Source organism: Anaerococcus senegalensis JC48 (assembly GCF_000321005.1).
Classification (GTDB): domain Bacteria; phylum Bacillota; class Clostridia; order Tissierellales; family Peptoniphilaceae; genus Anaerococcus; species Anaerococcus senegalensis.
On the sequence record NZ_HE578907.1, the window covers coordinates 299379 to 384872 of the forward strand.

77 protein-coding genes and 2 pseudogenes (1 of these 79 cut by a window edge) are annotated in these 85494 nt (G+C 27.0%); 76 read left to right on the forward strand and 3 right to left on the reverse strand.

Annotation, left to right across the window (positions count from 1 at the left end):
- The 14 genes and pseudogenes from ASHG_RS01555 to ASHG_RS01615 form a co-directional block, all read left to right on the forward strand.
- A protein-coding gene (locus ASHG_RS01555; protein ID WP_040397056.1) for a lysophospholipid acyltransferase family protein crosses the window boundary here: on the forward strand, positions 1-409 show its 3' portion. Its footprint begins 182 nt before the window's first position; the window shows 409 of its 591 coding nt (coding positions 183-591); its start codon lies beyond the left edge, outside the window; its stop codon occupies positions 407-409.
- A 1-nt stretch (position 410) separates the two neighbouring features.
- Positions 411-2486 carry a bifunctional 4-hydroxy-3-methylbut-2-enyl diphosphate reductase/30S ribosomal protein S1 gene (locus tag ASHG_RS01560; protein ID WP_040397057.1) on the forward strand — a complete coding sequence of 692 codons (2076 nt, stop codon included), beginning with the start codon at positions 411-413 and terminating at the stop codon, positions 2484-2486.
- Positions 2487-2555: 69 nt separating this feature from the next.
- Positions 2556-3908 (forward strand): tRNA (N6-isopentenyl adenosine(37)-C2)-methylthiotransferase MiaB, encoded by a 1353-nt coding sequence (gene miaB / locus ASHG_RS01565; protein ID WP_040397059.1) that lies wholly within the window; start codon positions 2556-2558, stop codon positions 3906-3908.
- A gap of 19 nt (positions 3909-3927) precedes the next feature.
- A complete protein-coding gene (locus ASHG_RS01570) occupies positions 3928-4905 on the forward strand; it encodes a V0D/AC39 family V-type ATPase subunit (RefSeq protein WP_040397061.1) in 978 nt (325 codons plus the stop codon).
- Between the two features lie 4 nt (positions 4906-4909).
- A complete protein-coding gene (locus ASHG_RS01575; protein ID WP_040397063.1) occupies positions 4910-5782 on the forward strand; it encodes a V-type ATP synthase subunit I domain-containing protein in 873 nt (290 codons plus the stop codon).
- A 17-nt stretch (positions 5783-5799) separates the two neighbouring features.
- A pseudogene (locus ASHG_RS01580) lies at positions 5800-7214 on the forward strand (V-type ATP synthase subunit I).
- 11 nt (positions 7215-7225) lie between these two features.
- Positions 7226-7651, forward strand: coding sequence for an ATP synthase subunit C (locus ASHG_RS01585; protein WP_040397065.1), 426 nt, complete (start codon positions 7226-7228; stop codon positions 7649-7651).
- Position 7652: 1 nt separating this feature from the next.
- Entirely contained in the window at positions 7653-7889 is a 237-nt protein-coding gene (locus ASHG_RS01590; RefSeq protein WP_004813208.1) for a V-type ATP synthase subunit F, read from the forward strand.
- 14 nt (positions 7890-7903) lie between these two features.
- Positions 7904-8128 carry a hypothetical protein gene (locus tag ASHG_RS09270; protein ID WP_244264223.1) on the forward strand — a complete coding sequence of 75 codons (225 nt, stop codon included), beginning with the start codon at positions 7904-7906 and terminating at the stop codon, positions 8126-8128.
- On the forward strand, positions 8097-8525 hold the full coding sequence (locus ASHG_RS01595) for a hypothetical protein (RefSeq protein ID WP_244264224.1): 429 nt from the start codon (positions 8097-8099) through the stop codon (positions 8523-8525). Before ASHG_RS09270 ends, ASHG_RS01595 begins: the two co-directional genes overlap by 32 nt.
- Entirely contained in the window at positions 8509-10260 is a 1752-nt protein-coding gene (locus ASHG_RS01600; protein WP_040397068.1) for a V-type ATP synthase subunit A, read from the forward strand. The genes ASHG_RS01595 and ASHG_RS01600 overlap by 17 nt, the downstream gene beginning before the upstream one ends.
- Positions 10257-11630: a V-type ATP synthase subunit B gene (locus ASHG_RS01605; protein WP_040397069.1), complete on the forward strand. Its 1374-nt coding sequence runs from the start codon at positions 10257-10259 to the stop codon at positions 11628-11630. The genes ASHG_RS01600 and ASHG_RS01605 overlap by 4 nt, the downstream gene beginning before the upstream one ends.
- On the forward strand, positions 11623-12252 hold the full coding sequence (locus tag ASHG_RS01610) for a V-type ATP synthase subunit D (RefSeq protein WP_040397070.1): 630 nt from the start codon (positions 11623-11625) through the stop codon (positions 12250-12252). The genes ASHG_RS01605 and ASHG_RS01610 overlap by 8 nt, the downstream gene beginning before the upstream one ends.
- Before the next feature lie 55 nt (positions 12253-12307).
- A complete protein-coding gene (locus tag ASHG_RS01615) occupies positions 12308-12844 on the forward strand; it encodes a TIGR01440 family protein (RefSeq protein ID WP_040397071.1) in 537 nt (178 codons plus the stop codon).
- Between the two features lie 55 nt (positions 12845-12899).
- Here the strand turns inward: ASHG_RS01615 and rodA are convergent, their stop codons facing one another.
- Positions 12900-14066 carry a rod shape-determining protein RodA gene (gene rodA, locus ASHG_RS01620; RefSeq protein WP_040397073.1) on the reverse strand — a complete coding sequence of 389 codons (1167 nt, stop codon included), beginning with the start codon at positions 14064-14066 and terminating at the stop codon, positions 12900-12902.
- 78 nt (positions 14067-14144) lie between these two features.
- Here rodA and nth point away from each other — a divergent pair, with 78 nt between their 5' ends.
- The 40 genes from nth (at position 14145) to ASHG_RS01820 (ending at position 56219) form a co-directional block, all read left to right on the forward strand.
- On the forward strand, positions 14145-14810 hold the full coding sequence (gene nth, locus ASHG_RS01625; protein WP_040397074.1) for an endonuclease III: 666 nt from the start codon (positions 14145-14147) through the stop codon (positions 14808-14810).
- A complete protein-coding gene (locus tag ASHG_RS01630) occupies positions 14807-15640 on the forward strand; it encodes a Cof-type HAD-IIB family hydrolase (RefSeq protein ID WP_040397076.1) in 834 nt (277 codons plus the stop codon). Before nth ends, ASHG_RS01630 begins: the two co-directional genes overlap by 4 nt.
- Entirely contained in the window at positions 15633-16091 is a 459-nt protein-coding gene (locus ASHG_RS01635) for a tRNA (cytidine(34)-2'-O)-methyltransferase (protein WP_040397078.1), read from the forward strand. Before ASHG_RS01630 ends, ASHG_RS01635 begins: the two co-directional genes overlap by 8 nt.
- Before the next feature lie 13 nt (positions 16092-16104).
- Positions 16105-17031: a thioredoxin-disulfide reductase gene (gene trxB / locus ASHG_RS01640; protein ID WP_040397080.1), complete on the forward strand. Its 927-nt coding sequence runs from the start codon at positions 16105-16107 to the stop codon at positions 17029-17031.
- 77 nt (positions 17032-17108) lie between these two features.
- Positions 17109-18116: a type I glyceraldehyde-3-phosphate dehydrogenase gene (gap, locus tag ASHG_RS01645; protein ID WP_040397081.1), complete on the forward strand. Its 1008-nt coding sequence runs from the start codon at positions 17109-17111 to the stop codon at positions 18114-18116.
- Between the two features lie 47 nt (positions 18117-18163).
- Positions 18164-19360 (forward strand): phosphoglycerate kinase, encoded by a 1197-nt coding sequence (locus tag ASHG_RS01650; protein ID WP_040397083.1) that lies wholly within the window; start codon positions 18164-18166, stop codon positions 19358-19360.
- 9 nt (positions 19361-19369) lie between these two features.
- Entirely contained in the window at positions 19370-20122 is a 753-nt protein-coding gene (gene tpiA, locus ASHG_RS01655; RefSeq protein WP_040397084.1) for a triose-phosphate isomerase, read from the forward strand.
- Positions 20123-20139: 17 nt separating this feature from the next.
- Positions 20140-21435 (forward strand): phosphopyruvate hydratase, encoded by a 1296-nt coding sequence (gene eno / locus ASHG_RS01660; protein WP_040397085.1) that lies wholly within the window; start codon positions 20140-20142, stop codon positions 21433-21435.
- Positions 21436-21544: 109 nt separating this feature from the next.
- On the forward strand, positions 21545-21772 hold the full coding sequence (secG, locus tag ASHG_RS01665) for a preprotein translocase subunit SecG (RefSeq protein WP_004816836.1): 228 nt from the start codon (positions 21545-21547) through the stop codon (positions 21770-21772).
- A 75-nt stretch (positions 21773-21847) separates the two neighbouring features.
- A complete protein-coding gene (gene rnr / locus ASHG_RS01670) occupies positions 21848-23950 on the forward strand; it encodes a ribonuclease R (RefSeq protein WP_040397088.1) in 2103 nt (700 codons plus the stop codon).
- A 1-nt stretch (position 23951) separates the two neighbouring features.
- A complete protein-coding gene (gene smpB / locus ASHG_RS01675; protein WP_040397089.1) occupies positions 23952-24395 on the forward strand; it encodes an SsrA-binding protein SmpB in 444 nt (147 codons plus the stop codon).
- Between the two features lie 4 nt (positions 24396-24399).
- Entirely contained in the window at positions 24400-25101 is a 702-nt protein-coding gene (locus ASHG_RS01680) for an ABC transporter ATP-binding protein (protein ID WP_040397091.1), read from the forward strand.
- A 1-nt stretch (position 25102) separates the two neighbouring features.
- Positions 25103-28603, forward strand: a complete 3501-nt coding sequence (locus ASHG_RS01685) for an FtsX-like permease family protein (RefSeq protein ID WP_040397093.1) — start codon at positions 25103-25105, stop codon at positions 28601-28603.
- A gap of 52 nt (positions 28604-28655) precedes the next feature.
- Complete coding sequence (locus tag ASHG_RS01690) at positions 28656-29225, forward strand: histidine phosphatase family protein (protein WP_040397094.1); 570 nt, start codon at positions 28656-28658, stop codon at positions 29223-29225.
- Complete coding sequence (locus ASHG_RS01695) at positions 29222-30253, forward strand: metallophosphoesterase family protein (protein WP_040397096.1); 1032 nt, start codon at positions 29222-29224, stop codon at positions 30251-30253. The genes ASHG_RS01690 and ASHG_RS01695 overlap by 4 nt, the downstream gene beginning before the upstream one ends.
- The gene (locus ASHG_RS01700; RefSeq protein ID WP_040397097.1) at positions 30246-32153 is read left to right on the forward strand and encodes an ATP-binding protein; all 1908 of its coding nucleotides are present in this window, start codon (positions 30246-30248) and stop codon (positions 32151-32153) included. The genes ASHG_RS01695 and ASHG_RS01700 overlap by 8 nt, the downstream gene beginning before the upstream one ends.
- Positions 32150-32830: a metallophosphoesterase gene (locus ASHG_RS01705; RefSeq protein ID WP_040397098.1), complete on the forward strand. Its 681-nt coding sequence runs from the start codon at positions 32150-32152 to the stop codon at positions 32828-32830. The genes ASHG_RS01700 and ASHG_RS01705 overlap by 4 nt, the downstream gene beginning before the upstream one ends.
- A complete protein-coding gene (locus tag ASHG_RS01710) occupies positions 32830-33363 on the forward strand; it encodes a class IV adenylate cyclase (RefSeq protein WP_040397099.1) in 534 nt (177 codons plus the stop codon). The genes ASHG_RS01705 and ASHG_RS01710 overlap by 1 nt, the downstream gene beginning before the upstream one ends.
- Before the next feature lie 58 nt (positions 33364-33421).
- The gene (gene pyrB / locus ASHG_RS01715) at positions 33422-34351 is read left to right on the forward strand and encodes an aspartate carbamoyltransferase (protein ID WP_040397101.1); all 930 of its coding nucleotides are present in this window, start codon (positions 33422-33424) and stop codon (positions 34349-34351) included.
- The gene (locus ASHG_RS01720) at positions 34344-34772 is read left to right on the forward strand and encodes an aspartate carbamoyltransferase regulatory subunit (RefSeq protein WP_040397103.1); all 429 of its coding nucleotides are present in this window, start codon (positions 34344-34346) and stop codon (positions 34770-34772) included. The genes pyrB and ASHG_RS01720 overlap by 8 nt, the downstream gene beginning before the upstream one ends.
- Positions 34772-35968: a dihydroorotase gene (locus tag ASHG_RS01725; protein WP_040397105.1), complete on the forward strand. Its 1197-nt coding sequence runs from the start codon at positions 34772-34774 to the stop codon at positions 35966-35968. The genes ASHG_RS01720 and ASHG_RS01725 overlap by 1 nt, the downstream gene beginning before the upstream one ends.
- Entirely contained in the window at positions 35943-36809 is an 867-nt protein-coding gene (gene pyrF / locus ASHG_RS01730) for an orotidine-5'-phosphate decarboxylase (RefSeq protein ID WP_040397107.1), read from the forward strand. The genes ASHG_RS01725 and pyrF overlap by 26 nt, the downstream gene beginning before the upstream one ends.
- Entirely contained in the window at positions 36796-37512 is a 717-nt protein-coding gene (locus tag ASHG_RS01735) for a dihydroorotate dehydrogenase electron transfer subunit (protein WP_040397108.1), read from the forward strand. The genes pyrF and ASHG_RS01735 overlap by 14 nt, the downstream gene beginning before the upstream one ends.
- Positions 37512-38411, forward strand: a complete 900-nt coding sequence (locus tag ASHG_RS01740; protein WP_040397110.1) for a dihydroorotate dehydrogenase — start codon at positions 37512-37514, stop codon at positions 38409-38411. The genes ASHG_RS01735 and ASHG_RS01740 overlap by 1 nt, the downstream gene beginning before the upstream one ends.
- Before the next feature lie 11 nt (positions 38412-38422).
- On the forward strand, positions 38423-38992 hold the full coding sequence (gene pyrE / locus ASHG_RS01745; protein WP_040397112.1) for an orotate phosphoribosyltransferase: 570 nt from the start codon (positions 38423-38425) through the stop codon (positions 38990-38992).
- A gap of 79 nt (positions 38993-39071) precedes the next feature.
- On the forward strand, positions 39072-39776 hold the full coding sequence (locus tag ASHG_RS01750) for a glucosaminidase domain-containing protein (protein ID WP_040397114.1): 705 nt from the start codon (positions 39072-39074) through the stop codon (positions 39774-39776).
- Between the two features lie 98 nt (positions 39777-39874).
- A complete protein-coding gene (locus ASHG_RS01755; RefSeq protein WP_040397116.1) occupies positions 39875-41206 on the forward strand; it encodes a Mur ligase family protein in 1332 nt (443 codons plus the stop codon).
- The gene (locus tag ASHG_RS01760) at positions 41203-41853 is read left to right on the forward strand and encodes a type 1 glutamine amidotransferase (protein WP_040397118.1); all 651 of its coding nucleotides are present in this window, start codon (positions 41203-41205) and stop codon (positions 41851-41853) included. Before ASHG_RS01755 ends, ASHG_RS01760 begins: the two co-directional genes overlap by 4 nt.
- Before the next feature lie 102 nt (positions 41854-41955).
- The gene (locus ASHG_RS01765; RefSeq protein WP_040397120.1) at positions 41956-43605 is read left to right on the forward strand and encodes a formate--tetrahydrofolate ligase; all 1650 of its coding nucleotides are present in this window, start codon (positions 41956-41958) and stop codon (positions 43603-43605) included.
- Positions 43606-43614: 9 nt separating this feature from the next.
- Positions 43615-43932 carry a YerC/YecD family TrpR-related protein gene (locus ASHG_RS01770; protein ID WP_040397122.1) on the forward strand — a complete coding sequence of 106 codons (318 nt, stop codon included), beginning with the start codon at positions 43615-43617 and terminating at the stop codon, positions 43930-43932.
- Positions 43933-44078: 146 nt separating this feature from the next.
- Complete coding sequence (locus ASHG_RS01775; protein ID WP_040398347.1) at positions 44079-46268, forward strand: ATP-dependent helicase; 2190 nt, start codon at positions 44079-44081, stop codon at positions 46266-46268.
- Position 46269: 1 nt separating this feature from the next.
- Positions 46270-48276 (forward strand): NAD-dependent DNA ligase LigA, encoded by a 2007-nt coding sequence (ligA, locus tag ASHG_RS01780; protein WP_040397123.1) that lies wholly within the window; start codon positions 46270-46272, stop codon positions 48274-48276.
- Complete coding sequence (gene gatC / locus ASHG_RS01785) at positions 48277-48555, forward strand: Asp-tRNA(Asn)/Glu-tRNA(Gln) amidotransferase subunit GatC (protein WP_040397124.1); 279 nt, start codon at positions 48277-48279, stop codon at positions 48553-48555. It begins immediately after the preceding gene.
- A gap of 9 nt (positions 48556-48564) precedes the next feature.
- Positions 48565-49974 carry an Asp-tRNA(Asn)/Glu-tRNA(Gln) amidotransferase subunit GatA gene (gene gatA, locus ASHG_RS01790; protein WP_040397125.1) on the forward strand — a complete coding sequence of 470 codons (1410 nt, stop codon included), beginning with the start codon at positions 48565-48567 and terminating at the stop codon, positions 49972-49974.
- Positions 49964-51385, forward strand: a complete 1422-nt coding sequence (gene gatB, locus ASHG_RS01795) for an Asp-tRNA(Asn)/Glu-tRNA(Gln) amidotransferase subunit GatB (protein ID WP_040397126.1) — start codon at positions 49964-49966, stop codon at positions 51383-51385. Before gatA ends, gatB begins: the two co-directional genes overlap by 11 nt.
- A gap of 190 nt (positions 51386-51575) precedes the next feature.
- Complete coding sequence (locus ASHG_RS01800) at positions 51576-52694, forward strand: amidohydrolase (RefSeq protein ID WP_040397127.1); 1119 nt, start codon at positions 51576-51578, stop codon at positions 52692-52694.
- On the forward strand, positions 52691-53878 hold the full coding sequence (locus ASHG_RS01805) for an NAD(P)H-hydrate dehydratase (RefSeq protein WP_040397128.1): 1188 nt from the start codon (positions 52691-52693) through the stop codon (positions 53876-53878). Before ASHG_RS01800 ends, ASHG_RS01805 begins: the two co-directional genes overlap by 4 nt.
- 1 nt (position 53879) lies before the next feature.
- The gene (alr, locus tag ASHG_RS01810; protein ID WP_040397129.1) at positions 53880-54983 is read left to right on the forward strand and encodes an alanine racemase; all 1104 of its coding nucleotides are present in this window, start codon (positions 53880-53882) and stop codon (positions 54981-54983) included.
- A complete protein-coding gene (locus ASHG_RS01815) occupies positions 54973-55317 on the forward strand; it encodes a type II toxin-antitoxin system PemK/MazF family toxin (RefSeq protein WP_040397130.1) in 345 nt (114 codons plus the stop codon). The genes alr and ASHG_RS01815 overlap by 11 nt, the downstream gene beginning before the upstream one ends.
- Positions 55317-56219, forward strand: a complete 903-nt coding sequence (locus ASHG_RS01820) for a ComEC/Rec2 family competence protein (protein WP_051145859.1) — start codon at positions 55317-55319, stop codon at positions 56217-56219. The genes ASHG_RS01815 and ASHG_RS01820 overlap by 1 nt, the downstream gene beginning before the upstream one ends.
- On the opposite strand, the gene murC is transcribed toward ASHG_RS01820, so the two are convergent.
- The gene (murC, locus tag ASHG_RS01825; protein ID WP_040397131.1) at positions 56211-57602 is read right to left on the reverse strand and encodes a UDP-N-acetylmuramate--L-alanine ligase; all 1392 of its coding nucleotides are present in this window, start codon (positions 57600-57602) and stop codon (positions 56211-56213) included. The two genes, ASHG_RS01820 and murC, sit on opposite strands and share 9 nt — an antisense overlap.
- A 173-nt stretch (positions 57603-57775) precedes the next feature.
- Here murC and rpiB point away from each other — a divergent pair, with 173 nt between their 5' ends.
- The 10 genes and pseudogenes from rpiB to ASHG_RS01875 all read left to right on the forward strand — a co-directional run bounded on the left by rpiB (position 57776) and on the right by ASHG_RS01875 (position 69763).
- On the forward strand, positions 57776-58219 hold the full coding sequence (rpiB, locus tag ASHG_RS01830; RefSeq protein WP_040397132.1) for a ribose 5-phosphate isomerase B: 444 nt from the start codon (positions 57776-57778) through the stop codon (positions 58217-58219).
- On the forward strand, positions 58219-60213 hold the full coding sequence (gene tkt, locus ASHG_RS01835) for a transketolase (protein WP_040397134.1): 1995 nt from the start codon (positions 58219-58221) through the stop codon (positions 60211-60213). The genes rpiB and tkt overlap by 1 nt, the downstream gene beginning before the upstream one ends.
- A 91-nt stretch (positions 60214-60304) precedes the next feature.
- Positions 60305-61025 (forward strand): annotated as a pseudogene (gene deoD, locus ASHG_RS01840) (purine-nucleoside phosphorylase).
- Between the two features lie 9 nt (positions 61026-61034).
- Positions 61035-62426, forward strand: coding sequence for a bifunctional UDP-N-acetylglucosamine diphosphorylase/glucosamine-1-phosphate N-acetyltransferase GlmU (glmU, locus tag ASHG_RS01845; protein ID WP_040397135.1), 1392 nt, complete (start codon positions 61035-61037; stop codon positions 62424-62426).
- Between the two features lies 1 nt (position 62427).
- A complete protein-coding gene (locus ASHG_RS01850; RefSeq protein WP_040397137.1) occupies positions 62428-63429 on the forward strand; it encodes a ribose-phosphate diphosphokinase in 1002 nt (333 codons plus the stop codon).
- A gap of 3 nt (positions 63430-63432) precedes the next feature.
- Positions 63433-64017, forward strand: coding sequence for an aminoacyl-tRNA hydrolase (gene pth, locus ASHG_RS01855; protein ID WP_040397139.1), 585 nt, complete (start codon positions 63433-63435; stop codon positions 64015-64017).
- Positions 64010-67504: a transcription-repair coupling factor gene (mfd, locus tag ASHG_RS01860; RefSeq protein WP_040398349.1), complete on the forward strand. Its 3495-nt coding sequence runs from the start codon at positions 64010-64012 to the stop codon at positions 67502-67504. Before pth ends, mfd begins: the two co-directional genes overlap by 8 nt.
- Positions 67501-68526 (forward strand): peptidylprolyl isomerase, encoded by a 1026-nt coding sequence (locus ASHG_RS01865; protein ID WP_040397141.1) that lies wholly within the window; start codon positions 67501-67503, stop codon positions 68524-68526. The genes mfd and ASHG_RS01865 overlap by 4 nt, the downstream gene beginning before the upstream one ends.
- Entirely contained in the window at positions 68483-69391 is a 909-nt protein-coding gene (locus ASHG_RS01870) for a SurA N-terminal domain-containing protein (RefSeq protein WP_040397143.1), read from the forward strand. Before ASHG_RS01865 ends, ASHG_RS01870 begins: the two co-directional genes overlap by 44 nt.
- 90 nt (positions 69392-69481) lie before the next feature.
- Positions 69482-69763, forward strand: a complete 282-nt coding sequence (locus ASHG_RS01875; protein ID WP_004813313.1) for an HU family DNA-binding protein — start codon at positions 69482-69484, stop codon at positions 69761-69763.
- Between the two features lie 50 nt (positions 69764-69813).
- Here the strand turns inward: ASHG_RS01875 and ASHG_RS01880 are convergent, their stop codons facing one another.
- On the reverse strand, positions 69814-71562 hold the full coding sequence (locus ASHG_RS01880; protein WP_040397145.1) for an Rqc2 family fibronectin-binding protein: 1749 nt from the start codon (positions 71560-71562) through the stop codon (positions 69814-69816).
- A 97-nt stretch (positions 71563-71659) separates the two neighbouring features.
- Here ASHG_RS01880 and gmk point away from each other — a divergent pair, with 97 nt between their 5' ends.
- The 12 genes from gmk to rny all read left to right on the forward strand — a co-directional run bounded on the left by gmk (position 71660) and on the right by rny (position 85471).
- Complete coding sequence (gene gmk / locus ASHG_RS01885; RefSeq protein ID WP_040397146.1) at positions 71660-72256, forward strand: guanylate kinase; 597 nt, start codon at positions 71660-71662, stop codon at positions 72254-72256.
- A 2-nt stretch (positions 72257-72258) separates the two neighbouring features.
- Complete coding sequence (gene rpoZ, locus ASHG_RS01890) at positions 72259-72447, forward strand: DNA-directed RNA polymerase subunit omega (protein ID WP_040397148.1); 189 nt, start codon at positions 72259-72261, stop codon at positions 72445-72447.
- Complete coding sequence (gene coaBC / locus ASHG_RS01895) at positions 72440-73612, forward strand: bifunctional phosphopantothenoylcysteine decarboxylase/phosphopantothenate--cysteine ligase CoaBC (protein ID WP_040397149.1); 1173 nt, start codon at positions 72440-72442, stop codon at positions 73610-73612. Before rpoZ ends, coaBC begins: the two co-directional genes overlap by 8 nt.
- A gap of 9 nt (positions 73613-73621) precedes the next feature.
- Complete coding sequence (gene priA, locus ASHG_RS01900) at positions 73622-76000, forward strand: primosomal protein N' (protein ID WP_040397150.1); 2379 nt, start codon at positions 73622-73624, stop codon at positions 75998-76000.
- 9 nt (positions 76001-76009) lie between these two features.
- The gene (gene ftsY / locus ASHG_RS01905; RefSeq protein WP_040397152.1) at positions 76010-77125 is read left to right on the forward strand and encodes a signal recognition particle-docking protein FtsY; all 1116 of its coding nucleotides are present in this window, start codon (positions 76010-76012) and stop codon (positions 77123-77125) included.
- Positions 77126-77262: 137 nt separating this feature from the next.
- Positions 77263-78039: a 30S ribosomal protein S2 gene (gene rpsB, locus ASHG_RS01910; protein WP_040397153.1), complete on the forward strand. Its 777-nt coding sequence runs from the start codon at positions 77263-77265 to the stop codon at positions 78037-78039.
- Between the two features lie 10 nt (positions 78040-78049).
- Entirely contained in the window at positions 78050-78721 is a 672-nt protein-coding gene (gene tsf / locus ASHG_RS01915) for a translation elongation factor Ts (RefSeq protein ID WP_187364734.1), read from the forward strand.
- A gap of 144 nt (positions 78722-78865) precedes the next feature.
- Entirely contained in the window at positions 78866-79777 is a 912-nt protein-coding gene (cysK, locus tag ASHG_RS01920) for a cysteine synthase A (RefSeq protein WP_040397155.1), read from the forward strand.
- 1 nt (position 79778) lies between these two features.
- Positions 79779-80306, forward strand: a complete 528-nt coding sequence (epsC, locus tag ASHG_RS01925; RefSeq protein ID WP_040397156.1) for a serine O-acetyltransferase EpsC — start codon at positions 79779-79781, stop codon at positions 80304-80306.
- 73 nt (positions 80307-80379) lie between these two features.
- Positions 80380-82116: an ABC transporter ATP-binding protein gene (locus ASHG_RS01930; RefSeq protein ID WP_040397157.1), complete on the forward strand. Its 1737-nt coding sequence runs from the start codon at positions 80380-80382 to the stop codon at positions 82114-82116.
- A complete protein-coding gene (locus tag ASHG_RS01935) occupies positions 82109-83848 on the forward strand; it encodes an ABC transporter ATP-binding protein (protein WP_040397158.1) in 1740 nt (579 codons plus the stop codon). The genes ASHG_RS01930 and ASHG_RS01935 overlap by 8 nt, the downstream gene beginning before the upstream one ends.
- An 81-nt stretch (positions 83849-83929) precedes the next feature.
- The gene (gene rny, locus ASHG_RS01940) at positions 83930-85471 is read left to right on the forward strand and encodes a ribonuclease Y (RefSeq protein ID WP_392389268.1); all 1542 of its coding nucleotides are present in this window, start codon (positions 83930-83932) and stop codon (positions 85469-85471) included.
- The last annotated feature ends 23 nt before the right edge of the window (positions 85472-85494 follow it).

The following is an 85494-nucleotide window of genomic DNA, read 5'->3' on the forward strand; positions in this document are numbered from 1 at the left end:
AAAAAAGGAATTATTTGAAATACCAATATTGAAAAATATATTAAAAAAATTAAATGTAATTCCTGCCCAAAGAGATGGAAAAGATTTAAGTGTGTTAAGAGATTCCATAAAATTAATAAAAAAAGGAAAAATTTTGGGAATATTTCCAGAAGGAACAAGAGTAAAAGAAATAAAGAGAGAAAATATAAAAGATGGTGCAGGTTATATTGCACTAAAATCAAAAACAGATATATTAACAATAGAAATTATTTCTTCTTATAAACCATTTTTTAAAACTAATTTATATATAAAAAATCTTGTTAAAATTGAAAATTTTAAAGAATATAAATCAAAAGATGCAATGGAAAAAATAATGGATGAAACATATGAGAAGATGTATGAAAATCATAAATTTCTAAGAAAGGTTTAAGATGAAAGTAATTGTAGCGAAAAATTCTGGCTTTTGTAATGGAGTTAGAAGAAGTGTTGACCTTGCAAATAAAGCAAGTGAAAATAATAAAAATACTTATACCCTAGGACCCTTAGTTCATAACCCTACTCAAGTTCAAATGCTTGAAGAAAAAGGTGTTGGCGTTATAGATGAAGATGAAGTATTAAATCAAAATAATTCACAAATCGTAATTAGAAGTCATGGTATTAGGGAAGAATTAAAAGATACTATAAGAAAAAATTTAAATGACGTAATAGATGCAACTTGTCCTGTTCTTTTAAATATTTATAAAAAAATAAAAGAAAAAGAAAATGAAGGATATAAAGTAGTAATTATTGGGGATAAAAATCATCCTGAAATAAAAGCTATGGCATCTTATGTAAATGATGGTATAATAATAAAAGATGAGACTGAAGCAAAAAATATTACAAATATGTCAAAACTTTATGTTGTAAGTCAAACAACAAACAGAATTGATTTTTTTGAGAATATTGCTCATGAGTTAGAGAAGACGAATGATGATGTAATAGTAGAAAATACAATCTGCAATGCAACTAGATTAAGACAAGAATCATGTAAAAGTCTTTCTAAAGAAGTTGATTGTATGGTTGTTGTTGGTGGTTTTAATAGTTCAAATACAAATAAGCTTTATCAAATAGCACAAAAGTATTGTAAAAATGTTAAAAGAATAGAAACTGTTAAAGATCTACCTTTGCAAAAGCTCTCAAATTTTAATATAATAGGGGTAATCGCTGGTGCATCCACACCAGATAAGGTTATCGAGGAGGTAGTTAATAGGATGGATGATTTAACAAATGAAGAATTAATGAACAGCATTGAAGATAGTATGAAAAAAATATATCCTAGAGATGTTGTAAATGGAACAATTATTGATGTGAAAGATGATGAGGTTTTTGTAGACATTCAATATCGTGCTGACGGAATTGTAAAACTTGATGAAATGTCTGAAGAACAAAAAGAAAATCCAAAAGAACATTTTGAAGTAGGTCAAGAAATTGAAGTATATGTAATTAAACTTGACGATGGAGAAGGAAATGTTTCATTATCTACAAGAAGAGTAGAAGGAATGAAAAATTGGAAAAACCTTAAAGAAGCTTATGAAAACGAACAAACTGTTGAAGGTGATATTACTGGATCAAATAAAGGTGGTTTAACAGCTAGAGTTATGGGAATAAATGGTTTTGTTCCAGCAAGTCAAATTGCACCATACTTTGTTAAAAACTTCAAAAAATTTGTTGGTGAACATTGGGATCTTAAAATAATTTCTATAGACGAAAGAAAAAATCGTCTTGTTTTATCAAGAAAAGATATAGTTGAAGAAAAACTTGATGAACAATGGGATGAACTAGAAGAAGGTCAAATAATTACTGGAAAAGTTGCAAGACTTACTGATTTTGGTGCATTCATAGAAATAGGTAGTTTAGATGGTTTACTTCACGTTTCTGATATAGCTTGGACTAGAGTAGAACATCCAAAGGATGTATTAAATATTGGAGATGATATTGAAGTTAAAATATTAAAACTTAACAAAGAAAAGAACAGAATTTCTTTAGGAAGAAAACAACTTTTAGAAAAACCATTTGCTGAATTTGTTGGTAGTCATGAGGTTGGAGATGTGATAACAGGAAAAGTTGTTAATTTATTAGACTTTGGTGCTTTCGTTGAAGTAAGCGAAGGAGTTGAAGGATTAATCCATGTTTCTGAAATTTCTTGGGATCATGTTGAAAAACCATCAGATGAATTAAACATTGGTGATGAAGTAGAAGTTAAGATTTTAAGTATTGACCCAGAAGAAGAAAAAATCGGTCTTTCAATAAAAGCTTTAAAAGAAGCACCAGAAAGAACTGAAAGAAAACCAAGAAGAAATAACGAAGAAAACAAAAACAGATCTAATGCAAAAGCTAAAAGAAGAGCAGAAAAGAAAGAATCAAATAATGAATTTGGTGACAATGATTTAAATAATAACATTGGATTTGCTATAGAAGAAGTATTATCAGGTATTGAAATAGAAGACGAAGATTCTACTGAAGAATAATATTTGATAAATTACAATTTTACAAAAAGAGATGATTAAAATCATCTCTTTTTGGTTTTAAGGAGATATATGCAATTAAAAAATAATACAATATATAAGGATTATTTTAAAGGTAAAAAATATAATATAACAACTTTTGGTTGCCAGATGAACGAACATGATTCTGAAAGAATATCCTATATTTTAGAAGATTTAGGTTATACACTGACAGACGATAGAAACGAAGCTGATTTTATTTTATTTAATACTTGCTTGGTAAGAGAAAATGCAGAATTAAAATTATATGGGCAAGTTAGCAGTTTAAAAAAATTAAAAGAAGAAAATCCCGAAAAAATAATTGCTGTGTCAGGTTGCATGATGCAAACAAGTGTAGCTAGAGAAGTTATTGAAAAAAAACATAGAGAAGTTGATATAATTTTTGGAACAAAAAATATAAATTCTTTACCTGATCTTTTATTTAAATATCTAGAAACTGGAGAAAGGGTTATAGATGTTTCTGAAGATAATGTCAAAGATGATTATGTAAATTATAATAGCAAAAATAATTTCCAAGCATATGTAAATATAATGACAGGATGTGATAATTTCTGCTCTTACTGTATAGTGCCTCAATCAAGAGGAAGAGAAGAAAGTAGAAGACCATCTCATATAATTGAAGAGATTGAGAATTTAGTAAAAAATGGCTATAAAGAGATTACTCTTCTAGGGCAAAATGTAAATTCTTATGGAAATAAGTCTGATTTTAATGTAACTTTTCCAGAACTTTTAGAAAAATGTGCACAAATTAAAGGTCTAAAAAGACTTAGATTTACAACAAGCCATCCAAAGGACTTATCTGATGATTTAATCAGGGTGATTAAAGAAAATGATAATATTTGCAATTATTTCCACCTACCAATGCAGTCAGGTTCCGATAAGGTTCTTAAAGATATGAATAGAAAATACAACAAAGAGCAATATCTAGAAAAGGCTAGAAAATTAAGGGAAGAAATTCCAAATATAGCAATTTCTACTGATATTATTGTGGGCTATCCTACAGAAACAGAAGAAGATTTCCAAGAAACTTTGGATGTTTGTAGAAAAGTTGGTTTTGATACAGCATTTACATTTAAATATTCACCAAGACCAAAAACAAAAGCAGCAAAACTTGAACCGATTGATGAAAAAATAGTTCAAGATAGGTTTGATAGATTACTAGATACCTTATATCCTGTATTTAATGAAAAAAATAGAGAATATGTTGGAAAAATTGTTGAGGTTTTATTAGAATCTGAAAGTAAAAATAACAAGAATGTTCTTACTGGAAGAACAGATACCTTTAAGCTAGTTCATGTTGAAGCTGATAAGAAATTAATAGGACAGATTGTAAAAGTAAAAATAACTGATAATACATCATTTACTATATCAGGCCATCTCGTTTAATATAAAGAAAGAAGGCATTATGAAAGCTTATGTAGTAAAAGCAAAAGCTAAACTTGGTAAGTTGCCTACAAAAGAAATATGTAGAGATTTATTGTATGAAGATAATTTTGAAAGAAAATTAGATATAATTAGAAATAATAATAGTGAAATACCAAATGTTAGTTCTAAAAAAGATTTAGAAATTTTTCTTTCAAATAAATTATATGATGATCTAAATTCATTTTTGAAATTTTTAAAAGGTGAAGAAAAGGAATTTTTCATAAAATATATTTCAAAATTTGAATTACAACTTATGCAATTAATAGTTCAAGCTATTATTAACAATCATTTAGATGACAGTTTAGATATTATAAAAAGAGAAAAATTTTCACATGATATAAATGTCTCAAAAGATGATGATTTTGAAAGTTTTGTAAGAAAATCTAAATCAAGTAAGTATTATAGGACTCTTTATCCATTTTTAAATGAAAACATAGAAAAGAAGTCTATTATATTTTTAATTTCAAATTCTTTAAATAAATTATATTATAGACAATTACTTGAAGAGACAAAGAAGTTACCAAAGAATATTGGCTTTGAATTAAAAGATTTTGTAGGTAAGCAAATAGATATTTTTAATATAGAAATGTTATATAGGTTAAAGAAAAACTTCTCTCTAAATAACTATGAAATATTTAATTATTTAATTGAGGGGGGTAAATATTTAAGAACAAAAGACTTGAAAAAATTATCAAGTTTAGATTTTAATAAATTTAAAGATGAGATTTTAAAAACAAATTATAAAGACTTATTTCTTTCTACCTATAACTTTTACAAGGCTAAAGAAGATTTGTTAAGTGAAAATTCAAAGAAATTATCAAGTTCTAAACATGACTTGTTAAATTTAATATATATAGTAGATATGATGACAATTTCAAATAAAAATATTATAAGTATATTAGAATTTGATGAAACATTTGATAAGGATGAAAAGAAACATTATATAATAAAGAGGTGATAATATGGCTGTCGAAAAAATGCACTTGGTTAATATTATGGCAAGGCTAGATAATCTTGATGATTTTTTAGAAGATTTAATAGATATTGATGAATTTGACCAAGTTGATGCTTTTAGACAAATACAAAACAGAGAATTTTCAATTAGAGCCAGTGAAGAAAATATTGAAAAAACTGAGGACTTTAATGATCTTGAAAGTTTTGATAAAGTAGATCCTTCATTTATAAATAAACTTGAAGATATAAAAGATTTTCTAAATTTAGATGATTCTAAGGGCGGTAGAAGAATTAATGATGAAAAACTTAAAAATTTGCTAGAAATATTTGAAGAGAATATTGAAAAGAAAAAAGCCTTAGAAGAAAGAAATGACAAACTTGAAGAGTATTTAAACAATTTGCAAGCTCTTGAAAATGAAGAAATTGATATAAACAAAATAACAAGTTTAAATTATTTCAATTATAGGCTAGGGGAAGTTAGTAAAGATGGAAGATTTATCTTAAAAAATAACTATGAATCTATTCCATCACTAATTATTCATTTACAAAAAAATGATCCTGATATAGAAAAAAATAAAGAGGCCTTAAAAAGTATTTATAGCATAGATGATGAAACATCTAAGCTAAGAAAAGATACAGATAATATCATTAAAAATGAAAAGGATAATATAAATAAAGTAAGCTTAGAATTGTCAAAAGATTACGATAAAAAAACAAAAGAAGATGCTAATAAATTATATGATGATATATTAAAAGAGGCAGATTATAAGAATAAAGAAATTGAAAGCTTCTATGAAAAGCAAAAAGTAGAAAGTGAAAAAGTATTTAAGGCTAAGAAAGAAAACTTAATTAAGGAATTTTTCAAAAAAATTATTGAATAATAAAGAAAGGAGGTTTTATGAATATATTAGAAAAATTTGGCTTTAAAGATAGGTCAAGAAATAACCGTGACCAATCTATAGAAAGTGGAAATGAAGATTATCTATTAGTTTATCCAAAAAGTGTAGAAGATGAAGTAAATAGGACTATATCTTCGCTTGGCTTTATTGACGAGGATATACCAGATGGAAAAAGTATTGATGAAATAAAAAAAGAATATGAAAATAATAAGGCTAAACTAAAAGAAATAGACAATAAACTTAAAAAAATAAAAGATGATAATATCGATGATCTTAAAAATTTACCTAAAACTATAGATTTTTATAAAAAATCATCAAAGCTTAAGGATAAAATGTTAAAGGGTCGAAAATATTTTTATTTATCAGGGTGGGTCCCAGAGTCTAAAATACAATTAGTTAGAGATACAGTCGACAAGTATGAAGATAGCTTAGTCGACCAAAAAAAAATAGCCAAACAATAGCTAATCCACCTACAAAGTTAAAAAATAATAAAATAACTAGGCCTTTTGAATTCTTGGTAAATATGTATGGAGCACCAAATTATAACGAAATAGATCCAACAGGATTTTTTGCTATAACTTATATGCTATTATACGGAATGATGTTTGGAGATTTGGGCCAAGGATTAGTATTTGTTTTAGCTAGTTTTTTGATAGAAAAGAAAAGTAAAATTTTCGGTCAATTAATTAGAAGAATTGGTTTTTCAGCATCGTTTTTTGGCTTGATGTATGGTTCGGTTTTTGGTATAGAAGATTTGATTCCAACAATTTTAATTAAGCCTTTTGATAATATAATTAAAGTTTTGATAGCATCTGTTGCTTTTGGTGTAATATTGATGGTAATATCCTATATTTTAGGAATTTACAATAAACTTCACAAGCAAAAAGATTTTGAAGAAGGTGTTTTTGGTAAAGAAGGATTTACAGGATTATTGATGATGATTTCATTTATCTTAATAATTTTAAATATAGTCAAAGTAAATCCTATGCCAATGACAGTTTCAATTATATTATTAATTTTATCAATAGTAATGATGGTATTTAAACAACCTATTTCAAGAAAATTATTAGATATTTATCCAATATATGACCAATCAAGTTCTGATTATTATATAGAGAGTTCCTTTTCAATTATAGAGGCTCTACTATCTGTATTTTCAAATCTTGTATCTTTTACAAGAGTTGGAGCATTTGCCATTAACCACGTTGGCTTATATATGGCATTTGAAGTAATGAGCAAACTTGTAGGTGGTGGATTTATTGGGATAATAATTTTGATCTTAGGAAATATTTTAATTATAGGTCTTGAAGGTATGATCGTATTTATTCAAGGTTTAAGACTGGAATTTTACGAAATGTTTAGTAAATATTACAAAGGTGATGGACAAAAATTTAGTCCGATTAGTAAATTATAAGGAGAAAAAAAATGATTTTAGTTTCAATTTTAGCATTAGCTTGCGTAGTAATGACAATTTATTCAGGTTTATACCTATTAAAAAATAACGAAGATGGCTCAAAGGATAAAATAAGAAAAGCATTAAAAATTAACTTATCAACATTTATTCCAATAATGGCAATGATTTTAGTATTGGTTTTACCAAATGGAGTAAAAGCTGCAGCAGCAGGATCTGCAAGTGATGCTGGAAATGGTTTAAAATATATTGGTGCAGCACTTTCAACAGGACTTGCAACAATAGGAACAGGTTATGCAGTTGGTCAAGTAGGATCAGCAGCACTAGGAGCAATTTCAGAAGATGCGTCAATTCTTGGTAGAACAATAATTTTTGTTGGACTTGCTGAAGGTATTGCAATCTTTGGTGTAATTATTTCAATAATGATTTTATTTGCTTAAAATGAAAGCGAAAATAATAACAAATGATATGTCTTTACTTCTAGGCTTTAGGCTTGGAGGAATTGAAGGTGTCATTGTAGAAAAAGAAAATGAAATATCTGAAAATTTTCAAAAACTTGCCAAAGAAAAAGATTTGGCCTTAATTATTTTTTCTAAATTTTGTTATGAAAAAATAAAAAAAGAAGTTGAAGATTATAGGGTAGATAATGCTACTCCTTTAGTAGTAGTTTTAGATTAGTAAAGGAGACTTAAATGCTAGATTTAAGTGCAAAAATTTCTAGTTTTAGAAAAATGGTCTGGTCAAATGAAAAAAGGAAAAGTGAAAAAGAATTATATGAATCTACAGATTCATCTTCTAAAACTTTAAATGAAATGAAAGATCGTTTAGACAAAAACTATAGGAAATATATTAAAAAGAGAAAAGAATTTGCTAATTCTAGAAAGAATGAAAAAAATTGCAAATATATCTCAACATAAAAAAACTTCATATAATAAGTTTAAGGAATCTTTGTTAAATCAATTAATAGAAGAAATCAAAGATGAATTAATTGAATATAGCAAAAGTGAACAATATAAAGAAAAACTAAAAAGTGAAGCAAATAAAGTTTTTAAAAAACTATCAGAGGATAATCAAGATTTAATTTTATGTGTAAAAAGATCTGATCAAGATCTGTTTGACTTTGACACTGATATTATAGATGATTCAAAAATTGGAGGCTTTGTAATAAAAAGCAAGGACTTAACTTATCAATATGATTATTCTTTAGAAAAAAAATTAGAAAACTATAAATACGAAATCGGAAGTAAATTTTATAATATAATTTCTGATGAATATGAAAAAGAAATGGAGGATGAAAATGACTCCAACAATTAAATCTATAAATGGACCTGTAATTCAAGCGAGAAATGCATCATCTTTAAAAATTAGAGAGATGGTTACAGTTGGCGATTTAAAACTAATTGGTGAAGTTGTATCTATTGATGGAGATCTTGCTACAATCCAAGTTTATGAAGATACATCAGGTTTAAAGGTAAATGATGAAATAATTAAAACAAACAGGGCCTTATCAGTTAGACTTGGACCAGGAATGATTGGAAACATGTTTGACGGTATTCAAAGACCACTTGACAAAATAAAATCTAAACATGGATCTTTTATCCCGTCTGGACTAGGACTTTCAAATTTAGATGAAGAAAGAAACTGGGATGTTAAAATTAAAGTAAAAACTGGTGAAGAAATTAAAAAAGGTCAAATATATGCCACAATTGATGAAACTTCAGTTATTGAACATAGGTTAATGTCAACTGTTTCAGGTGAAATTGTAGAAGTAGAAAATGATGGTAAGTATAAATTGGAAGATACAATTGTAAAAGTTAAGACAGAAAACGGTATAGAAAATTTAAAACTTTACCAATATTGGCCAGTTAGAGTTCAAAGACCTATAAAAAGATCTAAACCATTAAGCGAACTTTTGTTAACTGGACAAAGAGTCTTAGACATATTCTTTCCAATAGCAAAAGGAGGAACTGTTGCAATTCCTGGTGGTTTTGGAACAGGAAAAACAATGCTTCAACACCAGTTAGCCCAATATTCAAACGCTGATATAATTATTTATATTGGTTGTGGAGAACGTGGAAATGAAATGACTCAAGTTCTTGAAGATTTCCCAGATTTGATTGATCCAAATACTGGAAGAGGACTCATGGAAAGAACTATTCTTATAGCCAATACTTCAAATATGCCAGTAGCTGCAAGAGAAGCCAGTATTTATACAGGAATTACCATGGCAGAATATTTTAGAGATATGGGATATGATGTGGCATTAATGGCAGATTCAACATCAAGATGGGCAGAAGCCTTGAGAGAAATTTCTGCAAGACTTGAAGAAATTCCAGCCGAGGAAGGATATCCGGCTTATCTTGGCTCTAGGATTTCACAATTTTATGAAAGAGCAGGAGATTTTGATAATTTAAATGGAAGTCATGGTTCTGTTACATTAATTGGTGCAGTTTCACCAACTGGTGGAGATTTTTCAGAACCTGTAACTGAAAATACAAGAAGAAGTGTAAATGTATTTTTGGGACTTGATAAAAATCTTGCTTATTCTAGACACTATCCTGCAATAAATTGGTTAACATCCTATTCAAATTATTTAAATCAAATGGCTGGATACTATGAAGATTTAACTGGCGAGGATATAGTTTTGTTGAGAAACAGTATGATGGAAATTTTGACAGAAGAAGAAAAACTTCAATCCATTGTAATGTTAGTTGGTAAAGATTCTTTATCAAATAAACAAAAAAATCTTTTAGATGTAGCGAGTATGTTAAAAATTGCATTTTTGCAACAAAATGCCTTTAACGATATAGATAAGTATGTTCCACTTGACAAACAAATTCAAATGCTTAAGGTTATAAAAAATTACTATAAACTTTCAAACACAGCTATTGATAAGGGAATTTCCTACAATAAAATTTATAATAAAGGCTTAATAGCAAAAATTAATTCCGTGAAATATGATATTAAAAATGATGAACTTGAAAAATTTGTTGAATTAAATAATAATATTCGCTCATATTTTCAAACTTTAGAAGAAGGTGAAGAATGAGAAAGCAATATACAAGGATTAAAAAAATAGAAGCATCAATTATTGAACTTGAAAAAGTTGAAGATATTGCCTATAACGCTGTTGTAAAAATAAACACTTTGGGTCAAAATTTTATCGGTCAAGTTGTAAAGATTGATGATGAGACTGTAACTGTAGAAGTTTTTGGTAATACTCAAGATTTTTCTTTAAATGATATAGTTGTAGAATTTGAAGAAAAACCATTGGAAATTCCTTTAAATGAATCTATTTTAGGAAGAACATTTAATGGTATTGCAATACCAATAGATGATGGTGGAGAAGTCTATTCTGATAAATTTTATTCAGTTGAAGGAAATCCGCTAAATCCTGTTGCAAGAGAATATCCAAGAAATTTTATTCAAACTGGTATTTCATCAATCGATATTCTTACAACATTAATACGTGGACAAAAACTTCCTATTTTTTCAGGATCTGGAATGCCACACAATGAAATTGCTGCTCAAATTGTAAGACAAGCTAAGTTAAAAACTGACGAAGATTTTTGCTTTGTTTTTGCAGCGATGGGAATTAAAAAAGATGAAGCTATGTTTTTTGAAGATGCCTTCACAAAGGCCGGTGTTAAAGATAAGGTTGTAATGTATGAAAATTTGGCTGATGATCCAATTATGGAAAGATTAATAACACCTAAATGTGCACTAACAGCTGCTGAATATTTGGCCTTTGAAAAAAATAAACATGTTTTGGTAATAATTACTGATATAACTTCTTACGCAGAAGCTCTTCGTGAAGTTTCATCAATTAGACAAGAAGTTCCTTCTCGTAAGGGATATCCTGGATATTTATATTCAGATCTTGCAAGTTTATATGAAAGAGCTGGTATGATTGAAGGAATTAATGGATCAGTTACTTTAATTCCAATTTTAACCATGCCAAACGATGATATAACTCATCCAATTCCGGATTTAACTGGATATATTACCGAAGGACAAATTGTAATTGATAGGATGCTTGACCAAAAAGGTATTTATCCACCAATTAATGTTTTGCCATCATTATCAAGGCTGATGAAAGATGGTATTGGTGAAGGATATACACGAGAAGATCATGAAGATCTTATGAACCAACTTTATGAATCTTATTCAAAGGTTCAAGAAATTAGAAATATTTCTCAAATTGTAGGAGAAGATGATTTATCAGATGTTGATAAAGCATACTTAAAATTTGGTAAAGAATTTGAAAATAAATTTTTAAGTCAAGATCCTTATGAGAATAGGAGTCTTGAACAATCTTTGGACTTGGGATGGGAAATTTTGAAAATCTTACCAATTGAAGAAATTCATAGGGTAAGTTCAGAAAATAAAGAAAAGTTCTTGGGTGATAAAAATGACTGAGACAAAATTTGCTCCAACAAAGGCAAATTTAATGAAGGCAAAAAGTCAACTTGACTTGATTAACGAGGGGTATGATATCCTTGATAAAAAAAGAAAAGCCTTGATTGGTCAGTATAATGCAAAAATTAACCAAAGAAATGAATTAAATAATATAGTGAATTCTTCCGTAAAAGATGTTAAGAAAAATATTAAAAAAGCTATAGTTACTACAGGAGAAGATAGGTTAAAGTCAATAGCCTTATCTGTTCCTATTGATAATTCTATATCTTTAAAAGAGAAAAAATTTATGCAAACAAGAATTTTTGAAATAGATTTTGATGAAAAAAAATTAGACTTGTCATATTCGTTAAATCTAACAAATTCTTTGTTTGATGAGGCTCTTATTTCTTTAAATGATGTGAAAGATAAGGTATATAAATTAGCTGAACTTGATACAACTATTAAAAATTTGGATACAGAAATAAAAAGAACATCAAAAAAAGTGAATTCTTTAGAAAAAGTTCAAATACCAAATTATCAGTCTATAATTAAATCCATATCTAGTCAAATTGAAGAAAGAGAAAGGGAAGAATTTTCTAAGACAAAAATGGTTAAAGACAAAAAAATTCAAAAAGATAAGTGATTTATTCATTTATCTTTTTTTATTGGGTATATTTATAAAAGATAAGGGAGGACTTATGGATAAAATTAAAAATGATGTAAGAAATGCTTGTCTTGAAATTATTGAAAAAAGTGATGCAAAAGAGGGAGAAGTTTTTGTTCTAGGTGGATCTTCTTCAGAAGTTACAGGTTTTGATATTGGATCTCATTCTAGTGAAGAAATTGGAGAAGTAATTGTAAAAACTCTCCTTGAAATTTTAAATGAAAGAAAAATTTATCTTGCAGTTGGGGGATGTGAACATATAAATAGAGCGATTGTAGTTGAGAAAAGTTTAGCAAAAAGAGATGGGTATGAAATTGTATCTGTTGTACCTAAAATTCATGCTGGTGGTTCATTTGCAACTGCTGCTTATAAGAATTTTAAAGAACCTGTTGTAATAGAACATATTAGTGGAGACTGTGGAATGGATATTGGAGATGCAAATATCGGAATGCATATTAAATTTGTTCAAGTTCCTCTTAGATTGAATATAAAAAAAATTGGATCAGCTAACTTAACTGCTTTAAAATCAAGACCTAAATTAATCGGTGGAATTAGGGCGAGATATGAATAGATTTTATATAAGTACAAATAAAAATAGCTTTGCTAATTAGCAAAGCTATTTTTATTTAAAATATGTTAATTTTACTTACTCTTTTATTTTTAAATTTTAAAGTTTCATATTCACTTGTGTCTTCTATATCGTAAGTTGACTTTTGCATAGATGCCGATAAGGCAAGACCTATATTTACAAAACATATTAATAAGAATGTTCCTCCTGATGAGAAAAATGGAAGAGGAATACCTGTTACTGGCATTAATCCAATTGTCATTGCTACATTTTCAAATATATGAACAAAAAACATTGCACAAATTCCTATTGTCATTAATGATATAAATGAATTTTTTGAATTCTTACTTATTATTAATAGCCTATAAATCATTATTATGAAAGCTATTAACATTAAGATAGCACCAATAAATCCTAATTCTTCGGCTAGAACAGAAAAAATATAATCTGTTTCTTTTTCTGGTATATATCCATATTGAGCTTGAGTACCTTTCATAAAACCTCTTCCTTTAAACATACCAGAACCTATTGCAATAAGACCTTGTTGTTGTTGCCATCCACTTCCTGATGTATCTCTTGATGGATTTAAGAAATCGTGAATTCTATCAGCTCTGTATCCTTCTAGGTTTAAAATTAATATTAAGGATCCAATAGATGCAAGTGCTAAAAGAGCTAGTATCCATTTCCATGAAAGTCCAGCTGAAAATAACATTATAGCTATAAAGAAAATATAAACCATGGCTGTTCCAAAATCTGGCTGTAATAATATAAATAAAACAGGGAGACCTGCAAATATTAAAGTTAATAGTAACCTTGAGGGTTTATTTATATCTTCCTTATATTTTTCTAAATATGCTGATAATGAAAAAATTATACCAACTTTGGTGATTTCCGATGGTTGCAATTGAATAGGTCCAAGAATTAACCAAGAATTAGAACCCCATTGTTGCTCACCTTGTCCTAGAAAAATAGTTAATAGTAAAAGGATTAAAGAAATTACATAAATGGGTAAAGCTCCTTTTTTTATGACATCCATATCCATAGTACAAATTAATATTATAAATAAAAATCCTAAAATTGATGCTACAAGTTGGCTTCTAATTTTTAAAATATCGCCTGAAAAAGCTGAGTATAATACGAACAAACCATATATACTTAAAAAGGCTACACTCAAAAATAAAAGCCAATCAAATTTTTTAAATTCTTTTTTCTTTAAATTAAACATTTCATCACTCCAATTCAAAGTTAATTATATAATATAAAGAATGATTCTTCAATTAATATTTTTATAATAAGGGGTATAATGTTTATTTATAAAGAGGTGATAATTATTTTAACTAAGAATCAAATAGAAGAAGTAATAGATAGACTTAATAACATGTATCCTAATTTAGATAAGAGTTTTTTAGATTTTACCACACCTTTTGAACTTTTAGTAGCTACAATCTTATCTGCTCAATGCACTGATGTGAGAGTAAATAAAGTTACAAGTTATATGTTTAAATATGCTAATAAACCGGAAGATTTTGCAAATATGGATATAAAAGATATTGAATCCTATATTAAAACTTGTGGTTTATATAAAAATAAGGCGAAAAATATAAAAAATGCGTCGATAATGTTAATTAGAGAATTTGATGGAATAGTTCCAGATAATATGAAAGATCTAACAAAATTACCAGGTGTAGGTAGAAAAACTGCAAATGTAGTTATGAGTAATGCATTTGGAATTGATGCAATTGCAGTGGACACTCATGTACAAAGAGTTTCAAATAGGATAGGACTTGCAAATAGCAAGGATGTTTTAAATACAGAAAAAGATCTTAGGAAAAATCTGCCAAAAGAAAAATGGTCAAAGCTTCATCATCAAATAATTGCACATGGAAGAAAAATTTGTAAGGCTAGAAATCCTATGTGTGAAGAATGTGATTTAAGAGATTTATGCCAAGACTATAAGGAGAGAAAATGATAAAATTATTTGCTATGGATTTAGACGGAACTAGTCTTGATAGTAATTCAATATTACAAGAAAAAACAATAAATGCACTAAAAAAACTCGATGAAAATGGAATCAAGTTTGTATTTACATCAGGAAGAGCAACACCATCAGTAAGGTATTTAATGGAATCTACAGGTATAGATAATCCGTTAGTTACTAATAATGGTGCATTAGCCTTTATAAACAAAGAAAATTTAATATATCAAAATCCCCTAAAATATGAAGAAGTTGAAGAATTGATAAATTTTAGCCAAGAAAATAAACTCTTTTTTCAATTTTATGATCTAGATACATATTATTCGAATAGAATGTGTCCAGAAAGGTTTAATCATTTAGAAAAAGATTCTACTTATGGGATGAATTATCAAGTTAATTTTTCGTTTTCAATAAAACCATTAAAAGAATTAAAATTAAGAAAAAATTCAGCATTTAAGTTTCAAATATTCCTAGATAAGAATGATTCAAATAAATTAAGTACGATATTAGAAAAAGTTTCAGAAATGGGACTTTATGCTACAACTTCATCATATGGAATGATTGAAATAATGCAAAAAAACGTAAATAAATTTAATGGCTTAAGTGAGATTAGTTATCTTTTGGGTATAAGTAAAGAAGAAATGGCAGCAATAGGTGATCAAGATAATGATATTCCTATGCTTGAAAATGTTGGAATATCATTTGCAATGGGAAATGCTATTGATAAGGTCAAAGAAATTTCTGATTTTGTAGTTTCTACAAACGATGAATTTGGCCTTGTAGATGCAATAAATATAGTTTTGGAGAAAAATTCTAATGTTTAATATAGTATTAATTTCACCAGAACATCCAGGAAATGTTGGGAATATTTCAAGAACATGTGTTTTAACTGAATCTAGACTTCATCTTGTTAGACCTTTTAAATTTGATTTTTCTGATAAAAGTTTAAAAAAAGCAGGAATAGATTATTGGGATAAACTAGATTTAGTTGTGCATGATTCATTAGAAGAATTTTTTTCCTATGTAAAAAATAAAAATATGTACTTAATTGAGACAGGTAGTAATAAGAATTATGCTGATATATCTTATAAAGATGGAGATTTTTTTATTTTTGGTAGAGAAAAAGAAGGAATTGATAAGAAAATTTTGGAAAAATATAAAGATAGAATTTACACAATTCCAATGACAAAAAAATTAGATAGGTCCTTAAATTTGGCAAATTCAGTTTCAATTGTCCTATATGAAGGGCTAAGGCAAAATGATTTTAAAATATAATAGAGGTGATTAAATGTTAGATGTAATAATTATAGGAGCAGGTCCTGCAGGCCTTACAGCGGGCCTTTATGCAGGAAGAGCAAAATTAAAAACATTAATTTTAGAAAAAGATATTTCTGGTGGACAAATTGCTACAACAGAACACGTAGAAAATTATCCAGGTTCAATGAAAGGTGCAGGTGGGCTAGCTTTATCCGAAAGAATGGAAGAACAAGCAAAACAATTTTGTGATATAAAGTACCAAGAAGTAATAAAAGTAGATTTAACTTCTGATATAAAAAAAGTTTATACAAAAGATGAAGTTTATGAAGCAAAAGTTGTAATTTTATCAACAGGTGCAAGTCACAGAAAATTAAATGTAAAGGGTGAAAAAGAATTTGCAAATCTGGGAGTATCATATTGTTCAACTTGTGATGGTCCATTTTACCAAGGATTAGATATTTATGTAGTTGGAGGCGGTGAAGCTGCTCTAGAAGAAGCTCTATATTTAACAAAATTTGGAAAAAGTGTAAATATAATTCACAGAAGAGAAGGACTAAGAGCAAGTCAAACAGTAATAGATAGGTGTAAAGAAAATGAGAAAATTAATTTTTCACTTAACTACACAGTTAATGAAATTAAAGGTGATACTGAGGTAAAAGAATTAATTTTAAAAAATACACAAACAGGAGAATTAGAATCAGTAAAAAATGATGATAATAGTCCAATTGGGGTATTTATATATATAGGCAATATTCCACAAACTGACTTATTTAAAAATCAAATAAATCTTGAAAATGGTTATATACCAACAGATGAAGATATGAAAACAAATGTAAAAGGTGTATTTGCAGTAGGGGACACTAGAGTTAAAAAAATTAGACAAATGGTTACTGCTACAAGTGATGGATGTATTGCAAGTGAAATGGCAAACAAATACATCGAAAATGGTAATTGGTAGAACTAACTTGACAAAAAATCGTCAATTAGTAAAATAAATATTGTAAAACACATTGAGAAAGCACTTAGGAGGAAATAATGACAACAAAAGTAGCTATTAATGGATTTGGAAGAATAGGACGTCTTACACTAAGAAGAATTTCTGAAGTAGAAGAAAATATCGAAGTAGTAGCAATTAATGATCTTATTGACAAAAAAGGCTTGTTATATGCATTCAAATATGATACAGCTCAAGGAAGATTCAACGGAGACGCTGAATTAACAGATAATGGATTTAAAATAAATGGTAAAGAAATCAAAGTATTTGCTGAAAGAAATCCTGAAGATTTACCTTGGAAAGATTTAGGTGTTGATATAGTACTTGAATGTACAGGATTCTTTACAGAAAAAGAAAAAGCTGAAGCACATATCAAAGCTGGAGCTAAAAAGGTTCTAATTTCAGCACCAGGAAAAGGTGACTTAAAAACAATCGTATATGGTGTAAACCATGAAATCCTTGATGGATCAGAAACAGTAGTTTCTGGAGCAAGCTGTACAACAAACTGCTTAGCACCAATGGTTAATGTATTGAAAAATGAATTTGGATTTGTTTCTGGACAAATGTCAACAATCCATGCTTATACAGCAACACAAGCTATCCAAGATACACCAGCTACTAAAAAAGATTTAAGAGGCGGTAGAGCTGCTGCACAAAATACAATTCCAGCATCAACAGGAGCTGCTAAAGCTGTAGGTAAAGTACTTCCAGAAGTAGAAGGAAAAATTGATGGATCAGCATTAAGAGTTCCTACAATAACAGGATCAATTACAGAACTTTACTCAGTACTTGAAAAGAAAGTTACTGTTGAAGAAGTTAATGCAGCAATGAAAAAATACTCATCAGATGCATTTGCTTATACAGAAGATGATGTTGTATCAAGCGATATAGTAGGATACCCAGCAGGTTCAGTATTTGATTCTCAACTTACAAAAATAGTTGAGGGAGAAAATGGAACTCAAGTTGTTAAAACTGTTGCATGGTATGACAATGAAATGGGATACGTATCTAACCTAGTTAGAACACTTGATTACTTAGCAAATCTTTAAGAGTTGAACGGGCGAGATATAATTCTCGCCTTTTTTAGAGGAGAATTATGAATAAAAAAACTGTAAAAGACTTAAATGTAGACGGAAAAAAAGTTCTTGTAAGAGTTGATTTTAATGTTCCTTTGTCAAAAGATGGAAACAATACAATTTCTGACGATACAAGAATAAAAGCTGCTCTTCCAACAATTGATTATTTACTTGAAAATAATGCAAAAGTAATATTAATGAGCCATTTGGGAAGACCAAAGGGTGAAGCAAAACCAGAATTTTCACTAAAGCCTGTAGCAGCTTGGCTAGAAAATCATTATGGAGAAAAATTCCATTTTGTTCCATCTGATACTGTAGTTGATGAAAAAGTAAAAGAAAAAGTTGCAGATCTTGAAAATGGAGAATTAGCTTTACTAGAAAATACAAGATATGTAGGCGGAGAAACAAAAAATGATCAAGAATTTGCTAAAGAATTATCTTCTCTTGCAGATTTATTTGTAAATGATGCATTTGGAACAAGCCACAGAGCTCACTCATCAAATGTAGGTGTGGCAAATAATCTTGAAAGTGCTGTAGGATTTTTAATTGAAAAAGAAATTGAAATAATGGGAAAAGCTCTTGAAAATCCAGAAAGACCATTTGTATCAATCCTAGGTGGTGCAAAAGTTTCAGATAAAATCGGTGTAATTGAAAACTTGATTTCAAAAGTAGATTATATTTTAATAGGTGGAGGAATGGCTTATACTTTCCTAAAAGCACAAGGAAAAGAAATAGGAAAATCTCTACTTGAAGAAGATAAGATGGATTTATCTTTAGAATTAATTAAAAAAGCTGAAGCAAATAATGTAAAAATTCTTTTACCAAAAGATGTTGTTATTGCTGAAGAAATTAAAGATGATGCTGAAACAGAAATTGTTGATATAGATAATATTCCAACAGACAAAGAAGCCTTAGATATAGGACCAAAAACAGCAAAAGAATATGCTGATATTATAAAGAAAGCAAAAACAGTTGTATGGAATGGACCTATGGGAGTGTTTGAAGTTAAGGCATTTGCTAATGGAACAAATGAAGTTGCAAAAGCTTTAGCAGATTCTTCAGCTACTACAATAGTTGGTGGTGGAGATAGTGCTCTTGCAATTGAACAAGCAGGATTTAAGGATAAAATTACTCATGTATCTACTGGTGGTGGAGCAAGTCTTGAATTTTTAGAAGGAAAAACTCTACCAGGAATAGATTGTATTGACGGAAAATAAGGAGAGAATATGCGTACACCAGTAATAGTAGGAAACTGGAAAATGAATATGACACCTAGCGAAGCAAAATCTTTGCTAGAAGAATTAGTAAAACTTGATCTTGATGAAAGTGTAGAAAAAGGTGTTTGTGTACCAGCAATTGACCTTTTACTAGCTAGTGAAATATTAAAAGATTCTGATATAAAATTTGGTGCTGAAAATATGCACTATGAAGAAAGCGGAGCTTTTACTGGAGAAATTTCTCCAAAAATGCTAAATGACATAGATGCTGATTATGTAATATTAGGTCATTCTGAAAGACGTGAATATTTTAACGAAGATGATGAACTAGTAAATAAAAAAGTTCTTTCAGCTTTAGACCATGATATAGTACCTATTCTTTGTGTTGGTGAAACTTTAGAAGAAAGAGAATCTAACAAACAAGAAGAAAAAGTAAAGGCTCAACTTGAAAAAGATCTTAAAGGAATAGAAGGCTCAGATATTACTAAAGTAATTATCGCTTACGAACCAATTTGGGCTATAGGAACTGGAAAAACTGCTTCAGCAGAAGATGCTGACGATATGTGTTTATTTATCAGAAACTATATAAAAGATGCTTTTTGTGAAGAATGTTCTCAAAAGATTAGAATTCAATATGGTGGATCAATGAAGCCAGCTAATGTTAAAGAACTTTTAGCTAAAGAAAATATTGACGGTGGACTAATAGGTGGAGCAAGCCTTAAAGCAAGTGACTTTGAACAATTAATTAATTACAAAAAATAAATTTATAAGGAGATATTATGAGCTTAATAACAAGTGTATATGCTAGACAAATTTTAGATTCAAGAGGAAATCCAACAGTAGAAGTTGAAGTTGTAACAGAAGACGGTGGCTTTGGTAGAGCAAGTGTACCATCAGGTGCATCAACAGGTGAATGGGAAGCTGTTGAACTTAGAGACGGGGACAAAGATTATTATTTAGGAAAATCAGTTCTTAAAGCAGTTGAAAATGTAAATGAAATTATTGCTGAAGAATTAGAATTCACATATGATGTTTCTGATCAAATCGGTGTTGATAGAGCAATGATCGAACTTGATGGAACAGAAAACAAAGCAAAATTAGGTGCAAATGCAATTTTAGGAGTTTCTTTAGCAGTAGCAAAAGCAGCTGCAGATGAACAAGGTGTTTCACTTTATAATTATATTGGAGGAACAAATGCAAAACTTCTTCCAACACCAATGATGAATATTTTAAATGGTGGAGAACATGCTGATAATTCTGTAGACATTCAAGAATTTATGATTTTCCCACTTGGAGCTGAAAGCTTTGCTCACGCTTTACAAATCGGTGCTGAAGTATTCCACAATCTTAAAAAAGTTCTCTCATCAAAAGGCTATAATACAGCAGTAGGTGATGAAGGTGGATTTGCTCCAAACCTAAAATCAAATGAAGAAGCTTTAGAAATTATCTGTGAAGCTATAAAGACTGCTGGTTATGAACCAGGAAAAGATGTTTATATTGCTATGGACTGTGCTTCAAGTGAATTTTACAACAAAGAAGATGGAAAATATCACTTAGATGGAGAAGGTACAGTTAAAACAGAAGATGAAATGATCGACTGGTTAGAAGAATTAGTTGGAAAATATCCAATTATTTCTATAGAAGATGGTTTAGATGAAAATGACTGGGAAGGATGGGCAAAACTTACACAAAGACTTGGAAACAAAGTTCAATTGGTAGGTGATGACTTATTCGTAACAAATACTAATAAACTTGAAAAAGGAATTAAAGAAGGAGTTGCTAACTCAATCCTAATAAAAGTAAACCAAATTGGTTCATTAACAGAAACTTTAAATGCTATTGAAATGGCAAAAGAAGCAGGATATACTGCAGTAGTTTCTCACAGATCTGGTGAAACAGAAGATACTACAATTTCTGATTTAGTAGTAGCTGTAAATGCTGGACAAATTAAAACTGGAGCTCCATCAAGAACTGATAGAGTTGCAAAATATAACCAACTTCTAAGAATAGAAGATGAATTATTTGATACAGCACAATTTAAGGGACTAAAAGCATTTTATAATATTAATAAATAATTTTATAAAATAATAAATAGAGGGGTAAAATATTACTAAGCCCCTCTTTTTTATTGTAATAATTGTATTTTTGTGATATTATTAAGAAGTATGAAAACGGAGGTGTCAGATGACAACAGTATTATCAGTATTATTGATGATAGCTTCTGTAGTTTTGGTTATAGCTGTAACCTTACAAGAACCAAAAACTGATGGACTAGGTACACTTGCAGGTCAAGAAACAAATGTATTTGGTAGAAGCGCTCATAGATCAAAAAATGAAATGTTAGACAAAGTTGTAATTTTTGCTGGTGTTGTCTTATTTTTATTAAGTACAATACTACTTGCAATAAGCTAAGGGGTTTAGTAGAGTTTTTTAATTTGTAAGAAAGATTAAAAAGGCTTTACAGCCTCTTTTTTTATAGGAGAAAATATGAATTTTAAAGATTTAATTTTAAATATAGTTAATGATGAAAATTACAAACCAATGACTATAAAAGAAATGTTAAGATACTTGGACTGTGATAAATATATAAAAAAAGATGTAAAAAAGATTATAAAAAAGCTTGCTAAAGATAATGAAATTAAAATAAGTTCAAAAAAGAAAATCCATCCTTTGAGTATAGAAGATAAATCTTTAATTGGAGAGATAAATTTAGCTCAAGGTGGATATGGATTTTTTATTTCTGATAATAATGACTATGAAGATGTATTTATTTCAGCAAACAATCTTAATACTGCAAATAATTTAGATAGGGTCAGGATTAAAATAATAAAAAATAAAGAATTTGGAAAAAATGCTGAAGGTAAAGTAGTTGAAATTATTGAAAGAAATGCTAATAAGATTGTTGGCCTTTACCAAAAAAATAAAGGCTTTGGTTTTGTAGTTAGTGATTCTAATAATATATCTTCTGATATCTATGTTGATGAAAAAAATTCAAAAAAAGCTAAAACTAACGATAAGGTACTTGTTGATATAATAGATTATCCAAAAAAAGGATCTCCTGAAGGTAAGGTAATAGAAGTTTTAGGAAATAAAAATGATACAAATGTAGATTTAATGTCAATAGTAAAATCTCATGGATTAAGAGAAAATTTCCCCAAAAAAGTTAAAAAAGAAGCGGTTTTTATAGAAAAAGATTTAGATTTAAGCAAAGTTAAGAATAGAGAAGATTTTAGAGATCTTTTTACAGTAACTATAGATGGTAGAGATTCAAAAGATTTTGATGATGCTATATCAATTGAAAAAGATAATGAAGATTATATACTATATGTACATATAGCTGATGTAAGTCATTATGTCAAAGAAAAAAGTGAAATTGATAAAGAAGCTTACAAAAGAGGAAACTCGACTTATCTTTATAATTTGGTAATTCCAATGTTACCAGAAGAATTATCAAATGGTATTTGTTCCTTAAATCCTAATAAAAACAGACTTTCTTTAAGTTTAAAGATGAAAATTAATGATATGGGTAAGGTCGTAGATTATAAGATATATAAGGCTATTATAAGGTCTGATTATAGGCTAGTCTATGACGATGTAAATGATTATTTAGATGATCATAAGAAAGTTTATGATGATGAAATTTTATTGGAGAAATTGAATTTATTTAATGAACTATATATAATTTTAAAGAAAAAAAGAGAAAAAAGAGGTTCAATAGACTTTAATTTTACTGAAAGTCAAATTGATGTAAATAGTCAGGGTGAGGTTTTAAATATTTCTTTATTTGAAAGAGGATCAGCAAATAAGATGATTGAAGAATTTATGTTGATATCAAATGAGACAATAGCAAGTTTATTTGCTTTTATGGATTTTCCATCAATTTATAGAATACATGAAAAACCTAAAGAAGAGAAGGTTGAATCATTTAAAAATATGTTAAATACTCTCGGATATAATATTAAAGGAAAAGAACTACACCCTAAGGATTTTCAAGATATTTTAAAACAAATAAGTGGGAAAGATGATGAAAGTCTTATTAATATGTTGATGCTTAGGACTATGAGGAAGGCAAAATATACAAATTACACTGATATGCATTTTGGTCTTGCCACAAAATATTATACACATTTTACATCTCCAATAAGAAGGTATCCTGATCTTATAGTTCATAGACTTGTTAAAGATTTTGTTGATAATAAATTAGAAAACATTAACCAAACTTCTCTTGAAAAGAAGCTTTCAAAATTTGCAGAACACTTGTCTATAACAGAAAGAAAAAGTGAAGAGTGTGAAAGAGATGTGGAAGATCTTTATAAGTGTAAGTATATGAAAAAATTTATTGGTGAAAAATTTGAAGGAATTATTTCATCAATAACAGATTTTGGAATTTTTGTAGAATTAGAAAATACTGTTGAAGGTTGCTTTATGTATAAGTTTTCTGATAGCCATTTTGAATATATTGATGATAAATTAACTTGCATTAATACAGATAGTAATAAGAGATATAAGATAGGTCAGAAAGTATTGATTGAAGTTAAAAATGTTGATCTTGATAAAAGAAATAAAGATTTTGATTTGATGGAGGAATAATTTGAAAATATTAGCCAACAATAAAAAAGCAAAACATGATTATTTTTTGGAAGAAAAGTATGAAGCTGGAATTGAACTAAAGGGAAATGAAGTTAAAAGTATAAGGGAAGGGAAAGTTTCAATTAAAGAATCCCATGTGGGAGATTATAAGGGAGAATTATTTATCTATAATATGAATGTAACTCCTTACAAACAATCATACGAAAAAAATATTGATCCTATTAGAACTAGAAAGCTTTTACTCCATAAAAAAGAAATTGATAAACTTATAGGAAAAGTTTCTCAAGCAGGATATACAATGATTGTAAATAGAATTTATTTAAAAGAAGGTCTTATTAAGGCGGAAATTGCTCTTGCAAAAGGTAAGAAAAATTATGATAAGAGAGAAACTATTAAGAAAAATGATGCTAAAAGAAAAATAGAAAGAGCATTAAAAAATTATTAGAATTATGTCATATATAGAATTAAAAAATGTATATAAATATTTTAAAGTTGGGAAAAACAAGATAGTTGCTAATAATAATATAAATCTTTCAATTGAACAAGGGGAACTAATTATAATAGTAGGAGCTAGTGGAGCAGGCAAAACAACTCTTTTAAATATGATTGGCGGAATGGATACTTTAAGCCAAGGTGAGATTATAGTAGATAAGAAAGAATTATCTAATATGAATGAAAGAGATTTGACCAGGTACAGAAGAGATGATGTTGGATTTGTTTTTCAGTTTTATAATTTGATTCCAAACCTTACTAGTATTGAAAATGTTGAGCTTGCAAGTGAAATTGCAAGAGATAATATGGATGCAAGTAAGGCCTTGGATGAGGTAGGACTTTCAAATAGAAAAGATTCTTTTCCATCTCAACTTTCTGGGGGAGAGCAACAAAGGGTAGCTATTGCAAGGGCTATTGCTAAAAATCCAAAACTATTATTGTGTGATGAGCCAACTGGAGCATTAGATTATAAGACAGGAAAATCAATTTTAAAATTATTACAAAATACAGCTAAAAATTTAAACACAACTGTAATTATTATAACCCATAATGGAGCTATAAAAGATATAGCAGATAAGGTATTTGAGCTTAGGGATGGTAGAATAGTAAATTCATATAAGAATGAAAATCCAAAAAATGTTGAAGATATAGAGTGGTAAAATGAAAAAAAATAATTATTATAAGTCAATTTTTAGGGATATAAAAAAGACTAAGGGAAAGATTTTTTCTATATTTATAATGATTATGCTAGCTTCTATGGTTGTGGTTGCTCTTTTTATGACTGGACCTTCTATGAGAAAAACTCTAGGAAAAACTTTAAATAAAAATAAGCACCCAGATATTAGTATAAGGGCAAGTTATGGAATAAAAAATGAAGATAGGTTAATAATCGAAAAAGATAAGGATATAGATAAGATATCTTATAGAAATAATCTCGACTTGTACGCAAAAGATAAGCTTGTATCAGTTAAATCATTTGATAAAGATATAGAAAAATTAAATATTATAGAAGGTAAAAAAATATCAAATGATAAGGAAATAATCTTAGATAAATTATTTAAAGATGATTATAAAATAGGAGATTATATCAGTTTTAAAGCACTAGAAGATGATAAAATAAATGATTTACTAGAAAATAAAAGATATAAAGTTGTTGGTTTTGCAAATTCATCAGAATATTTAATGGAAGATTTAAGAGATATATCTTTAAAAGGCAAAGAAATGGTCTATGGATTTGCCTATATAAATAAAAATAACTTTAAAAAAGATCAAGTTAATCAAATTGATATAACTTATAAAAAAACAAGGAATATTGATAGGTTCTCTGATGAATATAAAACTTTTGTTAAAAATAAGAGAAAAAGTTTAAAAGAAGATTTTAAAAACCGACCTAGCCAAGTTCTACGAAAATTAAAAGATGATACAATTGAGAAACTTGATAAAAAAGAAGATGATTTAAGCGATAATGAGAAAAAATTAAAAGATGAAAAAAATAAGCTAATTGACGCCAATCAAAAACTATTAGATGGTCTTTCTGATTTTAATAAAGCAGAAAATGAATATAAAACAAAAATTCGAGGTGGAGAAAGGACCTTAGCTAGCACAAAAAATCAAATCGACCAAGGATTTAAAAAGTTAAATGATGGGAAAATAGAATATGAAAGAAATTTAGAATCATTTAAAAAAAATATTGGAGAAAATGAGAAAAAATTAGAATATTCTAAGATAAAATTAGATGATGGATATAAAGAATTAAATAAAAATTATGATGAAATAATAGCTAATAAGTCTTTAATTGAAAATAGTTTTTCAGATAAAAAAACTCCTTTAGATAATTTAGCGAAAAAAATTGATGATGAAAATTTAATCTTATCTAATGATGAGAAGAGCCTTGACGATATAAACTTAAAGATCCAAAATGTAAGCATTAAATTAGAAACACTTTCTAATGTAAGTGATAATATTTTGAATAAAGACCAAATATTAAAATTAAAAAATGAGTTAGAAAGTTTAAATGAAAAAAAATCAAATTTATATTTTAAGATTGAAAAAAGTAAGAGAATGATTTCAGCTTTAAATTCAGAATATAAAAAAGGAAAAGAAGAATTTGACATATCTTATAATAAGGCAATGGATCCAATAAATGAAAATTTAGGTAAGCTCGATAAGGTAAAAAGTGATTTAGATAATAAAAAATCTCTTTATGAAACATCTGTTAAGAAATTAAATGATGAAAAAGACCAATCATCTAAAAAATTAAGCCAAGCAAAAAAAGAACTTGATAAAAATGAAGAGAAATTAAATAATTCTTTAAGTTCATACCAAAAAGGACTTAGAGAATTTAATTATCAAAAAGAAAATGGAAAAAATCAATTAGCTAAGAATTTTAATGATCTTTTAGAAAATCAGAGAAAATTAGATCAAGCAAATAAAAAATTTGATGAGGAATCTAAAAAGGCCCGAAAAGAGATAGATGGAGGATATAAAAAAATAAAAGATGCAAGAGAAAATCTTGTTAATTTGGTAGATCCTACTTATGAAATTGATGATATATTTTCGAATAAATCTATAGATACTTATTATAAAAATAGCTTGAATATGGATGAATTATCTAAAGTTTTTCCTACATTTTTCTATTTTATCGCCCTTCTAGTTTCTCTAACTACAATAAAAAGATATATTGAAGAACAAAGGGTACAAAATGGAACCTTAAAGGCTTTAGGTTATAGTAATTTTGATATAGGAAAAAAATTTTTTATCTATGCCTTAATTCCTACAATCTCAGGATCTATTTTAGGATGTGTGATTGGTAAATATTTAATCTGTAAGGTTATTTTTAATGCTTATTCTTCTGGTTTTGATATTCTTTCATTAGAATTTATTAATTCTTTATGGATAGTTTTATTTACTATATTTTTATCTACTCTTTTAATTTCTTTAACTGTTTATTTTACAAGTATAAGTGAAGTTAAAGAACAAACGGCTGACTTATTAAGGCCAAAAGCACCAAAAAAAGGCTCTAGAATATTTTTAGAAAAAGTTAAATTTATATGGACTAGACTTTCATTTATGACGAAAATTACCTTTAGAAACTTATTTAGGTATAAGGCAAGAATGTTTATGACGATTTTTGGTATTGGTGGATGTACAGCTCTTTTATTTTTCGGTTTTGCAATGACAGATTCTGTAAAAGATACTTCAAAAATTCAAAGAAAACAAATTACTAAATACGATTATATTTCACTTTTCGATGAAAATGCAAAAGAAAATGATAAAAAAGCTTACCAAAAAATATTAAATGATGCAAAATCTTTAAAAATTTTATATAAAAAAGTTGATGTTTCTACAAAAAAAGGAAATATGAAAGTTAACTTAATAGTATTTGATGACGTATCAAAAGTTGATAAATTTATTAATATAAGAGATAATAATAAAAATAAGATTGATTTAGATGATAAAAGTGTCGTAATCAGTAAAAATTTATCTAAAAATATTAATTTAGATAAAGATTTAGAATTTGACTTAGATAATAAGACAAAAAAAGTTAAGGTAAAAGATATTTCTGAAAACTATATAGATGATTATATTTATATGTCTAAAGATGCCTATAAAAATATATTTAACAAGAATGTAAGTTTTAATGGAGATATAGTAAAGTCTGACAAGAAAATAAAGGATAGAATTTTATCTAATAAAATTAGTCAAGCTCTAATAGAACCAAACAAGTTTTATGAGAGAATGGATTCTTTGATGGCTAATTTAAACTTGGTAATTGCAATAATTACCTTGGTTTCAATGATACTTGCTGTTGTTGTTTTATATAATTTAACAAATATAAATGTTAGTGAAAGAAAAAAAGAGCTGGCAACAACTAAGGTTTTAGGATTTTACCCTAGAGAAACTACAGCATATATTTATAGGGAAACTTATATTTTGACAATTTTGGGTATAATGCTTGGCTATATTTTAGGTTTTATTATGCTAAGATATGTTTTAAATGTTGTTGCTCCTGATGGAATTTTTATGTCAAATAAAACCCACTTATCATCATATATAATATCAGCATGTATTACTCTATTTACATCATTTATAATAATGATTATTGTTCATCTTAAACTAAAAAAAATAAACATGGCAGAAGCAATGAAAGCAGGCGAATAAAAAGCATTCGAGCCTGCTTTTTTTATGTGTTATAATTAGTAAAGGTGATTATATGAAAATAATATTTTTAAGACATGGATTAACAGAATCAAATAAAGAATGGAGATTTTCTACTCCTGATACAAGATTATCTAAAAATGCTGGGATAGATCTTTTTAAAAGTAGGGAAAATTTAAAAAAATATAAAATAGACAAAGTTTTTACATCTAAATTAATAAGAACTCAGGAAACTGCTAAATATTTGGGATTTGAAAATTTTTTGGAAGATGAAAGATTAAACGAGCTTAATTTTGGTGATTTTAGGGGACAAAAAGTATTAGATACTAAAAAAAATTATAAAGAATTTTATGCTAGATTAAAAAAAGATCCTTACACTACAAGATATCCCAATGGTGAAAGTATTAAAGATTTAGTTAATAGATTAAATGATTTTATGGAAGAAAAATCTTCTTTTGACGGAAATATTTTATGTATAAGCCATGGTATAGCGATTAGATCTTCTTTATTTACAGTTTTAAAGGATCTAGACAATTTTAAAAACTTTTGGATAGATAATGGATCACTAACTGTTTTTGACATAAGTGATAATAAAAAAATGATAGAGTGTGTGAATTTAATATGAAATTTGCTCATATTTCAGATATACATCTTTCAGATAAAAATGATTTTGGTTCTACTTACAGTAAGTTAATTAGAAAAATTAAATGGAATAGTTTTGAAAAAATTCTTGATAATAATAAAGAAAAAGATTTTTTGTTAATTTCTGGAGATCTTTTTGAAAGAGACTTTTTTTCATTAAAAGATTATCAAAGATTATTCGATTTATTTAAGACTTTTAAAAAAGATATTTACTATATTTGTGGTAATCATGATTATATTGACTCTAAAAATGAGCTTTTTTTCTCAGATAAACCTTCTAATCTTCATATTTTCTCTAATCAAAGGATAGAATTTTTTGAGCATAAAAATGTAAGAATTTATGGTATTTCATATAAAGATAGAATTTTTGAAAAGAGATTTAATTATAATATTAATTTAAATCATGATTATTTTAATATATTTCTAGGACATGGAGAATTTAACCAAATTAATTCTTCTTATATGAGTATTGATATTGATAAAATAAATAATATGGGTTTTGATTATGTAGGATTAGGTCATATTCACAAAAGAGAAGTATTTACTGATAAAATTTTTTATGTTGGAAGTATTGAACCAACAAGTTTTAAAGATAAGAGTGATTATGGTTACAATATTGTTGAAGATGGAAAGGTGAAATTTATAGACTCTTCACTAATGAGTTTTAAAGAGATTGATTATGACCTTTCTGAATTCAAAAGTTATCAAGAATTTGAAAAAAGTTTTGAGAAAAATTTGAATAAAAAATATAATTTTATTACTTTAAATCTTTCAAATTACGAAGAATTTTCAATAAACGAGAAAAAACTAATAGATGATTTTAATTTATCATATTTAAAAGTAAATTTTCTAAAAAATCAAAATTATTATTCTGATATGGCAAAAATTTATGATAATACTCTATTATCTGACTTTTATGAAAGTATAGAAAGTTTGGATATTGGTGATGAGATAAAAAAAAGATGCTTAGAGATAGGTTTTGATGCTATATTAAGGAGCAAAAATGAATAAAATATTTATCAAAGAAATAAATTTGATCTCTTTTGGTAAATTTCAAAATAAAACTATAACTTTTGATAAAGGCTTTAATTTAATTTATGGAAATAATGAAAGTGGCAAATCTACAATTTCTGATTTCATAGAAGGTATGTTTTATGGTTTTGATACAGGAAATAACAAAAAGAACTTCTCCTACAAAAAAGAAAAATACAAGCCAATTGGCTCATATAAATATGCTGGTAATATGATTTTGTTTTTTGATGGAAAAAAATATAGGATTGAAAGAGATTTTGAAGATGGGTCTTATAGTATTTTTGACTTGTTATTAAATAAGAAAATACCTAGTAAAAAATCTAATTTAAATTATCCAGGGGAGTATTTCTTAGATTTAAACTATTCTTTATATAAAAATATTGTCAGCAACTATCAAATGCAAGGATTCGATAAAGATTCAAATAAAAATTTAATTAACTTTTTAAAAGATCCTTCTTCTGATCTTGTATTTTCTCAGTTAAAGTCTATTGAAAATATCGAGAATAGATTAAGTAAAATAGGAAGTATTCGAGCTTATACTAAGCCATTTGCTAAAAATAAGAAAGAATTAGATGAAAAATTAAATGAGCTTGAGAGGATCAAAAATATTAGAAATACCTATGATCATGACATCAAAAGATTGCAAAATCAAAGGGAAGAAATAAAAAAAATAGAGAAAAACTTGTCTAATCTTAAAACTGATAGAGATAATTACAGAAATTATAAAGCAAATTCAAATTTTATTGAGTATAAATCTAGGAAAGATTCTTTAAAATTATTAGATTCCAAGCTTGAAAAATATAAGAATTTTGATAAAATTGATAAATTATATTTTGAAAGAGTTGATAAATTGCTAGAAGATAAGAGCAAAATTTATAAAAATTCTAAAGAAAAATTTAATTATTTTTTATTCTTAATCCCTATTTCTTTATTGTTAATTTCAATTTTTAGTAAAAAATATTGGATTTTAATTTTATTGATTTCTATATTTTTATCTTTTTATATTTATAATAGAACAAAATATGTTAATAAAAAAGAAAAGCTAAGTGATTTAAATATTAAAATTAACAATGAATTTTCTAAAATTTTTGTAAATTCGAAATCAGCTTATGAAAATGTAAAAAATGATTATAAAGAATATGAAAAGTTAATAATTGAAAGAGAAAAAAATTTAGAAATATTAAAAATTCTTGAAAAGCAAGAAATAAGTGAAAATATTAGTGAATTTGATATTGAAGATCTTAATATTTCAAAAATAGAATCTGATATAAGAAAATATGAAGCTTCATACCATAATTTAATAGAAAATAATTTAAAACTTGAAAAAAAATTAGCTAAAGTTGAAGATGAAATATCAAAAGAAATTGACCTTGTTGATGATATCAATAAATTAAGAAATAATCAAAAACAGTTAGAAATTGAAATTATGGCTTGTAAAAAGGCTATTGAAATAATAGAATCTAATAAGAATAAACTTGATAATAATAGAAAAAAAATATCTACTAATTTAAGTGAAATTATAAAACAGATTTCTAAGGGAAAGTATAAAAACATAGATTTAGATCAAGAGTTAAATCCTATTATTTACAAAGAAAATAATGAAATAATCAGTATGGATAAATTATCTGTAGGTTTTTTTGATCAGGTTAATTTTTCTTTAAGATTTTCAATATCTAAGGATTTATTAAATAATTCTTTTTTAATCTTTGATGATGCCTTCATAAATTATGATAACATTAGGCTTAGAATGGCCTTATTATATCTGCTAGATTTATCAAATGAGTTTCAGATGATTTATTTTACATGTCATGATAGAGAAGAAAAAATATTGAAGGCTGAAGGTATAGAAATAAAAGTAAAGGATATAGATGAAATATGATATATGCTATAGCGGATTTGCATCTTGATTATACTGAAGAAAAATCTATGGAAGTATTTGGAAGTGCTTGGAAAAACTATCAAGATAAAATATTTAGAAATTGGAATAAAATTGTAGGAAAAAATGATACTGTTTTAATTCCTGGGGACATATCTTGGGCAATGAATATTGAAGATGCTTATGTTGATTTAAAAAAAATTGATAAACTAAATGGAAAAAAAATAATGCTAAAAGGAAATCATGATTATTGGTGGCAATCATTAAAAAAATTAAATGATTTGGAGCTAAATACTATAGAATTTTTACAAAATAATTCTTTTAATATAGAAGGTTATGATATTTGTGGAACAAGAGGATGGATTAGTAGGGATAATAGTGAATTTACTGATCATGATGAAAAAATCTTTAAAAGAGAGCTCCAAAGATTAAAAAATTCATTAGAATATAACAAGAAAAATAAGAAAAAAATTGTAATGCTTCATTATCCTCCAATCAATAGTGATAAAACATTAAATGAATTTTTTGGAATTTGCAAGGATTATCAAGTAGAATATGTAATGTATGGACATCTACATGGACCTGGACATAAGCAAATTTATGAGGGAATAGTAGATAATATAGATATAAAATGTGTAGCAGGAGATTATATTGATTTTATACCAGAAAGGATAAGTTAATGGACAGAGAATTAGAAATTAAGGTATTAAATATTGACATTTATCAAATGGAAGAAAAACTAAAAGAAAAAGGTGCAGAATTTCTTGGAGTAGAAATTCAAAAAAACCATACATTTGCACCTCAAAATTCTAAAGAATTTTCTAATGGTTATTTAAGAATAAGAGAAAAATCTTTGGATGGGAAAAAAGATGAAATTGAATTAACTTTTAAAGAATCTGTAGATAATAAAGATAAGATCAGAGTTAATAACGAATACACTACAAGAATTGATTCAATTTCAAATATGGTAAAAATTTTAGAAGAAATAGGCTTGACAGAAAGATATGTAGGAGATAAAAAAAGAATATCCTATAAGTACAAAGAACAAAGATTTGACATAGATATTTGGTCTAAAGAAGTTTATCCTAATCCTTATATGGAAATTGAATTTACAAATGTAAACTTAATGGAAGAAATATTAGATGAATTTGAAATTGATAGAAAAAATGTTACAAGTGAATCAATTAATGAATTGATAGAAAAGCGAAAATAAATCTTGACACAAAAAAACTCTTTTGTTATAATAGAAAAAACAAAAAAAGGAGTGTCAAATGCTAAAGATTAAAAATTTGTTAAGTGCAGAAGATTTATATAAAGATGATTTACTTGAAATAATTGATTTAGCAGAAGACATAATGAAGAGTCCTCAACAATTTTCCAATTTTTGTAATGGAAAGTTATTAGGGACTCTTTTTTTTGAGCCTTCTACTAGAACAAGACTTTCTTTTGAATCAGCTATGCTAAGACTTGGAGGCAGCATTGAAGGTTTTTCAAATCCAAAAGCGTCAAGCCAATCTAAAGGAGAAAGCCTACAAGATACAATAAAAACAGTTAGCCAATACGTAGATGTAATTGCTATGCGCCATCCACAAGAAGGAGCGGCAAAATTATCATCAGAAACTGCTGATTGTCCAATAATAAATGCGGGAGATGGTGGTCACCAACATCCAACTCAAACTCTTACAGATATTCTTACAATTTCAACTTATAAAAAAAGACTTGAAGGATTAAAAATTGGTATTTGTGGAGACTTAAAATATGGAAGAACAGTTCATTCTTTACTAAAAGTAATGACCTTATTTGATAATAATGAGTATGTTTTAATATCTCCAGATGAATTAAAACTTCCAAATTATATTAAAAAAGGTGTATTTGAAAAAAATAATATTGACTACATAGAAAAAAGAAGTCTAGATAATTCTATTGATGATCTTGATATTTTATACATGACAAGAATTCAAAAAGAAAGATTTTTCTCAGACAATCAATATACAAGATTGAAAGATTCTTATGTTCTAAATAAAGATAAATTAGCAAATGCTAAAAAAGATCTTGCAATCTTACATCCATTACCAAGAGTAAATGAAATTGATAAAGATGTAGATGATGATCCTAGAGCTTTATATTTTAAGCAAGTTAAATGTGGAATGTATGCTAGGATGGCACTAATTATAAAATTATTGGAGGCAAATAATGCTTGAGATTACTTCATTAAATAGAGGAATTGTAATAGATCATATAAAACCAGGATTAGGAATCAAAATTTTTAATCTTTTACATTTGGATGAACTTGAAGATGAAGTTGCGTTAATATTAAATGCAAATTCAACTTCTCAAGGAAAAAAGGACATTGTAAAAATTGCAAATAATTTAGATATCAATCTAGATGCTGTATCAATTATAGATTCAAGCGCAATAGTAAACTTTATTGAAGATGAGAAAGTTATTGAAAAAAAGAGTTTAGAATTACCAGAAATTAGTGAAGGGATTTTAAAATGTCAAAATCCTTCTTGTGTAACAACTAATGAAAGAAATATAAAGAGTAAATTTATCTTGATTGATAGAAAAGAAAAAATGTACAAATGTGCATATTGTGATCATATATATGATGTGGAGGAATAATGAAACAAATTTTTACAAACCTTGTTGGTATTGATGATATAAAAATATCAAGGAGAGACATTTTTGTAGAAAACGGGTTCATTACAAAAAAATTTAAATTAGATGAAGAAACTGAGATTATAGACTGTAATGGTCTAATCTTGGTTCCTTCCTTTGTGGATATGCACACACATTTTAGAGATCCAGGTTTTACTTACAAAGAAGATTTAAAAACAGGATCAATGTCCGCTCTTAAAGGTGGATATACTACAGTAAATTTAATGCCAAATACGAATCCTATTGTTTCAAGCAAAAAGGTATATGAAGATATTATAAAAAGAGCAGAAGATTTAGATTTAATTGATATTAAACAAGTCTTCTCAATTACAAAAGATTTCAAAAGTAATGATTTATCCCATTTAAAGGACTTGCCAAAAGGCCTTTTATTTTTGTCAAATGATGGCAAGGGAGTTGATGATGATTTTTCCATGTACCAAGCTATTAAAATTGCTAAAGAAAATAAGCTTAAATTTACACTGCATGAGGAATGTAAGGAAATATCAAAATATGATTATGAAATAGCTGAAGATTTAATGACATTAAGAGATTGTTATCTATCATATAAAATGGATGTTCCAATTCATTTTTCTCACGTATCTACAAAAGGATCAATTGAAGCAATAAAGCATTTTAAAGATTTAGGAGCAAAAATTACTTGCGAGGTTACTCCTCATCATATTTATTTTTCTAAAAGGAATGATTTAAAAGTAAATCCACCAATTAGGAAAGAAAAAGATAGATTAGCACTAATAGAAATGATAAAAAAAGGTTATATAGATTGTATATCAACAGACCATGCACCTCATACAAAAAATGAAAAGAATGAAGGAAAACCAGGCTTTATTGGACTTGAAACAGCTTTTTCTACATCTTATATGACTTTAGTTAAAAGTGGAATAATTTCATTGAATGATTTAGTTAGAATAATGAGTACAAATCCATCAAAATTATTAGAAATTAAAAAGGGAAAAATAGAAGAAGGATATTTAGCTGATTTTACATTAATAGATTTAGATAAAACTTATATATACAAAGAAGAAGATATTTTATCTAAGTCAAAAAATTCACTATTTATAGATGAGAAATTAGATGGCGAAATTGTTAGAGTTTATAAGAAAGGAATTTTAAAATATGACACTAATAGAAAGACTTTATAAGAAAATTGAAGAAAATGGCTTTGTTTGTGTAGGACTAGATACATCTGTCGATTATATTCCAGAAAAAATGAAAGAAAATAAAAGTATTTGTGATCAAATATTTGATTTTAATAAGGAAATAATTGATAACACCAAAGACGTTTGTGCAATATATAAAGTTCAAATAGCCTATTATGAATCATATGGGATAGAAGGTATGAAAGCTTATAAAAAAACTCTATCATATTTAAGAGAAAATAATTTATTATCAATAGCGGATGTAAAAAGATCAGATATTGCACAAAGTGCAAGTCAATATGCAAAGGCACATTTTTCTGGAGATTTTGAAGCTGATTTTATGACTCTAAATCCATATATGGGAATGGATTCAATATCCCCATATTTAGAATTTATTAAAAATAATGACAAGGGAATATTTGTTTTATTAAGAACATCAAACCCGGGAGCAAATGATTTCGAATGTTTAAAATTAGAAGATAGTAGTGAATTATTTTATACAATTGGGGATAAATTGAAAGAAATTAATGATAAATTAATAGATGAATCAGGATATGGTCCAATCGGACTTGTTGTTGGTGCAACTCACAAAGATGAAGTTGAAAAGATTAGAAACAGATATAAAAATATGTTTTTTCTAATACCTGGTTTCGGTGCTCAAAAAGCTGATTCTTTAAATGTATATAATTTATTAAATTCTCTAAATGGAGGAGTAGTAAATTCATCTAGGGCAATACTTAAAAATTATCAAAACTTTGAAGATGGAGAAGAAAAGGTTGGTTTTTATGCCAGAGAAAAATGTATAGAAACCAGAAAGGAAATTCAAGATAATGGAATCTTATAGAGAAGCTTCTGTAATATTTAATAAAAAAATAAAACAAGATATTTTCTATTGTAAGGTAAAAACAAAATTAAATGCAAAACCTGGTCAATTTTTCATGTTAAGATGTGATAGCTTTAGAAACTCACCACTTCTTTCTAGACCATTTGGAGTATGTGATCAAGATGAAGAAACTTTGACTTTCTTATATCAAGTAAAGGGAGTTGGCACAAAAATTCTAAGTGATTTAAAAGAGGGATCTAAAGTAAAATTACTTGGACCTTTAGGCAAGGGATTTGAAATAAAAAAAGGGAAAAAAGCTGCAATAGTTGCAGGTGGAATTGGAATAGCTCCACTTCTATATTTAGCAAAATCTCTTGATAAAAAAGCAGATTTTTATGCAGGATTTAGTGATGAGGAATATTTTACAGATTATTTTAAAGATTGTGTGGGAAAAACTACAGTAACTATTGATAAGAAGGACAAAATTTTTATAACTGATAAAATAGACACCGAAAAATATGATATTATTTATGCTTGTGGACCAAATCCAATGTTAAAAACTTTATCAAATAAAAATAATAATACAGAAATTCAAATTTCAATGGAAGCGCACATGGCTTGTGGTATAGGAGCATGTCTTGGATGTACTGTAGAAAATTCTAAAGGTGATTTTATTAGAGTATGTAAAGACGGTCCTGTATTTGATTCAAAGGAGATTTTCTAATGAGTTTAAAAGTTAATATTTGTGGAATCGAATTTAATAATCCAATAATAGCTGCAAGTGGAACTTTTGGTTTTGGTAAGGAATTTGATGATTATATAGATTTAGACAAACTTGGTGGAATATCTTCAAAAGGTCTAACCCTACATAAGAATTTGGGAAATAAGGGGGTTAGAATTTATGAAACGGCTGCAGGAATTATGAATTCAATCGGTTTACAAAACCCTGGTATAGAATATTTTATAAAAGAAGAATTTCCATTTTTAGAAAATAAAAAAGCAGTTACAATAGCAAATCTTGGTGGCCATAGTGTTGAAGACTATGTTAAAGGAAGTGAACTTTTAGATAAAACTAGTGTTCCAATAATTGAACTTAACATATCTTGCCCTAATGTGAAAGAAGGCGGAATGGCTTTTGGAACAGATCCTAAAAAAGCATGTGAAGTAATAGAAAAAGTAAGGAAAACAACAAAGAAAGTATTAATGGTTAAACTTTCTCCAAATGTTGGTGACATTAAAGAATTTGTTAAAATTTCAGAAAATTCTGGAGCTGATTGTATTTCTTTGGTAAATACCTTTAATGCGATGGCAATTGATGTAGATAATAAAAAAGCAGTTTTTGAAAATAAAACAGCAGGTCTTTCAGGTCCATGTATAAAACCAATTGCATTAAGAATGGTGTATGAAGCAAGTAATACTACAAACTTGCCAATTATAGGTATGGGTGGAATTTCAAATTACAAAGATTGTTTAGAGTTTATTATGGCTGGAGCAAGTGCTGTTCAAGTAGGAACTAGTAATTTTGTAGATTTTAATACAATGACAAATATAATTGATGATTTAGAAAATTACATGAAAAAAGAAAAATTAAATTCATTAGAAGAAATAAGAAATATTATTTAGGAGGATTAAAAATGGATAGAACTATAGAATTATTAAAAAAATCAGATGCACTTTTGGATGGACATTTTTTATTATCAAGTGGTAAACATACTAGAAAATACATACAATGTGCAAAATTAATTGAAAATCCAACTTATTGCCAAGAAGTTGCACAAAAAATTGCACAAAAAGTAAAAGAATCTGGAATAAAAGTTGATTTATGTGTAGGTCCTGCTATGGGTGGAATAATTATAGCCTATGAAGTAGCAAGAGCCTTGGGTATAAATGCAATTTTTACAGAAAGAGTAGATAACAAAATGACATTAAGAAGAGGATTTGATATAAAAGAAGGAACAAATGTAATAATTGTAGAAGATGTTATTACAACAGGAAAATCTTCATTTGAAACTGTAGATGTTGTTGAAAAATATGGGGCAAAAGTAAATGCTTTAACATCTATTGTAAATAGATCATCAGTAGATGAAATTAATGGTTTAAAATTAATATCAGCTACAAAATTAGAAATTGAGACTTTTGATCCAGATAATCTTCCTGAGGATTTAAAAGATACACCTGCAGTAAAACCAGGCTCTAGAAAATAATATTTGCAAACAAGTATAAGGAATGATATAATTTTCGTAACAGTTTTGTTACTATTTACATATCAAAAAAGGAAGAAAAATGATAAGAAATAATAAGTTTAAAATATCATTCTTATCTCTTTTGGCGATTGTCCTTGTACTTGTTTTATCTACAGGTTTTGAAGGATCATCTTTTGCTGCCAAAAATTTAGAAAAAAGAGATAATTTGATTGGTGGAGTAAACGAAATTAGCAATGAAACTTTAAGTTTGAGGAAATCTAGATTGGAAAGATTTGATAAATTAGAAAAAGATTTAGAAGAATTTAAAAATAATGATTCAGATAAGATTAGTAATAATTCTATGTTATACATAACAAATAAGACTAATTTGACATCTGATGAACTTGAAAATGGTCTTAAAAATACTAATTTAAAAGGACTCGGTAAAGATTTTAAAAAGGCTGAGGAAGAGTATCAAGTTAATGCTATCTTGCTTATGGCAATGGCAAAACATGAAACTGGAAATGGTCATTCATATCTTGCTAAAGAAAAAAATAATCTTTTTGGATTTAATGCAATTGATCAAGATCCAATAAATGCAGCAAGTAAATTTAAAGACAAAGGTGAATCAATACTTCACGTTGCTAAATTTTTAAAAGAAAATTATTTAAGTGAAGATGGAAAATATTATAATGGAATTTCTACAAAAGCAATAGGAAAGCTTTATGCTAGTGATCCTGAGTGGTCCGATAAAGTTGACTATATGATGATGGAAGTTTCTAAAAATATTATCGCAGAAAAATAGATTACAGCAAATAGTTGTAGTCTTTTTATTTTGGTTTTTTTCAAAATAATTTAAAAAGATAATAGACTAAGCACTTGATTTTCTGTTATAATTTTTTCATGAGTATAAAAGAAAATTTAATTATAAAAGTTTCAAAATTAAGTAGATTTTTATTAAAAATTACAAATCACAAGGCAACTAGCCTTCCTGGTAAAATTGCTTATAATCTAGACAAAGATATTTTAAAAACTTTAAGTGAGAATACCAAATTTATATTTGTTACAGGAACAAATGGAAAAACAATGACGACACATTTTATTACAAATATTTTAAGAAATCACTATGATCATGTTTTTACAAATGATTCCGGTTCAAATATGATTCAAGGAATTATTACAAGCTTATTGGATAATGATAAAAATGAAAAAACAGTAGCAGTCTTGGAGGTAGATGAAGCTAACTTAGTTAGAATAAGCAAATTTTTAAAGCCAGATTATGTTGTCTTAACAAATATTTTTAGAGACCAAATGGATAGATTTGGCGAAATTTATAATGTTTATAAAAAAATATTAAGTGGTCTTGAAAATTTGGATGATGTAAGAATAATTGCAAATGGAGATCTACCAATATTTTCCTATGATTCTTTAAAAAAATATAAACCGATTTATTATGGAATTAGAGAAGATGATAAAATTTCTAATTCTTATAATTTAGATGCTGAATTTAATAGCGATGGAATTTTATGCCCAAAGTGTAACAGCATTTTGAAATATAAGTTAGTAAATTATTCATCTCTAGGTGATTTTTCTTGTCCAACTTGCGATTTCCATTCACCAATACTTAATTATAAAATAAATAAAATTATAAATATGGAAGCTAATTTTTCTAAATTTTTAGTTGATGGACAAGAGTATGAAACACAAATTGGAGGCTTCTATAATATTTACAATGCTTTAAGTTCAATTGCCTTGGCAAAAGAATTAGAAATTTCATATAATAAAATATATGAAGGTTTAAAATATCAAGAGCATGTATTTGGTAGACAAGAAATAATTGATATAGAAGGCAAAGAAATTGTTATAAATTTAGTGAAAAATCCTACAGGATTAAATCAAATCATAAATCTTATGCTTCTAGAAAATAGTCCCATTAGTTTATATTGCATATTAAATGATAATTATGCTGATGGTAAGGATGTTTCTTGGATTTATGATTCTTATTATGAAAAGTTAAAGAAATTAGATATAAAAGTTATAAAAGTTTCAGGAATTAGAAAGACTGATATGAAAAGACGACTTGAAATAGCAGATATTTTTGATGGTAATATAGAAGAATTTAATTACGAAGATGAAATTCTAGAGAAAATAAAAAATGAGAAAACTGAAAAGATATATATACTTTCAACATATACAGCTATGCTTAGATTAAGAGAGGTATTAAAACTCAAATGATTATAAACATTTGTCATTTATATGGAAATTTATTGAATACTTATGGAGATGTCGGAAATGTGATGGCATTGAAATATTTTGCTCAAAAAAAAGGTCATGAGGTAAACATTGAAGTAGTTAGCTTGAAAGATGACTTTGATTATAAGAAATATGACTTTGTTTTTTTTGGCGGTGGACAAGACTATGAACAATCTATTGTAGAAAAAGATTTAGAAAATAAAAAAGAAAATATAAAAAAATATATTGAAAATGATGGACTTTTTCTAGCCATATGTGGTGGATATCAGTTAATGGGACAATATTATTATGATGCTTATGATAATAAGATTGAAGGTCTTAAAATTTTTGATTATTACACTAAAAACCAAGTAAATTCTAATAGATTTGTAGGAAATATTGAAATAAAAGATAATGAAAATGGTCAAATATATCATGGTTTTGAAAATCATGGTGGAGTTACGTTTTTAAAAAATAGAGAGAATGCCTTTGCTATTGTTATTAATGGAAATGGTAATAATGGAGAAGATAAAACAGAAGGTTTTAGGTATAAAAATACTTTTGCATCATATCTTCATGGTCCACTTCTTGCAAGAAATGAAAATTTAGTAAATACTTTTTTAGATATTATAGAAAATAATAAAAGTTAACTAATAAATCTTAATTCACTTTAATAAACTATTGCACTGAATGTGAATAGTTGATATAATATATCTGACAAGCAAATATTAAAAGTAAATTTAGGAGTTTAAATGAAAAAAGATATTGAGATTGCAAGAGAAGCGAAAATTAAAGATATCGAAGAGATAGCAAATTATCTTGAAATTAATGATTATGAAAAATATGGTAAGTATAAGGCTAAAATAAAACCTTGTTATGATGAAAATAAAAATTCAAAACTTGTTTTAGTTACTGCGATTTCTCCAACACCATTTGGTGAAGGAAAAACTACTATGAATGTTGCCTTATCTATGGGTCTTAATAAATTAGGAAAAAAATCTATTTCTGTTTTAAGAGAACCATCACTGGGACCATCTTTTGGTATTAAAGGAGGTGCTTGTGGAGCAGGTTATTCTCAAGTTATACCAATGGAAGATATAAATCTTCATTTTACTGGTGATTTCCATGCGATTACAAGTGCAGTGAATTTAGTAGCAGCGATGATTGATAATCATATTTATCAAGGAAATGAAAAAAATATTGATTTAAATAATATTGTTTGGAAAAGATGTGTCGATTTAAATGATAGAGCGCTAAGAGAAGTTGTTGTTGGTCTTGGTAAAAAAACTAATGGTATAGTTAGACAAGATGGTTTCGATATTACTGTAGCTACAGAAATGATGGCTGTATTTTGTTTGAGCAATGATCTTTTTGATTTTAAGAAAAAAGTTTCAAAAATGATAGTAGCTTATGATAATGATGGGAATTTCGTAACAGTTGACGATATTAATGCAACTGGACCAGTTTGTGTATTGATGAAAGATGCCTTAAAACCAAATTTATGTCAAACTCTAGAAAATACACCAGCTATAATTCATGGAGGACCATTTGCGAATATTGCTCATGGTTGTAATTCTATAATTGCTACAAAAACTGCTCTTTCAATTTCAGATTATGCAGTAACAGAAGCAGGATTTGGGGCAGATCTTGGAGCAGAAAAATTCTACGATATAAAATGTAGACAAGCTAATCTAAAACCGAACATGACTGTTGTAGTAGCTACTATTAGAGCATTAAAATATCATGGTGGTCAAGATTTAAAAGAAATAAATGAAGAAAATATAGAAACTTTAAAAAAAGGTTTCAAAAATTTAAAAACTCATCTTGAAAATCTTAAGAAATTTTCAAATAATATCGTAGTTGCAATTAATAAATTTGACCAAGATACACAAAAAGAATTAGATACCTTAAAAAAACTTGTTGAACGATTAGGATTAAAAGCTTTCGAATGTGATGTCTATCATAAAGGAAGCGATGGTTGTCTAGATATATGTGAATATATTATAGAAAAAAGTCAAAATGATAATAATTTCAAAGTTTTATATGACGAAAATTTATCTATTGAGGACAAGATTGAAATAATTGCTAAAGAAATTTATAGGGCAAGCGGAGTAAAATATTCAAAAAAAGCTCTAAGTGAAATAAAAAGAATTAATGATTTAAATTCAGATAATTTACCAATTTGTATTGCAAAAACACAATATTCTCTTTCTGATGATCCTAATAACTTAAATCCAGAAAGTGAATATGAAATTACTATCAATGATATTAGATTAAATCAAGGGGCAGGCTTTATTGTAGCCTTAACTCAAAATATTTTAACTATGCCAGGATTACCAAAAAGACCTGCTGCATTTGATATAGATATTGATGATGATGGTGATATCGTTGGATTATTTTAGGAGATAATGATGACAAATTCAAAATTAAAAAGCAAAGATTTAGATGAATTTTTTGATGCTATATTAATGTTAAAAGATAGAGATGAATGTTATAATTTTTTTGAAGATGCTTGTACAGCTAGAGAACTTCAATCAATTTCACAAAGATTACAAGTAGCAAAACTATTAAAAATAAGAAAAACTTATAGTGAAATTGAAGAACAGACTGGGGCTTCTACCGCAACAATTTCAAGAGTAAATAGATCTCTACATTATGGAACTGATGGTTATGATTTAGTTCTAGAAAAGTTAATAGCTAATAATCTAAAGGAAGAAAAAAATAAATAATTTAAGAATAAATTGCGAATTTATCAATTTGATAAGTTCGTTTTTTATTTTTATAAAAATTTTTATTAAAAATTATTCTATTATATTTATATCTTAGAATACTTATGCTCTTGTGGTATAATTAATAGGATGAAAGGAAGTGAATGATGGACTTATCTAATTTAAATGATAAACAAAAAGAAGCAGTTTTGCATGATAAAGGTCCTTTACTCGTGGTTGCAGGGGCTGGTAGTGGAAAAACGAGAGTACTAACTACAAGTATTGCTTATTTAATTAAGGAAAAATTTGTAAATCCTATAAATATTTTTGCAATAACTTTTACAAATAAAGCTGCTAATGAAATGAAAGAAAGAATATCTGATCTTTTAAACGAAGATGTTTCTCACTTATGGATTGGTACATTTCACTCTATTTGTGCAAGAATACTTAGAATGAATATTAATAAAATTGGATTTGATAATAACTTCACCATATATGATACAAATGATCAAAAAACTTTGGTAAAGGAAATAATAAGGGATTTAGATTACAAGGATGAAATAAGCCCAAAAGAAGCACTAAATGTAATTAGCTTTTGTAAAAACAAATCTATAAGTCCTGAGGAGTTTTTAAATATAAACACCTTTTATGCCAAACAAGAAGAATACTACAAAATATATAAAAATTATGAAAAAAAGAAATTTGAGTATAATTCTTTAGATTTTGATGATTTGATTTTAAAGACTTTGGAATTATTTGCAAGTGACCCAGAAACTTTAAAATATTATCAAGATAAGTTTGAGTATGTGTATGTAGATGAATATCAAGATACTAATAAAAGTCAATATGAGCTAATCAAAGCAATTGGGAAGTTGCATAATAACATTACAGTAGTTGGTGATGCTGATCAATCAATATATAGTTTTAGAGGAGCAGATATTAATAATATTTTAGATTTTGAAAAAGATTTTAAAAATGCAAAAACTATAAAACTAGAACAAAATTATAGATCAACTTCCAATATTATTAATGTAGCAAATAAACTAATTGAAAATAATACAGAAAGAAAAGATAAAAACCTCTGGACATCTAAAAAAGATGGGTCTGAAGTTTTATATAAAAAGTCCTCAGTGGAATCTGAAGAGGGAAAATTTGTAATAGACGAAATTAATTCCTTAATAAGAGAAGGATATAAACTAAAAGACATGGCTATTTTATATAGAATGAATGCTCAATCAAGAATATTTGAAGAATATCTTATGAAAAATCTTTTAGATTATAAAGTTATAGGTGGGCTTAAGTTTTATGATAGAAAAGAAATAAAAGATTTAGTTTCCTATCTTAAAGTTCTAGTTAATCCTAAAGATGATATAAGCTTAAAGAGGATTATTAATGAACCAAAAAAAGGTATCGGAAATAAAACTATTGAAAATTTAGAGAAAGAAGCAAGTAAGTTAGGTTTCTCATTAACAGAGCTAGTTTGTGATCCTTCTTTATTTTCAAACTTACCTACGAAATTAAAAACTTCATGTGAAAAATTCTATAATCCACTTGCAGAAATTTTTGATAATTATAAAGATTACAAAATAGTTGATTTAATTGAAGAGGTTTTGGATAAAAGCGGATATATAAAAGCTTTAGAAGAATCTTATTCTGTTGAAAATAGGTCTAGAATTGATAATTTAAATGAATTTATCTCTTCAGCAGCAGAATATGAGTCAAATAATCCAGAAGATAATATTCATGATTATCTAGAAAATTTATCTCTTTTATCAGACCTTGATAAAACAGAAGAAATTGATGATTCAATATCCTTAATGACAATTCACTCAGCAAAGGGACTGGAATTTAAGGTGTGTTTTGTTGTTGGAATGGATGATGGATTATTTCCATCAAAAAGAAGTATAGATGAAGGAAATATCGAAGAAGAAAGAAGACTTTGCTATGTAGCTATTACAAGAGCTATGGAAAAATTATACTTATCTAGTGCTGAAATTAGAAGACAATTTGGTCAGGCAGTATATTATAAGCCTTCTAGATTTTTAAGTGAAATAAAATCATCTATTAAACAAATTGATCAGGAAAAAACCCCAGCTTATTCTCCTTACGTAAAGATCAGAAGTAATGAGTCCTACATGAGAGATAAGGCTAGAGAAAGTGTTTTAAAGAAAAATACAGTAAAAGAATCATCAAAAGAAGAATTTAATATTGGTGATAAAATAATCCACACTAAGTGGGGAGAAGGTATGATAGTTCAAATTAAAAAATCTGATGATGGAAATGAACTTGTTGTAGCTTTTGACAAAAAAGGGTTGAAAAAACTTAATCAAGACTATGCACCAATAAAAAGGATATAAGATGGATAGTAAAGATAAAATTAAAATAGATGAATTAATAGATAAGATTAATGAATTAAATTATCATTATTATACCTTGGATGAACCAATAGTATCTGATGGTGAATATGATAAATTATATGATGAACTTAGAAATCTGGAAAAATCTACTGGGTATATAAATATATTTTCTCCAACGCAAAGAGTTGGAGGAACTATTTTAGATAAATTTGAGAAGCATTTTCATATTTCAAGGCTCTATTCCCAAGATAAATCCCAAAATATTAATCAATTAAAGGATTGGATTTTTAGGACTAAAAAATTAAGAGATAATTATAACCAAACTCATAATGATAAATTAGAAGAATTAGAATTTATAACTGAATATAAATTTGATGGATTAACCATAAATTTAACTTATGAGAATGGATATTTAAAAACAGCCTCAACAAGAGGAAATGGAATAGTAGGTGAAGATGTTACAAAACAAGTATTAACTATTCCAACTATTCCAACAAAAATAAAAGAAAAATCCTTGCTTGAAATTCAAGGAGAGGCAGTGATGCCCTTATCAAGTCTTAAAAAATATAACGATGAAAATGAAATTCCATTAAAAAATGCAAGAAATGCTGCAGCGGGTGCAATTAGAAATCTAGATACTAGTCAAACCAGAAAAAGAAAATTAAAAGCTTATTTTTATCAAATTTCTACAAATTCTTTAGATTTTAAAACAGAAGAAGATAAGTTAGAATTTTTAAAAGAACAAAAATTACCAGTTTATCCTTACAAAAAATTAATAAAAAATTTTGATGAAATAGTTAAAGAAATTGAATATATTAAAGAAGAAAGACACAATATAGATGTTTTAACAGATGGGGTAGTTATAAAGGTAAATGATGTAAAAACTCAAGAAGTTTTGGGCTATACAAATAAATTTCCAAGATGGTCAATAGCTTATAAGTATGATCCTGAAGAATACACAACAAAGCTTTTAGACGTTGTTTGGAATGTAGGAAGAACAGGAAAAGTTACTCCATCAGCAATTTTAGAGCCTGTAGATTTTTCTGGTGTAACAGTGCAAAGAGCAACATTAAATAATTACGATGATATTCTAAGAAAAAAAGTGAAAATTGGATCTAAAGTATTTATAAGAAGATCTAACGATGTAATTCCTGAGATACTAGGAGTTGTTGATGAATTTCAAGAAGGTACAAAAAAGATAGAAAAACCAAACAAGTGTCCATATTGTCATAGCGAATTAATTGAAGGAAATGTTCATATTTATTGTCCAAATTCAATTTCATGCACGCCTCAATTAAAAGCAAGGCTTGTGCATTATGCATCAAGAGATGCAATGGATATTGAAGGTTTATCTGAAAAAACTATTGAATTATTTATTAATAAACTTGGAATTAAAGAAATTTATGATTTGTATGATTTATCATATGAAGATTTAATAAACTTGGAATCATTTAAAGAAAAAAAGACAAATAATTTGTTAGAAGCTATAAAAAATAGTAAAGAATGTGAATTAAATGACTTCATTTACGCTATTGGTATACCAAATGTTGGTGTTAAAACTGCAAGAGATTTGGCTGAAAAGTATAAATCTTTAGAAAATTTAAGAAATGCCAAAGAAGAAGATTTGGTTGAAGTTGAAGATATAGGCGAAAAAACATCTCATGATATAGTTGAGTTTTTTAAAGATAATAATATAAAAGAATCTATAGACAAATTACTTGATAAAGGTATTAAGATTAATTATATTAATGAAAACGAAGTTTCTGATTCCTTAGATGGCATGAAAATTGTAATTACGGGAAGTATAGAAAATTATAAAAGAAATGATATTAAAAAACTTATAATAGACCATAAGGGAGATGTTACTTCTTCTGTTTCTAAGAATACTGATTTAGTTTTATGTGGAGAAAAACCAGGAAGTAAAAAAGAAAAAGCAGACCAGTTAGGTATAAAAATTTTAGAGGATGAAGAATTATTTGAATTTATAAGAAAATTAGAGGAGGATTAAATGGATAAAAATGAAGTTTTTAGAATTTATAGACTAGCAAATCTTGATTTATCTAACCAAGATGTAGATTTAATTTCTGATAAGTATAATAAAATTTTAGACTTTATTGACCATATTTTTGATGTTGATTGTAAAGATGTAAAAATGACTGAAATGTTGGATAATCATGAAGCTATTTTAAGAGAAGATGTGCCAGGAAAATCTCTTGACAGAGAAGATGCTCTTAAAAATGCAAAAGATACTGAATATGGTTATTTTAGGTTGGATTGGAAACTTTAAGGAGCAAGTATGGATATTAAAGAAACAATTAATAAATTTAAAAATAATGAAATTTCAGTATTTGAAAATACAAAAAAAGTATTAGAAAAAATAAAAAATGATAAATATAATGCATATATTTCTATTAATGAAGAAGATAGTTTAGAAAGAGCAAAATATTTAGATGCGAAATTAAAAAATAAAGAAGAATTAGGTTCCCTATTTGGAATACCAGTTAGCGTAAAAGATAATATTTCTTATAAAAATATGAAAATGACTTGTGGATCAAAAATGCTAGAAGATTTTAATCCAGTATTTAATGCAAAAGTAGTTGAAAATCTATTAAATGAAGATGCAATTATTATTGCCAAAACAAATATGGATGAATTTGCAATGGGAGGATCAGGAGAAACATCTTATTTTGGTCCAATAAAAAATCCATTAGATGAAACTTTAATTCCTGGTGGATCTTCTTCAGGTTCTGCAGTAAGTGTTGCAAAAGAAGATGTGCTAGTTTCACTTGGAACAGATACTGGTGGATCAGTAAGACAACCTGCAAGTTATTGCAATATTATAGGATATAAACCAACATATTCCTTAATGAGTAGGTCTGGAGTTGTTTCAATGGCAAATAGCTTAGATCAAGTTTCATTATTTGCAAAAAATGTAAGTGATTTAAGACAACTTGCATCCGCAACTCAAAGCCCAGATAAATTTGATATGACAGCATCTCTTGAAGATTATAATTATGAAAAAGAAAATTATGATTTTTCTGGCAAAAAAATTGCTGTAATTAAAAATGAAAATAATGTATATAATTTAGATAAAGAAGTAGAAGATGATTATAAGAAAGCAATAGAAATTTTAAAAGAAATGGGAGCTGAAATTTATCCAAGTGATTTAAAATATTCTAAATATGCAAACGAAGTTTATAATGTCGTAATGAGCTCTGAAGTTTCAAGTAATTTATCAAGATTTGATGGTATAAGATTTGGTCATCAAACTGATGAATACAAAAATGTTGAAGAATTATTTATAAAAAATAGGTCAGAAGGATTTGGGGAAAATGTCCAAAGAAGAATAGCTCTTGGAACAATGTATCTTTCAAGTGAAGATGATCAAAGAATTTATAAACAAGGACTAAAATTAAGAACTTTAATTGTTGAAGAATTTAAAGAAATATTTAAAAACTATGATCTATTAATCACTCCAACTACTGTAGATTTACCATCTAAATTAGGAATATATGTTGATGATCCTTTAAAGGATTTCACTTCAGATATTTTTAATGTCTGCGTAAATTTAACAGGATCTTGTGGAGTATCTATCCCTGTTAGAAAAGGAATTTCTGGAAGTATTCAAATTATAGGAGATAGATTTAAAGACAATGATATTATAAATGCTTGTGAAACTTTCGAAAGGAAAATAAATGAAGACTAGAACTATTATAGGATTAGAAATTCACGTAGAATTATCTACAAAAACAAAAATGTTTTGTTCCTGTAAAAATGAATTTGGTGCTGTACCTAATACAAATACATGCCCAATTTGTTTAGGTCATCCAGGAACTTTGCCTTTAATTAATAAAGAGGCTGTAAGATATGCAATCAAAGCTGGACTTGCACTCAATTGTGAAATTAGAGAATCAATGAAAATGGATAGAAAAAAATATTTTTATCCAGATCTTGTTAAGGGCTATCAAATAACCCAACAAGATGAGCCATATGCTATTGGTGGTCACATTATTTTGAGTGATGGAGATAAAATTAGATTAAACTCTATTCATATGGAAGAAGATACAGCAAAATCAAATCACGATGAAAATAATAATACTTTGATGGATTACAATAGAGCTGGCCTTCCTTTAATTGAAATAGTAACAGAACCAGATATGAAATCTGCTAAACAAGCTAGAGAATTCGTTGAAAAATTAGCGCAAACTTTAAGATTTTTGGATGTTTCAGATTGTATCATGGCAGAAGGTCAAATGCGTTGCGATGTTAATATAAACTTAGAAAATCTTGAAACAGGAGAAAGAACATCAATTTCTGAGATTAAAAACTTAAACTCTATAAAAGCCATCGAAGATGCCTTATTATTTGAGACTGATAGACATAAAAGAATGCTAGAAAATGGAGAGAAATCTATAAAAGAAACTAGAAGATGGGATGATGATTCTCAATCTACAATTTCAATGAGAACAAAAGAAACTGCAAATGATTATAGGTTTTCTATAGAAGCAGATATACCAAGAATTAAACTAAGTAAAGAATTTATTAAAGATATAAAAGATAATTTACCAGAATTACCAGAAGAAAAAGCAAAAAGATATATGAAAGAGTATAAACTTTCAGATTATGATGCGGGTCTTTTGTCAAATGATAGGAAATTAGCTAATTTATTTGAAAAAACAAATGATATAGTAAAAAATCCTAAGGAAGTTTCAAATTGGATATTAACAGAACTATCTAGAAGATTAAATGAAAGTGAAATTGAAGCTGATCAAATGAACTTATCAATTGAAAATTTTGCTAAATTAATAAAACTAGTTCTAGATAATAAAATAAACAATAATGTTGGTAAGAAATTATTAAGAGAAATATTTGAATCAGATGAAGATCCAGAAAAAATTTCAAAAGAAAGAAATCTTCTACAAATTTCTGATGAAAATTTCTTAGAAGATATAGTTAAAGAAGTTTTGGAAGAAAACCAACAATCTATTGAAGATATTAAAAATGGTAAAGATAGGGCATTCGGATTTTTGGTTGGTCAATGTATGAAAAAAACAAAAGGAAAAGCAAATCCACAACAAGTAAATGCACTATTAAAAGAAAGAATAGGAGAAATTTAAGAGCAGGCTTTTCGCCGCTCTTATTTATTATGAATATATTAATAGAAAACGTTAAGATCCTCACAATGTGTGATGGAGAAGTTATAAAAAATGGAAATATTTATATTGAAGACGGAAAAATAAAAAAATAAGCAAAGACAAGATTGATTTTTTTTATGATAAAAAAATAGATGGAAAAAATCATCTAGCTATGCCTGGATTAATAAATGCTCATACACATGTCGGAATGAGTCTATTTAGAAATTTTAGTGATGATGTTGAACTAATGGATTGGCTAAATAATAAAATATGGCCACTAGAAGATAAATTAACTGAAAAAGATGTTTATTGGGCTTCATTATTATCTCAAGCTGAAATGATAATGACAGGAACGACAACTTTTGCTGATATGTACTATTTCGAAGATCAAACAATAAAAGCATTAGAAAAATCTAAAATGAGAGCTCAAATTTCAAGAGGCTTAACACTAGATGATGAAAATTTATCTAAAATTAAAGAAAATATAAATCTTTATAAAAAATTCGAAAACAGCCAAGATGGGAGAATAAATATTGCCTTAGGCCCTCATGCTGTTTATACAACTGATAAAAAATACTTAGAAGAGATATCAAGAGTTTCTAAAGAATATAAGATTCCTATTCATATACATTTATCAGAAACAAAATTTGAAAACGAAGAATGTATAAAAAGATTTGGCCAAAGTCCAACGGAAGTTTTTGAAGAATGTGGAATTTTTGAAAATAAAACAATAGCAGCACATGGCGTGCATTTAACGGAAAAAGATTTAGATATTTTGTCAAAATATGATGTTTCTGTCGTTCACAATCCTTCCAGTAATTTAAAACTTTCATCAGGATTTTTAGATTGTTCGAAAATAATTGATAGGGGAATAAATCTTGCAATTGGAACTGATTCATCAGCAAGTAATAATAATTTATCTATGTTCAAAGAAATTTCAATAGCATCACTTGTTTCAAAGTATAAAGATCCTAAAAATTTAAGGGCATATGAAGTTTTAAAAATGGCGACTATTAATGGAGCAAAGGCTTTGGGAATGGATGAAAAAATAGGAAGTTTGAAAGAAGGAAAAATCGCTGATATTATTTTAATAGATTTAAATAATCCTAACCATACTCCTCAAAATAATTTGATTTCATCTTTATGTTACTCTACTTTCGATACAGATGTTTCATATGTTTTGATAAATGGAGAAATAGTATTTGATAATAAAAAATTCATTAATCTTGATATTGATGGAATAATTCAAAAATCTAAACAATCTTTCAATAATTTGAGGAAAAGAATATGATTGGAATTGATATAGTAAGTATAGAAAAATTTCGAAAAAAATTCGAAAAAAATAATTTTGAAAGTAAAATATTTACTGATAATGAAATTCATTATTCTAGGAAAAAAGAAAATTATATTCAAACTTTTGCGGGGATTTTTGCAGCAAAAGAAGCAATAATTAAGGCTTATAACCTTAATTTAGCCTACATATTAAGAAAAAAAATAGAAATTAAAAATTTAAATAATAAGCCTTATATTTATATTGATGGTAAAAAAATGAACTCAAGTTTAAGTATAAGTCATGATGGAGAATTTGCAATAGCAGTATGCATTAAAAAAGAAGAAAATTTTAAAGTTGATAAAAAAATTAAGTCTTTGCTTAATAAAAGATCTAAATTTTCTCATAAAGGGGATTTTGGCAAAGTTGCTGTTATTGGAGGACAAAAGGGGATGGCTGGCTCTGTATATATGTCATCAATCGCCGCTTTAAGATCGGGTGCAGGATTATCATATATAATTTGCCCTTCATCAATATCAAATATTTTACAAATAAAGTCTACAGAATGTATAATAGAAGAGGTAGGCTGCAATTATTTTTATAATGAAATTAATATAGTTAATAAAATATTACAATTAATCAAAGAAAAAGATGCAGTTGCAATTGGTCCAGGAATGGGCAAGGGTAAAGATGTTCATAATTTAATTAAGGTTATTTTAGAAAATTTTGATAAAAATATAGTGATTGATGCTGATGGTTTAAATTCTTTAGAAAATAATTTACATATAATAGATAGAAAAGAAAATATAGTCTTAACTCCACATGAGATGGAATTTTCTAGAATTTCAAACTTATCTTTATCGTATATAAAAAATAATAGGGAAAAAGTATCCATAGAATTTGCTAAAAAACATAAGCTTATTTTAGTTTTAAAAGGAAAAAATACAATAGTAACAGATGGAAATAGATGCTATATAAACAATACTGGTAATAGTGGTATGGCTACAGCTGGTAGTGGAGATGTACTTACTGGTATTTTACTAGCAAATCTTTCTATTATGAATCCATTTGAAGCTTCTGTTTTATCTGTTTATATTCATGGACTAGCTGGGGATATTTACGCAAAAAAATATTGTGAAGATTCTTTGATTGCAAGTGATATTATAAAAAATTTACCAAAGGCCTACAGATTAATGAGGTGTTAGAATGCAAGAAAATTATTTGTTAGTTGATTTAGACAAGATATACAATAATATAAAATTAATAAAAGAAAAATCTAAAGATTCAAAAACATGCGCTGTTTTAAAAGCAAACGGTTATGGACTAGGTGCTTTAGAAATTGCAAAATATATTGATGATCAAATAGATTATATAGCTGTGGCTCAATTTAAAGAAGCTAAAAATTTGAGAGAAAATGGCATAGAAAAACCTATACTAATTTTAGGATACTTACCTTTAGATAAGTATAAAGAGTGTAATAAATTAAATATTGATGTAGGAATTTATGACTTAGATTATGCTAAAAAAATTAATAAAAGTCTAGATAGTCAAATTAATTGTCATATTATTTTAGATACTGGTCACACAAGGCTAGGATTTAGAGACTTTGAAATAGATAAAATTAAAGAATTAAAAAAATTAGAAAATTTTAATTTTATTGGTGCTTTTTCTCATTTTGCTACTGCAGATGAAAAAGATACATCATATACAAAGATACAATATCAAAAATTTAATTACATAATAGATAAGATAAAAGATGATTTTAATTTAAAGTTGATTCATATTGCTAATACAGCAGCTTCTATGGAATATAATTTTAAATCAGATTTACTTAGACTTGGAATTGGAATTTATGGAATTTATCCATCTGATTATATAAAAGAAGTTTCAGAAATAAAATTATCTCAGGCTTTTGAATTCAAAGCTCAAGTATCTTTTGTTAAAAATGTGGAAAAAGGAACAAGTATTTCATATGGTAGAACTTTTGTTGCACCAAAAGATATGAAAGTTGCAACTGTTGCAGTTGGATATGCAGATGGATTTAAAAGATCATTTTCTAATATCGGAGAAGTTTTAGTAAATGGTAAATTAACTAAAGTTATTGGAAGAGTTTGTATGGATCAAATTATGATTGATGTCAGCGATATTGATTGTAAGATTGGTGATTATATTACTCTATATCCAGACATATATAAGGAAGCAAAAAAAATAAATACTATAGCTTATGAATTAATGACTTCAATTTCAAATAGAGTTCCTAGAATTTACAAAATTAATAATAAAATTTTAGGAGATGAAAATGAAAGTTAAAAGGGGAGATTTATTTTATGCTGATCTTTCTCCAGTCGTAGGAAGCGAACAGGGAGGAGTGCGCCCTGTAATAGTTGTACAAAATGATATGGGAAATAAATATTCTCCAACAATTATTGTTGTACCTGTTACTAGTCAGTTAAAAAAATCAAAATTACCAACTCATGTAGCTTTAAGTGGAAATAAATTTGGTTTACCTAAAAATAGCGTAGCTTTATTAGAACAGTTAAGAACAATTGATAAAAGAAGATTGAGAGATAAATTAGGATCTTTTGATAAGTCGATTATGTTAAAAATAGATGCTGCTATAGCTATTTCTGTAGGATTAGATTAATGAAGATAATAATAAAAAACATTATAATTGTTTTATTATCAATTCTACTAGTTTTTCTATTAATATATTCAAAAGAAGAAAAAAAAGAAAATTTAAAAGAATTAGAAATTTATTACATAGATGTAGGGCAAGGAAATGCTGTTTTAATTAAGACTAATAACAAGAATATCCTAATTGATGGAGGGAATAGGTCTAACAGTAGATATTATTATAATTTTATAAAGAATAAAAATATAAAAAAAATAGATTATATGATAGTAAGCCATTATGATGAAGATCATATTTCAGGTTTAATTTCAATTCTTGAGAATTTCGAAGTATCAAATGTTTTGTGTCCTGATTATAAAAAAGATACTAAAATATATAAATCATTCAAAAATAGCTTGAAAAAATCTAAAGCAAATATTATTTATCCCAAAAAGGGAGATAACTTTAATATTTCAGATGCAAGAATAAAAATATTATGGCCAAATGAATATAAAAATGGTATTGATAATGATAATTCTATAATTTTAAAATTAATTCATGGTAATATGTCATTCTTATTTACAGGTGATGCTAGTATAAATATTGAAAATCAATTAATTTATAGTGGTTTTAATTTAAAAAGTGATGTAGTAATGCTTGGTCATCATGGTAGTAAATATTCAACATCAAATGAATTTTTAGAAGAAGTTGATCCAAAATTAGCAATTATTTCTGTTGGAAATAATAACAGGTATGGACATCCATCAAATAGAGTTTTAAAACTTTTAAATAATAAAAATATTAAATTTCTTAGAACTGATATAGATGGAGATATTACAATAAAATGTGATGGTAATAAAATAAAAGTAAATACTAATAAAAGCAACAAAAATAGCAAGATAAACTTACGCTTATCTTGCTATTTTTTATTCTGAGATTCCTGCAATCATTTTTGCTAATTTATCAGAATCTCCACTACCAGTTACTATTACTTGATCATCCTTTTTAATATCTGAAAGAATATAGTCTTTTACTTGATCAAAAGTTGGCAAATATTTAGCTTTTTTTCCATTTTTAATTAAGGCATCAACAATATCCTTGCTTGATATACTAGGGTCAAAAGGCTCTCTAGCTGCGAAAATGTCAGTAATTATTATCTCATCTGCATCATCAAAACAATTTACAAATTCATTGAATAATCTTTTAGTTCTAGTGTAAGTATGTGGTTGCCATACACATATCAAATTTCCTTTAGTATGTTCAGAAAGAGCACTTAAATTAACTTGAATTTCTGAAGGATGATGACCATAATCTAAAATAATTTTACATCCTTCAACATTACCCATTAGTTGCATTCTTCTTTCTAATCCCTTATAAGATTGTATGCAATTTTTTATTGTTTTAATATCAACTCCACTTTCTAGAGTAGAAATTATTGCTGCACATGCATTATTAATATTGTGTCGTCCTAATATTGACAATTCAAAATGTTCAATACTACCATCTTTCATAATTAAATCAAATCTTGGTTTCCCATCTTTATTAAAAGTTATGTTAGTAGCGTTATAATCTGCATTTGGATTTTCTTGTCCATAAGTAATAAGTTCTCCTTGAACAGAGTCGATAACAAGCTTATTATTTTCTTCATTTAAATTTAATATAGTTTTTGAATTTTCATCTTGATTTTTTAAATAATTTTTGAAAGTTTCTACTATGTCATTTAAATCCTTATAGTAATCAAGGTGATCTTCATCTATATTTAAAATTATTCCAATAGAAGGATAATAATATCTAATATTTCCCTTATATTCACAAGCTTCAGTTACAAGAATTTCTTTATCTCCTACATGGACATTACCTTCAATTTCATCTAAATCTCCACCCAATAAAATAGTAGGATTTTTGGTAGAATTCATTAAAATTTTAGAAATCATACTAGTTGTTGTACTTTTACCATGAGATCCAGATACTGCGATAGAATTTTTGTAATTTTTCATTAAACCGCCTAAGAAAACTCCTCTAGTTACGACAGGCACACCTAAGGATCTTGCAGCTATTAATTCTTCATTATCATCAGAAATAGCGTCTGTATATATAACTAAATCAGGATTCTTTATGTTTTCTTTTCTTTGACCAATTACATAATTTATTCCATTTTTATCTAAATGTTTACTAGTTTCAGAAATTGACAAATCAGAACCTGTAACATTATAACCATTATTATTTAATAGGATTGCTATACCACTCATTGATATTCCTCCAATTCCTATCATGTGTATGTTTTTATATCTATGATCATTTAAATTAAATTCAAACATTTATTCTCCTTTTAAACTAAAGTTTATATCAATAAAATATTATACCATAATAAAAGTAGTATAACCATTGAAACAATTAATTTAAAATTAAAAAAATATAGTATTTCTAAAATTGACATTGATAGTTTAAAATGATAATCTTTATTTATAAACAATAGTTAGAGAGGTTATTAATGAAATATATAATAGGTAATGATCATGGTGGAATAGATCTTGTTGATAGTGTTGAAGAAAAACTTTTAGAACTCGGTCACGAAGTTGAAAAAGTTGGAACATATACAAAAGATTCATGTGATTATCCAGATTTTGCTAAAAAAGCTTGTGAGAAAGTTTTATCTAATGAATCTGATTTTGCAATTTTAATTTGTGGAACAGGATTAGGAATGAGTCTTGCTGCAAATAAATTTAAAGGAATTAGAGCAGCTTGTGTTTCTGATGTATATTCAGCAAAAATGTCTAGAGCTCACAATAATTGTAATGTATTATGTTTCGGATCAAGAGTTATTGGATCAGAAGTTGCAAAAATGATAGTAGAAGTTTTTGCAAACACTAAGTTTGAAGGTGGAAGACATAGTAATAGAGTAGAAAAAATTACAGAAATAGAGGAGAAAAATTAATGTTTAATGATATAGATAAAAAGGCTGTAAATGCAATAAGATGTTTATCAGTTGCACAAATAGAAAAAGCAAATAGTGGTCATCCAGGTCTTCCTATGGGTGCAAGTCCTATGGCTTATGTTTTGTGGAATAAAATAATGAATGTAAATCCAAAAATGAGTAATTGGCATAATAGAGATAGATTTGTTTTATCTGCAGGCCATGGTTCTGCAATGCTATATTCTCTATTACATTTATCTGGATATGATTTAAGTATAGAAGACTTAAAAAACTTTAGACAAATTGGTTCAAAAACGCCAGGACATCCTGAAAGAAAGCATACTGATGGTATTGAAGTAACAACTGGACCATTAGGACAAGGAATTGCTAATGCAGTTGGTTTCGCTATGGCTGAAAAACACCTTTCTGCTATATATAATAAAGAAAATTATAAAATCGTTGATCATTATACTTATGCAATATGTGGTGATGGAGATCTTATGGAAGGAATTTCATATGAAGCAATGTCACTAGCTGGTCATTTAAATCTAAATAAATTAATTATTCTTCATGATTCAAACGATATTTGTCTTGATGGAAATCTAAATACATCATTTTCTGAAAATATTGAACAAAGAGTTAAAGCTCAAAATTGGAATTATATAAAAGTTTCTGATGGTAATGATCTTGAAGAAATTTATAAGGCAATAGAAAATGCAAAAGAAAATACAAATGGACCTACATTTATAGAAGTAAAAACTATTATAGGATTTGGTTCTAAAAACCAAGGTACAAATAAGGTTCATGGTGCTCCAATTGGACAAGAAGATTTTGAAGAGGTTAAAAAAGCTTATAATTGGCAAGATGAAGATTTCCAAATTTCAGATGATGTATATGATATTTTCAAAGAAAATATAATCAAAAATGGTGAGAAAGCTTATTCCAATTGGGAAAATTTATTAAATGAGTACAAAGAAAAATATCCTGAAGAATACAAAGAATATATAAGTGGATTTGAGAGAAAATTATCTGAAAATTGGATTGATCGAGTTAAAAAATACTCACCAGAAGATGATAGTTTAGCTACTCGTGCTTCAGGAGGAGAAATAATTCAAGATATAGCTAAAGTTACTAAAAATTTCTGGGGTGGAAGTGCTGATTTATTCTCATCAAATAAGACAAATATAAAAGATAGTGAAAGATTTTCAGATAAAAATCCTGAAGGAAGAAATGTTTGGTATGGTGTAAGAGAATTTGCGATGAGCGTTATTGCAAATGCAATAGTTGCACACGGTGGTACATTCCATCATGTATCTACATTTTTTGTATTCTCAGATTATTTAAAAGCAGGACTTAGAATTTCTTCCCTTTCACATATTCCTGTAACATATGTATTTACACATGATTCAGTTGCAGTTGGAGAAGATGGACCAACACACCAACCAATAGAACAATTGGCTATGATTAGATCAATTCCAAATGCAATTATGTTAAGACCGGCTGATGCTAACGAGGTTAGACTTTCTTGGAAAATTGCTTTAGAAAGCAAAGATTCACCAGTCGTAATTGCCCTTACACGTCAAAATGTTAAAAATCTTGAAGGAACAAAAGATTTGAAAGATATTTCTAAAGGAGCATATATAATATCAGATTCTGAAAAAGAAACTCCAGATGGTATTATAATTGCAACAGGTAGTGAGGTTGAATTAGCTTTAGAAACAAAAGAAGAATTGAAAAAATCTAACATAGATGTTAGGGTTGTTTCTATGCCTTCAATGGAATTATTTAGAATGCAAGACGATGATTATAAACAAAAAATTCTTCCAAAAGAAATTACAAATAGAGTATCTATAGAAATGGCAACATCCTTTGGATGGAGTGAATTTACTGGAGATAATGGGTTAAATATTTCCATTGATAGATTTGGAATTTCTGGAAACTTTAAAGACGTAAAAGAAGAATTAGGTTTTACCAAAGAAGAAATTTCTAGAAAATATTTACAAAAATTTAATTAGATTTATAGGCAAGTATTTACTTGCCTATTTATTTTTAAAATAAATTAAAAAGTGATATCATATTACTAGAAATATTTAATAAGGAGTGATTATGACAATACCAACACCACATATTTCAGCAAAAAGTAAAGATGAAATAGCAAATACTGTTTTGATGCCAGGAGATCCTCTAAGAGCTAAATATATAGCAGAAAATTTCCTAGATGATGTTACTCAATTTACTGAAACTAGAGGAATGTATGGATATACTGGATACTATAAAGGTAAAAGAATTTCAGTGATGGGTAGTGGAATGGGAATTCCATCATCAATGATATATTTCAATGAATTATTTAATTTCTATGATGTTGAAACAATAATAAGAATTGGAAGTGCTGGAAGTATGCAAGAAAATATTAAATTACACGATATAGTTCTTGCAACAAGTGCATGTAGTGAATCTTCAATTAATGATAATTTATTTGGAAATATTAATTTTTCACCTACACCAGATTTCAATCTACTATTAGAGGCTTACAAAAAAAAGTCAAGATTTAGGATATATTACTCATTGTGGCCAAGTACATTCTTCAGATCAATTTTATAATGAGATGGAACCAAAAGTTTTTGAAAACTTACAAAAATATGGAGTCTTATGTGTAGAAATGGAATCATATGGACTATTTACAGTGGCTAGAAAATACGGAAAAAAAGCATTAGGAGTTTTTACAATTAGTGATTCCTTAGTTTCAAATGAAGCAGATAGTGCAGAAGATAGGCAAAGTGCATACACTCAAATGATGACTCTCGCACTAGAAATTGCACCAGAATAAGGAGTATAGATGTTAAAAAATATAATACTTGCAGCTGGAGAAGGTACTAGGATGAAATCTAATACCTCTAAAGTTATGACTAAAATTTTAAATAGAGAACTTATCACATATATAGTTGATGCTTGTTCATTCGAAAATTCTAACACTATAATAATTGGTGGAAAAAATAAAAGTTTATTAGAAGAAAAATTTCCCGAACTTGAAATAAAGGAACAAAAAATTGGGGATGATTTTCCATATGGTACAGCTTATGCAGTAAGTATGGCAATAGACTTAATTGAAGATAATGATGATTGTCTTATTTTAAACGGTGATATTCCACTTATAACAAAAAAATCTTTAGAGGATTTTATTAAATTTCATAAAGAAAATGATAATAATCTTACTGTTATGTCTACAAAAATAGAAAATCCTACAGGATATGGAAGGATAATTAGGAAAAATGATAAGTTTCAAAAGATTGTAGAAGAAAAAGATGCAAATATAGATGAGAAAAAAGTCAATGAAATAAATGTTGGAATCTATGCATTTAAGGGAAAAGATTTAAAAGAATCTTTGAAAAAAATTGATACAAATAATAGTTCTAATGAATACTATTTAACAGATTGTATTGAAATTTTAAACAAAGATGGTAAGAAAGTTGAATCTTTTGTAGCTTGTGATCCTGATCAATTTTATGGTATTAATAATAAAAAAGAATTAGCTTATGCAGCTAAATTATTAAGAGAAAGAATTAACGAATACCATATGTTAAATGGTGTAATTATAGAAAATCCTAGTATAGTAAATATTGAAAAAGATGTTAAAATTGGTAAAGATACTATAATCTCAGGGCCTTGTAAAATTTTAGGTGATACAGAAATAGGAGAAAATTGTATAATTGAAGGATCTTCTAGAATTGAAGATTCTATAATTAAAAATAATGTTAAAATAGATAATTCTGTAATTGAAAAATCTTTTGTTGATCTAGGCACTGATATAGGTCCATTTTCACATTTAAGACCTAAAGCAAAATTAGGAAAAAATGTTCATATTGGAAATTTTGTTGAAGTTAAAAATGCTAATGTTGATGAAGGTACAAAAGCTGGACATCTTGCATATATAGGAGATGCTGATTTAGGTAAAGATATAAATGTTGGATGTGGAGTTATTTTTGTAAACTATGATGGTAAATTTAAACATAGATCAAATGTAGAGGATGGAGCATTTATAGGTTCAAATTCTAATTTAGTGGCACCAGTTCATGTAAAAAAAGAAGGGTATATTGCTGCAGGATCTACAATTACAAATGATGTAGATGAGGGAGTTCTTTCAATTGAAAGAGCAGAGCAAAAAAATATATCTGGTTATGTAGAAAAAAAGAAAAAAAGAGATTTAGAAAAATTAAAGGAGCAAAAATAAAATGAGTGAATGTAGAGATTCATCACATATTGATAGGGGAGAAATTATTAATAGGGGAGAAATGATATTATTTTCTGGAAATTCTAACCCAGAATTGGCACAAGCAGTTGCAAGTTCATTGGGACTTGAATTAGGAAAAGTAGAAGTTAAAAAATTTGCTGATAGTGAAATTAATATAAAAATAAATGAAGCTGTTAGAGGTAAAGACGTTTATATTATCCAACCGACTTCATATCCAACAAATGATAATTTAATGGAATTACTTATTATGACAGATGCTTGTAGAAGGGCTTCTGCAAAATATGTAAATGTTGTTGTCCCATATTATGGATATGCAAGACAAGATAGAAAAACAAGAGGTAGAGAGCCTATTAGTGCTAAACTTGTTGCAAACTTGATTGCGGTTTCAGGAGCAGATCGAGTTATCACCATGGATCTTCATGCTGGACAAATACAAGGATATTTTGATATACCTGTAGATCATTTTTCAGCTGTAAAACTACTTTCATCTCATTTTAAAGAAGCATTTAATAATCCTGATGAGTATGTTGTAGTAAGTCCAGATTTAGGTGGTGTGACTAGAGCAAGAAACTTTGCTGATTCTTTAAAATTAACCATTGCAATAATTGAAAAAAGACGCCCAAGACCAAATGTTTCTGAGGTTATGAATGTTATTGGAGATTTTGAAGGTAAACATTGTATCTTAGTTGATGATATGATTGATACAGCAGGAACAATTTGTAATGCAGCAAACTATTTAAAAGAACATGGTGCAAAAGATGTTTCAATTGCTGCAACTCATGGTGTGTTAAGTTCAAATGCTTGTGAAAAATTAGAAAATTCATGTGTAAAAGAAGTAGTAATTACTGATACAATAAAATTACCTGAAGAAAAGAAAATAAAAAAAATAAAACAAATGTCCATTGCTCCATTATTGGCAGAAGCCATCAATAGAATTAATACAAATGAATCAATAAGTGGTTTATTTGATGATGAGAAATAATATATGTATTATATTGTAGGATTAGGCAATCCTGGATTGAAATATGAGAATACAAGACATAATGCTGGATTTATAACAATTGATTATTTAGCAAGAAAATATGATATAGATGTAAGAAAAATTAAATTCAAATCTTTAATTGGCCAGGGAGTAATTTCTGGCCAAAAAATTATGCTCGTAAAACCTCAAACATATATGAATAATTCAGGAGAAGCATTAAGAGAAATATTTAACTATTTTGATTTTGATCACGATAAATTAATTGTCATTTTTGATGACATCGATATTGATTTTGGTTCAATTAGGATAAGAAAAAAAGGATCAGCTGGTACTCATAATGGAATGAAATCAATTATTTATAATTTAAATTTTGATGATTTTCCAAGAATAAAAGTATCAGTTGGCAAAAAACCAGAATATATGGATTTGGCTAATTTTGTTTTAAGTGGATTTTCTAAAGAAGAAGCAAAAATTATTGAAGATGAAGTTATCTTAGCTGGTGATGCTATCAAAATGATAATAGAAGAAGGTATAGAAAAAGCAATGAGTATATATAATTCAAAAAGGTTAGTTGAAAATAATGAGTAATCTTATAGATGAAATTTATAATATAAGTCAAGTAAAAGATATAATTGAAAATTATAAAAAAATTTCACCTGTATTTCTACATGGATTAACTGACCAAAGTAAATCACACGTATTTGCAACAATATATAAAAAAATAAATAAACCTATAGTAATTATTTGTGAAGATGAAAAAAATGCACAAAATATGTGTGAAGATATAAATTCCTTAGTTGAGGATAAGTGTTTATATTTGCCTTCTACAGAAATAAATTTCTATAATATAAAAAACTTAGAAAAAAATAATCAAATTAATCGACTTGAAGTATTAACAAAAATCATAAATAAAGATAATCTTATAATAACTACAACTTTAGATGCTTTAAGAAATAAATTAACAACAAAAGAAATATTTGAAAAAAAATCTTTTAAAATAAATATTGATGATGAAATTGAAATTAAAGAACTAAAAAATGATTTTATAGAATTAAATTATGAATTCACAAAATTGGTTGAATCAAAAGGAGAATTTTCTATTAGAGGATCTATAATTGATTTTTGGCCAATTGAATATGAAAATCCAATAAGAATTGAATTATTTGATACAGAAATAGATTCAATTAGATTTTTTGATAAAGATAGCCAAAGATCTTTAGGAAATATAAATGAAATTTTGGTAAGACCAAGTAAAGAATTAATTTATGAAAAATCTGATTATGAGAATACTATAAAATTGATTAATAAAGAAATAGATAATATATCTAATAATCTAGGTCTTAATAAATTAAAAGATAAATATAATCAAATAATATCATACTTAAAAGATAGCTTATATATAGCTAATGATGATTTAATTACTCCATATAGAATCGATAATTACAGTAGTTTTTTTGATTATATTGATGAAGATTCAATTTTCATTTTTCAAGATCTTAATAGAGCAATAGAAAATTTTAAGAATATTAGAGACAAATTTAATTTAGATTTAACAAATCAAATTGAAAGTGGTGAAGTTTTTTCAAGTTTTAAAAATATAAAAATTGATTTCAATAAAATACTTACAAATATAAAATCTTATCCTGTTATAAATTCTTCTAGTTTATTAAAAAATAACGAAATTATAAAAGCGAAGAAAATAATTGAATTAAAATCAATAGAGCAAGAAAACTTCAATAAGAATGTAAATTATTTTGTAGATACAATTAAAAATATTTTAAAAAATAAAGAAAAGGCTTATATTTTTACATCTGACAAAAAATCTTTTGAAAATATAAAAAATATTTTTGATGAAAATAATATTTTTAATTATTCAACAGAATTTGAAGATAATGATAATAAAAAGGATCTTATATTAACCGATAAAAATTTGTCTACTGGTTATATTTTTACTGATTATAAAGTAAATGTATTCTCTTATAAAGATATTTTTGGAAAAGAAAAACATAATTATAAGAAAAAAAGAAAAAAAGCTCTAAATGCTAGAGACATAATTAATTATTCAGACATAGAAATTGGTGATTATGTCGTTCATGAAAATAATGGAATAGGTATATATAAGGGAATAACACAAATTGAAGTAAACAATACGAAAAAGGATTATTTTGTTATAGAATACCAAGGGAATGATAAAGTTTTTGTGCCTATTGATCAAATGGAATTGGTAAGCAAATATATTGGAAATAAGGGTGATAAGCCTAAAGTTTCATCATTGGGTAGCAATCAATGGAAAAAAGCTAAGCAAAGAGCAAAAAAAGCAGTTGATGAGATAGCTGATGATCTTGTTGAGCTTTATGCCAAAAGATCAAAAGCTAAAGGACATGCTTTTAGTAAAGATACTACATGGCAAAATGAATTTGAAGATTCTTTTATCTACGAAGAGACTGATAGTCAATTAAGATCAATAAAAGAAATAAAATCTGATATGGAAGATATAAAGCCTATGGATAGGTTGTTGTGTGGGGATGTAGGTTATGGAAAAACTGAGGTAGCTTTAAGAGCTGCTTTTAAAGCAGTAATGGATGGTTATCAGGTTTGTTTTTTAGTACCTACAACTATTCTAGCTCGTCAACATTTTAAAACTATGCAAGAAAGATTTAAAGATTTTCCCATTGATTGTGCAATGTTATCAAGATTTGTAAGTAAAAAAGATCAAGATAAATATATTCATAATTTAAAATCTGGAAAAGTTGATATAATTGTTGGAACTCATAGATTATTATCAAAAGATATAAAGTTTAAAAAATTAGGTCTATTAATTATAGATGAAGAACAAAGATTTGGAGTAAGACATAAGGATAAATTAAAGAAATTAAAAGAAAATATAGATGTTTTAACCTTATCTGCAACGCCTATTCCTAGAACATTACAAATGTCTTTAACTGGCATTAGAGATATGTCTACACTCGATGAACCACCTCAAAGAAGACTACCAGTTAATACTTACGTATTAGAGTACGATTTTTCAATTATCAAAAGAGCTATTGAAAAAGAGCTTGATAGAAATGGACAAGTTTATTTTGTATATAATAGGGTTTATAATATAGAAAAAATATATAATCATCTTAAATTATTAACTCCAAAAGCTAAAATTGAGATTGCTCATGGACAGATGTCTGCGAAGAGTCTAGAAAAAATTATGGAAGATTTTGTTAATGGTGAAATTGATATATTGCTTGCTACTACAATAATTGAAACTGGTATGGATATACAAAATGTAAACACAATTATAGTTTATGATTCTGACATGATGGGACTTGGCCAACTTTATCAATTAAAAGGTAGAATAGGTCGTTCGTCAAGATCATCTTATGCATATTTTACTTATGCCAAAGGTAAAGTTTTAACTGAAATAGGTGAAAAGCGTCTAAAATCTATAAAAGATTTTTCTGATTTTGGTAGTGGTTATAAGATTGCTATGAGAGACTTAGAGCTTAGAGGTGCCGGAAATATTTTAGGAGAAAGTCAAAGTGGTCAAGTAGAAGCAATAGGATACGATTTATATGTAAAATTTTTGCAACAAGCTGTTGATAAGGCTAGTGGAAAAGATATTGATTCACTTAATTTTAATGATGTTTATATAGATCTAAAGGTTAATGCATTTATACCTGAATCTTATATTGAAGATCCTAGCCAAAAAATTCAAATCTATAAAAGAATATCTAGCATAGAAAATTTGGATGATTATAGTATATTAGTTGAGGATTTAATTGATAGATATGGAGATATTCCTATTATGGTTGATAACATTATGTATGTATCATTAATTAAATCTTTGGCAGATAAGTTAGGATTTGAAGATATTAGAGAAATTAAAAATGAAGTAAAAATTTCCTATAAAGATAAAAGTAAATTTTCTTTCGAAGAATTATCTCGTATCAATGAAGATTATAATGGGGAATTAGCTTTTGACTTATCCGAAAATCCATCATTTAAATTACCTAATAAAAGTACAAAATTGCTAGATTGTTACGAATTATTAAAAGTTATTAAAAATATTAAGGAGACAAAATGAATAAAAAAATAATAGCCTTAGTTTTAGCTACAAGCTTTTTATTTAGTGCATGTGCTAATGATAAAGCTAAGGATAAAAAAGAAAATGGTTCAAATGAAACTCAAACAAGTGAATCTGCTAAGGAAGAAAATCTACCAGATGATGCAGTAGCAATTGTAGGTGGAGATAAGATTACAAAAGATTCTTATAAAGATGAGATGAGTTTTTATTCAGCTATGCTTGCTAGTCAACAACAACTAAAACCTTCAATTGTTCAAATGCTAGTTCAAGATAAACTTATAGCAGATGATATGAAAAAGAATAATGTAAAAGTTGATGATAAAGAATTAGATGATAAATTTTTACAATATATACAACAATTTGGTGGTCAAGAAAAATTTGATAAAATGCTTGAAGATTATAATATGAGCAGTGATAAATTTAAAGAAACAATAAAAAAAGATCAAATTTACCAAAAACATAGAGATTGGTTTGAGAAAAAACATCCTGTAAGTGATAAAGATGCTAAGAAATATTTTGATCAACATAAAGAGACACTAGCACAAGTTAAAGCAAGCCATATTTTAGTAGCTGATGAAAATACTGCTAACGAAGTTAAGAAAAAAATAGATGATGGTGCAGATTTTGCTGAGCTTGCAAAAGAATATTCTAAAGATACTGCAAACTCAAATAAAGGTGGAGATTTAGGATATTTTACAAAAGATAAGATGGTTAAAGAATTTGCAGATAAAGCATTTAGCATGAAAAAAGGTGAAGTTTCAGAACCTGTAAAAACTTCATATGGTTATCATATAATAAAAGTTGATGATAAGAAAGATACTGCAGATTCTTTAAAAGATGATATATCAAAAGCATTAAATGATAAGAAGTATTCTGATTATTTGACAAAATTATTTAATAAAGCAAATGTAGTGACTGAAGATGGTCCTCAAAAGAAAGATCCAAAAAAGGATACAAAAACAACAGAACCAATTAATAATGAAAGTTCAAACACAAAAGAAAATACTAATAGTAATAATTAGTTTATTATGTTTTAATTTAGCATCTTGTTCAAAAAAAGTAGACAAAGATAATAGCGTAGCTCTTATAGATAACGAAGTGATAACAAAAAAGCTTTATGAAAAAGAGCTAAGCTATTACCAAAAATTTTATATAAAAAAATATGGAGAAAATTTTTTAGACACGGATTCTAAGAAAGGTAATGCCAATTATAAAAAATTAGAAAAAAAGCTTTTGGATTCTTTGATTCAAGATCAAGTAATGCTCAATGATCTAAAAAAAAATAAAATAAAAATTAGCAAAAACGATTCACTTGAAATAATAGATGATTTAAGTAAGAAATCTCTAACAAAAGATTCTTTATTAGAAAATGTAAAATCATTTGGTGCTAGCCAAGATGAGTTTGATGAGATAACTTTTAGAGATTCTATAAGAAAAAAGCATAGGGAATATTTTTATAATAACAATAATATTAAAGATTCAGAAATTCTAGATTTTTTTAAGGAGAATGAGAGCTTACAAAAAAAATATAAATATGATTGCTTAATATTTGATGATGAGTCAGAAGCTATAAAAGTTCGATCTAATATAAAGAATTCACAAATGTTTAGGAAGTATTTAAATTCAAAAGTTAGAAATTTTGATGTTTATAGGTCAGATTTTGTCTATTGTGATAATCAAGTATTAAAGTTATCTTCTGTAAAAAAGACAGATCAAATAAGTAAGGTATTTAAATACAAAGACTCATATGTTATTTTGATGATAAATTCTATAAATAATAATAAAAGAGATCTATTATTTGATGCTAAGAAAATTTATCTAGAAGATGAATATGAAAAGTATTTAAAAAAACTTATAAAAAACTCAAATATCAAGCTTTTTATTTGATAATTGCTTGAAATAAATAAAATTTATATGTATAATCTAATTTAGAGTTAAGCAGAAAATAAGATAAAGATTGATTTATAAGGAGGATATATGAATAAATCAGAATTATTAGTTAATATCTCAGAAAAAAGTGGACTTAAAAAAGTTGAAGCAGAAAGAGCTTTAAATGCATTTATTGAAACAGTTACTGAATCTTTACAAAAAGAAGAAAAAGTTCAACTTGTAGGATTTGGAACATTTGAAACAAGAGACAGAAAAGCTAGAGAAGGAAGAAATCCTAGAAAACCTGATGAAGTAATCAAAATACCAGCATCAAAAGCTCCAGTATTTAAAGCAGGAAAAACTCTTAAAGAAGCTGTTAATAATAAATAATTTTTACTTATACATTTTAAAAGCCCAGCTAAGCTGGGCTTTTTTGTATCTTATTTTATTTTTTTATATAGTTTATCAGGATTAGTTTCCATATCTACAGTTATGGTTTTAAAGTTTTCGTAATAAACCATACCAAGTTTGGCTCCTTTTGCTTTGTTTACATTCTTTTTTTTGGTATAATCAACATCTACTTTTAAAGATTTAGTTTGGGAAGAATTTTTTGCTGCTAAATATGATGCGACTTTTATATCTTTTTCATTGAGTTCGGTAGTTTTTAATATAACATGGCTTCCTGGAGCATTTCTTACATGGAAGAAATAATCATTTTTTCCTGCTAATTTTAAAGTAATGTAATCATTTTGCCTTGAGTTTTTTCCTACATAAATATCACTGTTATCAACAGTTTTAAATTGCATAGGTTTTGATTTAGATTTGTTTTTATTTTTATTTTTACTTGTACGTTTTATTATGTTATTGTCGATTAACTCATCTCTTATCTCATCTAAATCCTTAATACTTTCGCTTCTTTCTACAAAATCTGCCATTTGATTTAGGTAATCTAAATATTCATTTTGCTTAGGAAGGTCAATTTTAGCAAAGTCAATAGAATTTTTTATCTTTTTATATCTTTTATAGTAGTTATCTACATTTTCCCAAGGATTTTTTTTATCATCTAAGCTGATTTTAATATTTTTATTTTCATCATAAAAATTGCTAAGATTAATTTCCTTATCACCCTTATTTATTTTATTAATATTTGCAGCTAATATGTCTCCTTTTTTTCTATAAATGTCCATAGAATTTTCTTTAGAAATATTTTTATTTAAAATTTGAATTTTTTTCTTTACAGATTTTATTTGTCCATTAATTTTTCTTTCTATATTATTTTTTATTTGGCTTAGCCTATCATTTGACCTGTTATACTCATAGAAATTTTCAATAGCCTCACTTATGGATTCGTATTTATCTTTGTCAAAACCTAAAGATTTTAATTCAAAAGAATAAAATTCCTTATATTTTTTCTTATTTTTATATAAACTTGGTCTATATCTATTATTTATTAAAGCATCTCTTAGTTCGTATAAGTTATTATTTAAAATGAGTTTTTCATCTTCACTTATGAGACCCCAATTTATTCTAGGATCGATATTAGATCTATACAATAATTCTTTGGCTATAGTAGGAGAGAAGCCCAAGTAATTTTCATAAATAACTTTTTTTGGTATTTGACTATCTGGTAAATTTTTGTCCAATTTTAGTATATCTTTAGAAAAATCTTTGTCTAAAATATTTATTTTGTCACTTTTTATAAATTTATATTCAAGACCTGGAAGAATTTCTCTAACAGATGACATTTTAAAATTAACTCTTTTGATAGAATCAATTATCTTAAATTTATCATCAGTTAGTATTATATTTGAATATTTTCCCATTATTTCAATAATTAATTTATTAGAAACATCATAACCCATTTCGTCTACCGATGAAATATGAAATATAATTACTCTATCAAGTTGATGTTGCTCAATTTCTATTATTTTGCTTTGGCTTAAGTGTTTTCTTAAAACCATACAAAAATTTGGAGGAGTTACAGGATTTTCATATTTTTTCTTTGTAATATGAACTCTAGCTTCGTTATTATTTGCGCTTAGTAATAATTTATAACTCTTTCCAAAAGAATAAATATTAAAAATAATATCATTTTTTGAAGGTTGGCTTATCTTTTGAATTTTTCCTCCTAATAATAAATTTTTTATCTCGTAAGTTACGGCTCTTGTAACTAAACCATCATAACTCATAAAATCACCTCTTTTTTTTATATAAACTATTATATCAGAAGAATATACTTGAACTAAATTTTTCCATAAAGTAAAATAGTACTAATAAGGAGGCACGATGAAAAAAGGATTTTTATTAGTAATATCTGGTCCGTCCGGAGTAGGAAAAGGGACAGTATTGCATGATCTTATGAATACACAAAAAAACTTAGTTTATTCAGTTTCTGTTACTACTAGGAAACAAAGACCTGGTGAAATAGAAGGGGTAAGCTATTTTTTTAAGACTCATGAAGAATTTGAAAAAATGATTGAAGAAGATAAATTTTTGGAGTATGCAAAAGTTCACGATAATTATTATGGAACTCCAAAAGAATTTGTCGAGGAAAAAATCAATGAAGGTAAGATAGTAATTTTGGAAATAGATGTTCAAGGAGCATTGAATGTTAAGAAAAATATTGACAATGGAGTATATATTTTTCTAGCGCCTCCTAGCCTTAGTGAATTGAAAAATAGAATTGTCAATAGAGGTACTGAAACTGAAAGCGACATTAATTTGAGAATGTCAAATGCTAAAAAAGAGTTATCTTATATTAAAAATTACGATTACTTAGTAGTTAATGATCATTTAAATTCAGCAATCAATTTGGTTAATGAGATAATAAACGCTGAAAAGCACAGAGTTATTAGAGAAGATATAAATTTTGATAAGGAGTAAATATGAATAATCCATCTTTTAAAGAGTTAGCAGAAATAAGTTCAAGTAGATATGAAATTTGCATGATGGCAGCAAAAAGAGCAAGAAGAATTGTTAATGGTTCAGATTTTTTAACTAAAGATATAGAAGATAAGCCTGTCACTCAAGCTTTACATGAAATCATGGAAGGAAAAGTAAAGAAAAATGATTAAGGGTAAAAATATTCTCCTAGGAGTTAGTGGGGGAATAGCCGCTTATAAAGTGTTAGAACTATGTTCTAGATTAAAAAAAGAAGGTGCAAATCTAAAAATTATTATGACAAAAGCAGCTTGTGAATTTATAAGTCCTTTGTCATTTGAAACTATGGGTAAATGTATTGTTTACTCAGATATGTTTGAAGGTCACCACGATAGAGTTTATCATATTGATTTACCAAAATGGGCAGATGTATTTTTAGTAGCTCCATTAAGTGCAAATACTCTTTCTAAAATGACTTATGGAATAGCAGATAATATGCTTAGTGCATCACTTTTAGCTTGTGATAAAGATATTATAGTAGCTCCAACTATGAACACAAATATGTTAAATAATGAAGCTACTCAAGAAAATTTAAAAAAAATAAGAGACAGAGGAGTACATATAATTAATCCAAATTCTGGTCTATTAGCTTGTGATACGACAGGTGATGGAAGAATGGAAGAACCTGTTAATATAGTAAAATATTTAGACTATTACTTTACAAAAAAAGATTTAAAAGGTAAAAAAATCATTGTATCTGCAGGTCCTACTGTTGAACCAATCGACTATGTAAGATATATAACTAATAAATCAAGTGGAAAAATGGGATATAATATAGCCATTGAAGCTTTTAAGCGAGGGGCAGAAGTAAAATTAGTCTCTGGACCAGTAAATCCTATAGATACTGACGGTATAGATAAAATAAATATAAGAACAAATAAAGAATTAAAAGAAGCAATAGAAAAAGATTTTGATGATTGTAATGCTTTAATAATGTCAGCTGCTCCAACTGATTATAAGGTTAGAGATGTAAGCGATAAAAAAATTAAAAAGAATGGAAACAATCTTAATCTAGAATTAATAGAAAATATTGATATATTAAAATATTTTGGTATGAAAAAGAAAGATCAAATTTTGGTTGGATTTGCAGCTGAAACAGACGATTTAATGAAAAATGCAAAAATTAAATTAGAATCTAAGAAAGCTGATTATATAATTGCTAATGATTTAAAGAAAAAAGGTGCTGGATTTGATGTAGATACAAATATTGCTTCCATTTTATCAAAAGATAAGGTGGAAAGATTAGATATTATGACTAAAAAAGAATTGGCTAATAAAATATTGGATCTTCTAGTTTAAGGTGATAGTTTGTATTGTAATGTAATTCTTGATAGTAAAAGTAGATTTTTAGATAAATCTTTTACTTATCATGTACCAAAAAAATTTGAAAACAAAATACAAAAAGGGATGAGAGTTATAGTCCCATTTGGCAAAGGCAATAAGAATACTATTGCCTTTGTTTATGATTTAGTAAAAAATATAATATCAGATTTTGAAATTAAAGATATTTTAGAAATTGTAGATTCAAAAGCTATAGTTGATCAAGAGCTTATAGACTTAGCTTTTTATATGAATTATAGATATTTATCTTCACTAAGATCATGTATAAAACAGACTCTTCCACCAGGTAAAATACATAAAATAAAAGAATACTATTATCCAAGTGAAAATTTAAAAAATAGTGATAAATATTTTAAAGTATTCAAAAGTAAAATTACCAAAGATGAACTTGTTGGAAAATATAAAATTGATATAGCTTTATTAGATGAATATGAAAAAATGGGGCTAATTTATACTGCTTTTGATATTAATTCAAATCAGAATATTAATTACGAATATATTATTAATTTGAAAGAAAAAGTTGACTATAGTAAAATCCCAGAAAATGCAAAAAAACAAAAAGAAATAATAGAATATTTAAATAAAAATAATGATGTTGAGTATAAAGAATTATTAAAAAAAACAAAATCTAGTAAAAGTTCTTTAGATTCTTTGATAAAAAAAGAATTTATTAATATAAAAAAAATCGAAGTAAATAAATCAATAAAATATAGTGTTGAAAATTATAAAAAGCCGATATTAACTAAAGAACAAAATATAATTATAAAAAAAATTATGAATCAACCTAACAGTGCATACCTACTAAAAGGTGTAACTGGAAGTGGAAAAACAGAGGTTTTTTTACAAATTGTAGAAGAAAACTTAAAAAATGGTAAAGACTCTATAATATTAGTACCTGAAATATCATTAACCCCACAGACAATTGAAAGATTTCAAGGAAGATTCAATCAAAAAATTGCAATAATACATTCAAAACTAACACAAAATCAAAGATTTCAGCAATGGAGAATGATTAAAAATGGTGAAGTGAAAATTGTTGTGGGAGCAAGAAGTGCTATTTTCGCACCATTTAAAAATTTAGGTGTAATTATAATTGATGAAGAACATGATAAAAGTTATATATCATCTCAAGATCCAAAATTTCATACTGATGAACTAGCTTTATTTAGACAAAAATATAATAAAGCTACACTAATTTTTGCATCAGCGACTCCATCAATAAAAACAATGACCAAAGCTATAAATGGAAATTACAAATTGCTTGAATTGAAAAATAGAATAAATGGTAATATGCCTAAAGTAGAAATAGTTGATATGAGAGAAGAATTAAAAAATTCAAACTATTCTATGATTAGCACCTCACTTTATGATAAAATTACTGATAAATTAAAAAATAAAGAGCAAGTAATTTTATTTTTAAATAAGATAGGGCATAATTCATTTACCTTTTGTAGAAATTGTGGTTATGTTGTTAAGTGTAAGGCGTGCGATGTTGCAATGACTTATCATAAAAATGTATCTAAATTAGTATGTCATTACTGTGGAAGAACCAAAAACCAACCTGAAATTTGTCCAGTATGTGGATCTAATAAAATTAAAGAATTTGGAGCAGGAACGGAAAAATTAGAAGAAGAAGTTAAAAAATTATTCCCAAAAGCAAATATCATAAGAATGGATTCTATGACTGCAAAAGATAAATCATCATATGATAATATGTATAGAATGATGAAAGATAATAAGGTTGATATTTTAATCGGTACACAAATGATAGCTAAAGGACTTGATTTTGAAAATGTTACTTTGGTTGGAATAATTAGTGCAGATTTATCATTAAATATAGATGATTATACTGCCTATGAAACAAGTTTTGAATTATTAACTCAAGTTTCAGGTAGAGCTGGAAGGGCAAAAAAACAGGGGCATGTTATAATACAAACTTATAAACCTGATAATTTTGTTATTAATGCTGCTAGTAAAAATGATTATGAATCTTATTATAATTATGAAATGCAAGCTAGGAAGGCTTTTGATTATCCTCCTTTTACAAATTTAATTACAATTAAGATATTGGATGAATCTAGAATTAAATGTATAGATATTTCAAAAAAAATTAAATATTACTTAGATTTGGAGTACAAAAAAAATAATAATATAAAAATTATAGGTCCAAATCCGTGTAAAATATCTCGTATAAATAATAAATACAGATATAATATTATTATAAAGATAAAAAACTCAAATTTAGAAGATATTTCTAATTTTCTTGTAAGACTTAGAGCTTATTTTATTAAAAATAACAAGAAAACAAGTATTATTATAGCTTTAAATCCAAGTGATATAAATTAAGGAGAAAAAATGTTTGATTTTTTTAAAAGAAAAAAGAATGAAAATGAAGAAAATCTTGAAAAAGATTTAAAAAAAAATGATGAAGAAGTAAAAATAGAAAATTCTCTCGATGAAAAAACAGTTGAGAATGAAAATAATGATCAAAAAAATTCGAAATCTAAAGAAGACGAAGAGAATAATATTATAAATGAAGATTTCGAAAAAGAATTAGGTTTTTTTGAAAAGATATCTAAAGGACTTACTAAAACTCGTGAACAATTTTCATCAAAATTAAAAAATCTATTTACAGCAAATGTTAAAATAGATGATGATTTATATGAAGAGTTGGAAGAAATTCTTATATCTGCAGATATAGGGATGCAATCTACTATAGAAATTGTTGATGAACTTAAAGATCAAATCAAAGAAAAATCAATAAAAAATGCAGATCAAATTTTCCCGCTATTAAAAGAGATAATGGAAAATAAATTAGATGAGAAAAATTTGGATAATAGTCTAAATATAACAGATGGTAAGTTGACAGTAATTTTAGTTATAGGTGTAAACGGTGTTGGTAAAACTACAACAATAGGAAAGCTTGCAAATAATTTGAAGAAAGAAGGACACAAAGTTACATTAGCAGCAGCTGATACTTTTAGAGCTGCAGCAATAGAGCAACTAGGATCTTGGGCAAAAGAATCAAATACTCAAATGATAGCACATAAAGAAGGATCAGATCCATCTGCTGTAATTTTTGATGCAATTCAGGCAGCAAAATCAAATGGTTCAGATATATTGATTTGTGATACAGCTGGAAGGCTTCATAACAAAAAAAATCTGATGAATGAATTAGAAAAAATTAACAGGACTATATCAACTCATGCAAATAATGCTAATAGAGAAAATCTACTTGTTTTAGATGCAACTACTGGTCAAAACGCAATTAGTCAATTAAGAGAATTTAAAAATGTATGTAATATTACAGGCTTAATTTTAACTAAGCTTGATGGAACGGCAAAAGGAGGAGTGATTTTTCCTCTTCAAGTTGAACTAGAAGTACCTGTTAAGTATATTGGTGTTGGAGAAGGTATAGATAATTTAGAAAAATTCGATTCTAAATCATTTGTAAAAGCAATGATAGAATAAACTTGTAATACAGAGTGTTTTATGGTATATTATTTTAGTACTATGCACATCTTTGGATAGATTTTTACGTTGCTAATTAATATTAGTTTAAAATTTAGTAGAAAAAGATGGAAGAAAATAAACGGAGGTAAATAATTATGTCAGTAGTATCAATGAAAAAATTATTAGAAGCTGGTGTACATTTTGGACACCAAACAAGAAGATGGAATCCTAAAATGAGTAAATTCATCTTCACAGAAAGAAATGGAATCTATATTATTGATTTAGCTAAAACATCAAATCAAATTGATAAAGCTTATGAAGTAATAAGAGATATCGCAAGTGAAGGCGGAAATATTTTATTTGTAGGAACAAAAAAACAAGCTCAAGATTCAATAGAACAAGAAGCAAAAAGATGTGGTCAATATTATGTATCTAATAGATGGTTAGGTGGAATGTTGACAAACTTCAATACTATTAGAAATAGTGTAAATAAGCTAAAAAAATATGAAACAATGGAAGAAGATGGAACATTTGATCTTTTACCAAAAAAAGAAGTTTTACAATATAACAAAGAAATGGATAAACTAGAAAAAAATCTTGGTGGTATTAAAGATATGGAAGAACTACCAGATGCATTGTTTGTAGTAGATCCTTCAAACGAACAAATAGCTGTTCACGAAGCAAGAATTTTGGGAATTCCAGTTATTTCAATTGTAGATACTAACTGTGATCCTGATGTTGTAGACATTGCTATTCCAGGAAATGATGATGCTATAAGAGCTGTAAAACTTATAACTTCTCTAATGGCTGATGCTGTTATAGAAGGAAATCAAGGTAGTGAATTTTCTGTAAATGAAGAAGATTTTGAAGAGTCTGAAGAAGGGTCTGTAGATTCAGTAGAAGATAATAAAGAAGAATCTATTGAAGAGTAATTAGGAGGATATAATGGCTGTAACTGCAAAATTAGTAAAAGAATTAAGAGAAAAAACTGGCGCTGGAATGATGGATTGTAAGAAAGCCTTAACTGAAACTGATGGTAATCTTGATCAAGCTATCAAATTATTAAAAGAAAAAGGTCAAGCAACTCTTGATAAAAAAGCAGATAGAATTGCTGCTGAAGGAGTTATAGGTTCATACATCCATAATGATAAAATTGGTGTTATTGTTGAAATTAATACTGAAACAGATTTCTCAGCAAATACTGATTCTGTAAAAGAATTTGCCAGAAATATTGCTATGCATATAGCTGCTTTAAATCCTTTATATATATCTGAAGAAGATGCAGATGAAAAAGATGTAGCAGAACAAAAAGAAATTTTAATCAAACAAGCTATGAATGAAGCTAATGATAATATGCCTGAAGACAAAAAAGAGATGATAGCACATAAAAAAGTTGAAGGTAGATTAAAAAAATATTTCAAAGATGTATGCTTATTAGATCAACAATATATTAAAAATCCGGATCTTACAATCGAACAATATCTAAGAGATACAGCAAACAGTGTAGGTGAAAACATTAAAATTAGAAGATTTGCTAGATTCGAAGTAGGTGAAGGACTAGAGAAAAAAGAAGAAGATTTTGCTAAAGAAGTTCAAAGTCAAATGAATGCTTAGTAATAAATTTAAAGAAAGCCCTAGGGCTTTCTTTTTTTAAAAATTAAATTCTTAGTATTTTACTATGAATTAATTGAAAGAATTTTTTTTTACAATATAATATTAGATAAATAGATATATTATAACATTTTAAAAGGAGTTAAAATGACAATTAATCAAAATGCAAAACAACTTATAGGTAATACACCTTTATTAAAGTTAAATTCTTTAAAAAAAGAAGGTAGAGCTGATATCTATGTAAAAGTTGAAAAGAATAATGTTGCTGGATCTATTAAAGATAGAATTGCACTTTATATGATTGAAGAGGCTGAAAAATCAGGAAAACTAAAAAAAGGTGATACAATTGTTGAGCCAACAAGTGGAAACACTGGTGTAGCATTAGCAGCCCTTGCTGCAGCAAAAGGATATAAATGTATATTAACTATGCCAAGTTCTATGAGTGTTGAAAGATCAAAACTTGCAGAAGCTTATGGTGCAGAAGTTATAAGAACTACTGAAAATGCATTGCAAGGTGCAGTTGATAAAGCAAAAGAATTAGCTAAAAAAGATGGCTATTTTATGCCAGATCAATTTTCTAATCCTGCAAATATAAAGGCTCATTACGAGACTACTGGCGTAGAAATATTAAATGAAATTACTCCAGATGCATTTATAGCAGGTGTAGGAACTGGTGGAACAGTAACTGGTGTTGGAAAAAGATTAAAAGAAAATAATGAAAATATTAAAATTTATGCAATTGAGCCTGCAGAAAGTCCATTACTTTCAGGTGGAAAAGCTTCAGGTCACAAAATTCAAGGAATAGGTGGAAACTTTGTACCTAAGAATTTAAACTTTGATTTAGTAGATGGAATTGTTGATGTTAAAGGTGATGATGCCATTGAGATGTCAAGAAATTTAGCTAAAAATGAAGCTTTGGCTGTAGGAATTTCATCAGGCGCAAATGTAGTTGGTGCAATTCAAATTGCGGATGAACTTGGTGAGGGGAAATCTGTTGTAACAGTTTTACCAGATACTGGTGAAAGATATTTATCAACAACATTGTATGATTTAGATTAATATGACATTTGAAGAATATAAGGATGAATTAGTTAAGGCAGCTTTATTAAAAGATCCTGCCTTAATTAAGGCTGAAGATGCAATTAGATTTTCTCCAGGAATCAAAGCGCTTTTAGCTCACTTTGAAGCTCATAAACTATATCTTGAAGGTGAATTTTCTAAGGCAAATGAAATTAGTCAAAATGCTAGAAAAGATACGGGGATTGAGATTCATCCTGGTGCGAAAATTGGTAGAAGATGTTACATAGATCATGGAATGGGTGTTGTAATAGGGGAAACTGCTGAAGTTGGAGATGATGTATTAATGTATCACGGAGTAACCTTAGGCGGTTTGATAAATGACAGAGTAAAGAGACATCCAACAGTTGGAAATAATGTGCTAATAGGAGCAGGAGCAATTTTATTAGGTAATATTACAATAGGAAATGATTGTAAAATTGGAGCTAATTCTGTTGTTTTAAATGATGTACCAGATGACTGTACTGCTGTTGGTGCTCCAGCCAAAATTATAAAACATAATCATAATTAAAAGTATAAGGACTGTTTTATTTAAAATCTTTGATAAGATTTGATAAACAGCCCTTTTATTTTAAGGAGTTAATATGTATAAAAAATTTAAGTGGTTTATTAATTATTACAAAAAAAATTATATAATTGGTATTATATTTTTGCTATTGAGTGATGTTGTTTCACTATTTTTACCATATATAATTGGAAAATTGATTGATTTAATTTATAATGGTTCAATTGACATGCATTATTTTAGTCAGATAATCATTTTTACAATTTTTATTATTATACTTAAATATTTTCTTGCTATGGGATGGTCTTACAATGTATTTAAGGCTAGTGGTAGTATTGAGTATCTAACTAGAAATAAATTGATGAAAAAATTTCTTGGCCAATCTCAAGAGTTTTTTGAAAAAAATTCGACAGGATCATTAATGGGAAAATCAACAAATGATATTTCTCAAATTTCAGTAATGGCAGGATATGGTACTTTATCATTAATTGATGCTACAGTACTACCTTTAAGTGTCATTTTGGTTATGATTTTTACTATAGATTTAAAATTAACTATATTTTCTATATTACCCTTACCACTTATAGCAATAATTTATTTTAAGATAGGAGATAAGATATATGATAAATCTAAAAAAGTTAATCAATCTTTTGATAAACTAAATGATACAGTATTAGAAGATGCTGAAGGAATTAGAATTATAAGAGTTTTTAATATTGTAGAAAATAGGAGAAAAATATTTTATGAAAATGCAGATAAGCTTGCAAAGCATAATATTACTCTAGCCAAATATCAAGCTTTGCTTGCTCCGGTTGAGAGGATTATTACTTCATTAACATTTGTTATAGCTATTGGTTTTGGTTCTTATCTTATGACATTAGGACAATTAAGTATAGGTCAAATTGTCTCATTTACTTATTATTTAAATATGCTAGTTTGGCCAATGTATGCTTTGGGTGATTTTATAAATTTAAAACAACAAGCTAGTGCTGCAATGGATAGAATAAATGAAACATTGGATCATAAAGAAGAAATTAAAAATTCAGATAATAAAGGAAAAGTAAAATCTCCAGTAAATATAGAGTTTGATTCACATAGCTTTAAGTACCCTACATCTAAAGATAATATTTTAAATGAAATTAATTTAGAAATTAAAAATTCTACTTCTTTAGGTATATTAGGAAAAACTTCTTCTGGTAAAACAACTCTTATTAAACAATTACTAGATTTATATAAAATTAATAAGTCTAGCATTTATATAAATGATGAAATTTCATCAGATATTTCTTTTAAATCTTTAAAAAATAAAATCGGATATGTTCCACAACAACACATGATTTTTTCTGACACTTTGAGAAATAATATATTATTTTCTAATGATAAAGCAAATGAAGAACAATTAGAAAGAGCCATAGATATTGCTGATTTCAGTAAAGATGTAAATGAATTTGAAAAAGGATTAAATACAATAACTGGTGAAAAAGGAGTATCTTTATCAGGTGGACAAAAACAAAGATTGTCCATTGCTAGGGCTGTACTAAATGATCCTGAAATATTAATTTTAGATGATGCTATGAGTGCTGTTGATGCAAATACGGAAAAAAATATTTTAAATAACTTATTAGAATATAGAAAAGATAAGACAACTATTATTATTATTGCCCATAGAATAAGCCAGGTTCAAAATTGTGATAAGATTATTGTTTTAGATGAAGGTAGAATTGTAGAAATGGGCAATCATTATGAATTGATGAACAATAATAAATGGTATAAGAAACAATACGAAAATCAAATTTTAGGTGATAAATATGAATAACTTAAGTAAAAAAGAAAGTTATAATAGATTGAAAAATTATGCTTTAAATGAAAAAAAATATTTGTTCATAGGTTTTATATTTTCTTTTTTTAGAACAATATTAGAAATAATAGGACCTATGATTATAGCTTATCTAATTAATAATGTATTGAAAAATAAAATGACTGATAAAGATGTTAAACTGATTTCTCTTCTATTAGCCTTATATTTCATTGTATTTATAGTTACTGGAATTCTTTTAAATAGATCTAGGGTTTATTTTCAGATTTCAGCAAATAAAATAGCCTCTAGAGTACAAAAGGATGTTTATGATAAGGTATCTACATTTCCAATTTCATACTTTGACAATCTTCCCTCTGGGAAAATTGCATCTAGAATCACAAATGATACTAATAAATTAAAAACTATGTTTCAATTACTTTTTTCAGATATTATTAATTCCTTAATATTAATAATAGGTTTGTATATAACACTGTTATTTACTGATACAATAGCTGCATTGATGCTCTTGATTCTAATGCCCATAGTATATATTATATTTAAAACTTACTTAAATAAAACTTATGCATATACAAAAGAAATAAAAATATATACAGCAGATATAAATGCAAAAATAAATGAATATATCCAAAATATGGAAATTATCCAAGTATTTAACAGAGAGGGTTTCATATTTAAAAAATTTGATAAAATAAATAAAAAAATCTACTATATTAATATAGAATTATCTAAATTAAGATCATATTCAGGCTACAGAGCTATGGATATAATACAATTTTTAGCAATAATAATAGTTTTAATTTATTTTGGCCTAGGTTCAATAACTAAAATATATTTAGTTACTGTAGGTTCTTTATATATGGCTATAGATTATACTACAAAAATTTTCAATAATATTAATACAATTATTATGAGGTTTGGTGATGTAGAAGATGCATTTTCATCTGCTAATCATATATTTGAATTACTGGAAATGAATTCAATGGAAAAATTTGAAGAAAAAAATATCGATTTAAAATCTGATATAAATTTTGATAATATTTATTTTTCTTATTCTAATGAAGATGTGATTAAAGATCTTTCATTTAAGGTGAAAAGTGGAAGTTCAATTGCTTTTGTAGGTCAAACTGGTTCAGGAAAATCTACTCTGATAAATCTGTTATTAAATTTTTATTCTCCTAGAAAAGGGAAAATTACAATAGGTGATGTAAATATAAATAAAATTGATAGAAATAAGTTGAGAGAAGATATGGCTGTAGTTCTTCAAGATGCTTTTTTATTTAAAGATACTATTAAAGAAAACATAAAAATGGGAGAATCTTTTTCTGATAAAGAAGTTATAAATTCTTTAAAAAAAGTAGGTGGAGAGAAACTTTTACAAAGAGGAATAGATAGCATGTTATTAGAAAATGGTTCTAATTTAAGTCAAGGTGAAAAACAACTTATAGCATTTGCGAGAGCATATATAAGAGATCCAAAAATTTTAATTTTAGATGAAGCGACTTCGAATATAGACACAGAAACTGAAAATATAATACAAAAAGGAATAAATGAATTAAAGAAAGATAGAACCACCTTTATAGTTGCTCATAGATTATCTACAATTAAAAACGTCGATAAAATTTTGGTTTTATCCCATGGTAAAATTATAGAATCTGGTAATCATGATCAACTAATGAACAAAAACGGTATATATAAAAAAATGTACCTAAAACAAATAAAAGAAAATTAAATTTAGAAAACTTTTTCGTATAATTATAGATTTATGATATAATTAATTACAGGATGAAAATCCTAAAAAATAGGAGGTGATATAATGAATTTTAATCAAATTATTCTATCTGTCGCCTTCATAATATTAGCTTTTTTTATAGGCTATCTTTGTAGAAAAAAAATAGGTGAATCAAAAATTTCTTCTGCAGAAGATTTATCTGCAAGAATTATTGATGAAGCAAATAGAGATGCTGAATCCCTAAAAAAAGACGCGATTATAAGCGCTAAAGATGAAATTTCTAAACGCAAATTAGAAAGCGAGCAAGAAATTAACAAAAAAAATAATGAACTTGCTACTAAGGAAGGTCATCTTTTGAAAAAAGAAGAAAGTCTAGATAAAAGATCCTTATTATTAGATAAGAAATCTGACGAAATCTCTAGTGACCAAAAAAAGTTAAAGCAAAAAGAAGACAGAATTGAGAAACTTATCGAAGAACAAGAGTTGAAGTTACAAGATATTGCTGGTCTAACTACAAGTGAGGCTAAAGATATTTTACTTCAAAGCTTAAAAAATGATGTTGTTCATGAACAAGCTAAAATTATCAAAGAGTTTGAAGAAAAAACAAAAAATGATAGTAAAAAATTAGCTTCAGAAATTATAGCAACAACAATTCAAAGATATGCTGCTGATGAAGTGGCGGAGAGTACGGTTACAGTAGTATCATTGCCAAGCGATGAAATGAAAGGCCGTATAATTGGACGTGAAGGTAGAAATATTAGAGCTTTTGAACAGTTGTCAGGGACTGATTTAATCATTGACGATACTCCAGAAGCTGTAGTAATATCTGCGTTTGAACCAATTAGAAGAGAAATTGCTAAGGTTGCATTAGAAAGATTAATTCTTGATGGTAGGATTAATCCATCAAGAATTGAAGAAATGTTGATGAAAGCAGAAGATGAAGTTGAACAAAGAATAATTGAAGATGGACAAAGCGCTATTGAAGAAGTTGGGATACATAATTTACATCCTCAACTTGTAAGACTCGTAGGAAAACTTAAATTTAGAACTTCTTATGGTCAAAATGTATTAAAACATTCTATAGAAGTTGCGAAAATTGCGGGAATGCTTGCTCAAGAACTTGGACTTGATGAAAAAGATGCTAAAAGAGGTGGCTTGCTTCATGATATTGGAAAAGCGATTGATCATGAAGTTGAAGGTACACACATTTCAATTGGAGTTGAAGCTGCTAAAAAATATGGTGAAAATAAAAATGTAATTAATTGTATACAATCTCATCACGGAGATGTGGAAGCTAATTGTATAGCTGCAATTTTAGTACAGGCATCAGATGCTATTTCAGCAGCAAGACCAGGAGCGAGACGAGAAAGTTTAGAAAATTATATTAAAAGATTAGAAAGTTTGGAAGAAATAGCTAATTCATTCGATGGTATAGAAAAAACATTTGCGGTACAAGCTGGTAGAGAGTTAAGGGTAATGATAAAACCTGAAAAAATATCAGATGATCAAATGGTTGTAATTGCTAGAGAAATTGCACAAAAAATTGAAACTGAATTAGAATATCCAGGACAAATAAAAGTTAATGTAATTAGGGAGTCAAAAGCGATTGAATATGCAAAATAAAAGAGAGAATAATTTCTCTCTTT

Excerpts from the sequence above, each read along its gene's own strand:
- alr (WP_040397129.1), top strand. The coding sequence starts at position 53,880 with ATGCAAGAAAATTATTTGTTAGTTGATTTAGACAAGATATACAATAAT.
- ASHG_RS01605 (WP_040397069.1), top strand. The coding sequence starts at position 10,257 with ATGAGAAAGCAATATACAAGGATTAAAAAAATAGAAGCATCAATTATT.
- ASHG_RS09270 (WP_244264223.1), top strand. The coding sequence starts at position 7,904 with ATGCTAGATTTAAGTGCAAAAATTTCTAGTTTTAGAAAAATGGTCTGG.
- rnr (WP_040397088.1), top strand. The coding sequence starts at position 21,848 with ATGAATTTTAAAGATTTAATTTTAAATATAGTTAATGATGAAAATTAC.
- gatB (WP_040397126.1), top strand. The coding sequence starts at position 49,964 with ATGAAGACTAGAACTATTATAGGATTAGAAATTCACGTAGAATTATCT.
- ASHG_RS01710 (WP_040397099.1), top strand. The coding sequence starts at position 32,830 with ATGGACAGAGAATTAGAAATTAAGGTATTAAATATTGACATTTATCAA.
- epsC (WP_040397156.1), top strand. The coding sequence starts at position 79,779 with ATGACATTTGAAGAATATAAGGATGAATTAGTTAAGGCAGCTTTATTA.
- ASHG_RS01695 (WP_040397096.1), top strand. The coding sequence starts at position 29,222 with ATGAAATTTGCTCATATTTCAGATATACATCTTTCAGATAAAAATGAT.
- ASHG_RS01685 (WP_040397093.1), top strand. The coding sequence starts at position 25,103 with ATGAAAAAAAATAATTATTATAAGTCAATTTTTAGGGATATAAAAAAG.
- ASHG_RS01635 (WP_040397078.1), top strand. The coding sequence starts at position 15,633 with ATGTTTAATATAGTATTAATTTCACCAGAACATCCAGGAAATGTTGGG.
- tpiA (WP_040397084.1), top strand. The coding sequence starts at position 19,370 with ATGCGTACACCAGTAATAGTAGGAAACTGGAAAATGAATATGACACCT.
- ASHG_RS01930 (WP_040397157.1), top strand. The coding sequence starts at position 80,380 with ATGTATAAAAAATTTAAGTGGTTTATTAATTATTACAAAAAAAATTAT.
- gmk (WP_040397146.1), top strand. The coding sequence starts at position 71,660 with ATGAAAAAAGGATTTTTATTAGTAATATCTGGTCCGTCCGGAGTAGGA.
- ASHG_RS01875 (WP_004813313.1), top strand. The coding sequence starts at position 69,482 with ATGAATAAATCAGAATTATTAGTTAATATCTCAGAAAAAAGTGGACTT.
- pyrB (WP_040397101.1), top strand. The coding sequence starts at position 33,422 with ATGCTAAAGATTAAAAATTTGTTAAGTGCAGAAGATTTATATAAAGAT.
- ASHG_RS01815 (WP_040397130.1), top strand. The coding sequence starts at position 54,973 with ATGAAAGTTAAAAGGGGAGATTTATTTTATGCTGATCTTTCTCCAGTC.
- ASHG_RS01720 (WP_040397103.1), top strand. The coding sequence starts at position 34,344 with ATGCTTGAGATTACTTCATTAAATAGAGGAATTGTAATAGATCATATA.
- eno (WP_040397085.1), top strand. The coding sequence starts at position 20,140 with ATGAGCTTAATAACAAGTGTATATGCTAGACAAATTTTAGATTCAAGA.
- secG (WP_004816836.1), top strand. The coding sequence starts at position 21,545 with ATGACAACAGTATTATCAGTATTATTGATGATAGCTTCTGTAGTTTTG.
- rpsB (WP_040397153.1), top strand. The coding sequence starts at position 77,263 with ATGTCAGTAGTATCAATGAAAAAATTATTAGAAGCTGGTGTACATTTT.
- ASHG_RS01595 (WP_244264224.1), top strand. The coding sequence starts at position 8,097 with ATGAAAAAAATTGCAAATATATCTCAACATAAAAAAACTTCATATAAT.
- pyrE (WP_040397112.1), top strand. The coding sequence starts at position 38,423 with ATGGATAGAACTATAGAATTATTAAAAAAATCAGATGCACTTTTGGAT.
- coaBC (WP_040397149.1), top strand. The coding sequence starts at position 72,440 with ATGATTAAGGGTAAAAATATTCTCCTAGGAGTTAGTGGGGGAATAGCC.
- gap (WP_040397081.1), top strand. The coding sequence starts at position 17,109 with ATGACAACAAAAGTAGCTATTAATGGATTTGGAAGAATAGGACGTCTT.
- ASHG_RS01865 (WP_040397141.1), top strand. The coding sequence starts at position 67,501 with ATGAATAAAAAAATAATAGCCTTAGTTTTAGCTACAAGCTTTTTATTT.
- ASHG_RS01630 (WP_040397076.1), top strand. The coding sequence starts at position 14,807 with ATGATAAAATTATTTGCTATGGATTTAGACGGAACTAGTCTTGATAGT.
- gatC (WP_040397124.1), top strand. The coding sequence starts at position 48,277 with ATGGATAAAAATGAAGTTTTTAGAATTTATAGACTAGCAAATCTTGAT.
- cysK (WP_040397155.1), top strand. The coding sequence starts at position 78,866 with ATGACAATTAATCAAAATGCAAAACAACTTATAGGTAATACACCTTTA.
- gatA (WP_040397125.1), top strand. The coding sequence starts at position 48,565 with ATGGATATTAAAGAAACAATTAATAAATTTAAAAATAATGAAATTTCA.
- ASHG_RS01615 (WP_040397071.1), top strand. The coding sequence starts at position 12,308 with ATGGATAAAATTAAAAATGATGTAAGAAATGCTTGTCTTGAAATTATT.
- ASHG_RS01935 (WP_040397158.1), top strand. The coding sequence starts at position 82,109 with ATGAATAACTTAAGTAAAAAAGAAAGTTATAATAGATTGAAAAATTAT.
- murC (WP_040397131.1), bottom strand. The coding sequence starts at position 57,602 with ATGTTTGAATTTAATTTAAATGATCATAGATATAAAAACATACACATG.
- ASHG_RS01880 (WP_040397145.1), bottom strand. The coding sequence starts at position 71,562 with ATGAGTTATGATGGTTTAGTTACAAGAGCCGTAACTTACGAGATAAAA.
- ASHG_RS01800 (WP_040397127.1), top strand. The coding sequence starts at position 51,576 with ATGCCTGGATTAATAAATGCTCATACACATGTCGGAATGAGTCTATTT.
- ftsY (WP_040397152.1), top strand. The coding sequence starts at position 76,010 with ATGTTTGATTTTTTTAAAAGAAAAAAGAATGAAAATGAAGAAAATCTT.
- ASHG_RS01705 (WP_040397098.1), top strand. The coding sequence starts at position 32,150 with ATGATATATGCTATAGCGGATTTGCATCTTGATTATACTGAAGAAAAA.
- ASHG_RS01585 (WP_040397065.1), top strand. The coding sequence starts at position 7,226 with ATGATTTTAGTTTCAATTTTAGCATTAGCTTGCGTAGTAATGACAATT.
- ASHG_RS01600 (WP_040397068.1), top strand. The coding sequence starts at position 8,509 with ATGACTCCAACAATTAAATCTATAAATGGACCTGTAATTCAAGCGAGA.
- ASHG_RS01690 (WP_040397094.1), top strand. The coding sequence starts at position 28,656 with ATGAAAATAATATTTTTAAGACATGGATTAACAGAATCAAATAAAGAA.
- ASHG_RS01770 (WP_040397122.1), top strand. The coding sequence starts at position 43,615 with ATGACAAATTCAAAATTAAAAAGCAAAGATTTAGATGAATTTTTTGAT.
- ASHG_RS01755 (WP_040397116.1), top strand. The coding sequence starts at position 39,875 with ATGAGTATAAAAGAAAATTTAATTATAAAAGTTTCAAAATTAAGTAGA.
- ASHG_RS01735 (WP_040397108.1), top strand. The coding sequence starts at position 36,796 with ATGGAATCTTATAGAGAAGCTTCTGTAATATTTAATAAAAAAATAAAA.
- rpoZ (WP_040397148.1), top strand. The coding sequence starts at position 72,259 with ATGAATAATCCATCTTTTAAAGAGTTAGCAGAAATAAGTTCAAGTAGA.
- ASHG_RS01760 (WP_040397118.1), top strand. The coding sequence starts at position 41,203 with ATGATTATAAACATTTGTCATTTATATGGAAATTTATTGAATACTTAT.
- ASHG_RS01575 (WP_040397063.1), top strand. The coding sequence starts at position 4,910 with ATGGCTGTCGAAAAAATGCACTTGGTTAATATTATGGCAAGGCTAGAT.
- rpiB (WP_040397132.1), top strand. The coding sequence starts at position 57,776 with ATGAAATATATAATAGGTAATGATCATGGTGGAATAGATCTTGTTGAT.
- trxB (WP_040397080.1), top strand. The coding sequence starts at position 16,105 with ATGTTAGATGTAATAATTATAGGAGCAGGTCCTGCAGGCCTTACAGCG.
- ASHG_RS01700 (WP_040397097.1), top strand. The coding sequence starts at position 30,246 with ATGAATAAAATATTTATCAAAGAAATAAATTTGATCTCTTTTGGTAAA.
- ASHG_RS01870 (WP_040397143.1), top strand. The coding sequence starts at position 68,483 with ATGAAAGTTCAAACACAAAAGAAAATACTAATAGTAATAATTAGTTTA.
- ASHG_RS01775 (WP_040398347.1), top strand. The coding sequence starts at position 44,079 with ATGGACTTATCTAATTTAAATGATAAACAAAAAGAAGCAGTTTTGCAT.
- pth (WP_040397139.1), top strand. The coding sequence starts at position 63,433 with ATGTATTATATTGTAGGATTAGGCAATCCTGGATTGAAATATGAGAAT.
- ASHG_RS01725 (WP_040397105.1), top strand. The coding sequence starts at position 34,772 with ATGAAACAAATTTTTACAAACCTTGTTGGTATTGATGATATAAAAATA.
- ASHG_RS01610 (WP_040397070.1), top strand. The coding sequence starts at position 11,623 with ATGACTGAGACAAAATTTGCTCCAACAAAGGCAAATTTAATGAAGGCA.
- ligA (WP_040397123.1), top strand. The coding sequence starts at position 46,270 with ATGGATAGTAAAGATAAAATTAAAATAGATGAATTAATAGATAAGATT.
- ASHG_RS01680 (WP_040397091.1), top strand. The coding sequence starts at position 24,400 with ATGTCATATATAGAATTAAAAAATGTATATAAATATTTTAAAGTTGGG.
- glmU (WP_040397135.1), top strand. The coding sequence starts at position 61,035 with ATGTTAAAAAATATAATACTTGCAGCTGGAGAAGGTACTAGGATGAAA.
- ASHG_RS01850 (WP_040397137.1), top strand. The coding sequence starts at position 62,428 with ATGAGTGAATGTAGAGATTCATCACATATTGATAGGGGAGAAATTATT.
- ASHG_RS01740 (WP_040397110.1), top strand. The coding sequence starts at position 37,512 with ATGAGTTTAAAAGTTAATATTTGTGGAATCGAATTTAATAATCCAATA.
- pyrF (WP_040397107.1), top strand. The coding sequence starts at position 35,943 with ATGACACTAATAGAAAGACTTTATAAGAAAATTGAAGAAAATGGCTTT.
- ASHG_RS01820 (WP_051145859.1), top strand. The coding sequence starts at position 55,317 with ATGAAGATAATAATAAAAAACATTATAATTGTTTTATTATCAATTCTA.
- ASHG_RS01650 (WP_040397083.1), top strand. The coding sequence starts at position 18,164 with ATGAATAAAAAAACTGTAAAAGACTTAAATGTAGACGGAAAAAAAGTT.
- ASHG_RS01590 (WP_004813208.1), top strand. The coding sequence starts at position 7,653 with ATGAAAGCGAAAATAATAACAAATGATATGTCTTTACTTCTAGGCTTT.
- ASHG_RS01570 (WP_040397061.1), top strand. The coding sequence starts at position 3,928 with ATGAAAGCTTATGTAGTAAAAGCAAAAGCTAAACTTGGTAAGTTGCCT.
- miaB (WP_040397059.1), top strand. The coding sequence starts at position 2,556 with ATGCAATTAAAAAATAATACAATATATAAGGATTATTTTAAAGGTAAA.
- mfd (WP_040398349.1), top strand. The coding sequence starts at position 64,010 with ATGAGTAATCTTATAGATGAAATTTATAATATAAGTCAAGTAAAAGAT.
- ASHG_RS01805 (WP_040397128.1), top strand. The coding sequence starts at position 52,691 with ATGATTGGAATTGATATAGTAAGTATAGAAAAATTTCGAAAAAAATTC.
- ASHG_RS01765 (WP_040397120.1), top strand. The coding sequence starts at position 41,956 with ATGAAAAAAGATATTGAGATTGCAAGAGAAGCGAAAATTAAAGATATC.
- rodA (WP_040397073.1), bottom strand. The coding sequence starts at position 14,066 with ATGTTTAATTTAAAGAAAAAAGAATTTAAAAAATTTGATTGGCTTTTA.
- ASHG_RS01750 (WP_040397114.1), top strand. The coding sequence starts at position 39,072 with ATGATAAGAAATAATAAGTTTAAAATATCATTCTTATCTCTTTTGGCG.
- tkt (WP_040397134.1), top strand. The coding sequence starts at position 58,219 with ATGTTTAATGATATAGATAAAAAGGCTGTAAATGCAATAAGATGTTTA.
- nth (WP_040397074.1), top strand. The coding sequence starts at position 14,145 with ATGTTTATTTATAAAGAGGTGATAATTATTTTAACTAAGAATCAAATA.
- ASHG_RS01560 (WP_040397057.1), top strand. The coding sequence starts at position 411 with ATGAAAGTAATTGTAGCGAAAAATTCTGGCTTTTGTAATGGAGTTAGA.